The sequence below is a fragment of the Pseudoglutamicibacter cumminsii genome (assembly GCF_003143995.1).
In the GTDB taxonomy this organism is placed as follows: Bacteria; Actinomycetota; Actinomycetes; order Actinomycetales; family Micrococcaceae; genus Pseudoglutamicibacter; species Pseudoglutamicibacter cumminsii_B.
Window position 1 is genome coordinate 1 of the sequence record NZ_QFWG01000005.1, and the last position, 115,343, is coordinate 115,343.

General features: G+C 59.8%; 103 protein-coding genes, 5 tRNA genes, 1 rRNA gene, 2 pseudogenes and 1 riboswitch (1 of these 112 running past the window's edge). Of the genes and pseudogenes, 67 read left to right on the forward strand and 44 right to left on the reverse strand.

Annotation, left to right across the window (positions count from 1 at the left end; genetic code table 11):
• The first annotated feature begins 42 nt into the window (after positions 1–42).
• The 9 genes from rrf (at position 43) to CAY35_RS04905 (ending at position 7,414) form a co-directional block, all read left to right on the forward strand.
• A 5S ribosomal RNA gene (gene rrf / locus CAY35_RS04865) occupies positions 43–159 on the forward strand.
• 188 nt (positions 160–347) lie between these two features.
• Positions 348–818 (forward strand): hypothetical protein, encoded by a 471-nt coding sequence (locus CAY35_RS09475; protein ID WP_146191920.1) that lies wholly within the window; start codon positions 348–350, stop codon positions 816–818.
• Positions 819–873: 55 nt separating this feature from the next.
• A tRNA-Pro gene (locus CAY35_RS04875) sits at positions 874–947 on the forward strand.
• A gap of 137 nt (positions 948–1,084) precedes the next feature.
• The gene (locus CAY35_RS04880) at positions 1,085–2,773 is read left to right on the forward strand and encodes an FAD-binding dehydrogenase (RefSeq protein ID WP_109303575.1); all 1,689 of its coding nucleotides are present in this window, start codon (positions 1,085–1,087) and stop codon (positions 2,771–2,773) included.
• Between the two features lie 123 nt (positions 2,774–2,896).
• Positions 2,897–3,811, forward strand: coding sequence for a DsbA family protein (locus CAY35_RS04885; protein ID WP_109303576.1), 915 nt, complete (start codon positions 2,897–2,899; stop codon positions 3,809–3,811).
• Positions 3,812–3,940: 129 nt separating this feature from the next.
• Positions 3,941–4,014: transfer RNA gene (locus CAY35_RS04890), tRNA-Thr, on the forward strand.
• A gap of 49 nt (positions 4,015–4,063) precedes the next feature.
• A tRNA-Val gene (locus CAY35_RS04895) sits at positions 4,064–4,137 on the forward strand.
• Positions 4,138–4,386: 249 nt separating this feature from the next.
• Positions 4,387–4,701, forward strand: a complete 315-nt coding sequence (locus CAY35_RS04900) for a hypothetical protein (RefSeq protein ID WP_109303577.1) — start codon at positions 4,387–4,389, stop codon at positions 4,699–4,701.
• A gap of 685 nt (positions 4,702–5,386) precedes the next feature.
• Positions 5,387–7,414 carry a threonine/serine ThrE exporter family protein gene (locus CAY35_RS04905; RefSeq protein WP_109303578.1) on the forward strand — a complete coding sequence of 676 codons (2,028 nt, stop codon included), beginning with the start codon at positions 5,387–5,389 and terminating at the stop codon, positions 7,412–7,414.
• A gap of 30 nt (positions 7,415–7,444) precedes the next feature.
• Here CAY35_RS04905 and CAY35_RS04910 read toward each other — a convergent pair whose 3' ends face one another.
• On the reverse strand, positions 7,445–8,242 hold the full coding sequence (locus tag CAY35_RS04910) for a uracil-DNA glycosylase (RefSeq protein WP_109303579.1): 798 nt from the start codon (positions 8,240–8,242) through the stop codon (positions 7,445–7,447).
• Between the two features lie 95 nt (positions 8,243–8,337).
• Between CAY35_RS04910 and CAY35_RS04915 the strand changes: the two genes are divergently transcribed.
• The 3 genes from CAY35_RS04915 to groL all read left to right on the forward strand — a co-directional run bounded on the left by CAY35_RS04915 (position 8,338) and on the right by groL (position 11,271).
• Complete coding sequence (locus tag CAY35_RS04915) at positions 8,338–8,661, forward strand: DUF3263 domain-containing protein (protein WP_181377495.1); 324 nt, start codon at positions 8,338–8,340, stop codon at positions 8,659–8,661.
• A 7-nt stretch (positions 8,662–8,668) separates the two neighbouring features.
• Positions 8,669–9,349: a LytR C-terminal domain-containing protein gene (locus tag CAY35_RS04920; protein ID WP_109303581.1), complete on the forward strand. Its 681-nt coding sequence runs from the start codon at positions 8,669–8,671 to the stop codon at positions 9,347–9,349.
• A 296-nt stretch (positions 9,350–9,645) separates the two neighbouring features.
• Complete coding sequence (groL, locus tag CAY35_RS04925; RefSeq protein ID WP_109303582.1) at positions 9,646–11,271, forward strand: chaperonin GroEL; 1,626 nt, start codon at positions 9,646–9,648, stop codon at positions 11,269–11,271.
• Positions 11,272–11,422: 151 nt separating this feature from the next.
• Here the strand turns inward: groL and CAY35_RS04930 are convergent, their stop codons facing one another.
• The 8 genes from CAY35_RS04930 to CAY35_RS04960 all read right to left on the reverse strand — a co-directional run bounded on the left by CAY35_RS04930 (position 11,423) and on the right by CAY35_RS04960 (position 17,275).
• A complete protein-coding gene (locus CAY35_RS04930) occupies positions 11,423–12,448 on the reverse strand; it encodes a permease prefix domain 1-containing protein (RefSeq protein ID WP_109303583.1) in 1,026 nt (341 codons plus the stop codon).
• Positions 12,445–12,780 carry a PadR family transcriptional regulator gene (locus tag CAY35_RS04935; protein WP_109303679.1) on the reverse strand — a complete coding sequence of 112 codons (336 nt, stop codon included), beginning with the start codon at positions 12,778–12,780 and terminating at the stop codon, positions 12,445–12,447. The genes CAY35_RS04930 and CAY35_RS04935 overlap by 4 nt, the downstream gene beginning before the upstream one ends.
• A 172-nt stretch (positions 12,781–12,952) precedes the next feature.
• Positions 12,953–13,891 carry a DUF4031 domain-containing protein gene (locus tag CAY35_RS04940; RefSeq protein ID WP_109303584.1) on the reverse strand — a complete coding sequence of 313 codons (939 nt, stop codon included), beginning with the start codon at positions 13,889–13,891 and terminating at the stop codon, positions 12,953–12,955.
• 74 nt (positions 13,892–13,965) lie between these two features.
• Entirely contained in the window at positions 13,966–14,256 is a 291-nt protein-coding gene (locus tag CAY35_RS04945; RefSeq protein ID WP_101630993.1) for a WXG100 family type VII secretion target, read from the reverse strand.
• Between the two features lie 172 nt (positions 14,257–14,428).
• Positions 14,429–15,340, reverse strand: a complete 912-nt coding sequence (locus CAY35_RS09840) for a sensor histidine kinase (protein ID WP_258265636.1) — start codon at positions 15,338–15,340, stop codon at positions 14,429–14,431.
• Between the two features lie 5 nt (positions 15,341–15,345).
• Positions 15,346–16,044, reverse strand: a complete 699-nt coding sequence (locus CAY35_RS09845) for a hypothetical protein (protein ID WP_258265637.1) — start codon at positions 16,042–16,044, stop codon at positions 15,346–15,348.
• A gap of 11 nt (positions 16,045–16,055) precedes the next feature.
• Positions 16,056–16,763 carry a response regulator transcription factor gene (locus CAY35_RS04955; RefSeq protein ID WP_101630994.1) on the reverse strand — a complete coding sequence of 236 codons (708 nt, stop codon included), beginning with the start codon at positions 16,761–16,763 and terminating at the stop codon, positions 16,056–16,058.
• A gap of 107 nt (positions 16,764–16,870) precedes the next feature.
• Positions 16,871–17,275 carry a hypothetical protein gene (locus CAY35_RS04960; protein ID WP_109303585.1) on the reverse strand — a complete coding sequence of 135 codons (405 nt, stop codon included), beginning with the start codon at positions 17,273–17,275 and terminating at the stop codon, positions 16,871–16,873.
• 100 nt (positions 17,276–17,375) lie between these two features.
• Here CAY35_RS04960 and CAY35_RS04965 point away from each other — a divergent pair, with 100 nt between their 5' ends.
• Positions 17,376–17,969, forward strand: a complete 594-nt coding sequence (locus CAY35_RS04965) for a DUF3027 domain-containing protein (protein WP_109303586.1) — start codon at positions 17,376–17,378, stop codon at positions 17,967–17,969.
• Between the two features lie 115 nt (positions 17,970–18,084).
• Here the strand turns inward: CAY35_RS04965 and serC are convergent, their stop codons facing one another.
• Positions 18,085–19,170 carry a phosphoserine transaminase gene (gene serC / locus CAY35_RS04970; RefSeq protein ID WP_219930453.1) on the reverse strand — a complete coding sequence of 362 codons (1,086 nt, stop codon included), beginning with the start codon at positions 19,168–19,170 and terminating at the stop codon, positions 18,085–18,087.
• A gap of 137 nt (positions 19,171–19,307) precedes the next feature.
• Positions 19,308–19,670, reverse strand: a complete 363-nt coding sequence (locus CAY35_RS09480; RefSeq protein WP_146191921.1) for a hypothetical protein — start codon at positions 19,668–19,670, stop codon at positions 19,308–19,310.
• A gap of 179 nt (positions 19,671–19,849) precedes the next feature.
• On the opposite strand from CAY35_RS09480, the gene CAY35_RS04975 reads away from it, so the two are divergent.
• The 3 genes from CAY35_RS04975 (at position 19,850) to CAY35_RS04985 (ending at position 22,920) form a co-directional block, all read left to right on the forward strand.
• Positions 19,850–20,524 carry a metal-dependent transcriptional regulator gene (locus CAY35_RS04975; protein ID WP_109303588.1) on the forward strand — a complete coding sequence of 225 codons (675 nt, stop codon included), beginning with the start codon at positions 19,850–19,852 and terminating at the stop codon, positions 20,522–20,524.
• Between the two features lie 235 nt (positions 20,525–20,759).
• Positions 20,760–21,770, forward strand: a complete 1,011-nt coding sequence (locus CAY35_RS04980; protein ID WP_109303589.1) for a M23 family metallopeptidase — start codon at positions 20,760–20,762, stop codon at positions 21,768–21,770.
• 130 nt (positions 21,771–21,900) lie between these two features.
• Positions 21,901–22,045: riboswitch (cyclic di-AMP (ydaO/yuaA leader) on the forward strand.
• A 5-nt stretch (positions 22,046–22,050) separates the two neighbouring features.
• On the forward strand, positions 22,051–22,920 hold the full coding sequence (locus CAY35_RS04985; protein ID WP_258265638.1) for a C40 family peptidase: 870 nt from the start codon (positions 22,051–22,053) through the stop codon (positions 22,918–22,920).
• A 152-nt stretch (positions 22,921–23,072) separates the two neighbouring features.
• Here the strand turns inward: CAY35_RS04985 and CAY35_RS04990 are convergent, their stop codons facing one another.
• Complete coding sequence (locus tag CAY35_RS04990) at positions 23,073–23,498, reverse strand: NUDIX hydrolase (RefSeq protein WP_109303590.1); 426 nt, start codon at positions 23,496–23,498, stop codon at positions 23,073–23,075.
• A 52-nt stretch (positions 23,499–23,550) separates the two neighbouring features.
• Here CAY35_RS04990 and CAY35_RS04995 point away from each other — a divergent pair, with 52 nt between their 5' ends.
• The gene (locus tag CAY35_RS04995; RefSeq protein ID WP_109303591.1) at positions 23,551–24,798 is read left to right on the forward strand and encodes an ROK family transcriptional regulator; all 1,248 of its coding nucleotides are present in this window, start codon (positions 23,551–23,553) and stop codon (positions 24,796–24,798) included.
• A gap of 74 nt (positions 24,799–24,872) precedes the next feature.
• Here CAY35_RS04995 and CAY35_RS05000 read toward each other — a convergent pair.
• Positions 24,873–24,946 (reverse strand) — tRNA-Arg (locus CAY35_RS05000).
• Positions 24,947–24,995: 49 nt separating this feature from the next.
• Positions 24,996–25,649: a hypothetical protein gene (locus tag CAY35_RS05005; protein ID WP_109303592.1), complete on the reverse strand. Its 654-nt coding sequence runs from the start codon at positions 25,647–25,649 to the stop codon at positions 24,996–24,998.
• A gap of 63 nt (positions 25,650–25,712) precedes the next feature.
• On the opposite strand from CAY35_RS05005, the gene pcrA reads away from it, so the two are divergent.
• The 4 genes from pcrA (at position 25,713) to CAY35_RS05025 (ending at position 32,235) form a co-directional block, all read left to right on the forward strand.
• A complete protein-coding gene (gene pcrA / locus CAY35_RS05010; RefSeq protein ID WP_109303593.1) occupies positions 25,713–28,202 on the forward strand; it encodes a DNA helicase PcrA in 2,490 nt (829 codons plus the stop codon).
• 196 nt (positions 28,203–28,398) lie between these two features.
• A complete protein-coding gene (sucC, locus tag CAY35_RS05015) occupies positions 28,399–29,562 on the forward strand; it encodes an ADP-forming succinate--CoA ligase subunit beta (RefSeq protein WP_101631004.1) in 1,164 nt (387 codons plus the stop codon).
• Positions 29,563–29,584: 22 nt separating this feature from the next.
• Entirely contained in the window at positions 29,585–30,484 is a 900-nt protein-coding gene (gene sucD, locus CAY35_RS05020; RefSeq protein WP_109303594.1) for a succinate--CoA ligase subunit alpha, read from the forward strand.
• A 422-nt stretch (positions 30,485–30,906) separates the two neighbouring features.
• Positions 30,907–32,235 carry an MFS transporter gene (locus tag CAY35_RS05025; protein WP_219930446.1) on the forward strand — a complete coding sequence of 443 codons (1,329 nt, stop codon included), beginning with the start codon at positions 30,907–30,909 and terminating at the stop codon, positions 32,233–32,235.
• Positions 32,236–32,319: 84 nt separating this feature from the next.
• On the opposite strand, the gene CAY35_RS05030 is transcribed toward CAY35_RS05025, so the two are convergent.
• Both CAY35_RS05030 and CAY35_RS05035 read right to left on the reverse strand, forming a co-directional pair.
• Positions 32,320–32,895, reverse strand: a complete 576-nt coding sequence (locus CAY35_RS05030) for a nuclear transport factor 2 family protein (protein ID WP_109303596.1) — start codon at positions 32,893–32,895, stop codon at positions 32,320–32,322.
• Positions 32,896–32,927: 32 nt separating this feature from the next.
• Positions 32,928–34,376 carry a PAS domain-containing sensor histidine kinase gene (locus tag CAY35_RS05035; protein WP_181377496.1) on the reverse strand — a complete coding sequence of 483 codons (1,449 nt, stop codon included), beginning with the start codon at positions 34,374–34,376 and terminating at the stop codon, positions 32,928–32,930.
• Positions 34,377–34,585: 209 nt separating this feature from the next.
• Here CAY35_RS05035 and CAY35_RS05040 point away from each other — a divergent pair, with 209 nt between their 5' ends.
• The 6 genes from CAY35_RS05040 to CAY35_RS05065 are packed head-to-tail and all read left to right on the forward strand — an operon-like array spanning position 34,586 to position 39,694.
• The gene (locus tag CAY35_RS05040) at positions 34,586–35,758 is read left to right on the forward strand and encodes an acyl-CoA dehydrogenase family protein (RefSeq protein ID WP_109303598.1); all 1,173 of its coding nucleotides are present in this window, start codon (positions 34,586–34,588) and stop codon (positions 35,756–35,758) included.
• 32 nt (positions 35,759–35,790) lie between these two features.
• A complete protein-coding gene (locus tag CAY35_RS05045) occupies positions 35,791–36,135 on the forward strand; it encodes a hypothetical protein (protein ID WP_109303599.1) in 345 nt (114 codons plus the stop codon).
• A 27-nt stretch (positions 36,136–36,162) separates the two neighbouring features.
• The gene (locus tag CAY35_RS05050; protein WP_109303600.1) at positions 36,163–37,440 is read left to right on the forward strand and encodes an aromatic ring-hydroxylating oxygenase subunit alpha; all 1,278 of its coding nucleotides are present in this window, start codon (positions 36,163–36,165) and stop codon (positions 37,438–37,440) included.
• Positions 37,433–37,924, forward strand: coding sequence for an aromatic-ring-hydroxylating dioxygenase subunit beta (locus CAY35_RS05055; protein WP_109303601.1), 492 nt, complete (start codon positions 37,433–37,435; stop codon positions 37,922–37,924). The genes CAY35_RS05050 and CAY35_RS05055 overlap by 8 nt, the downstream gene beginning before the upstream one ends.
• An 8-nt stretch (positions 37,925–37,932) precedes the next feature.
• Positions 37,933–38,694, forward strand: a complete 762-nt coding sequence (locus CAY35_RS05060; protein ID WP_109303602.1) for an SDR family NAD(P)-dependent oxidoreductase — start codon at positions 37,933–37,935, stop codon at positions 38,692–38,694.
• A gap of 49 nt (positions 38,695–38,743) precedes the next feature.
• Positions 38,744–39,694 (forward strand): PDR/VanB family oxidoreductase, encoded by a 951-nt coding sequence (locus CAY35_RS05065; protein ID WP_109303603.1) that lies wholly within the window; start codon positions 38,744–38,746, stop codon positions 39,692–39,694.
• An 86-nt stretch (positions 39,695–39,780) separates the two neighbouring features.
• Here the strand turns inward: CAY35_RS05065 and CAY35_RS05070 are convergent, their stop codons facing one another.
• Genes CAY35_RS05070 through CAY35_RS05080 form a run of 3 tightly spaced genes read right to left on the reverse strand, consistent with a single transcriptional unit; the run spans position 39,781 to position 42,078 of the window.
• On the reverse strand, positions 39,781–40,479 hold the full coding sequence (locus tag CAY35_RS05070; protein WP_219930447.1) for a response regulator transcription factor: 699 nt from the start codon (positions 40,477–40,479) through the stop codon (positions 39,781–39,783).
• Entirely contained in the window at positions 40,469–40,801 is a 333-nt protein-coding gene (locus CAY35_RS05075) for a hypothetical protein (RefSeq protein WP_109303605.1), read from the reverse strand. The genes CAY35_RS05070 and CAY35_RS05075 overlap by 11 nt, the downstream gene beginning before the upstream one ends.
• The gene (locus tag CAY35_RS05080) at positions 40,798–42,078 is read right to left on the reverse strand and encodes an amidase family protein (protein ID WP_109303606.1); all 1,281 of its coding nucleotides are present in this window, start codon (positions 42,076–42,078) and stop codon (positions 40,798–40,800) included. The genes CAY35_RS05075 and CAY35_RS05080 overlap by 4 nt, the downstream gene beginning before the upstream one ends.
• Before the next feature lie 270 nt (positions 42,079–42,348).
• On the opposite strand from CAY35_RS05080, the gene CAY35_RS05085 reads away from it, so the two are divergent.
• Together CAY35_RS05085 and CAY35_RS05090 are read left to right on the forward strand one after the other, a co-directional pair.
• Positions 42,349–43,551 carry a flavin reductase family protein gene (locus CAY35_RS05085; protein ID WP_219930448.1) on the forward strand — a complete coding sequence of 401 codons (1,203 nt, stop codon included), beginning with the start codon at positions 42,349–42,351 and terminating at the stop codon, positions 43,549–43,551.
• A gap of 118 nt (positions 43,552–43,669) precedes the next feature.
• The gene (locus CAY35_RS05090; protein WP_258265639.1) at positions 43,670–44,989 is read left to right on the forward strand and encodes an MFS transporter; all 1,320 of its coding nucleotides are present in this window, start codon (positions 43,670–43,672) and stop codon (positions 44,987–44,989) included.
• Positions 44,990–45,074: 85 nt separating this feature from the next.
• Here CAY35_RS05090 and CAY35_RS05095 read toward each other — a convergent pair.
• From CAY35_RS05095 to CAY35_RS05110, 4 genes and pseudogenes are all read right to left on the reverse strand, one after another.
• Positions 45,075–46,216: pseudogene (locus CAY35_RS05095) on the reverse strand (bifunctional 2-methylcitrate synthase/citrate synthase).
• Positions 46,217–46,307: 91 nt separating this feature from the next.
• Entirely contained in the window at positions 46,308–47,219 is a 912-nt protein-coding gene (gene prpB, locus CAY35_RS05100; RefSeq protein WP_109303607.1) for a methylisocitrate lyase, read from the reverse strand.
• A gap of 2 nt (positions 47,220–47,221) precedes the next feature.
• Entirely contained in the window at positions 47,222–48,754 is a 1,533-nt protein-coding gene (locus tag CAY35_RS05105; protein WP_109303608.1) for an MmgE/PrpD family protein, read from the reverse strand.
• Between the two features lie 168 nt (positions 48,755–48,922).
• Positions 48,923–49,597, reverse strand: a complete 675-nt coding sequence (locus CAY35_RS05110; protein WP_109303609.1) for a biliverdin-producing heme oxygenase — start codon at positions 49,595–49,597, stop codon at positions 48,923–48,925.
• Between the two features lie 219 nt (positions 49,598–49,816).
• Between CAY35_RS05110 and CAY35_RS05115 the strand changes: the two genes are divergently transcribed.
• The 4 genes from CAY35_RS05115 to CAY35_RS05130 all read left to right on the forward strand — a co-directional run bounded on the left by CAY35_RS05115 (position 49,817) and on the right by CAY35_RS05130 (position 55,672).
• A complete protein-coding gene (locus CAY35_RS05115; RefSeq protein WP_109303610.1) occupies positions 49,817–52,489 on the forward strand; it encodes an HtaA domain-containing protein in 2,673 nt (890 codons plus the stop codon).
• Positions 52,490–52,623: 134 nt separating this feature from the next.
• The gene (locus CAY35_RS05120) at positions 52,624–53,796 is read left to right on the forward strand and encodes a heme/hemin ABC transporter substrate-binding protein (RefSeq protein WP_109303611.1); all 1,173 of its coding nucleotides are present in this window, start codon (positions 52,624–52,626) and stop codon (positions 53,794–53,796) included.
• On the forward strand, positions 53,793–54,854 hold the full coding sequence (locus tag CAY35_RS05125; RefSeq protein ID WP_109303612.1) for a FecCD family ABC transporter permease: 1,062 nt from the start codon (positions 53,793–53,795) through the stop codon (positions 54,852–54,854). Before CAY35_RS05120 ends, CAY35_RS05125 begins: the two co-directional genes overlap by 4 nt.
• Entirely contained in the window at positions 54,851–55,672 is an 822-nt protein-coding gene (locus CAY35_RS05130) for a heme ABC transporter ATP-binding protein (protein ID WP_109303613.1), read from the forward strand. The genes CAY35_RS05125 and CAY35_RS05130 overlap by 4 nt, the downstream gene beginning before the upstream one ends.
• Positions 55,673–55,704: 32 nt before the next feature.
• On the opposite strand, the gene CAY35_RS05135 is transcribed toward CAY35_RS05130, so the two are convergent.
• The 3 genes from CAY35_RS05135 to CAY35_RS05145 all read right to left on the reverse strand — a co-directional run bounded on the left by CAY35_RS05135 (position 55,705) and on the right by CAY35_RS05145 (position 61,511).
• Positions 55,705–59,085: a DEAD/DEAH box helicase gene (locus tag CAY35_RS05135; protein WP_258265640.1), complete on the reverse strand. Its 3,381-nt coding sequence runs from the start codon at positions 59,083–59,085 to the stop codon at positions 55,705–55,707.
• A gap of 84 nt (positions 59,086–59,169) precedes the next feature.
• Positions 59,170–60,330 (reverse strand): VIT1/CCC1 transporter family protein, encoded by a 1,161-nt coding sequence (locus tag CAY35_RS05140; protein WP_109303615.1) that lies wholly within the window; start codon positions 60,328–60,330, stop codon positions 59,170–59,172.
• A 107-nt stretch (positions 60,331–60,437) separates the two neighbouring features.
• Positions 60,438–61,511 carry an inositol monophosphatase family protein gene (locus tag CAY35_RS05145; protein ID WP_109303616.1) on the reverse strand — a complete coding sequence of 358 codons (1,074 nt, stop codon included), beginning with the start codon at positions 61,509–61,511 and terminating at the stop codon, positions 60,438–60,440.
• A gap of 562 nt (positions 61,512–62,073) precedes the next feature.
• Between CAY35_RS05145 and CAY35_RS09850 the strand changes: the two are divergent.
• Both CAY35_RS09850 and CAY35_RS05155 read left to right on the forward strand, forming a co-directional pair.
• Positions 62,074–62,654 (forward strand): annotated as a pseudogene (locus CAY35_RS09850) (phosphatase domain-containing protein).
• Between the two features lie 32 nt (positions 62,655–62,686).
• The gene (locus tag CAY35_RS05155; protein ID WP_109303617.1) at positions 62,687–63,151 is read left to right on the forward strand and encodes an acyl-CoA thioesterase; all 465 of its coding nucleotides are present in this window, start codon (positions 62,687–62,689) and stop codon (positions 63,149–63,151) included.
• A 91-nt stretch (positions 63,152–63,242) separates the two neighbouring features.
• On the opposite strand, the gene CAY35_RS05160 is transcribed toward CAY35_RS05155, so the two are convergent.
• The 3 genes from CAY35_RS05160 to CAY35_RS05170 form a co-directional block, all read right to left on the reverse strand.
• Positions 63,243–63,863 carry an isochorismatase family protein gene (locus CAY35_RS05160; protein WP_109303618.1) on the reverse strand — a complete coding sequence of 207 codons (621 nt, stop codon included), beginning with the start codon at positions 63,861–63,863 and terminating at the stop codon, positions 63,243–63,245.
• A gap of 62 nt (positions 63,864–63,925) precedes the next feature.
• Entirely contained in the window at positions 63,926–64,321 is a 396-nt protein-coding gene (locus CAY35_RS05165) for a hypothetical protein (RefSeq protein WP_309136525.1), read from the reverse strand.
• A gap of 56 nt (positions 64,322–64,377) precedes the next feature.
• Positions 64,378–65,577 carry a YihY/virulence factor BrkB family protein gene (locus tag CAY35_RS05170; RefSeq protein ID WP_109303619.1) on the reverse strand — a complete coding sequence of 400 codons (1,200 nt, stop codon included), beginning with the start codon at positions 65,575–65,577 and terminating at the stop codon, positions 64,378–64,380.
• Positions 65,578–65,802: 225 nt separating this feature from the next.
• Here CAY35_RS05170 and CAY35_RS05175 point away from each other — a divergent pair, with 225 nt between their 5' ends.
• The 4 genes from CAY35_RS05175 to CAY35_RS05190 all read left to right on the forward strand — a co-directional run bounded on the left by CAY35_RS05175 (position 65,803) and on the right by CAY35_RS05190 (position 71,983).
• A complete protein-coding gene (locus CAY35_RS05175; RefSeq protein ID WP_109303620.1) occupies positions 65,803–67,197 on the forward strand; it encodes a cell division protein PerM in 1,395 nt (464 codons plus the stop codon).
• Positions 67,198–67,217: 20 nt separating this feature from the next.
• Complete coding sequence (purN, locus tag CAY35_RS05180; RefSeq protein ID WP_109303621.1) at positions 67,218–67,811, forward strand: phosphoribosylglycinamide formyltransferase; 594 nt, start codon at positions 67,218–67,220, stop codon at positions 67,809–67,811.
• A 98-nt stretch (positions 67,812–67,909) separates the two neighbouring features.
• Positions 67,910–69,586, forward strand: a complete 1,677-nt coding sequence (gene purH / locus CAY35_RS05185) for a bifunctional phosphoribosylaminoimidazolecarboxamide formyltransferase/IMP cyclohydrolase (protein WP_109303622.1) — start codon at positions 67,910–67,912, stop codon at positions 69,584–69,586.
• A 174-nt stretch (positions 69,587–69,760) separates the two neighbouring features.
• Complete coding sequence (locus CAY35_RS05190) at positions 69,761–71,983, forward strand: NADP-dependent isocitrate dehydrogenase (protein ID WP_109303623.1); 2,223 nt, start codon at positions 69,761–69,763, stop codon at positions 71,981–71,983.
• A gap of 127 nt (positions 71,984–72,110) precedes the next feature.
• Here CAY35_RS05190 and CAY35_RS05195 read toward each other — a convergent pair whose 3' ends face one another.
• Together CAY35_RS05195 and CAY35_RS05200 are read right to left on the reverse strand one after the other, a co-directional pair.
• Positions 72,111–72,632 (reverse strand): gamma carbonic anhydrase family protein, encoded by a 522-nt coding sequence (locus CAY35_RS05195; RefSeq protein WP_109303624.1) that lies wholly within the window; start codon positions 72,630–72,632, stop codon positions 72,111–72,113.
• Between the two features lie 59 nt (positions 72,633–72,691).
• A complete protein-coding gene (locus CAY35_RS05200; RefSeq protein WP_258265643.1) occupies positions 72,692–73,678 on the reverse strand; it encodes an HNH endonuclease family protein in 987 nt (328 codons plus the stop codon).
• Positions 73,679–73,762: 84 nt separating this feature from the next.
• On the opposite strand from CAY35_RS05200, the gene CAY35_RS05205 reads away from it, so the two are divergent.
• Positions 73,763–74,908: a methyltransferase gene (locus CAY35_RS05205; RefSeq protein ID WP_109303625.1), complete on the forward strand. Its 1,146-nt coding sequence runs from the start codon at positions 73,763–73,765 to the stop codon at positions 74,906–74,908.
• Positions 74,909–74,944: 36 nt separating this feature from the next.
• Here CAY35_RS05205 and purU read toward each other — a convergent pair whose 3' ends face one another.
• Positions 74,945–75,796: a formyltetrahydrofolate deformylase gene (purU, locus tag CAY35_RS05210; protein ID WP_375231756.1), complete on the reverse strand. Its 852-nt coding sequence runs from the start codon at positions 75,794–75,796 to the stop codon at positions 74,945–74,947.
• Positions 75,797–76,080: 284 nt separating this feature from the next.
• Here purU and glyA point away from each other — a divergent pair, with 284 nt between their 5' ends.
• Both glyA and CAY35_RS05220 read left to right on the forward strand, forming a co-directional pair.
• Positions 76,081–77,370 carry a serine hydroxymethyltransferase gene (gene glyA / locus CAY35_RS05215; RefSeq protein ID WP_109303627.1) on the forward strand — a complete coding sequence of 430 codons (1,290 nt, stop codon included), beginning with the start codon at positions 76,081–76,083 and terminating at the stop codon, positions 77,368–77,370.
• Between the two features lie 9 nt (positions 77,371–77,379).
• Positions 77,380–78,264, forward strand: a complete 885-nt coding sequence (locus CAY35_RS05220) for a bifunctional methylenetetrahydrofolate dehydrogenase/methenyltetrahydrofolate cyclohydrolase (protein ID WP_109303628.1) — start codon at positions 77,380–77,382, stop codon at positions 78,262–78,264.
• Between the two features lie 112 nt (positions 78,265–78,376).
• On the opposite strand, the gene CAY35_RS05225 is transcribed toward CAY35_RS05220, so the two are convergent.
• On the reverse strand, positions 78,377–79,834 hold the full coding sequence (locus CAY35_RS05225; RefSeq protein ID WP_109303629.1) for a catalase: 1,458 nt from the start codon (positions 79,832–79,834) through the stop codon (positions 78,377–78,379).
• 43 nt (positions 79,835–79,877) lie between these two features.
• Positions 79,878–80,336 (reverse strand): Fur family transcriptional regulator, encoded by a 459-nt coding sequence (locus CAY35_RS05230; protein ID WP_109303630.1) that lies wholly within the window; start codon positions 80,334–80,336, stop codon positions 79,878–79,880.
• A 216-nt stretch (positions 80,337–80,552) separates the two neighbouring features.
• Here CAY35_RS05230 and CAY35_RS05235 point away from each other — a divergent pair, with 216 nt between their 5' ends.
• From CAY35_RS05235 to CAY35_RS05260, 6 genes are all read left to right on the forward strand, one after another.
• The gene (locus CAY35_RS05235; protein ID WP_258265651.1) at positions 80,553–81,464 is read left to right on the forward strand and encodes an ABC transporter ATP-binding protein; all 912 of its coding nucleotides are present in this window, start codon (positions 80,553–80,555) and stop codon (positions 81,462–81,464) included.
• Positions 81,457–83,394 (forward strand): ABC transporter permease, encoded by a 1,938-nt coding sequence (locus CAY35_RS09580; protein WP_181377497.1) that lies wholly within the window; start codon positions 81,457–81,459, stop codon positions 83,392–83,394. Before CAY35_RS05235 ends, CAY35_RS09580 begins: the two co-directional genes overlap by 8 nt.
• A gap of 67 nt (positions 83,395–83,461) precedes the next feature.
• Entirely contained in the window at positions 83,462–84,016 is a 555-nt protein-coding gene (locus CAY35_RS05245) for a hypothetical protein (RefSeq protein WP_146191922.1), read from the forward strand.
• Between the two features lie 83 nt (positions 84,017–84,099).
• Positions 84,100–84,906, forward strand: a complete 807-nt coding sequence (locus CAY35_RS05250; RefSeq protein ID WP_109303633.1) for an exodeoxyribonuclease III — start codon at positions 84,100–84,102, stop codon at positions 84,904–84,906.
• Positions 84,907–84,939: 33 nt separating this feature from the next.
• Positions 84,940–85,986, forward strand: a complete 1,047-nt coding sequence (trpS, locus tag CAY35_RS05255; RefSeq protein ID WP_109303634.1) for a tryptophan--tRNA ligase — start codon at positions 84,940–84,942, stop codon at positions 85,984–85,986.
• Positions 85,987–86,086: 100 nt separating this feature from the next.
• Positions 86,087–86,698 carry a 2'-5' RNA ligase family protein gene (locus CAY35_RS05260; RefSeq protein ID WP_109303635.1) on the forward strand — a complete coding sequence of 204 codons (612 nt, stop codon included), beginning with the start codon at positions 86,087–86,089 and terminating at the stop codon, positions 86,696–86,698.
• A 135-nt stretch (positions 86,699–86,833) separates the two neighbouring features.
• Here CAY35_RS05260 and CAY35_RS05265 read toward each other — a convergent pair whose 3' ends face one another.
• Genes CAY35_RS05265 through sdhC form a run of 4 tightly spaced genes read right to left on the reverse strand, consistent with a single transcriptional unit; the run spans position 86,834 to position 90,279 of the window.
• Positions 86,834–87,610, reverse strand: coding sequence for a succinate dehydrogenase iron-sulfur subunit (locus tag CAY35_RS05265; RefSeq protein WP_109303636.1), 777 nt, complete (start codon positions 87,608–87,610; stop codon positions 86,834–86,836).
• Positions 87,610–89,397, reverse strand: a complete 1,788-nt coding sequence (sdhA, locus tag CAY35_RS05270) for a succinate dehydrogenase flavoprotein subunit (RefSeq protein WP_109303637.1) — start codon at positions 89,395–89,397, stop codon at positions 87,610–87,612. Before sdhA ends, CAY35_RS05265 begins: the two co-directional genes overlap by 1 nt.
• Before the next feature lie 34 nt (positions 89,398–89,431).
• Positions 89,432–89,884, reverse strand: a complete 453-nt coding sequence (locus CAY35_RS05275; RefSeq protein ID WP_109303638.1) for a succinate dehydrogenase hydrophobic membrane anchor subunit — start codon at positions 89,882–89,884, stop codon at positions 89,432–89,434.
• Positions 89,885–89,886: 2 nt separating this feature from the next.
• On the reverse strand, positions 89,887–90,279 hold the full coding sequence (gene sdhC / locus CAY35_RS05280) for a succinate dehydrogenase, cytochrome b556 subunit (RefSeq protein ID WP_109303639.1): 393 nt from the start codon (positions 90,277–90,279) through the stop codon (positions 89,887–89,889).
• Between the two features lie 285 nt (positions 90,280–90,564).
• On the opposite strand from sdhC, the gene CAY35_RS05285 reads away from it, so the two are divergent.
• The 14 genes from CAY35_RS05285 to ilvA all read left to right on the forward strand — a co-directional run bounded on the left by CAY35_RS05285 (position 90,565) and on the right by ilvA (position 104,694).
• On the forward strand, positions 90,565–91,692 hold the full coding sequence (locus CAY35_RS05285; protein ID WP_109303684.1) for a mannose-1-phosphate guanylyltransferase: 1,128 nt from the start codon (positions 90,565–90,567) through the stop codon (positions 91,690–91,692).
• A gap of 43 nt (positions 91,693–91,735) precedes the next feature.
• Positions 91,736–92,941, forward strand: coding sequence for an amidohydrolase (locus CAY35_RS05290; protein ID WP_109303640.1), 1,206 nt, complete (start codon positions 91,736–91,738; stop codon positions 92,939–92,941).
• A 91-nt stretch (positions 92,942–93,032) separates the two neighbouring features.
• Positions 93,033–93,701 (forward strand): DedA family protein, encoded by a 669-nt coding sequence (locus CAY35_RS05295; protein WP_181377498.1) that lies wholly within the window; start codon positions 93,033–93,035, stop codon positions 93,699–93,701.
• The gene (locus CAY35_RS05300; protein WP_109303642.1) at positions 93,691–94,152 is read left to right on the forward strand and encodes a MazG nucleotide pyrophosphohydrolase domain-containing protein; all 462 of its coding nucleotides are present in this window, start codon (positions 93,691–93,693) and stop codon (positions 94,150–94,152) included. Before CAY35_RS05295 ends, CAY35_RS05300 begins: the two co-directional genes overlap by 11 nt.
• A gap of 56 nt (positions 94,153–94,208) precedes the next feature.
• The gene (gene eno, locus CAY35_RS05305) at positions 94,209–95,489 is read left to right on the forward strand and encodes a phosphopyruvate hydratase (protein WP_109303643.1); all 1,281 of its coding nucleotides are present in this window, start codon (positions 94,209–94,211) and stop codon (positions 95,487–95,489) included.
• Between the two features lie 186 nt (positions 95,490–95,675).
• Positions 95,676–96,800, forward strand: coding sequence for a septum formation initiator family protein (locus CAY35_RS05310; RefSeq protein ID WP_109303644.1), 1,125 nt, complete (start codon positions 95,676–95,678; stop codon positions 96,798–96,800).
• Positions 96,801–96,829: 29 nt separating this feature from the next.
• Positions 96,830–97,507: a DUF501 domain-containing protein gene (locus CAY35_RS05315; RefSeq protein WP_109303645.1), complete on the forward strand. Its 678-nt coding sequence runs from the start codon at positions 96,830–96,832 to the stop codon at positions 97,505–97,507.
• Entirely contained in the window at positions 97,508–98,464 is a 957-nt protein-coding gene (locus CAY35_RS05320) for a Ppx/GppA phosphatase family protein (protein WP_109303646.1), read from the forward strand. It begins immediately after the preceding gene.
• Positions 98,465–98,505: 41 nt separating this feature from the next.
• A complete protein-coding gene (locus tag CAY35_RS05325; protein WP_109303647.1) occupies positions 98,506–99,894 on the forward strand; it encodes an NAD(P)/FAD-dependent oxidoreductase in 1,389 nt (462 codons plus the stop codon).
• A 127-nt stretch (positions 99,895–100,021) separates the two neighbouring features.
• Positions 100,022–100,094, forward strand: a tRNA-Leu gene (locus CAY35_RS05330).
• Position 100,095: 1 nt separating this feature from the next.
• Positions 100,096–100,746, forward strand: a complete 651-nt coding sequence (locus tag CAY35_RS05335; protein ID WP_109303648.1) for a peptidyl-tRNA hydrolase — start codon at positions 100,096–100,098, stop codon at positions 100,744–100,746.
• Between the two features lie 102 nt (positions 100,747–100,848).
• Entirely contained in the window at positions 100,849–101,838 is a 990-nt protein-coding gene (locus CAY35_RS05340; protein WP_258265644.1) for a Bax inhibitor-1/YccA family protein, read from the forward strand.
• A 177-nt stretch (positions 101,839–102,015) separates the two neighbouring features.
• The gene (locus CAY35_RS05345) at positions 102,016–103,329 is read left to right on the forward strand and encodes an AI-2E family transporter (RefSeq protein ID WP_181377499.1); all 1,314 of its coding nucleotides are present in this window, start codon (positions 102,016–102,018) and stop codon (positions 103,327–103,329) included.
• Positions 103,330–103,431: 102 nt separating this feature from the next.
• On the forward strand, positions 103,432–104,694 hold the full coding sequence (gene ilvA, locus CAY35_RS05350; RefSeq protein ID WP_109303686.1) for a threonine ammonia-lyase: 1,263 nt from the start codon (positions 103,432–103,434) through the stop codon (positions 104,692–104,694).
• A gap of 125 nt (positions 104,695–104,819) precedes the next feature.
• On the opposite strand, the gene greA is transcribed toward ilvA, so the two are convergent.
• Positions 104,820–105,308 carry a transcription elongation factor GreA gene (greA, locus tag CAY35_RS05355; protein WP_101630206.1) on the reverse strand — a complete coding sequence of 163 codons (489 nt, stop codon included), beginning with the start codon at positions 105,306–105,308 and terminating at the stop codon, positions 104,820–104,822.
• Between the two features lie 199 nt (positions 105,309–105,507).
• Positions 105,508–105,966 carry a DUF4307 domain-containing protein gene (locus CAY35_RS05360; protein ID WP_109303650.1) on the reverse strand — a complete coding sequence of 153 codons (459 nt, stop codon included), beginning with the start codon at positions 105,964–105,966 and terminating at the stop codon, positions 105,508–105,510.
• 46 nt (positions 105,967–106,012) lie between these two features.
• On the opposite strand from CAY35_RS05360, the gene mca reads away from it, so the two are divergent.
• The 4 genes from mca to CAY35_RS05380 all read left to right on the forward strand — a co-directional run bounded on the left by mca (position 106,013) and on the right by CAY35_RS05380 (position 108,763).
• Positions 106,013–107,002, forward strand: coding sequence for a mycothiol conjugate amidase Mca (gene mca, locus CAY35_RS05365; RefSeq protein ID WP_109303651.1), 990 nt, complete (start codon positions 106,013–106,015; stop codon positions 107,000–107,002).
• Positions 107,003–107,060: 58 nt separating this feature from the next.
• Positions 107,061–107,363, forward strand: coding sequence for a hypothetical protein (locus CAY35_RS05370; protein ID WP_101630209.1), 303 nt, complete (start codon positions 107,061–107,063; stop codon positions 107,361–107,363).
• Complete coding sequence (locus CAY35_RS05375; protein ID WP_109303652.1) at positions 107,360–108,139, forward strand: isoprenyl transferase; 780 nt, start codon at positions 107,360–107,362, stop codon at positions 108,137–108,139. The genes CAY35_RS05370 and CAY35_RS05375 overlap by 4 nt, the downstream gene beginning before the upstream one ends.
• A 108-nt stretch (positions 108,140–108,247) precedes the next feature.
• Complete coding sequence (locus CAY35_RS05380; RefSeq protein WP_109303653.1) at positions 108,248–108,763, forward strand: prepilin peptidase; 516 nt, start codon at positions 108,248–108,250, stop codon at positions 108,761–108,763.
• A gap of 149 nt (positions 108,764–108,912) precedes the next feature.
• Here the strand turns inward: CAY35_RS05380 and CAY35_RS05385 are convergent, their stop codons facing one another.
• The 4 genes from CAY35_RS05385 to CAY35_RS05400 form a co-directional block, all read right to left on the reverse strand.
• Complete coding sequence (locus CAY35_RS05385) at positions 108,913–110,334, reverse strand: class II fumarate hydratase (RefSeq protein WP_109303654.1); 1,422 nt, start codon at positions 110,332–110,334, stop codon at positions 108,913–108,915.
• 131 nt (positions 110,335–110,465) lie between these two features.
• Positions 110,466–111,086: a carbonic anhydrase gene (locus CAY35_RS05390; protein WP_109303655.1), complete on the reverse strand. Its 621-nt coding sequence runs from the start codon at positions 111,084–111,086 to the stop codon at positions 110,466–110,468.
• 74 nt (positions 111,087–111,160) lie between these two features.
• Positions 111,161–111,853 carry a DUF4245 domain-containing protein gene (locus CAY35_RS05395; RefSeq protein ID WP_181377500.1) on the reverse strand — a complete coding sequence of 231 codons (693 nt, stop codon included), beginning with the start codon at positions 111,851–111,853 and terminating at the stop codon, positions 111,161–111,163.
• 122 nt (positions 111,854–111,975) lie between these two features.
• On the reverse strand, positions 111,976–114,204 hold the full coding sequence (locus CAY35_RS05400) for a BCCT family transporter (protein WP_219930449.1): 2,229 nt from the start codon (positions 114,202–114,204) through the stop codon (positions 111,976–111,978).
• Between the two features lie 249 nt (positions 114,205–114,453).
• On the opposite strand from CAY35_RS05400, the gene glpX reads away from it, so the two are divergent.
• On the forward strand, positions 114,454–115,343 hold the 5' portion of the coding sequence (gene glpX / locus CAY35_RS05405) for a class II fructose-bisphosphatase (protein ID WP_375231757.1). Its footprint extends 55 nt past the window's final position; the window shows 890 of its 945 coding nt (coding positions 1–890); its start codon is at positions 114,454–114,456; its stop codon lies off the right edge, out of view.

Here is a 115,343-nt window from a genome sequence, read left to right on the forward strand (position 1 = left end):
GGTTTCCCCACCCAGTAGCCACTGGGTCAGGGGTGAGAGAGTTACGGCGGCTATAGCGTGGGGGAAACGCCCGGTCCCATCCCGAACCCGGAAGCTAAGCCCCACAGCGCCGATGGTACTGCAACCGGGAGGTTGTGGGAGAGTAGGACACCGCCGAACATAACCACAAATAGAGGATGTTGGTCCTGAAGCTCCCAACCCCACACACGGGGTTCGGTCGAAGCATCAGGACCAACACTCATCTAAACCACAAACACACAACAAGCTCGCAGCGCCGCAATGAGCGAACCCCGTGAGCAACCAAAGCACTCTACTCAGCCACATGCACAGTTCTATAAACTGAAGTCATGTCTGACATGCCACTGTTCAGCCACGCAGCACACGATGCTGTCCCTCAAACCCATAAGAATCAGGGAACACAGGTCCGTGTGGAAGCCGTCCTTCCCGTCGACATCCTGAGCGCATGCGAAGGACTCATCGACTATACAGACCTCTGGTGGCCGCGCGAACACCGGCTCAGTTCCGACCCAGAAGCTCAACTGATTTGGGACGAGAACAGTCTGTTCGAAGTCAGCGCAGAAGGTCTCACAGCAGTGTGGGGCCATAACCACGGAAGCGAACCTCCACTTGAGCTCGGCCTCCTCATCGAGAACGAGAACTTTCCCCGTCACGTGGCGACCTTCAAATTTACTCAGCTTGGTGCGCAGTCAACTCGCATCGATATCCGTGCGCAAGCACCACTTAACGGTTCACGTGTAGGCGCGAATATATGGCGCGATGTACTGCACGGCTATTCGACATTCATGGGAAACAGGTAAGACATTTGATTATGTCTGTCGGCGTAGCTGCTGTAAGGTGTGAAGGTCTCGTCATCGGGGTGTGGCGCAGCTTGGTAGCGCGCGTCGTTCGGGACGACGAAGTCGCAGGTTCAAATCCTGTCACCCCGACGCGCAGTTGTGGCCTGGAGTGTCATCTCCAGGCCACGACTATTTAAGCGTGCTCTCTAGTCGCTTGCTCGTTTCTTAGATACTGTTACTCGCAAGTTATTTTCGTATTTTCGAGTGTATGTGTGAGGGCTGTTGTCATGGACGCAGACGTCATTGTTGTTGGTGCTGGCTTAGCGGGTCTCGTTGCCGCCAGGGAAGCGATTCGCGGCGGCTTGTCCGTTGTCGTCGTTGATCAAGAAAACCGACAGAACCTGGGCGGACAAGCGTTCTGGTCCTTCGGCGGTATGTTTCTCATCGACACCCCGCAACAGCGCCGTCTAGGCGTTAAAGACTCTGTAGAACTTGCACACTCCGACTGGACTGGCACGGCGGGCTTCGACCGCTTCGATGACGAAGATGGTTTAGGACAAGACCGCTGGGCGCGCCGATGGGCCTACGAATACGTCGAGTTCGCGGCCGGGGAGAAGGCCTCATATCTGGCTGAACATGGCATCAAATTCACCCCGGTCGTCGGATGGGCGGAACGCGGAGGCTCAGCCGCGGACGGCCACGGCAACTCCGTTCCACGCTTCCACGTCCCATGGGGGACCGGCACCGGCATCGTGACGCCGTTCATCAACTTCGCGCTGCAAGCTGAAAAAGAGGGCAAACTGCGCTTCAACTTCCGCCACCGCGTCACGGGGCTCATTACGGAAGGTGGCCGCGTCGTCGGGGTTGAAGGCGATGTGCTTGAGAACTCGGCACGCGACCGCGGACGTGCATCCAGCCGCGTTGCCACCGGAACTTTCACGCTCAAGGCACCGGCCGTCGTCATGGCGACGGGCGGTATCGGCGCCAACGCCGAGCTGGTACGCGCGAACTGGCCTGAACGGCTCGGGACTGCGCCGGAGAACATGATCTGCGGGGTTCCGGAATACGTCGACGGCTCGGGCTTGATCGCGGCGGAAGCCGCAGGCGCACGATGGGTCAATAAAGACCGCATGTGGCACTACACGGAGGGGATCATCAACTATGACCCCGTGTGGCCGGATCACGGGATTCGGATTCTTCCTGGCCCGACGCCGATGTGGTTCGATGCGCGAGGCAGGCGTCTTCCGCACCCGAACCTTCCGGGATATGACACGCTGGAGACCCTCAAATACCTTCGGACCACCGAGGACATTAAGGACTATGACCATTCGTGGTTCATCGTCAACGAACGGATCCTCGCTAAGGAATTCGCGCTGTCCGGATCCGAGCAGAACCCTGACATCACATCGGGCAAGATGAGCCGAGTCATCGCGTCTCGTTTGTCTTCCGGTATCCCTGGCCCGGTGCGTCGTTTCCAGCGCCGCGGACGGGATTTCTTGACGGCGGAGACGCTCGAACAGCTCGTGCCGAAGATGAACGAGCTGGTGGGGGAGGACCTCGTCGATGTGGATCATCTTCGGGAGCAGATCGAGGCGCGCGACCTGCAGATCGAAAACCCGTTCTCGAAGGATGCGCAAATCCAAGGGATTCACAACTCACGCGCTTTCCGTGGCGACCGGATGATCCGCACGACCAAGCCGCACAAGCTCCTGGATCCAGCGGCAGGCCCGCTCGTTGCGGTGCGTTTGAACATCTTGACGCGCAAGTCGCTGGGTGGGTTGCAGACTGACCTAGCTTCCCGCGTCATCAGTGCTGATGGCGAAGTCCTTCCGGGCCTCTGGGCTGCAGGTGAGGCTGCCGGCTTCGGGGGCGGCGGCGTGCACGGCTATCGCGCGCTTGAGGGGACATTCCTCGGAGGGGCTGTGTTCTCGGGGCTGCTAGCGGGCCGGTCCCTCACGGAAACGCTACGCGGATGACGTAGTCCGCAGGTTACTTTGAGGTTGCGTACACCGTTTCGCCCAACTGCGCCACGTATACTACAGAGGTTGAATGCCGAGTAGGCGATACACCGAATCGAAACAATAAGGACGTTACTGAGGATGGCAAAGAATACAGCGCGCTCCTCGAATAAGGACCGTGTGCAGGCAGCCCGCGAACACGCGGAGCAGCAGCGCATCGCAACGCAGAAGGCGCAGCGCCGCCGCGCGACCCTGATCAAGGCAATCATCGCCGCTATTGTGCTGGTCGTTGTTGCGGTAGCCGTAGTGGTCATCATCGGCCTCAAGAACAAGGGCGAGGATCAGTACGCGGAAGGTCCATACCCGAAGACCGGTAACGAAGTTGGCGGCGTGGTTTTCACGAGCCCAACAGAGGCAAAGGCAACGAACCTTACCGGCAAGGTCAAACGTCCAGAAGGTGACAACCCTCTGCCATCCGAAAAGGTCAACATCAGCGGCGTCGATAAGAACGCGTCGCCTGTCCAGGTTATCGTCTACGCGGACCCTGCATGCCCTCACTGCTATGAGTTTGAAAAAAGCTGGGGCCCAACGCTGAACGAGCAACTCGAGGCAGGCAAGATCACGCTCGAGCAGCGAATGGTCCCGTACCTGGACCGTGGCTCACCAAGTAACTACTCGTCCCGTGCTAACAACATGCTCGCATGCGTGGCTGACTCCAAGCCGGAAGTCTACAATGCAGTCTTGAATGAACTGTTCAAGGTCACTATGTCCCAGGGCGAGCAGAAGAATCAGGAACTGATTGACCTTGCCAAGAAGCATGGAGTCGATGGCAACATCGACAGCTGCGTCACCGACGGAACGTTCCGTCCATGGGTTGCGCACGCTGATCGCCAGGCTCGTGAAGATGGCGTTAGCGGCACCCCGAGCGTATTCGTCAACGGCGAACGTTGGGACGGCCAAAAGAACCCAGATTTCGGCGGCTGGCTGCAGGGCAAGATCGATGCCGCAGGTAAGGACGGCGAAGCAAAGGGCAGTGACGTTAAGGACGATAAGTAGTCCATAAGCTTCATCCTTGTAACGTTTTCTGGGGTTCGCTGGCCAAACGCATACACGCTACGGGTGAGTGTGTGTTTGGCCAGCGAATGTCGTAAGATTGGTTATCGTGCCTCAGTGCGGGCACGGTATGCCTCCTTAGCTCAGCTGGCCAGAGCAACTGTCTTGTAAACAGTAGGTCGCCGGTTCGAATCCGGCAGGGGGCTCGAGGAATATTCCGTGAAAGGAATATTGCCCCTAACAAAATAATTCCGAGGATCCTTAGCTCAGTTGGTTAGAGCGTTCGCTTCACACGCGAGAGGTCGCTGGTTCGAGTCCAGTAGGATCCACTTTCAAGCCCCGAGTTCACCCACCAACTCGGGGTTTTTCCATGTAATCACGCGGAAAATCCGGGTTTTCACGTCGCCGGTATATACTCATAAGGTGACACTAAGTGACAAGAAAACTGCCACAAAACTGTCACAGACTGCCACGAAACTGCCACACCTGGACGCGGCGGGGCGTGATGACCACGAAGAAGAAGCTGCCAAGAGGCATTGCAGAGCACCGCGGGAAGTACCTCATAGATTCTTGGAGGCATGAAATTGTTCGGAGGCGGCCCCTATAAGGCGGACTATGAATACAGCACGTTTGAGTTACACGCTGTGTTTGCTGAGGCGCTGGTTCAATCTGTTGGTTTACCTGAGGGTTGTTCAGACTTCATTCAAGGACCGCTCGAGGCAGGAGAGGCCTGGCTGGCTTTAGAGATCACCGCTGACTTTATTGAATCTTATGGCGCGAAAGTGGACCCGACTTTGTTTCGTCAAATGGAGGACGCACAGCGTAGCTATCTGGATGAGACCTTGCAGGGCGCTATTGAAAAAGTGCGCCCGTATGTAACACCAGCTACCTAATCTTTTCGAATCTTATAGCCCACCCGGGTTTGCTCGGGTGGGTTTTCTTATACCCGAAAACAGGTTTCCCTACTACCGCCGGGGGTATAACGGCGGGCTAATCTACGCAATTTTGATGCGGCATGAATGGAGGGCGCACATGTCCGAAAATGTTCAAGAGAACAAAGAACCACAGTCCACCGATACGGCGGGGTTTACTCCTATCAATAGCCAGGAGGAACTAGACCGGATTATTGGGAATCGGCTCGCATTGCGATATCTCCCCGGCTGTTTTCCCGCCCCGAAGAGCTCACACAGGTGGCGTGGAGTCGCTCGCCCTGCGGAGGAGATACACAGCGGGATCAAGGGGCCTCAGACGGTCGGGGAAGAATCCGAACTGCCACAAGACTGCCACAGCGAAGAAAGTCGCCCGAAGATCCCTGAGAATACGCGGTTCTGTGGATACTCCAGTCGGCCCACTTTCAAGCCCCGAGTTCACTCACGAACTCGGGGCTTTCAGTTTAATGTTGCGCCTTCGAAATGCGCACGTCCGTGGCACGGCCTAAAGTGGGATAAGGCGCAAGTCTCACATGCAGAAAACATGTGTCGCAAGCCATGTGCAGAAAGTCATGTGCACGTTTCTGAATAGCGGCAACACTGGGCAAATCATTAGGCGAAATACTAGGCGAGGGGAGACGACAACAGAATGACCGAGCGTCAGAACTCACGCCAGCCACGCTTCCGCCGCAAGAACAAAAACCTCCCCAACATCCAGCCCCGCCAAGCCGGCGTCGACCGGGACGTGCCTCACCCGACCACATTCGATCCCAACATTCCGCTGCCTGCCGTCCCTCCGCCATCGATACGCAGCATCGCTAACGACAACGACGACCTTCTCCGCGAAGAATCCCGTGCAAAACCGACGCATGCAGAACCGGCTCATGCAGGGCCGACTGATGCAGAAGCCGCCGACGTAGAAGTAGTCGACCCGTCTCACCCGGCCGATACCTCGGCGACCTCCGTCTGGACTGTTGCGCAACGCCAGGGGTCCATCCTCCGCTCGCTTGAAGCCGCCCAAATCACGCAAGACCAAACACCTGTAGCTGACTCCACCCGAGCAACTGACGGTGAGCGCGCCGCGAGCACCGCATCGATAGGCGAAATCGCGTCGCAAGAAACCGGCCGACCACACAAGAGGAAAAGCCCCCGCGGAGCCCGGTCACCACACCGTCGCGGGAAAGCCAGCGCCACAGAGAAAGCCAGTGGCCGGAAGCACAAAACCAAGCCACACTCGCCAGAACAGCACGCGGTGACAGCCCCACTCGTGCGCGGGCTGCGTGGCATGATCCAGGGTGAAGCACCAGCGACAACCACGTTCAACATTGTTGACAGGCTCATCGGCTCACCCTTTGAACAAGCTGCCGCCCGTACCGACCCGCAAGCTGAAGCGGAAAAGGAAGCCGAAAACGTACGACGCGCAATGCGGTTCGCGCTCGATATCGCCGAACTCATGCTGCGGTGGGGCTCCGGCGCGCAAGAAGTTGAGACCGCGGTCATCGCGGTAACCGCCTCGAGCGGGCTGCGGCACGTGGACATGGACATCACGAACCAGTCGATCCACCTCAACTGGACCCCACCAGAAGGCATGCCGGTCTCGGTGATGCGGGTCGTACGTTCGTTCTCCGATAACTACAAGTCTCTTGCCGCCCTCCACCAGCTTGTTGCTGACATTGCGGCAGGGCGTGTAGAAATCGAAGCCGCGCAAGCCCGCATGCGAGCGATTCGTCGCTACCGGCATCCGTACTCCGCGACCGTGACGTTCATCGGAAGCCTCGCATTCGCAACACTCTTCGTCGTGTTCATCGGCGGCGGGTTGCGCGCGGCCACCGCGGTGTTCTTCACCCAGGCGGTCATCTCCACTGTGACGCGGCTCAATATCAAATGGCGCGTCCCGGAATTCTTCAACGTCGCATCGAGCACACTGCTCGCGACCGTCATTGCACTGGTGCTCTATAACTACGAGATCATCAGAAACCCGGAGATGGTGGTCGCTGGCGGGCTCATGCTGATCCTGCCCGCGGGGCGGTTCGTCTCCGCGGTCCAAGATGCGATCTATGGGTTTCCGCTCACCGCGGTCTCAAGGCTCTTCTCGGCGCTGATCATCTACGCGGCCATTATCACCGGCGTCATGGCCGGCGCCTACGTCGCAGCCTCCTTCAACCTGAGCGAAATCGACCTCGCTCGACCGCCAGCAGCTAACGGCCTCCCATTCTGGGTGCTCACGCTCCTCGCGGTCTTCGCAGTCCTCAGCGGGGCTGTCATCCAACAGGTTGCGCCGCGGCACTTGCTGCCGATCGCGCTCGTGGTCGTCGCAGGCTACTCGACGTACTGGATCTTCGCTAACAACCTCAACGTTGGGCCACGAGCAACCCCGGCGGTTGCCGCCGCAGTCATGGGTTTGCTTGCACGCCTGATCGCCCAACGGCTTAACATCCCTTCGCTAATCCTGATCGTGCCATCGATCATCATCATGCTGCCCGGACTGGCGATCTTCCGGTCGATGTACGCGATGGTTCAGCAAGCCGAAGGTATCTCGACCTCGCTAGCGGGCATGGTCGTCTCGTTCTCGATCATCATGGCGATCGCAGTCGGCGCGGCTTTCGGTGATCTTCTAGCACGCCCATTCACTGCAGGTCTCAACCTCGCATACAAACAGCGCACCCGCCGACGCTAAATGGCGCAACACGTTGCTGCTCAACGCTAGCTAAACAGTCCAATCGATCGGGTCATACCCCATCGAAATCAGCGCCTCATTCGCACGCGAAAACGGACGCGAACCAAAGAAACCGCGGCGCGCCGACAACGGCGACGGATGCGCGCTCTCAATCACCGGATGCCCCTCAAGCAGCGGCGCGAAACCCTGCGCATGCCGCCCCCATAAAACAGCAACCGGAGCTCCGCCCTGCCCAGCTGTTCCCCGCCGACCCAGCTCCGCAACCACCGCGCCCGTGATCTCATGCCAACCAATACGAGAATGAGACCCCGCCTCACCCCTGGTCACCGTGAGTGACGTGTTCAAAAGCATCACGCCCTGAGCCAACCACCGCGAAAGATCACCGTGCGCCGCCGGAGCGAGCCCCACATCGTCGGCAAGCTCACGGTAAATGTTCACCAAACTACGCGGCAACGGACGCACTGACGCATCGCACGCGAAAGCCAACCCGATCGGATGCCCCTCAGTGGGGTAGGGGTCCTGCCCAATAATCAAGACCCGAACATCCTCGGGAGGCACCGACAACGCGCGGAACACATGCTGCGGAGCCGGCAGGATCCGTTCACCCGCAGCAAGACGAGCCGCCAACTCATCACCCACACGGCCCAACCGCGGACCCAAACCAGCCAACACATCGCACCACGCCGGGGCGACGCCCCACCCCATCCACCGCTCACGCCAGCGCGGAAACCAGCCCGAAGGATCAGCGGAAACCTCAGCGCTTGTCGGGACAACCACAGCCGGAGGCGCGCTAGCCGGGACAGAACGGTCATTAGGCACAGAACTCATAAACCCCATGCTGGCACGCTCGAGAGATAGAATGAAACACGCAGAACGCCGGGCCGCAAGGCATCAGCGCCAAGCAACACACGAAAAGGAGTGCAGTGGCCGAAACACCTCAAACCCCGCACTCTGCAGAGGACGAGACTCTTACCGAACTGAAACGCCAGATCCTCGACTTCGAAAAGAAAACCTATAAATATAGCGGTGCGAAAGAAGACGCGATTCACGAACGCTTCGGGCTCACCACGACACAGTATTATCAGATCCTTAACGGGCTTATTGACCAGCCGGCGGCTCGGCGCTACGCGCCCTACGTTGTGGAACGACTACAACAACAGCGAACCGCACGGACGGCAGGTGCCGGCGGGACACGGTCGACGCGCACGCGGCCCACGCGGACACCGTTGACGGGAATGAACGGATAGGACAACCATGGGCAAGCGATACCCCACCGACGAATTCGATTCAGTGCCCCAGACGCCCAAGCGGGCAGGTGCCCACAGATCTTGGGCTGTATTCCCGCACCCAGCTAAGCGTCTGCGTTCCATCCTGATCGTCGGAGCTTTCGTTCTAGCTGTAGGGGTCCTGATGTACACCGTGGTGCGGCCATGGTCGGCAGAAGCTTTCGGCGACCTCAAGAAAGACGAACAACAGACCGAGCAGCCTCAAGCGTCTGGTTCTGCGTCTGAAAGCGCCAGCACCGAGGCCGGGCCGAGCGATGAGCCAAGCGATGGGCCATCGGCTTCCGACGGGGCCGAATCTGATGGGCCTAGCGATGCGGCGGATAGCAGCGCATCTGCGAGCGATGACGCTGAAAGCGGCGCACCGAGCGAAGAAGAACTAGCCGTGCCTCTCTGGGTGTACAACGCCAACGGCAACGCGGCGATGACCCAGGACGCCGTAACCCACCTCACCGAAGAAGGCTTCCAGCCCGTAGCAGGTGGGCAGTGGAGCCGCATCGAAGACACAAGCACCGTGTACTACAAGAATGAGGCCGATGGCGCGCTCGCCGCGAAAATCGCCGGGAAACTCAAGATTTCGGGGACATACCAGCACCAGAATATCCCGCAAGACATCACCGTGGTGATCGGGAGCGATTACACGCCGCGCTAGATTGCGCTGAGCAGATGGCGCGACCCGGGCCCGAGCTGTATAGATTGCGCTGAGTTGATTATGCCGCGCTAGATTGCGCTGTGGGCGCACTTGAGCGCATCTATCTTGCACTCTCGGGGTCAGAGTGCCAACATGGTATTAGCACTCGAACATGATGACTGCCAGAAATGGTGGCGTTCATGCTTCGAAACCACTCGAGGGCGTGAGGGACCTGAGTCCCGGCCGTCGCGGGCGCGACCTTGAGATGGGACAGAAATGCTTTCACTAGACGTTTCCGGAAAGGAACATCTGAATCCATGGCAAAGACCATTGCATTCGACGAGGAAGCACGCCGCGGACTCGAATCCGGCCTCAACCAGCTGGCCGACGCCGTCAAGGTAACCCTTGGCCCACGCGGCCGTAACGTTGTTCTGGAGAAGAAGTGGGGCGCACCCACCATCACCAACGACGGCGTCTCCATCGCAAAGGAAATCGAGCTCGAAGACCCATACGAGAAGATCGGTGCCGAGCTCGTCAAGGAAGTCGCGAAGAAGACCGACGACGTAGCAGGCGACGGCACGACGACCGCTACCGTGCTGGCTCAGGCTCTCGTTAAGGAAGGCCTGCGCAACGTCGCGGCTGGCGCTGACCCGATCGCGATCCGCCGCGGTATCGAGAAGGCCGTCGAAGCGGTGACCGAGCAGCTGCTCGCCTCCGCTAAGGAGATCGAAACCAAGGAAGAGATCGCGGCAACCGCATCGATCTCCGCAGGGGATAAGCAGATTGGTGAACTGATCGCCGAAGCCCTCGACAAGGTGGGCAAGGAAGGCGTCATCACCGTCGAAGAGTCGAACACCTTCGGCCTCGACCTCGAACTCACCGAGGGTATGCGCTTCGACAAGGGCTTCATCTCCGCATACTTCGTCTCTGACGCCGAGCGCCAGGAGACCGTGCTTGAAGACCCATACATCCTGATCGTCAACTCGAAGATCTCCGCGGTCAAGGACATCGTTCCAGTTCTCGAGAAGGTCATGCAGTCCGGCAAGCCGCTGCTGATCATCGCTGAGGACGTTGAGGGCGAGCCTCTGGCAACCCTGGTTGTCAACAAGTTGCGCGGCACCTTTAAGTCCGTTGCGGTCAAGGCTCCAGGCTTCGGTGACCGCCGCAAGGCAATGCTCGCCGACATCGCGATCCTGACCGGCGGCCAGGTCATCTCCGAAGAGGTTGGCCTCTCGCTTGAGAACACGACCCTGGACATGCTGGGCACCGCCCGTAAGGTTGTTGTCACCAAGGACGAAACCACGATCGTTGAGGGCGCAGGCTCCGCCGAGGAGATCGCCGGCCGTGTCGCTCAGCTGCGTGCCGAACTGGACGCAACCGAGTCCGACTACGACCGCGAGAAGCTCCAGGAGCGCCTCGCTAAGCTTGCAGGTGGCGTTGCCGTCCTCAAGGCCGGCGCAGCTACGGAGGTTGAGCTCAAGGAACGCAAGCACCGCATCGAAGACGCTGTTCGTAACGCGAAGGCAGCCGTCGACGAGGGCATCGTCCCAGGTGGTGGCGTTGCGTTGATCCAGGCAGGCGAGAGGGCATTCTCTGGCCTCAACCTGGAAGGCGACGAAGCGACCGGCGCGAACATCGTCAAGGTTGCTATTGAGGCTCCGCTCAAGCAGATCGCTTTGAACGCAGGCATGGAGCCAGGCGTTGTTGTTGACAAGGTTCGTGGCCTCGAGCCAGGCTTTGGCCTCAACGCAGCGACCGGCGAGTACGTCAACCTCCTCGAGGACGGCGTGAACGACCCAGTCAAGGTGACCCGTTCCGCACTGCAGAACGCGGCATCCATCGCTGGCCTGTTCCTCACCACTGAGGCTGTTGTTGCTGACATCCCTGAGAAGACCCCAGAGATGCCAGGCGCTGACCAGATGGGCGGCATGGGCATGATGTAATGCCCACCCAACCGTGAGGTTCGCTAGAGCCCACGGAACACAGTTGAGGCCCTGCATGCGAAGAGTGTGCAGGGCCTCAACTGTTTAATATGCGCGGCCTAATAAGCGTGGCGCCGTGCTAACAAGCTCACGGCCTGGATTAGCTTCGCTCTCAGTCAATGCGCCGGCCGTTGCGGGTCGGACGGTTAGCCGAAGAGGAAATAGAGCTGGCAATCAATCCGAACAGGACACCAGCGATCGGCCACACCATCCAAGCAACCGACCAGGCGTTGAAGGCTAGTCCCCATACGAGGAATACCAATGTTGCCAGGCACCAGTATGGGCCAGCGATACGGTCAATCTTGCGGCGAGCTTCCAGCTGCTCAGGCGTGTAATCATTGGTCGAGGTGAGCTGGCTATAAGCGCTGCGTTCCATACCGCCGATGGTCAGCAGAGCCACGCCGATGCCCGTGAGAGGGAAGAGAATCATCAGCCCGATTTGGATGAGGCGTTCGGGTGTATCAGAGGAGTCGGCTTCGGTGCCACAAATAGCGATCGCCGCAGTCGCAAGGATGATGAGCGCGACCCCGACCGCCATTAAGACGTTGCTACGTTTTGCCCGTAGGTTCTTCTCCTTTTTGTAGGCGAGCAGAACCTCAGGTTGGAGGTCGACCGAATCGAACTCGTTGACATCGACGTCGGTGCCAGAGGAGCCCGAGACGAAGAACAATGACACGCCGACCGCAACGAAAAGGAATAGCCCAGCTAGGCCGGTTGTGAGCGGGGAGAGCGGCCCGGTGTTTGTGAACAATGCGCCCTTCGGGGCATCTTCCGCCATAGAAAGAGTTGCGATGATGCCGAAACCGATCAAGCACAAGAACACGCCTGTGGCTACGAAGCGTGCCGTACGGCGACGCTGGGCAAGGAATGCCTCGGCTTCCGCCTTCGACAGGTGTACCCCGGACTCGCGGTATGTGTCGACTTCGGTACGGATACCCAGGTCGTCTGCGAGTTCGTCCAGGTTGCCGAACTGGGTGATGACCTGGCCTACGGCCTCGTTATCGCTCGCTCCTGAATTGCGAAGCTCCGTGTAGCGGTCTTCGCACATCTGCAGGAGTTCGGTGCGAGCCCGCCTGACCTCGCGTGAATCGGGTAATGGCTTGAATAGGTTTTCGATGTAGCTCTGGATTGCGTTCATGATAGCTCCTCATTCCTGATGAAAAGACTGACCAAGTCGACGGTGGCAAGCCACTCTTGGCAACGCGCTATATAAAAACTGCGTCCCGCGTCGGTGATTCGGTAATAGGTGCGTGGACGGCCGGTTTCAGATGCTCCTTTGAAAGATTCGAGGGAGCCGGCTTCTTCTAGCCGGCGCATAGCCGAATAGAGGGTGGTTTCCTTGATGCTGTAGCGGCCTTCGGCCCGGTTTTCGATGTGTTTGGATATCGCGTATCCATATGAAGGTTCATCCCAGACGCATTCGAGAACAAGGATGTCGATCACGCCGCGGATGACGTCTCCGCTGATCATGTCACCTCCGTTCATCGCTGCTAGCAGTTCATGCTTTGATCCTACATGTGTCGTACTATGTCTGCCATAGTATGAGTGAAAAAATTTAGGGGCGGACCTGGAATGGTGATTCCCGGTCCGCCCCTGCGCAGTGCCTTCCCCTGCTCTGTGTCTTCCTGTGAGCGTTGCTCTTCTATCGATGCATCTTCAGGCGAGCGAGCTCGCTAGCGATGTTCTTTCGAGCTTTCGCTTCCCAGCTCTGGACCCCGAAGTCAGTGATGTAGAGCTGCGGGGTCGCGAGCATGCCCTCCAAGATGCGGGTTCGTCCCGCAATAAAATCATTCTCTGGAACGTGCGCGTATTCGTGGCGCACATCGAGCGTATAGCGTTGATATCCGGCTTCAGGGCGCGCCAAAACCGACAAATCAGCGTCCAACAACATACTGACTCCGGCGTCGATATCGGAAACACGCTGAGCTGCATCGGCGGCGACGGCCGCGTGGTCAGCGGTGGCCAGGATGGCGCAATGAACCCGCTGCACTACATCGGTATCTACGACCCCCGTGAGCTGGCGGGCCGCCAATTCGGCCGACGCGTGTTCGTCTTCGCCGGGTGTCCCCTCATAGATTGAGTCATGCCACCACGCCGCCAGCCGGGCGACGCGCATAGCGGTTCGTCCGTCACGCGAATCACCCAAGCCTGCGGCTGTGGAGATCGTATCGATGCCCGTGAGCACCTGATTCAGGTGCCTGAGATCGTGATAATGGCGATGAGGTTCTTTCCACCGCTCGAGCAGTTCACGTCCCAGGCTGAGCTGTCCTGGCAAGACAGACTCAAAGGCTGTGCGAAGACGAGCTTCGATGCGTTCGATGCGGTCACGCGCTGGAACGCGCAAACCCGAGTCTCGCAGCCGTCTGGTGAGTTCACTCGCTGAAACCGGGACAGCGCCCAGTTCGACGAGCGAATCATAGACGCGGAGAGGGGCATCGTAATGGTCGTGGTCGAAAGCTCGCGGTGGGAGCCCCGCGCGCTGCGCAAACGCGTGAAGCTCCTCCAATGACGTATCTGACACCACATGTGAAAAGTGGGTTCCGTGGGCCGGCCACACGGGAGGGTCAATCAGAATCGTCATAAACCCAGCCTAGACGGCGCCGCTTGCACCAACGCGGCAGAATGCGGCTGGTTGTCCCAAAGCGATCAGTAAGGCTACTGGGCGAACAAGCTCATATTCGCCTGCTCAACCTGGTCATACTGTTCAGACGCACGAGTCAGTGCGACAGAGATCTGAGACAGCGACTCCTCGACCTGGGCCTGAGTAGCACGCCACTGAGCCACGATGTTTTGGAAATTAGCCGAAGCCGAGCCGCTCCACGTGCCCTGAAGCTCAGAGAGCGAAGCACGCATGCTATCCACTTCGGCGCGCACGCGCTCAGCGGTGGACAGAACCGCTGCCGACTTCTGGCGCATAAGCCCGGTATCAGTTGCAAACATAGCCATGGTGAAAACCTCCACAAATTGGGATTGGTATTGATTCAGGTCCGTTCTTGGCCCTGGTCACCACGCTATGAAAACGCCAGCCGATACAGGCTGGATCGTCAGAAGATGTGGACAAGTCTGCCCGCGCGAGCCTGTGTGAATAACGCATCACGCGAGTTCGCGCGGCACGCCGTTACTTCTCCGGTGGCGGAGGAGGGAACGACGGCAAAGCGGATGGCCCATCAGAATCCGGGACCACGCCGGCGTCCGGAACCGCGTCAGCATCAGATACCTCGTCGATATCCGGAATCTCATCTTCATGCGATTCCTCAGCGTAGCTGTCCTGCATTTCAGAGAACTCAATTCGCGGCAACCGAAGCTCCAACGTCGCGCCACCGCCAGGGGTATCCGAGATCACGACACTGCCATCATGCTGCTTGGCAATCGCCGCAACAATCGCCAAACCCAAACCGGTCCCGCCAGTCTCACGGTCACGCGACTCATCGCCGCGATAAAAACGCTCGAAAATGCGCTTGGCATCCTCCGGCTTAATACCTGGACCATGATCCACGATCGCCAAAACCACCGTGTCACGCCCCTCAATAACAGGCCGCGAACCCACCGCAACCTCAATCGGGGACTCCTCCGGCGTGTAACGCATCGCGTTCGTCATCAGATTCACCAAAACCTGACGCAACTTCGCCTCATCGCCACGGGTCGGCGCAGAAACAGGCGGAGCCCCATCCAGGCCCACCAAACTGATCTTCCGATCAGGTGCGCTAACGCGGGCATCAGCCACCGCATCGTGCGCAAGAATCAACAAATCAACTTCCTGCGACTCCAACGGACGCTCCTCATCAAGGCGAGCCAGGGTCAACAAGTCCTCAACCAGCTGAGTCATTCGCTTAGCCTCAGACTCAATCCGGCCCATGGCCTGACTCAACGGCTCACCATCAGGGATACCACCGTGACGATACAGCTCCGAATAGCCACGGATCGTTACCAACGGAGTGCGCAACTCGTGCGAGGCGTCCTGAATGAAACGCCGCATCTTCTCTTCGGACACCTGCTGCGCCTTAAATGCAGACTCAATACGAGACAACATGACGTTCAAGGATTCCGAAAGACTACCGACTCAGTCTCCATCGGATACTTCGGAACACGCGACGACAAATCGCCGCCAGCGATCTTCGCGGCAGTCCGCTCAACGTCAGACAACGGCTTAAACGCCCGAGTCGTGATGACATAACCCACCAACGACATCACCATCGTCGCGAGCGTACCTGCAACCAAAATCGACGCGGTTGCCTGCTCAACCGTGCGCACCGTGTCCCGCAAAGGCCACGCAATCACCATGGTCCCCGGGCCGTCTGTACGCATGACAGCCTTAACACGCCAGCCCCGGGATGCAGGATCCGTGCCCGCAACCGTGAACGGACGCCGGCCGTGCTCATTGACAAGCTCAGGCGTGATCGGAGGCAGGGCCGGCTGGTCCACAGTGCCGACGCCCTTCGTCAGCACAACCTCGCCGTCCGCGTCAGACAACTGGCCGAAAAACGTCAACGCATTAGGCGACGTCCCGGTGACCCGGTCCGAGCCGACACGCAACGCAACCTCAAGGCCCGTCTGAAGCTCACCCAAACTGGACGCCAAGTCGCGGTCCACACGCTCCATCAGCGCGGCCTGGGTCGTCTGAGCGGTACCCCACGCCGTCGCAGCGATGCCGGCCATCATCAGGCCAGCCATCATCGCGACGAGCTTAGACCGCAAAGAAATGCGGCGGAGGGTACGGCGAAACCAGTCGAACAAAGAAAAGGAACCTATCGCTTATCAGGGGTGCGCAGCAGATAGCCGACGCCGCGCTTGGTGTGAATCAGCGGCTCCCAATCGTGCGGGGCATCCACCTTGCGGCGGAGGTAAGAAATATAGGATTCGACGATGGACGCGTCACCGTTGAAGTCGTACTCCCATACGTGATCCAGGATCTGCGCCTTCGACAGCACGCGGTTCGGGTTCATCATGAGGTAGCGCAAAAGCTTGAACTCAGTAGGGGAGAGGTCGATGGCCTCACCGCGGCGACGTACCTCGTGCGCATCGTCATCAAGCTCGAGGTCGGCCACGCGGAGGATCTCGTTTTCCATCTCAGGCTGGGTGCGGCGCAACACGGCGCGGATGCGGGCAACAACCTCGTCCAGTGAGAAAGGCTTGGTCACGTAATCGTCGCCGCCGACGGTCAGGCCCGTGACCTTATCGCTCGTGTCATCGCGTGCGGTCAAGAAGACGACAGGGAAGTGGCGGCCCGTTTCACGCAAACGGCGCGTGACCTCGAACCCGTCAAGGTCAGGGAGCATGACGTCCATGACGGCCAGGTCTGGTTCTTCGCGCTCAACCGCGGCCAGTGCCTCCTGGCCGGTTCCGGCCGCAACCACGTCGAAACCAGCGAAACGCAGCGACGTCGCCAGCAGCTCACGAATGTTCGGCTCATCATCAACGACGAGCAGTTTAGCTTCAGAAGAATTCGGTTTCATAACCACATTATGTCGATGAAAGCTGGACGTTCGCTGGATGGTTACGGGGCGCTTGCCTGACGCTAGCTGGAAGCCAGGGGCGCAGTGTCAGCCAGGCAACCGCATCGTTATTCTGCTGAATCTGTGCGGGCAGCGCGACGATTAGCTCGCGAGCGTTCAACGCCACCCCACACGAGCAAAACAATGACCCCAGCGAACGCGGTCGGCAACCCCCACAGGCCAACCGCCGTGAAGTAGCGGCCAAAGCCAAGATGCAAGAAATAGTCGACCAAAATGCCGAGCAGAGCGAACAAACTCACCACGCCCGCAAGTGCGGTGATGAACAAGATCGCGGTCCACACGGGGCGGCTCGCGGTCTTCACATCGGCGGCCTGCTCAGGGGAAGACAAAGGAGCCTGCGCTTCCTCGGTAAAAACTTCCTCAGTGGAAACGTCAGTGTCGGTGGAAACCTCGCCGGGGCCCTCGGCGGGGCGGTCGGCGCTGAAATTGTGGCCTGAATTATGCTGCGTCATCAGTGCAATGCTAGCGCTAAACGATGTCGTAGGCTTAAAAGTCAAGAACGCTGTGAACACGCGGCCACCCGAGAGTCCCGTGTGGCGCTAAGGAGGAAACGTGGCCCGTAAACCGAAACTCGATTCGGTGCTGGCAGAGGCTAAAGCGCAGGCCCGCGACGCGCTACTTGAAAACGAGCCCGAAAACGTTGTGGGTGAACACATCGAGGTTGTCGCGGAAGATTCCCGCGTGGTGACCCACTATTTCGAATGCACGCAAGATGGGTATGCCGGCTGGCGCTGGTATGTGACGTTGGCGCGCCCGCCGCGTGGGAAAACCGCTACCGTGAGCGAGTCTGGCTTGGTTCCCGGCGATGGTGCGCTTTTGGCTCCGGAGTGGGTTCCGTGGGAAGAACGCATGCGCGCCTATAAAGAGGAGCAGGCCGCTAAGAAGGCTGCGGAAGAAGCTGAGCGGGAAACGCAGCAAGCCTACGATGCGGATGAGGGCGCCGGCGAGGATATTGAAGACGCAAGTGATGCTAGCGGTGAAACAGCGGATGCTGAGGTAGACACAGACGCCGACGAGGTTGCTGCTGATGATGCCGCCGATGGTGGGCGCGGCAACCGCGCGGCCCGTCGGGAACCGCTGCAGCGTCGTCGCCGCCAGCGCCGCCGTCGCGGCCGTCGCGGTCAGCGGAACAGTAAGAAGAACTAGGTGCTGGGTCTAAGTATCAGGCCTGGGCGTTAACGGTGTTGGGGCGAGGACCACCCTCGCCCCAACACCGTTAACGTTCTAAGAATGATCGCTGACGCCGGGTCAGCGGCTCCCGTTAGCGGTTCTCCAAGATGAAGTCGATCGCTCGGGTGAGCTTACGGACGTCCTCTGGGTCAACGTTGACGAACGTTGCGATACGCAGCTGGTTGCGTCCGAGCTTGCGGTAGGGTTCCGTATCAACGATGCCGTTGTCGCGCAGCGCCTTGGCCAGCCAGGCGGCGTCGACCGAATCGTCGAAGTCGATCGTGCAGATGACCTGGGAACGGTCCTGTGCCCGCTCAACGAACGCGTTCGCGAGGCTGTGGGCGTCAGCCCAGTCGTAGATGACCTGGCTTGATTCGGCGGTGCGGGCCGTAGCCCAGTCCAGGCCGCCATTTTCGTTCATCCACTTCAGCTGCGCATCGAACGACAGCAGCGTTGGGAGCGAAGGCGTGTTGTAGGTCTGGTTCTTCGCCGAGTTATCCACGGCGGTCTTGAGGTTGAGGAATGCTGGAACCCAACGGCCAGACTCGGCGATCCGCTCGACGCGGGCCAGAGCGCGAGGTGACATGATCGCAACCCACAGGCCGCCGTCGGAGCCGAAGTTCTTCTGCAGCGAGAAGTAGTAGACGTCAGTTTCCTTGATGTCGACGGGCAGGCCGCCGGCCGCGGACGTGCCGTCGATGAGCACGAGCGCATCCTCGGAAATGCCTGCCGGACGCTTGACAGCTGCCGCGGCGCCAGTTGAGGTTTCGTTATGAGGCCACGCGTACACATCGGCGTCCGAGGCCTTGGCCTCCGGGACCGTGCCAGGCTCCGATTCGATGACCTCGGAGTCCTCAAGGAACGGTGCCGCCTGGGTTGCGGAAGCGAACTTGCCGCCAAACTCACCAAACACCAGATGCTGGGCCTTGCGCTCAACCAAACCGAACACGGCGGCATCCCAAAACGCGGTAGCGCCACCGAGACCCAAAACAACCTGGTAGCTCTCAGGGATAGAGAAGAGCTCAGCCACGCCCTCCTGCACCGACTTCACAAGGTTCTTCACAGGAGCCTGCCGGTGCGAGGTCCCGAGCAAGTCCTTGTTATCAACAATGGCCTGGACCTGAGCGTCACGCACCTTGGACGGGCCAGCGCCGAAACGGCCATCAACAGGAATCATGTCTGCAGGGATGCGGGGAAACTCGCTCACTCATACTCCTAGATCGAGAACGTCGGTTTCGATGGGCAGCCGAAACCGTGTGCCTTCAGTCTCTCGCATCCGGACCTGAATCCCGGGGTTCTGGTCAGCTTTATGACTCAGATAGAAGACCCGGCGGACGATGCGGTGCCCGGCCTGGTTGCTGCGTGTACAACAGCTAATAAACCCCATAGCCCAGAGGCGACGACAGCTAGAACTGCAGTGGCCCAATGGGGGATAGGGGCTGCAGCTGTCAGTACGAACCCAACGGACACTAGGGAAAACACGGATGCGGCGATGCCGACGGTAAAACCTCGTGCGGGGGAGTGACGTGCAACCTCTGATACCGCAAAGATGCCGGTAAATACGGCGCCGGCGGCAGCCGCAATGGCGACTAACGTCAAACCGTTCGCTCCAGTGAAAATGGAACCGAAGGCGAAACAGGCGGCGATAAAAATCTTCAGCCCGGTTGAATATTCCATTCTTCCTCCATGCCACGGGGCGTATTGAAATCATTTAACAACAAGGTAGGGGATATGCGGCCCCTTGGGATCTCGAGCCAGGCTAGGGTTTAATGAGTGAGAGCCTCGCAGGGCCTGGCCGCGGGTTGGAGCCGCGCGTCATTGCCTGCAGGCTGACGCTTAAGGAGCAGTTGTACGGCATGTCTGAACTCATCGATACAACAGAGATGTATCTGCGTACGGTTTTGGAACTTCAAGAAGAAGGTATCCCACCTATGCGTGCGCGCATCGCTGAACGCCTCGGCCATTCCGGTCCGACCGTCTCTCAGACTGTTGCCCGCATGGAACGTGACGGCCTCCTGCTCTTGGATGAACATCGTCACCTGACCTTCACGCCACTTGGTCGCGAGCGCGCGATCTCCGTGATGCGTAAACACCGCCTCGCGGAACGCCTGCTTGCCGATGTGATCGGCCTCGACTGGGAATTCGTGCACGAAGAAGCGTGCCGCTGGGAACACGTCATGAGCGACCGCGTCGAGGAGCGCATCGCCGAAATCCTCGATGACCCGTCCGTGTCCCCGTACGGAATTCGCATTCCAGAAGCATCGGATCAAGGTGAGCCTCACATCTCAGGCGTGAACCTCGAGAAGGTCGTCACTGAAGGTGGCTCGTATAAAGGTACGGTTTTGGCGCTCGCCGAGACCCTCCAGGTTGATCCGATCCTGCTTGGCCAGCTGCGCGACGGCGGCATCAAGCCACAGGCCAGCATCACCGCGGAAGCGAAAGAGGACTACATCGTGGTGCGCGTCGACGGCGTAGAAGGCGCGCTCGAACTCCCGCCCGAGGTTTCGGCCCACATTTTTGTAGCTCAGTAACGCGTGCCCGACCCGTCAAGCTGGACGTCTTGTGGCGTCGACATGGCGCTGTGCGGCGTCTCGATAGCGCTGTAAAGGTAACGATATGCCGTCCCGGTTGTTATCAAATTGTGACTTTGGCTGAAAATCGTTACGATTAAGGGCGGAGGAAAGCCGTGCAGGCTCCTCGCGAGCTAATTCACTAGCTAACTCGCTAGCTAAGCAGAGCCATCTCAGGGGAAGGGGAAGGCTGCGCATGCATCAGCAGCAGTCGATGAAGCCACGTGGTCGCCGAGCGAACCGCGTCGCTACGCCCACCGTTATGTCGCCCGTAGCAAGCGCGGATTCGCCGCGCCGTTTCGCGGGCACATCTCGTTACGGTGTCGCGGCAGATCTCGAAGCGTTGCTTGCGCTCGCACCCCAGGCTGATGCGGTTGAAGCTGGCGCTCCTGCGCCCGTCCGTGCAACAGCAGTTGCCGCCCCACTGGAAGAAGCGCCAGCTCGTACCGCATCGAATGTTATCGACTTTGAAACGCGTAGCGCTCGCCGTTCCAAGAATGCGCACGCCGCCCGGAAGCTGGGTGGCTACGCTACCGCGATCGGCAACATTCCTCAGCGCGCCGCTGTAGCTGCGGCTTCGGCTGGCTTGGTTGCCCTGTTGCTTGCACCTGGTCAGAGCCCTAAATCTGAGGACGATGTGGTGAGCGTTGAGCGTGCGGCTCAGTCGCTTCCAGCGGTTAACGACGTCGTTGCGCCGGCTGTTCCGCAGACCGTTGCCCACGTACAGGCGCAGGCTGTTGCCCCGGAAACGCTGGCTGAAATCCTTGAATCGGCAGGTGGACCGCTGAACCTGACACCGGAGCAGAAGTTGGGTCTGCTTGCTCATCCGGTCAACCCAGTCCGGATCACGTCCCCATTCGGTAACCGCCCTGACCCATGGGGCGGCAACAAGATGGTGGGACACGTGGGGCAGGACTATGCAACGACGTGCGGTCAGCCTGTGTATGCAACCGCACCGGGAACTGTTGTTCAGGCTGAATCCGCGGGTCACTCTGGCCTGCGCGTGACGATCGATCACGGCTTCGGCTTGGAGACGGCCTACAGCCACAACACGGCGCTTAAGGTGAACGTCGGTGACGAAGTTGATACTGGTGACCTGATCGCATTGTCCGGCACCACGGGCAATTCCACGGGATGTCACGTCCACTACGAAGTCATTATTGACGGTGAATTTGTTGACCCGGCTGACTGGGTTGGGCGGCAGTAAAGGGTGTTGTCCGACACACCGGTCACCGTTCCGTGATCAAAATGTGACAATTCGATAACGTTGCAGTATTGTTATCAAAGTCGGAAAGAGACATCGATCCGACAATGGCTCGGAGCCGAACACTGCCCCGGGCTTAAATAAACCGAACACGCAAAGGCAGTGGCGGGGGAACCAAACTTTCGGAGCTAAGGCGCTCCTAGGGGTAAAGCGGGAAACCGCCGAGAGACTCCCTCTCGAACCCGACAGCTCACCCCGCAGGCACAGGGAGAGGTAATTAGAAGTGACCAAGCGTATTGAAAAGGGACGCCACCGCGCGGCCGCATCCGCTAGCTCATTCGAGATCCTTAGCCGCGCAGTTGCATCCAACGCTGGCGCAATGGGTCGTCAGGCAGCGGTTGTCGCAGCGGCGAGCGGTCTCGTCGTAACCCTTGGTGTTTCCGGCGCTAACGCCACCAAGCAGGATCAGGCAACAACTCCTGAAGAGACTAAGACGCTCAACGTTGAGCGCACTGCTTCCGTCAAGCCAGCCGATATCAAGGCTGAGGCTAAGGCAGCTCCAATCGCATCTGTGAAGGTCAAGGCGACCCCAGCTCCGGTTGTTGAAGAAGTAGAGGAAGCAGACGAGCCAGCTGCATCGTCCGCAAACAGCGCTCAGACGGAAAGCACCGATAGCGGCCTCACCGAGGCTGACTTCGCCGCACAGGTCAGCGCAGACGGCAGCACCGCGGCTGCAACGGCTCCAGCGACCTCCTCGCCAGCACCTAAGAAGAAGGCTGAAAAGGACACCCCAGCACCGAAGTCCGCTTCCGGCCTCGCTGGTACCGCACTTTCCTACAAGGGCGCTCCATACGTCTGGGGCGGCACGACCCCATCTGGTTGGGACTGCTCCGGCTTTGTGCGCTACGTATACGCACAGAACGGCATCAACCTCAAGGGCCGCTCGACCCACGCGATGCTCGCTTCGGGTCAGCTCAAGCGCGTCTCCAACCCACAGCCAGGCGACCTCGTGTTCCAGAACGGCAACAACCACGTCGGCATCTACATCGGTGGCGGCAAGATCATCGGCGCTCAGAACCCTAAGGTCGGCACCGTGATTCGCCCAGCGAACTCGCCATACGGCCCGCTGACCGGCTACTACCGCGTCGGCTAAGACGCCAAGCTTATGTAGCTAACGAGCAACAGGCTCGTATAGCAGCTCCTGTAGCAAACAGTGAAGGGGCGGAACCTCAACAGGTTCCGCCCCATCGCTGTTTAACCTCGGTGGTAGCGGAGGGCAGGCCAGAAGCCGATGCCTGGCCCAGATCACTCGCCGCCGCGAGCGATGACCCGCGGCAAAACATGCTCACGCAACAACGGAGCGACATGCGGGTCCTCGATGGCTTCCGTAGGCTCCCGCCACGCAATCTCGGCGAGCTCCGCATCCGCACGGACAGGCCCATCGTGCGCCGCATCGTAATCAACATCGAATAAATACGCGACTAACCGGGTATTTGCTTCATTTGCGGCCCAGCCATCCCACTTTCCACGCGCCGTAAACCTAGACTGGGGGAGAGCCAAGCCGATCTCCTCGTGGAGCTCGCGAACAGCCGCCTCAAGCGGTTGCTCGCCCGGCTCCGGTTTGCCGCCAGGCTGCATCCACTTGGAAGTGCCTCGCTTGCGGACCAAAAGGATTCGGCCGGCTGGGTCAAGCACCCGGACAGCCGAAACGGTGATCGGCTCGCCGGGCATATTCGTGTTTATTGGTGTCATGGCCACTCAGACGTGAAGGAGAACGGTTGCGATGAGTCCGCTGAACGATGAAAGCGTCATTACGGACTTTAACCAGGCTATGGTTCTAGCCGCTGTCCGCGCCAAGGATGAAGGTGTGTCGCGCGTTGAACTCGCTGAAACCACCGGGCTCTCCGCGCAAACCATCTCGAACGTTGTGCGTAGGCTCATCAACGACGGATGGATCCGAGAATCAGGCCGCGTGATCCGCGGTCCAGGAAAGCCCCGCACCACGCTACAGCTCGTCGCGGACCGGTGCATCGCCATCGGTATTCACGCTGATTTTTCAACGCTTGAACTCGTGCTGATCGACCTCAACGGCGACGTCCTCTCACAGAGGCGTCAACCTTTCGAGGAAAGCTGGAGCTCAGTGGAAGTTCAGGTCGCCGAGGTTCAGCGCCTGGTTGTCGCGATGCTGAGTGAAGCCAACATCGGAATGGACAGAGTGCTCGGGGTGGGTATCGCATCCTCCGGGCACATCAACACCGAAACCGGCGTGATGCATCACCCATACATCTGGGACGGACCCGGTTTCGCGGTAGTGGAACCGCTTGAGGAAGCCCTCGGATGCCCTGTCTACCTCACACGCGACATGGTCGCTGCGACGATGGCGGAACGCTGGGTGGGTATCGGTCGCACCGTTTCGCACTTCATGACGGTCTACGCTGGCGCTGGCCTGGGCGCGGGCCTCGTATCGAACCACGAGGTGATCGTGGGGCATCGCGGCAACGCAGGAGACTTCACGCACCTTGAAGTTCCGTACGAGCAAGAAGAAACGTGCCCGATGTGCGGTAGGAATAACTGCCTGTACATAAACCTTGAACCTCCAGCTTTGAAGCGCCTCTTCGCGGATGAAGGCGTTGAGATGCCAGACATGACGGGTATCCCGGCCTACGCAGAAGCTGAAGTGCTCCTTGCTTGCTTGAATCCAACGAAATTCGATTCCCAAGCTGTCAAGCGTGTCCGCGAGCGCTTGTTGTCTATGGTCAGCGGATGCGTGGGCGAGATCGTGGGAATGCTCGACCAGGACAAGGTTGTCGTGTCCGGTCCGTTGTGGGAGCACGTTCGGGAAGATTACGGCGAGACCCTCGCCGAGCAGGTGCGTTCGCGTGCTGAAGGTGTCGTGTGGTCCCCGGTAGAGATCGTGCCGACCGAGCTCGGGCCGTGGATTGCGCCGCTGGGTGCTGCGTGCATCGTGCTTGACGCTGCGCTCATGCCTCGCCGCACGTTCACTGCGTCGCCAGGCGCGACAACATCGTAGGCCGGTATTGCCGGCACGCTGTGAACCGGGGTAAGTGCGAACCAGGCTCACGGCGAAGCCGTCTTGGTCATCAGTGCCCCTGGCGGGATTCGAACCCACGGCCTTCCCTTTAGGAGAGGGACGCTCTATCCATCTGAGCTACAGAGGCTTGCGCGTTTCGTGCACCGGCGCGAAACACACTTTGTCTATCCTAGCGTTTACTTTGCGCCATCATAGTTTGGGTCGTTCCAGCGTTTGCGGAATTCGGTGATGAACCAGACGACAGGCAACACGATGACGCACACCGCGATGATCGCGAGCAGCACCCATCGGATGAGGCCGACGACGGCGGTCGCGGTGACCAACGTTGCACCCGACGCTGAGAGCATCTCATCGATCATGATGTGGCTTGCGATGCCCACTGGAATGAAGGCGATGCACGCCCAGATCAAGGTGCGCTTGATGGCCTTGTTTGCCGGGCCGACGAGTGCGGTGACAGCGGCGCCGGCCGTACCCGCGAAGACGGTGAAGAGCATCCCGGCTGACATATGAGCTCCGGAGAGCAGAACGTGGTGGTCCTTGGTCATCGCCGAGCGGATGCCGTCAACGGTTGCGGTATCGAACCAGAACAAGTGATCCGGCAAAACCGCCCCGACGGCTTTATGTAACTGAGGCAGGGCGTTGCCGTGGAAGTACCACGTGAGCACAGCGGCCGCGACCACCAGCGCGACCACGAACGAACGCGGGCTCATGTTGTTGCGCGTGTCGTTGGGGTCAGCGTCATGGGCGCTTTGGCTCGCGGCGGCGCGCTGGGGCGCAGAGGCATTCTTGCGGGCAGGGGACTGGCTTGGGCGACGACGTTTACGGGACATGCTTTCTATTATGGGCGACGCCGGGGGTGAAGGCTCAGTCCGCATCATTAGACTAGAAGCGCTATGGATGCCTTGTTCGATCCTTTCGGTTCCTCCTCCGCTACCCGGCCTGCGCGCCAGCCCGCTTCACGCGTGTCACCTGACGCGCTCGTCGACGGCTTGAATCCGCAACAGAAAGCCGCCGTTGTTCACCGTGGTGCGCCGCTACTCATCGTGGCCGGCGCAGGCTCCGGTAAGACGCGTGTGCTGACCCACCGCATCGCGCATCTGCTGGCCACGGGCGAGGCTCGCCCGGGTGAGATCCTCGCGATCACGTTCACCAACAAAGCCGCGGCAGAGATGCGGGAACGCGTCGAACAAATCGTGGGGGAGCGCGCCCAGAACATGTGGATCTCGACGTTCCACTCGACAGCCGTGCGCATCTTGCGGCGCGAAGCGAAGGCGCTGGGCATGAAGTCGACGTTCAGCATCTATGACGCCCAGGACTCGCTGCGGTTGATCACGATGGTCGCGAAGGGTTTTGAACTGGACCCTAAGCGGTTCGCTCCGAAGGCTTTGCAGAACAAGATTTCCGCGCTCAAGAACGAACTTGTGGACCCCGAGGATTACGCGGGGATGATCCAGCAGAACAACCCGTTTGAGAAAGCGGTTTCGCAGGTCTACACCGAATATGCGGCGCGGCTCAAGCAGGCCAACGCGTTCGATTTCGATGACCTGCTCACGCAGCTCGTGTATCTGATGCGGGCGTTCCCGGAGATCCGCGATTCCTACCGCCGCCGCTTCCGCCACATTCTGGTTGATGAGTATCAGGACACCAACCACGCCCAGTACGCGTTCATCCGCGAGCTCACCGCGGGTGACTCCCCGGTTGAGGGTGCGGAGCTGACGGTGGTTGGCGACACCGACCAGTCGATCTACGCGTTCCGCGGCGCGGACATCCGCAACATCCGGGACTTCGAGGAAGACTTCCCGGACGCCGTCACGATCAAGCTGGAACAGAACTACCGTTCAACCCAGAACATCCTCGGGGCGGCGAACGCCGTGATCTCCCACAACTCGCAGCGGCAAGATAAATCGCTGTGGACCGCGATGGGGGACGGCGAGAAAATCGTTGGGTACGCGGCCGAATCCGAGCAGGCCGAAGCGAAGTTCATCGCTGACGAGATCCTACGGCTTTCCGACGAAGAAGGCATCCGCCCCGGCGACGTCGCGATCTTCTACCGCACCAACGCGCAGTCGCGCTCGATTGAAGAGCAGCTGATGCGCGTGGACCTCCGCTACACCGTGGTCGGTGGCACGCGGTTCTATGACCGTAAAGAGATCCGCGATGCGATCGCCTACCTGCGCGTCCTCGTCAACACTGCGGACGACATCTCACTGCGCCGCATCCTCAACGAACCCAAGCGAGGCATCGGCGACCGTGCGGAAGGGGCCGTTGCGGCGCTCGCCGAACGCGACCGCATCCCGTTCTGGGACGCCCTATTGCGTGCCGACGAAGCGCCTGGCATCGCGACGCGCTCGCTCAACCAGGTGCGGGCCTTCACCGAGATGATGCAGCAGCTCATCACGGTCGCAGAAGGCTCGGGCCCAACCGCGGCGCTTGAGGCCGTGCTTGAACAGACCGGCTACCTCCAGACCCTGCGGCTCTCGTCCGATCCGCAAGACGAATCCCGCGTGGAAAACCTCGCGGAACTCGTTGCAGTGATCCGCGACTTCGAAAAGGAAAACCCAGAAGACGGGCTCGCGGAGTTCCTAGAGCAGGTCTCTTTGGTTGCCGACGCTGACTCGATCCCGGATCAGCCTGACGACTCGGAGGGCGCCGCGCTCGCCGCCGCGGAAGGGCAGGTCACCCTCATGACCCTGCACACCGCGAAGGGCCTCGAATTCCCGGTCGTGTTCCTGACCGGTATGGAACACGGGATCTTCCCGCACCAACGCTCCCTCATGGACCCCAAGGAGCTCGAAGAAGAGCGCCGTCTCGCGTACGTCGGCATCACCCGTGCCCGGCAAAGGCTCTATGTTACGCGCGCCGAATACCGTTCGATGTGGGGCCAGGCTCAATACAATCCGGCGAGCCAATTCCTCGAAGAAATCCCAGACGAACTGCTCGACTGGCAGCGCGAAGGCAGCACCCGAACCCCGGTCGGCGGAACGGGCTTCGCAAACAGCCGCTATGCCAACCGCTGGGGCTCAGCCACGGAGACTTGGGCCGTGCCAGGCGCGGGCCGAAACCGCGGCCGCATGGCCGGAGACCCCGAACCTCACACCCTGCGCACCGGCCCTGTATCAAGCGGAAACCATGCCGGTTCAGGCCCTTCCGTGACCAACTCCGGGCGACCATTCGAGCCGCGTGCCGCATCGGGCGCTAACCCTTCCGGAGACGGCGAAATCCTCAACCTCGCGCCAGGGGATTCAGTCGTCCATGCGACGTTCGGAAACGGCACCGTCAAAGCAGTCGCAGGGCAAGGGCCCAAGACCGTCGCGACCGTGGTTTTCGACGGGGCAGGAGAGAAACGACTACTGCTCAGATACGCGCCACTCACCAAAGCCTGAAGCCGCCGCACACCCCATTTGTGAGCCGCGTCACCGTGGGGCTGAACAAGGTGGGCGGCACGCGGTATCCTGAAGAGTGGTGGCGCACGCCGTAGCGCCAAGCAAGACCAGCTGGTCTTGCACCATCGGCTCTGGAATCCACCACAGACCACGAGCTGATGCCAAAACACACTTCTTATAGGAAGAGGACAACACCGTGGACCTGTTTGAATACCAGGCGCGCGACCTGTTCGAAAAGCACGGCGTACCCGTGCTCGCCGGCACAGTCGCGACCACCCCTGAGGAAGCCAAGGCCGCAGCCGAAAAGATGGGCGGCGTAACCGTCGTCAAGGCTCAGGTCAAGGTGGGTGGCCGAGGTAAGGCTGGCGGCGTCAAGGTCGCAAAGAACGCCGACGAAGCCTACGAGCACGCCAAGGCAATCCTGGGCATGGACATCAAGGGTCACACCGTCCACCGCGTGATGATCGCCCAGGGCGCAAACATCGCCTCCGAATACTACTTCTCGATCCTGCTCGACCGCGCAAACCGCAACTACCTCGCAATGTGCTCGGTTGAAGGCGGTATGGAAATCGAGCAGCTCGCAGTCGAGCGCCCAGAAGCTCTCGCCAAGGTTCCAGTCGATCCAACCGTGGGCATCGACGAAGCCAAGGCAAAGGAAATCGTAGAGAAGGCCAACTTCGACGCCGAAACCGGCGCCAAGGTTGTTCCAGTCATCCAGAAGCTCTGGGACGTCTTCGTCAAGGAAGACGCAACCCTCGTTGAGGTCAACCCACTCGTCTCCGACGCCGACGGCAACATCGTCGCGCTCGACGGCAAGGTCTCCCTCGACGACAACGCAGAGTTCCGCCAGCCAGAGCACGCCGACCTCGTCGACGAGAAGGCTGAAGATCCACTCGAAGCAAAGGCCAAGGAACTCGGCCTCAACTACGTCAAGCTCGACGGCCAGGTAGGCATCATCGGTAACGGTGCCGGCCTCGTGATGTCGACCCTCGACGTCGTCGCCTACGCAGGCGAAAACCACGGCGGCATGAAGCCAGCTAACTTCCTCGACATCGGTGGCGGCGCCTCCGCAGAGGTCATGGCAAACGGCCTCGATGTGATCCTCAACGACGAACAGGTCAAGTCCGTGTTCGTCAACGTCTTCGGCGGCATCACCGCGTGCGACGCCGTCGCATCCGGTATCGTCAAGGCCCTCGAAATCCTGGGCGACAAGGCAACCAAGCCACTGGTTGTCCGCCTGGACGGTAACAACGTTGAAGAAGGCCGCCGCATCCTGTCGGAGGCTAACCACCCGCTCGTGACCATGGCCACGGGCATGGACGAAGGCGCCGACAAGGCAGCCGAGCTGGCCAACGCCTGAGAAAAGGGAACTGAGAAAACTCATGTCGATCTTCATTAACAAGGACTCCAAGGTCATCGTCCAGGGCATCACCGGCTCCGAGGGCGCAAAGCACACCGCACGCATGCTCGCCGCAGGCACCAACATCGTCGGCGGTGTTAACGCTCGCAAGGCCGGCCAGGTCGTGACCCACGGTGACAAGGAAATCACCGTTTACGGCACCGTCAAGGAAGCAATGGAAGCAACCGGCGCGGACGTCTCTATCGCATTCGTTCCACCGGCATTCTGCAAGGACGCAGCTGAGGAAGCCATCGAGGCTGAAATCGGTCTGCTCGTCGTGATCACCGAGGGCATCCCGGTACAGGACACCGCAGAGTTCTACAACCTCTCCCTGACCAAGCTGGGCGAAGACGGTAAGCCGAAGACCCGCATCATCGGCCCTAACTGCCCAGGCATCATCACCCCAGGTGAGGCGCTCGTCGGCATCACCCCGGCCAACATCACCGGCGCAGGTGGCGTTGGCCTGGTATCGAAGTCCGGTACCCTCACCTACCAGATGATGTACGAGCTGCGTGACCTCGGCTTCACCACCGCAATCGGTATCGGTGGCGACCCAGTCATCGGCACGACCCACATCGACGCCCTCGAAGCGTTCGAGAACGACCCAGACACCAAGGCTATCGTTATGATCGGTGAAATCGGTGGTGACGCTGAAGAGCGCGCCGCAGAGTTCATCAAGGCGAACGTAACCAAGCCAGTTGTCGGCTACGTTGCAGGCTTCACCGCCCCAGAGGGCAAGACGATGGGCCACGCAGGCGCTATCGTTTCCGGCTCCTCCGGTACCGCACAGGCTAAGAAGGAAGCCCTCGAAGCCGCTGGCGTCAAGGTTGGTAAGACCCCATCCGAGGCAGCTCGCCTGCTCCGCGAGGTCTACCCAGGCTAAGGACGGGTTGTGGTGAACGCTCCGCTCAAGCCGTGACGCTCACACCCTCCACATAAACGTTTTGGTCCCGCACACTGAATGGTGTGCGGGACCAAACGTTTAACGCGCGGTAGCGGGGGAGCTAGCCTTCGATGTGGCGCTCGGCCGGGCCGTAGGTAATGGAGGGCTAGTAAAACTAGTCGTACTGTGTTAGCGGCGATTGAAGTTGGTCTTGTCACCAAGAAGCTGCCGAGCTCCAAGTTGTTTGTGTTCATTGGTCTAAAGATTTTCCTGATTGTGACATAAATCACGGATCCGTAGGTTTTGATTCATGCGGACTTCATTTCCGCACGTTGCTCAGCATCCCGGACCATGAGGGACAAACAATGGGAAAACTAAATCCACACATTATGCAGACTCACGCCCCACACAATGGGCGTAAAGTGAGTGGCCGCGCATGGCTCATCACTATTTTGCTGGTGATATTTCAAATCATTGCATTCGCAGACAAAGCTGTTTTGGGTCTTGTAGCGCCGTATGCGATTCCAGATCTAGGCATTACTTCTGTCCAGTTTGGATTTATCGGAAGTGCTTTCTTCTTCCTCTATGCGATTGCATCCGTTGTCGCCGGCATTGCGGCCTCGCGGTACTCGGCAAAATGGATTATTTTTGTGCTCGGGGTGATTTGGGCTGTGACCCAGTTCCCGATGTGGCTTGGCGGCGGAGCTATGGTGCTATTGATCTCCCGCATCATCTTGGGTGCTGGCGAGGGTCCTGCGACAGCGATGTCACTGACTTCTGTACACGGCTGGTTCAAGCCTGAACAGCGTGCTCTTCCGTCTAACATGGTCGCAGTCGGATCGACTTTGGGACCAGTCGTCGCCGCTCCGGTTCTAACGTTGATCATTGTCGGATGGGGGTGGCGTTGGGCTTTCGGAATCCTCGGGATTGTTGGCGTTGCGTGGCTCATTGCCTGGGCGGTCATGGCGAAAGACGGTCCGTACTCGACGACGAATATGGAAAAAGCCAAAGAACTGAGCTCAACAGATGGCGAGGTTGAAACGAAGGACATCGATGCGCAAGCGCCAGTTTCGATTTGGAAAGCCCTGCTCAGCTTGACCTTCGTTGCTGCAGTTATCGGAGGAGCCTCGAACTTCTTCGTGCAGGGATTCTTGACGACGTGGCTACCGCAGTACCTCAATGGTGTAGTTGGTCTCGACCTGCCCCAGGTCGGCACAGTCACGATGTTGCCTTGGATGCTTGGTGCTGCTGTTCTGTTGGTCCTCGGGTTAATGGGACACAAGATGATGAAGCGTGGGCGCAACGTTCACCAGTCGATTGCTATGCCTTTTGGTATTTCAGCGCTGATCGCTGGCGTTGCTTTCTTGCTGGTGCAGACTTCTAGCGGTGTTGGAGCTATTGCGTTCCTTACTATCGGTGCCGGCTTTAGTTTGATTTACCCAATGACTGCCTCGGCTATTGGATTTGCTGTGGGGCCGAAGCAGCGCCCGATTCTCATGGCAACGTTGGGTGGGGTGGCTTCGGTTGGCGCAATTTTCTCACCAACATTGGTTGGGTGGCTCATGGATAAGGCAGGATACGAGCCGCCGCAAAAGGGCGCTCCAGTACCAGAACCGATGGTGGAAGCCATGGCAACAGGTATGCATCAAGCCTTGACTATCACTGGCATTTTCCTGCTGATCGGTGGGGTGATGTGCATTCTTTTCCTACGTCCAGAAAAGCTTGCTGCTAAGTTGCAGAAGACTGCTTGATCTACTGATGGCATCAGTGGGGGCGGTCACCGAAAACTGTGACCGCCCCCACTGTTTTTGGTTACGAGGAAAATTTCTGGAGGCTCATTCACTTGAAGATGGAGCCTCGGTCATAAGCACGGAATAGTTTGCGTAGTTGCTGGCGAAATTTCTGGGAAGTGGAGCAACGAAGACGTTTTCGGTGCGGGTCCGTGTAATTTTCCACTGACCTTGTTCAAATCGAAATGCGTTAAAGAGTCGAGAAGAACGCAGCAAGGCTTTGCCGTCTGCATAAAGCCATGGCTGCATATGGATCCAGTGTGCTTCAGCCGTGCTGCCGTTTACGGTGATCCGCTCGGTGGTCAGGTAATGCGCATTAAGGCACAGTGCAGGCGAATTCTCTGGAGACCAGAAGCGTTCAAAATGAGCTCGAATTTCAGCGTGGCCTTGAGCTAGCCCGAACTGCCCTTCATAGTATTCACCGACACCTTCCCATGTGGCATCTTCGGTGTAGAGTTCCATGATTCTGTCGATGCGTTCGGCATCGTTGGAGACATGAGGGTCCGGACAAGGGGTGTCGCAGAGCATCATGTAGCGAGCTTGAATCTTTCGAATCTCCTGTTCGGCATTGAGCTCGGAGACCTTTGCCTCTAGCTCAGCCAAGCGTTCTTCAATAGACATGCGTCGGTTCCTTTCTACAGGGATCGGTTCTATCACTTCGAACCATTGAGTGTTCGAGGAAGTTCCATGCGTGCGATGGTGCCTTGGGGATCTCGAAGTGCGTAAGTGATGCAACCTTGGTGGCGGTCCATAATCTGCTCTGAGACGATAAGCCCGATGCCGGCGCCACCGTCCTTTGCACTAAATGCGCCGCGGGCGAGACTGTCCTCGGCATTCCGTTTGAGGCCCCGGCCGTAATCTCCGACCTCACACCAGACAGTGGAGTCCCGGGTGCCGGTGCTGATCGTGATCGCTTTCCTTTGAACTGCAGGGTGGGAAACCTCTTCGATCGCGTTGAAGCATAGGTTCAGGATGACCTGTCCTATGAGGGTCTTATCGACCTCAACTGGCAACGGTTCCTTAGCCAGGTCGACATGCACAGCGATGTTCAGATCTCGGGCTTTGAGGCGCACAAAGAAGAGGCTCTCTTCTGCGATGCTGTTGAAATCAGCTCTAGAGACGCTACTTTCGATGCGCTTGACATAGTTCCTGGCTGAGGCGACGATGCTTGATGCGCGCTCAAGTTGTTTTTCGATGTGGTGCAGTCCATTGCGTACGTCATGTAGCGGCTGATTTGTCGGTAAGCGGTAGGGGAGAGCTGTTGCGTAGTTACGGGCCGCGGACAGAGGCTGGCCTAGTTCGTGTGCCAGTAGCAGAGCCATGTCACCCATAGCCTTATAGCGGCTCTGATAGTGCAGCTCGGCTCGGTGGTATTCACGTTCTTCTTCAAGCCTTTTCGAAGCGGTCCAGTCTCTTAGAATTACAAGTTTGGATACGAGTCCGTCATGTTCGTGATTCTCTAGGAAACCCTTCAGATACTTCTCTTCGCCGTTGGCTGTCTCGCTACGGATATATAGCCCGAGGGGCGCCTCAGACTGTTCAATATCGCGCTGAACGCTTTCTAGCTCGATATTGGGGGTGCATTCACCTATTTCCCATATCTTTTGCCCTATCAGGCGATCTTCAGGTTGCCCCAGGACCTCAATAGCCGTAGGCGAACAGTGATCGATTCGATAGGCACTATCTAGGACGATAGTTGTTGCACCTGTAAGCGCAAGCACGCGATTGACCGAAGCGCTAGACAGATCAGGGGTGGCGGTCTCGCCATCAGACTCGTTCAAAATATTGAACTGCACCATGATCACAGTGCCGGATTCGAACTCTACCGCTGTCGCTTCGGCGTCTGTCAGGAAAGGGCGTCCGTCTTTGCTGAGATATTTCCACTGACGTCGTGATGAGCCCTTGTCAACGGCTTCCTGGAGCCAGCCGACACCGATAGCGCGGCGGAAACTCTTTTCGGGGCTGCTCATATGATGAGCCTTGAGAGGAAGTAGTTCCTCGAGCGTGAATCCAAAAATTGCGCACGCTGCCTCGTTTGCCCACAGGATGGCCTTGGTCTTCGCATCATGGACTAAGATGCCAGTCCTGTTCGCCTGGGCCATGGTTCGAAAATCTCGGTCAGTCGGCAGCATCTGCCCTCCAAAGTGCGGTCCTTTTTGATATCTATCAGCTTTGCTTTGTGTGCCCTATAGGGGATGCCTTTACACGATAGATAGAACATCCCACTGTTGGTCTCATTGCTTGTTCCATAACGTGGAGGTCAACGAGCCAATGTGAGCTAGGTCTCTTTCGAAGGAACGGAGTCAGCAGGATGCCGAACGATTTCCTAATCGATACCCGAGTCGCCGAACCTGCGGGTGAAGCACGCGAAGCGGCGTTTGAGTATGCCCTGAAGGTTCTTGAACAGCGGCGCAATGAATTTTCTGAGCAGGGCTATGTTCCTAAAGATTTCATTCGTCTGCTGAAAAAGGCAGGGATTTATCGAGCGTCGACACCTGAGCGGTTCGGTGGGGAGCCAATGGCTCCAGCTGACTTTATGCGTCGCATTGAACGTATCTCGAGTGTGGATCCGGCGACCGGATGGGTAGCCAGCTTTGGGTCGTCGTTGGTTTACTTAGCCGCTTTGCCTGAGGAAACCCAAGCGAAGATTTACGCAAATGGACCAGATGTTTGCTACGCCGGTGGCTTGTTCCCTATGCAGGAAGCAGAGAACGAAGCCGGAGGCTACCGTGTTACGGGGGTTTGGCAGTTCGCTAGCGGCTGCAAAGGCGCCGACATCGTCGGCGTAGGGCTAAAGGGCGGACCGCAGTCTCATGGTCGACCGCTCACAGCCCTACTCAATCCCGCTGATGTTGAGATCGTGGAGAACTGGGACGTTGCTGGTATGCGTGCAACTGGTTCGCACGCAATCAAGGTTGACGAACAGTTCGTTCCTACGTCAATGACTTTTATCCGCGGCGGAGATCCACAGATTGATGAGCCCCTGTACCGTTATCCTTCGCTGGCCTATGCTGCGCAAGTACTCTCTGTCGTGACGTTGGGTGCTGCTCGCGGAGCATTGGATTTCTGCCGCGAAAGCGGTGCGGCGAAAACGTCGATTGCAGGTGGGACGGCGAAGGGCGAACGTCCAACTTTCCAAGACAGTTTTGCGCGCGCTGAAGCTCGTCTAGGGGCAGCACGGGCCTACTTCTTCAGCACGACGGAGAAAGTCTGGTCAGACGTACTAGCGGGTAATGAGGTTAGCCAAGAGGCGGTGACCGAACTGAGGCTAGCAACGACCCATGCGGCTCATGAAGCACGTGAGGTTATCCTTGCTGCTTTCGACCTCTCAGGCACAGGGGCGATCTATAACACGCATCCTCTTCAACGCTTTCTACAAGACGGCCTGGTTCCCGCGCAACACGCGATGCTACAGGCGAACACGTATCAAGCAGCTGGCGCGCTGCTTTTGGGATTTGATGCGCCGATTCCAAGCTTCCCGTAAAGAACTAATCGGATGTGAGGTTAGACATAACTATGCGAGTCCTATTTTGTTTTGGAAATAACCAAAATTTTTTTGATCTGCCTAAGGCCGAGATCGGTCCAGTTTGGGAAGCAACCCAGCAGTTGTTGAGCGAAATCAGCAAGACAGAAGGAATCAAAGTCATCGGGACTTTTGACGACGACTCGTTCATGGTTGGCCCGTCATCGACATGGCCGTGGACCTTCTATGTAATGGCCGATGCTGAATCAGCAGACTCAGTCAAAGACGCGTGCAATCTTTTACGCACGATCCAGGTTGGAGAGCACGCCTTGTGGCGGTATTTCAAGGTAGAAGCACGAATGGGTCGAGAACTCACCATCCGTGACGACGTCAACTAAGACAACAGTTATTTGAAGGAGGAAAAAGTGGAGAACGTTGAAGCTGTGACGACCGATTATGCATCGCTTGTTGGTGAAGATCGGGTAGCTGGGCAGCTCTACACTGACCCGGAGATCTTCAAGGCAGAGATGGAACGCATCTTCTACCGCACCTGGGTATGGGTTGCCCATGAAAGTGAAATCCCAGAAAAAGGATCGTTTAAAACGACTTATGTTGGCGATCAGCCAGTAATTGTTTCCCGTGACCGCAAGGGGAACTTCAACACATTGCTGAACCGTTGCCGCCATCGTGGAGCTACGGTGTGCGATCAGCGTTCAGGAAAAGCGAACGGTTTTACCTGCCCGTACCACAACTGGTCTTACACCCTTGACGGGCGGTTGCGTGGAATCCCGTACCCCGACGGCTACGAAGGTGTCATAGACAAAAAGGACTTCCCGCTCCAGAAGCTGCGTACCGAGAGCTATCTGGGGATGATTTGGGCGACCTTCAACGAGGATGCTGAACCACTTGAAGACTTCTTGGGTGATGCCAAGATCTGGATGGAACGCTTCTTCAAGCAGACGAATGGTTTTCCGGCAAAGGTGATCGGTACTCACAAGTTCCGTTTCAAGGGAAATTGGAAGATCCAGCTCGAAAACACCACTGACGGTTATCACTTCCCGATGGTGCATAAGTCCTGGATGGCGTCCGTCGATGCTGAAACTGCGAACATGATGTCTTTCATGGATGATCCGCGTTCGGTGACTCATGCTCTAGGAAACGGACACAGTGTGGCCATCATGGCGTCAGACCACGCTGATCTCGATGTCGATGATGGTACCGAAGAGATCCAGCCACGCTTCCAGCATCTGGTCGATGAGCTTGAGGCAGCGGGTGAAAGCCCAGAGCGTATCCGTCGTTACATGCGTTCGATGCACGGATCCGGTTTCAACCTAAACACGTTCCCAAACGTCGCGATGTCCTCGTCGTTCTTCCGCGTGCTGATTCCAATCTCGGTCGACGAAACAGAGATTTGGCACATGGCCATTGGTATGGACGGGGGGCCGGAGAATATCAACCGTGAACGCCTTCGCATCCATGAACACTTCCAAGGCCCATTCGGGTTCGGTAGCCCCGACGATGCAGAAGGTTGGGATCGAGTGCAGATCGGTGCACGCGGCAACCCAAAGATGCCAATCATGGTCAACCGTGGTGAAGAGCGTGAGACCTTGAGCGAAGAAGGATGGCCAACCTCTCACGTCACTGATGAGACAGGTATGCGTGAGTCCTACGCAATGTGGAAGAAGATGATGCAGAATGACTAACTCGATCCTGAACGATCCGCGGGTCCAACGAGCCATTGAGCTCATCTGGCAGGAAGCTACTTTGCTCGATGATAAGCACTATGAAGCGTGGCAGCAGCTCTTCACTGACGATGCTATTTACGTAGTTCCAATTGACCCTGAAACTGCGGACTTTGAGACGTCTCTCAACATGATTTACGACGATCAAAGGATGCGTAAACTTCGTGTTGAGCGGCTCGTCCAAGGCTTCTCTCCCTCTGCCGTAGCTGCAGCTCGCACAGTTCGTGTGCTGTCACGTTTTACTGTCAAAGAGATCTCAGAAAACGAGGTGACGGTGCGGTCAGCCCAGATCATTAACGCGTTCAAGCGAGAGAGCTTCACCACGCTCGGTGCTGATGTCGAGCACCGAATTGTACTGGAGGGCGATGACGCGAAAATTAAGCTCAAGGTTGTGCGGCTCATCGACAGCGAAGACGCGGTGAGCGCCTCTGGGTATCTCGTCTAAGGGGAACCATGGCACGTGATGAAGTAACCAGGGACCAGATTGCCATTGTCACAGGGGCAGGCGGCGGCATGGGACGAAGTATTTCCCGCGTACTTCATGCTCAAGGCATGAAAGTCTTGCTGACCGATATCAACGAAGAGGGCATCCAGGACATTGCAGAGGAACTTTGCCCTCAAGGGAAAACGGCATGGGCTTTGCAACAGGACGCTTCGCAAAAGTCCGAAGCAGAAGAGGTGCTCGCCCTGTGTAGAGAACGCTGGGGAACACCTACTGTTCTGGTCAACAATGCTGCAGTGACCCAAACAGCTGACCCGTTGACCATTTCGCAAGAGGACTTCGATCGCGTGGTCCGTATCAATACGGATTCGGTCTTCTTCGGGTGTCAGGTGATCGGTCAAGCTATGGCCGAATCTGGCTACGGCAGGATCGTAAACATGGGTTCACTTGCTGGCCTGAATGGAGGTACCGCGACCGGGGTGCACTATGCGGCGTCAAAAGGAGCGATCGGGACGATCACGAAGATCTTTGCAAAGCAATACGCGGCGCACGGCGTGACTGTCAACCAGATTGTTCCGGGACCTCATGATCTTCCGATCGTTTATAAAACCGTTCCAGAAGACAAACTAGAAGGTGTGATCTCATCGATCCCAGTCGGAAGGTTGGGTAGTCCGGACTTCATCGGCCAAACGATTGCATTGTTGGCTTCCGAAGATGCCTACTTTGTTACAGGCGCCTCCTGGGACATTAACGGTGGTCTCTACGTCCGATGATCTGCAAGTGCCGCAGCCAGTTCGAGAATGAGAGTATGAGGAGTAACAAGTGGCGTTGATTGACGTTAAGGTTACAAAAATCGTGGACGAAGCCCCGAACGTCAAATCTTTTTGGTTGGAACGGGGAGACGGAACGCCGCTGGGTCCATACGTTCCAGGAGCGCATATTGATGTTGAGGGTCCTACGGCAATCACACGCCAGTATTCCCTTTTCAGCACACCAGAAGCTGGCGATAGCTTTGCAATCGCAGTAAAACGGGAAGAACAGTCTCGTGGGGGTTCTGAGGCGTTGCACTCTCTCAAAGTGGGCGACACCTTGCGAATTAGTGAACCGCGTAATCTTCTCAATATTGCGGAAGATGCGTCATTCCACATATTGATAGCCGCGGGCATCGGTATCACGCCGATGTTGAGCATGGCTCGTTATATGGATGTCCACGATATCCCGTTCCATCTTCACTATTTCGCGCGTAGCGAGGAAGAGGCGAGCTTCTTACCGTTACTGACGGATCGTTGCCCTGAGAAGCTTAGCGCTCATCTCGGAATGGCTCGTACTGACCAGGATGCGGTGATTAAAGATGCCATCGAACAAGCACCTGAAGGTGGGCACGTCTATGTCTGTGGTCCGGAAGGCTTCATGGATAAAGTCGTTGGGATCGCTGAGCCGCGCGTAGGTGAGAGTTGCGTGCATCTGGAGAACTTCAAGGCGCAGGAACAACCGGGTGCTTCTGAGAACTCAGCCTTCGTGGTTGAGCTTGAAGGTGAAGAATATGAAATCCCTGCGGATCGCAGCATCGTATCCGTCCTTGAAGAACATGGTGTTGATGTCGAAACTTCCTGCGAAGAAGGCATCTGTGGAACATGCATTATGCAAGTTCTCTGTGGCGAGCCAGAGCACCGGGACAATGTCCTGACGAAGAGCGAGAAAGAAAGCGGCGAACTCATGGCGATCTGTGTTTCACGTAGCAAGACGCCGAAATTAGAACTTGATTGGGACTAGGTTCTCGCAGACTAGACAATAATCAGAAAAGTGTGGGTCCAGCCGGAAGACGGCTGGACCCACACTTTTGTTCTATATATACGATTTCAGCTGGTTGGCGGGCTGACCGACGCTTCCAGGTTTGCTCGTAGAATATCGCGAATCAACGTCTGGATGGTTGTCGACCCAGTTTTGTGCGTGATGCGCGCGCGGTGAACATCAACAGTCTTGGTGCTTAGGCCAAGCTTACGAGCGATGTTCTTGCTGGGGACCCCATCGATCACCAAGGATAAGATTTCGCGCTCGCGTGGGGTCAGGATTTGGACTCGATCTGCAACGTCCTGCTGTAAAGCGTGATCGTTGAAACGCTCGCAAGCCAGCGGGATGGAAGCCTGAACTCGTTCCAACAATTCTTGTGGATTGTATGGCTTCTCGAGGAAATCAGAAGCCCCTTCGCGAAGTACCGAGACAGATAGCGGAATGTCGCCGTGGGCAGACACAAAAATGACAACGGCATGAGGTGCTATCTTATTGAGCTCTTGCTGCAGTTTTGGGCCGCTCATGTGCGGCATGCGTACATCGAGGATGATGCATGCCGGGGCGCTACCATCGTAAGCGTTTAGCAGGTCGTTAGCGCTTGCGCATAGCGTCGGGGATATACCGATACTGCCGAGAAGCCATTCGGCAGATTCACGCACAGCTGGATCATCATCAACTACGAAGACTGCAACGTCTTCTTCGGTGACCGCACAGCCGGCGTCTCTCGAGCCTTCAAACATTTTGTCAGAGGGAGAATTAGACGGCATCGGGGGCTTTGTCTCCGTCTTCGTCAAAGGCGGCATCGGCAGTCCAATAGTTCATGCCGAAAGCGCTGACGTGGTGTTGCCATGGTGTCAGTCGACGTAGAGAAGGTTCCTCGCGGCGTACAGATTCGTCCGCTGCTTCCGGTCCGTCGGCTTGCACTGTCCAGTGGACCCAATTCACTTCACGACCGTACTCGTCGTGAACAAAAAGATCGACGTGGTGCCACCCGTAGTTGAAAGTGTCCTCATAGCAAGTGAGGAACGTTCGAGCGTGGTTGATCGGACGTGGGGATTTGCGTACCGGCTCTGTAGAAGTGTTCGTCATAGCGACTCATTCCCTCCGTGTTGCTCCGTGAGTTTTTCTTCGAGTGTTTTCCCGACTGTGAATAGCTCAGCTTCGGTACCCGGCGGACCTATGAGTTGGATCCCTAGTGGCATGCCGGTGGCGTTGCGGGCGCCCGGGACTGTCAAGACAGGGTAACCGAGAGCCTGCCACGGGCGGCTCAAAACCGGATCTCCTGTGCTTTCCTGTCCATAAGGTGCAGCATCCTGGGCTGCAGGCCCCATGATGACGGTGCCGGGTTTGAGAAGTGATCGGAAGAGTTCATCGGTGCGCTGGGTGCGTGATAAAGCACTGTCATACTGCTCTTGGCTTAGGCCCTTGCCCGTTATCAGTAATTCGCGGAATTGAGGGCTGAGATCCTCAGGCCGTTCGTTTAGCAAACGGCCGTGTTTTTCGTAGGCCTCATAAGCCATGATCACAGGGTGGTCCTGAGTCAGGGTAGCGACATGATCGGTCAGCTCGAAAGAGCAGTACTCTAGCCCGGTTTCTGTCAGAAGGTTAGCTGCGTTATTGATAGCACCGGTCATGGCGGGGCTGATTTCAGCGATATCAGAGCCAGGCCAAAGCAAAACGGTGACATCACCGGTGGTTAAGGTGAGGGGTCGATTTAAGAAAGCAGCAACAGCGATATTGAGATCTTCAGTGGTCTGAGCTAGGAAGCCGAGGCTATCGAGCGATTTAGCCATGCCATCCACGCCTTCTAGGTTGACATCTTGTCGTGCGAAGACAAACGCCGCTGCACCACAGTATGATGCCGGTCGCGTTACAGAACCTGCCGTCTGTGTGCCAAGTGCCAACGGCAGTGTCTTGCCTCCAACGGCAGCCGCTGACCCGCTTGAAGATCCTCCGGGTGTGTGATTGCCATTAATCGGGTTGCGCGTTTTTGATGGTTTGAAGAATCCAAACTCAGTTGTAGTGGTTTTCCCAAGCACGGTCGCGCCAAGGCTTTCCAAAAGTTCTATGCACGGAGCCGATGAAAGTTTGTTCTCGGGACTAGTAGTAGTTGAGCCACTGCGGGTAGGCATGCCAGCGACGTCGATGAGGTCCTTAACCCCTACAGACACACCAGCAAGCGGGCCAGCGGGGGTAGGGCCAACTGTTTGCGGGGCGTTCTCGTCAATCAGGACCCACGCTTGAAGATCTTCCTCTCGCGCCTTGACTGTAGCGAGATCGTCCGCAACGAATTGCTGAGCTTTCGCTGCGTCACTCTGGACTACGCGTACTCGTTCAGCGATTGAAGATACAGGTGTGGGTTTCACGGCTTAGTTTCCTCGCGGTTCTCCGTAACGTTACTGGCAATAGATGTGTCTCTGGTCACAATTCTGGGTGAGTTGCTCTCTATTTGAAAGTAAAGGTTTCCCCTCTATGGGTGAAAGAAAGGGTTGGCTAACTTGCAGTATGTGTGAATACGATGTGGCTTGCGTCACCATGTTGTGGCGTTGAGTCGAATTGCTCTCCCTTGACCTCGCGTACCGCTGTTGGCTTGGAACGGAACGACTAGGGCCGAGACAGTGGGAAAGGACCTTATTGTGACTCAGGAAGAGAATCCCTCGATTGATCCGCTCGCTTTCCGCGATGTGATGGGTCATTATCCGACTGGCGTAGCTGTCGTAACGGGGATCGCTGAAGATGGTGAAGAACTGGCACTTGTTGTGGGGACGTTCAGTTCCGTTTCGCTTGAGCCGCCGCTTGTTTCTTTCATGCCGATGAAGACTTCGAAGACATTTGAGAAGTTGCGGCATCTGAAAACGATGTGCATCAACATCCTGGGCGAAGAACAGGAAGATCTAGTCACGACTATTGCAAGCCGCTGGGAAAATAAGTACCGCGGTTTGGAAGCATTTCGGTCGCCCGCTGGCAATCCCGTCTTGGCCGGAAGCGTTGCTTGGGTTGATGTGGAAACCGACAATATCGTTGAAGCGGGCGATCATTGGATCGTTCTGTGCAGAGTATTGGACCTCGCCATCGTAAACGCAGGTTCGCCACTGTTGTTTTTTCAAGGAGGCTATGGAGGCTTCCTAAGCACCACGCTCGCTGCACGTACCGATAAGGAATTTTCTGATCTCGTTGCAGAAGTTGAACCGACCCGAGGCATCCTCGAAGGGTTAGCAAGCGGAATCGGTTGTCAGGTGACTCTCTACCGCGCTGTAAGTCGTGATGAATTCGCCCAGGTGCTCTCCGCTACCGGCCCCGGAGTTGACCGATCAGGAGGGGTTGGGCGGCGTCTTCCGATCGTCCCTCCCATCGGCGATACCTATATGTATGCGCAACCTGAGAGTGAACAGGAGCGGTGGATCGCTAAAGCGCGGGGAGTCAGTGATGAAACTAAGGACGTGTTCCGGCAGCGGATGGATTTTGTCCGCCGGCACGGTTATCTGGTCGCTTTCTTGCCTGACGACAATGAAGCGGCATATGACGACGTCAACGAAGCCACACGCCAGTACGCGCAAGGCCGTATGACGCCAGCTGAGGAGCGCCGAGTTCGGGAGACAATCTTCAACTCTTCCGTAGATTACGAGCTCCGTGACATCGACCCGCACACTGCCTACAGGATCGGCTCCATGGTTTTCCCTGTGCAAAGCCCAGAAGGAGGAGTGGAATACACACTCCGGCTCTCCCAATTCCCGGGACCTCGGCTGGGGCATCGAGTGCTCGACTGGATCGAACGAGGCAAGAGCGCAGTCAACCTCATCGAAAGCCTGATTGGCTTCTCGCAAACACAACAGTCATAACTCGTTCGGAGTCTTTATCCGTTAACCCGAATCCGCAAACACTGATAGTCGGAAGCGGTTCGAGGAGAAAACAATCGTGGGACAAGAGAGCCCGTTTCATAGAAAGTAGTCGTTACTCATGAGCAAACAAGTAATGACTGCGGCCCAAACCTCGCCGCAAGCTGAACCTCGCCAGGCCAGTGCCACCAAATACGTTGTTGCTTCCCTTATTGGTAACTCACTTGAGTGGTATGACTTCTTCCTCTACGCCACAGCTTCGGCGGTCGTGTTCAACGTCCTTATGTTCCCGGCAGGTACAGACCCATTAGTGGGAGCCCTCGGAGCGTATGCCGGACTAGCAGTGGGCTTTGTTGCTCGACCCCTGGGTGGTGTGATTTTTGGGCATATTGGCGACAAGGTCTCACGAAAAACCTCGTTGATCATCACGCTTGTGGTCATGGGGTTGGCGTCTACCGCGATGGGGCTGTTGCCGACTTATGCATCCATCGGTATCGCGGCTCCCATCATCTTGGTGTTGCTTCGTGTCGCGCAAGGAATCGCCGCCGGCGGGGAATGGGGAGGTGCGGTACTTCTAATTAGCGAGAACTCTTCCCAAAAACGTCGCGGGATGCTCGCAGCCTTTAGCCAGAGCGGTGTGAGCCTCGGATTCGTAACATCGGCACTCGCTTTCTATGCGGTCAAGCAGCTGCCGGAAGAACAATTCTTAACATGGGGCTGGCGCCTTCCGTTCTTGTTCAGCATCGTTCTGCTTATTGTTGGCCTTTATATTCGCAGGAGTCTGCCTGAAGAAACTGCTGATGAGGCTGAAACTGTAGCTGTTGATAACGAGCGGATCCCAATGGTTGAAGCTTTTCGCCGTTTCCCAGGGCAAATGTTTGCCGCGATGGGTATGCGCATTGCGGAAAACGGCGGCTCGTACATCTTTATGACCTTCTCAGTTGTCTATGGCAAGCACGTTGGGGTTGACGATAGCTTGCTCTTGTTAATGCTGGCGATCACCATGACGCTGTCTTTCTTCTCCTTCGTTTTCTTCGGGCACTTGTCAGACGTGGTCGGTCGGCGACGTGTATACGCTTTCGGCGCGGTAGGGATGATAGTTGTTGCGGCTCCTTTCTTTTCGCTCATTGAGACCGGCTCAGTGCCGCTAATGTTGTTGGGCTTCGTTCTTGCGTTGTGTGTCTGTCACGGGGCCATGATTGGCACCCAACCCTCGCTCTTCCATGAACTCTTCCCGGCAGAGGTTCGTTATTCGGCGATTTCAATTGCACATGAGGTGGCCTCTGTTTTCGCCGGAGGCATTGCTCCGATGATCGCGACAGCACTATTGCTCAAATATGATTCACCGCTGCCGATTGTGATCTATCTGATTGTGATGTGTCTGATTACTTTGGTCTCGGTGCTCGTTTCTCGGAAGTATTCTTTCGAGGTCAAGGGATAAAACCATTGTCGAGCCGTTGGCAACGGAAGGTCGGTAGAGGCTATAGCCTCTACCCGACCTTTACTTATTATTGGGGATCTATTAGTTAGCCTTCGATGTGGCGCTCGGCTGGGCCGTCGTATGCGGAAAGCGGGCGGATGAGCGCGTTGTTGGCGCGCTGTTCCATGATGTGGGCTGTCCATCCCATGATGCGGGCGCACACGAACAGTGGTGTGAACATCGGGATGTCGAAGCCCATGAGCCAGTAGGTTGGGCCTGCAGGGTAGTCGAGGTTTGGTTTGATGCCCTTCGCCTCGTCCATCGACTTCTCCAGGCCCCGGTAGAGGCCGAGCAGTTCGTGGCGGTCGTAGTAGTCCAGCATCCGGAACAGGGCTTCCTGCATGGTCGGCACACGCGAGTCGCCGTTCTTGTAGACGCGGTGGCCGAAGCCCATGATCTTTTTCTTCTGTGCCAGCGCATCGTCCATCCACGCCTTCGCGCGCGCCTCGCGTCCTCAGCCGACTCATCGGAGCGGATGCCGAGCTCCTCGAAGGTGTGCATCACGGCTTCGTTGGCTCCACCGTGCAGAGGGCCCTTGAGCGCGCCGATCGCGCCGCCCACAGCCGAGTGCAGGTCGGACAGCGTCGATGTGATGACGCGCGCCGTGAACGTGGACGCGTTGAAGGAGTGCTCCGCGTACAGGATGATCGAGACGCGGAACGCATCCACAACCTCCGCAGCGGCTTCCTCGCCGAAGGCCATCCAGAGGAAATTCTGCGCGTAATCGAGGTCTTCGCGTGGCTCCACGATCTCAAGCCCACGACGGCGGCGCTGGTCATAGCAGACCACCGCCGGCATCAGCGCGAACAGCTCCTGTGCCTTGCGCAGCTCAGCTTCAGGCGAGCTATCCTCAGCATCCGGGTGCGATGCGCCCAACACAGCCGTGGCTGCGTGGCATACGTCCATCGGGTGGCACGTGGTCGGGAGTTCGTCGATGACGCGCTTGAGTTGTTCCGTGAGTGCGCGGCCGGAACGCTCACGGCGAGTGAACTCGGCGAGCTGTTCCTCGGTCGGCAGGTCGCCGTTCCACAGGAGTAGCGCGACCTCCTCGACGGAGCATTTCGCGGCGAGCTCCTGAACCGGGTACCCGCGGTAGAGAAGCGAGTTCGTTTCTGCGTTGACCTTGGAAATCGCGGTGGTGTCCGCGACGACTCCGGCAAGGCCCTTATAGATAGTTTGCTCGGTCATGACGCCTCCTCAGGGATCATGTGTGGTGCGGGGCTTCTGTGTGCGGCGGCAGTTCGTCCGATGTGGGAGCGAGCCGCCGGTGGGGGTGGCTTTACTGGAGTGGTTTGCCGGGGACTTCGAAGTTGAATACACCGGTGTCGAACTGGTTGTAGCCGTTGTAGTCAACGAGCTCATACAGCCGTGCGCGTGTGAGCATGTTGTCAACCTCGGACTCCTGGGTGCCTTCCGTGCGGATCGCGGTGAGGACGCGTTCGATGGCGCCCATCGCTTGCCGTTGCAACGTCACCGGATAGATGATCATGGAAACCCCGGCGTTCTGGAGCTGTTGTTTGGTGAACAGCTGGGACTTACCGAATTCGGTCATGTTGGCGAGGATCGGAACGTCGAGGTTGGAAGCCATTGCCTCAAACTCACTGAGGTCCGCCATCGCTTCGGGGAAGATCGCGTCAGCGCCCGCATCGGCGAGCTTCTTGGCGCGTTCGAGCGCGGCGTCGAAACCGTCTACGCCGCGGATGTCGGTGCGCGCCATGACCACAAAGTTGCTGTCTCGGCGCGCTTCGACTGCGGCACGGATCCGCTTGACCGCGGTCTCATCGTCAACCACGTTCTTGCCGTCCAGGTGTCCGCACCGCTTCGGGTTGAACTGGTCTTCGATGTGGCAGCCAGCCAGGCCGGCGTTCTCGAGTTCCTGAACGGTGCGGGCCACGTTCATCGGCTCACCAAAACCGGTGTCGGCATCAACCAGACACGGAAGGTCGGTGGTTCGGGCGATCTGCCCGGCGCGGGTCGCAACCTCGGTCAGAGTAGTGAGTCCGATGTCCGGCAGGCCGAGCTCATTCGCGAGCACACCACCGGAAATGTAGACCCCATCGAAACCCTGTTCCTGGATCAGCTTGGTTGACAGCGGAGTGAACGCGCCAGGGAACTGAGCAACCTCATCGGCGGCCAGCGCCTCACGGAAAGCAACACGCTTCTGCTCAGGTGTGACGTGGGAATACAGCATTCTTAGAACACGCCCTTCTGTGCCTTATCGAGCTCGACCGCAGCCTTGATGTTGAGCTGGTCGAGCTCGCCAACACCGAGCTCAGGCAAGCGCTGAACCGCATCGAGGAAACGCTCGATTTCCTCCTCTGCCACTATGCCTTGAGCCAGCGTGCGGAACTTGTTGATGTACTGCTCGCGAGCGAATGGACGCGCGCCGAGAGGGTGGGCGTCGGCAACAGCGATCTCGTCGGTGATGACGGTGCCGTCCTTGAGCGTGATCTCAACCGAGCCGCCGAAAGCCTTCTCCTCAAGGTCCAGCGAGTGGTAGCGGCGGGTCCACTCAGGGTCTTCCTCGGTGGTGACCTTGTGCCACAGCTCCACGGTGTCTGGGCGTTGGGCGCGTTCCGGGGCGTAGGAATCGACGTGGTGCCACGCGCCGTCCTGCAACGCGACCGTGAAAATGTACGGGATCGAGTGGTCGAGGGTTTCCCGCGATGCCTTCGGGTCGTACTTCTGCGGGTCGTTCGCGCCAGAACCGATCACGTAGTGAGTGTGGTGCGATGTCTTGATGAGCACCGACTCGACGTTCGCCGGGTCGGTTGCCTCAGGGTGTTCCTTGTTGAGCTTGCGGGCCAGGTCGATCCAGGCCTGTGCCTGGTATTCGGCGGAGTGCTCCTTGGTGTAAGTGTCGAGGATGGCTCGCTTGGCTTCTCCCGCCGCCGGCAGCGGGACGGTGTATTCGGCTTCAGGACCGGACAGCAGCCACGCGATCACGCCGTCTTCACCTTCATAGATCGGCACAGGCGAAGTCTGGCCGCGCATCGCACGGTCTACGGCCTCGACCGCCATCTTGCCGGCAAACGCAGGCGCGTGGGCCTTCCACGTCGAAATCTCGCCCTTGCGGGACTGGCGGGTCTGCGTCGTGGTGTGCAGTGCCTGGCCGATCGCCTGGAAGATCGTTTCCGCATCGAGGCGCAGCAAGGTTCCGATGCCGGCGGCGGCTGCTGGGCCGACGTGGGCGATGTGGTCGATCTTGTGTTCGTGCAGGCAGATGCCCTTGACGAGGTTCACGTGGATCTCATAGCCGGTCGCGATGCCGCGGATGAGGTCCTTACCGCTTGCCCCGGTGTGCTGGGCGACCGCGAGGATCGGTGGGATGTTGTCGCCCGGGTGGGAGTAGTCGGCGGCGAGGAACGTGTCGTGGTAGTCGAGCTCGCGCACGGCTACACCGTTGGCCCAGGCCGCCCACTCAGGGGAGACCGGCGCGTCGCCTTCTGGCGCGCCGAAAATGAGCGCTCCCTTGCCGGTGTATCCGCCGTCAGGGGTCACGCGGTGGGTGAGGGCTTGCCCGCGAGCGGAGACGATCGGGCCGCGGTTGAGCGAGGCGATCGCTACGGAGGCGTTGTCGATGATCCGGTTGATGATCATCTCGGTGACCTCGTCGTCGACCTCGACAGGGTCGGTCGCCACCAGCGCAAGTTTATAGGCCAGCTGCTCTTCGTGCGGCAAGTGCTCTGCTGATGGGTAGGTGCGTACCGTGTGGTTGATGGACACGTTATGCCTTCCTTCCGGGCAATAGCTTGGGGGATTGAAGACTGCTTCCACACGTGAGTTTATCCAACCCGAGGTTGGACATGCGGCGGCCCCGTTGGAGACTGATTCGTTCAGTCACCAACGGGGCCGCTTCTCGTCGTGGCGCAGATTTTGCGAGAGGAGATGCACCTAGACGTAGAGGTCTTTGTTGTCGCTGAGAGGAGCGCCCAGCTCAACAAAGAGGTTTCGGTTGAGTGCGAAGCCTAGGCGGGCTTCGTCAATGATCTCCTCCTGGTTCGCTTGTTGAGCGAAGTGGTCCAGGTGGATGCGGTAGGCATCTTTGTAGATTTTCGGCTTGCTGATGGTGGGGAACTTCCACATCGTGAGCAATTCGCTCGGGATGTTGTAGTGGCGTGCGACGAGTGCACCGATGGCCTGGCCGCCAGATAGGTCGCCGAGGTAGCGGAGGTAGTGGTGGGCGATGAGCCGCTCAGGTGTCTGCAGCGCGCCGACTTCGTGGATGCGCTGGGTGTATAGCGTAACTGCGTTGGTGAGGTCTGGCATCTCGATGCCGAGGTACTCGGTGAGGCCTGCGAGGTCGTTGCGGATAGCTTCGCTACGGTCCAGCGCTGGGTCTAGGAGTTGCTGGACGCTCGGGTCTGAACGCCATGCTGCGCACGCTTTTTCGAGTGCGCCATAGAGCGGCTTGTATTGAGCCAGGAGCCTCACGTAGTCCTCGGCGGTGAGTTTGCCTTCCATGAGGTCCTGGATGAATGACGAGTGTTCAGCGGCGTCATGTTCGGTGCGCGTGGATGACTTGAGCTGAGCGGCGAACGATGGCGCTTCAGTAGTAGGGGTTGTCATGGATCTTGCTTTCGTGGTGAGGGAATTCGTGCGTCTAAGGTCAGCCTAACCGCATGTATTTCATTTACGCAAGCCTTCACTTGCCTAATTGGATTAGTTAAGTTTAGGCTTACCTGTGTCGTTTGAGGGTGGAAGTGGGCACCACCCGAAATCACGAGCATCTCCGTATGAGCGCCTAGCGCTATTGGGGTGCTCACAAAGCAAGGATTAGAAAAAGCTATGAAGCAAAAGACCACTCGCATGCGCCGTGTGGGGAAGGCCTTGGGGTCTTTGTTGTCCTTCGCGCTGGTTGGCGCGATGGCAACCGTCCCAGTGGCTACAGCGCACGCAGATGCCGGCTCCGATGCCGGGTCTAAGCCCACGATTACGGTGACTCCAGCTCCTGCCGAAGGCGGCGAGGTCACTGTCACCGGTAAGAACTTCTACCAAGGCGATGCTCAGGGCGACGCATCAACGGGAATCTACCTCGGCTACGGTCCGTCCTCTTCTGCGGGTTTCTATCAGGGTGGAAGCACCAACCCGGTATGGATAGCTGCAGGCAAGAAGGACGAAGATACTGACCGGGGACGAACTGCTCCGCTGAATGCTGACGGTTCGTTCGCAGTCAAGGTCAAGGTTCCTGCGAAATCCGACACGAGCCTCTCGTTCTTCACGTCTAAGGGCCACGGCAAGGGCATGAAGGACACGAGCCAGAACGCTTCTGCACCGATCACTTACGTCGAGACGCCAGCGCCTCAGCCGGAGCCTGCTGGCCAGGGCGGCCAGCTCGAGTGGGGTGTCAAGGAAAGCTTCCGTAAGTACGTTGTAGGTCGTATTGCGCGCGGCTCGATCGAGACCAGCGGCGGTGCTGCCCAGAAGCCGAACAACGGCATTTTCACCCTGCCTAACGGTCAGGGAACGTACGAAGACGGTAAGGGAACCCTGACCTTCGACGGCCAGTTGGCTTTCAAGGGTCACCATGGCGAGATGGACCTGACGATGTCTGGCTTCAAGGTGACGTTCACCTCGGAGACCACCGCGCAGCTCATCATGACGGTCAAGGCTCCTAAGACCTCCGTTACGGAGGCCGTGGATCTGACGGACGCGCACGTCGCGGACCTCACGTTCGCTAAGGACGCTGTGACGGTCAAGGACGGCAAGCTAAGCCTTGCTAACGCTAAGGCGATTTTGACTGAGGACGGCAACAAGGCCATGGCCGGGTTCTACGAGCCAGGCATCGAGATCGATCCAGTGTCCATCAAGGACGCAGCCATCAAGGTAGAGGCTCCGCAGCCTGAGCCAACGCCTGAGCCAACGCCGGAGCCGACCCCGGAACCTACACCGGAGCCAACGCCGGAGCCGACCCCGGAACCTACACCGGAGCCAACTCCAGAGCCAACCACGGAACCGACCCCGGAACCTACACCGGAGCCGACCCCAGAGCCAACCACGGAACCGACCCCAGAGCCAACTCCGGAACCAACCGCCGAGCCTGAGCCGAAGCCTGAGCCGAAGCCTGAGCCGAAGCCTGCTGGCAAGGGCGGCAACCTGGAATGGGGCGTCAAGGAAAGCTTCCGTAAGTACGTTGTCGGGCGCATTGCTCAGGGCTCCATCGTGACCGATGGTGGTGCCAAGCAGAAGGCAAACAACGGCGTCTTCACGTTCCCTAACGGGAAGGGTGCTTACAAGAACGGCAAAGGCAACGTGACCTTCGACGGCAAGGTGACGTTCAAGGGCCACAAGGGTGAAATGAACCTGACGATGTCCGGTTTCGCTGTGGAGTTCACGTCGGACACGACCGCGAACCTCATCATGACGGTCAAGGCACCAAAGACCTCCGTCACGGATGTAGTCGATTTGAAGAACGCACGCGTTGCCAAGCTCACGTTCCCTAAGAGCGCCCTCAAGGTCAAGGACGGCAAGCTCAGCCTCACGAACGCTAAAGCAACCCTGACTAAGGATGGCGCTGCAGCAATGGCTGGGTTCTACGAGCCAGGCATCGAGATCGATCCAGTGTCGATCAAGAACGCGCTGGTTACGCAAGAAACCCCAGCTCCTGTGCCAGCACCGGAAAAGCCGAAGCCAGCACCTAAGAAGCCAAAGCCTGCGCCGCAGAAGCCTGCACCTAAGCCTGCTCCGCAGAAGCCAGGCCCGGTTGCACAGGAAACTGGCAACGGCAAGACAAAGGCTCCTAGTGCCCCGATCTGCCGCATTGAAAAGGTTCCTGGCAAGCCAGGTGCATCGACGCTGAGCTGGGGTGTCAAGACCTCCTTCCGTAACTACATCACCGGCGGTATCGCAAAGGGTGCCATCGCACCTGGAAACGGTGCAGCCCGCACTGGAAACGGATTCACATGGGGTGCCGGTTCTGGAACCCTCACTGCGAACTCCGGAACGGTTTCCTTCCCAGGCAGCGTTCACTTCACGGGCCACAAGGGCGTCCTGGACACGACCATCTACGGCCTGCGCGTGAAGGTCACCGGCCCAGGCAAGGGCCAGCTGATCGCGAACGTCAAGTCGCAATCGATGGAAGGCAAAGACCTCTCTGCCAACAACATCGTGTTCGCAACCCTGTCCTTCAATGGCGATGCTTCCAAGGGCATCAACAACGCGACCGTGACCTTGACTAAGGCAGGCGCTAAGGGCTTCGCGGGCTTCTACGAAGCCGGCCTCGTGCTGGATCCGCTCACCCTCACGGTAGGCTCCACCGGCATGGTCGACAAGGAAATCTGCGTTGACCCAGAGACCGGGGAAGTCGTTTCCCCAGACGGTTCCGCAATGCCAGGCACGGGTGCTGGAAACCTTGCCTCGACCGGTTTCGGCGGAGCCACCCTGGCGGGGACCGCAGGCGTACTGGCCCTCATCGGGCTTGCGCTCATGCAGGGCTCGCGCCGTAAAGACTCCGTTGCATAATTACGCCACACTGGCGTATATCTGCCCACTCATGCAGCGGAAACGCGTGTGGTTGCAGCCTCTCCAACAGGCTGCAACCACACGCCCTCATTCATTTTCCAAAACTTCTCGTCTAGACATAAAGCGATGCAATCATGACTAACGGCTCCTCATCCGCGACTTCGATCCGTGCGAAAAGCACCTCACGCACCTCCCGCCTAGCCCTATTCGGTGCTACGGGACTCACCCTCGTCAGCTTGCTCGCAGGATGCACATCGGCCGCATCCACAGACGAGTCGCCGAGCCAGCACGCAACCGCAACGCCATCGGCGACCGCCTCAACCGAACCGAGCGCTCAAGATAACAGCGTCAACGCGACCGATGCTCTGAAACTCAGAGGTCCGGCTGAAGCGCGCGACATCCCCGACATGAAACCGGTCATGTCCGATGTGAAACCTTCGCTACCGACCACGGTAACCGACGCCCACGGCAAGGAGATCACGGTCAAGTCAGCCGATCGGGTGCTTGCGTTGGACCTCAACGGGACCCTCGCCGACACGGTGGTTGGCATGGGATTGCACGACCGACTGATCGGACGCTCAAACTCTGACACAAGCGCCCTGCTTAAAGACCTGCCAGTCATCACGAAGGACGGGCACGACACCAACGTTGAAGCGATCCTGAATCTTAAACCAGACCTCATCATCACGACCGAAAACATCGGTGGAGCGGAATCGTACCGGCAACTCGAAAACGCCGGAATCACGGTTGTGAGGCTCGAACCAGCCACCAGCATCGACGGGATCCCGGACGCAATCCGCGCGGTAGGCAAGGTCTTCGGCGCTGAAGGAGCCGCCGAGAAACTCGCGGAACAAAGCAAGAAAGACCTCGCCGAAGCTAAGGAATACGTCGAGGAACTGAAGTCAAAGACGCCTAGAGCTCCTCGAGCAACCGTTCTCTACGTGCGCGGAACAGGTGGAGTCTTCTTCATTCTCGGCAACGAATACGGCGCCTCCGACATCGTAGAAGCGCTTGGCTTGGAAGACATGGCTCGCACGCACGACATCGGGGGTATCAAGCCAGCCAACGCGGAATCACTGCTGAATCTCAACCCCGAGATTGTGTTCGCGATGAAGCGCGGGGTCGAATCCGCGGGTGGTCTCGATGGCTTCCTTAAGCGCCCTGGCATGAGCGCAACCGTGGCTGGCAAGAACAAGCGGATCATCACGGCAGCGGACGGTCAGTTGCTTTCATTCGGGCCACGTACGCCAGAAAACCTCAAAGCTCTCGCTGAAGCCGTATATCAGGATGGACAGTCCAAGAAATGACCCAAACCGTCGAGAGCAAACGCAGCGCGAGGGCACGCGCTGCGTGGCTCACCGGCATCGTACTGACCATCGCGGTGGTATGCGTTCTGTTGATCTCATCCACCGCGGGGCAGTACACAACAACGCCCCTTGAAGTTCTGAGCTCCATCAAGAGAGTCCTCATCGAAGGAGCCGACCCCACCGAAAACTCAACCGACGCAGCACTCTGGACCATCCGGTTCCCCCGAGCGCTCCTCGCCGCCGTGATCGGGGCGAGCCTCGCCTTGGCTGGCACCGTGATGCAAGGAATCTTCGCCAACCCGTTGGCGGAACCGAGCGTCGTCGGCGTCAGCGCCGGCGCGAGCGTCGGCGCCTGCGTCGCGATCGTGTTCGGTTTGACCGCCACGGGTACGTGGGTTCTTCCGGTAGGGGCATTCATCGGCGCGATGATCGCTACGGCTTGCGTATGGATGCTCGCGAAAGGCTCAGGCAAGGTCATGGTCCTCACCTTGGTTTTGACCGGTATCGCGATCAATGCGATCGGCGGGGCACTCACGAGCTTCCTTGTCTACCTGGGCGACACGACCTCGCGTGAAGAGATTATTTTCTGGCAAATGGGGTCACTCGCCGCCGCTCGCTGGGAACAAGTGGGAATCTGCCTCGCGGTGCTGGCCGTGACGGCGTTTGCGATCTGGTTCTACAGGAACAAGCTCGATGTTCTCGCGCTCGGTGACGCCGCCGCACACGGAACCGGCATCAACGTTGAACGGTTGCGATTCATCAGCGTCATCCTGGTGTGCATCTTGACGGGCACTGCGGTCGCGTTCTCCGGGATGATCGGGTTCGTCGGGCTTGTGGTTCCGCACGCTCTCCGGCTCATCGTGGGTCCCTCCCACAAATACCTCGTGCCGTTGTCACTGCTCGGGGGAGCGACGTTGCTTGGGCTAGCTGACACCGCAGCCCGCACGCTCATCCCACTCAGCGACATCCCGGTGGGTGTTTTCACCGCGATCGTCGGTGGCCCCGTCTTCATCATTCTCTTGCGGGGAACCCTCAAAAAAGGAGGAATCAGGTCATGAACGCGCTCGACGTCGAAGACCTCACGATCAGCGTCAACGGCAAGATCCTCCTCGACTCCGTCTCGGTGTCCGTGCGGCCAGGGGCCGTGACCGGGATCATCGGCCCCAACGGGGCAGGCAAATCGACCCTGCTCTCTGCGCTCGCCGGCTTTACGCCCCCGCATAACGGCAGAATCCTCATCAACGGTGAGGACATGAGCGGGATCCCGCACCAGGAGCTTGCAAGACAGCGCGCTGTCATGACCCAGAACTCGGACGTCGCGTTCCCTTACACGATCCGAGAAATCGTGGAGATGGGGCGCACTCCGTGGGGCACCAACCCGGCAAACAGCACGGCCGTTGACCAAGCGATCGAACTCACCGGTCTCGGGCACTTGCTCGAACGAGAAATCACAACGCTTTCCGGTGGCGAACGCCAACGTACGGCATTCGCACGCGTCATATCTCAAGCGTTCCCCGTGTGCGCCGGACGGGTCATCCTCCTTGACGAGCCCACCGCGGCGATGGACGTCGCCTACGCCGAACACACGCTAGCCCTGACGCAAGAGTTCGCAGCTCTTGGCGCCGCCGTCGTCGTGGTGATTCATGACCTCGACGCCGCCGCATCATATGCCGACGACCTCATCGTGCTCGACCACGGCACAGTCTGTGCCGCAGGACGAACAGCTGAAGTGTGCGATGCGCAGCTACTGAGCTCCGTGTACGGAACCGCCCTCGAAGTATTCGAAGCCGGCGGACGCACACGCATCAGCCCCGTTCGCCCGTGCCGTTTTCTGCTGCCGAGGCAAGACCTCACCGCAGCGAGCACTGAAAACTAGCGAGCACGGAAAACTAGCGTGAGTCAAGGCGGTTATTCAGCCAGCAGCTCGCGGATATCGTCAGCGCTCAACGCAGAACCGAAACCGTCCCCGCCGTCCATGACGGATGTGATGAGTTCACGCTTGGCGTCCTGCAACGCCACGACCTTCTCTTCGATCGTGCCTGCAGAAACCATGCGGTACACCATGACGTTGCGGGTCTGCCCGATGCGGTGCGCACGGTCCACAGCCTGGGCCTCCGCGGCAGGGTTCCACCACGGATCCATGAGGAAGATGTAGTCAGCCTCCGTGAGGTTCAAGCCAAAACCGCCGGCCTTGAGCGAGATGAGGAAGACCGGGGCATCGCCATCCTTGAACTCCTGGATCGCTTCCTCACGGTTGCGGGTCGCGCCATCCAAATACGCGTAATCGATGCCGGCCTGATCCAGCCGAGCACCAGCCCGCTTGAGGAACGACGTGAACTGCGAGAACACGAGCGCGCGGTGGCCCTCAGCCAGCAATGAGTTCAGGTAATCCAACAAAACATCCAGCTTGGCCGATCCCACATCCGCGAACTCTTCCTCATCAACCAACGCAGGATCCAACGCCATGAGACGCAGCGTGGTGAGTGAGGTGAAGATCGTGAACCGGTTTCGGTTGATGTCCTCAACCAAGTGCAGGACCTTCTGGCGCTCACGCTGCAGACGCGTGTCGTAAATGCGGCGGTGCTCTTCCGAAAGGTCGATCGCCAGAACCTGCTCTTGCTTGCTCGGCAGGTCCGTCATGACCTCGGCCTTGGTACGGCGCAGCATGAACGGACGGACTCGGCGGCGCAAACGCTCAAGCGGCTCAACAGCGCCCATTCGCTCGATCGGCCGGCCGAACACCTCAGCGAACTTATTCGAGGACGGGAACAAACCGGGGGAGGTGATGGCCAGAAGCGCCCACAACTCCATGAGGTTGTTCTCGAGCGGAGTACCCGTGATCGCGAACTTCACGCGGGCATTCAAATCCCGCGCGGTCTGATGCGCCTTGGTCGACTTGTTCTTGACGAACTGAGCCTCATCCAGAATCAGCGCCGACCAGCCGAGCTCCTGATACACATCCGAATCCAAACGGAACAGAGTGTAAGAGGTGACGACGACATCGTTGTCCGCGGCCACCTCCGCGAGCGGTTGCGAGGCTTTCGCCTGGGTGTCCCGCACGCCAGCAACCTTCAAATCCGGCGCGAACCTGCGCAACTCGGCCAACCAGTTAGGAACCACCGACGTCGGCGCAACCACCAAAACCGGGCCCGCGCCGCCGGTAGCAACGGAAGCCTTCGATGCCGATGTTGCCTCCGATGCGGCAGCTGACTCAGCCGCTACCGTAGAGTCAGCGTCAGCGGGTTCAGTGCCGCCCCACTGCTCACGCATGTACGCCAGCAACGTGATGACCTGCAGGGTTTTACCCAAGCCCATGTCATCGGCCAGGATGCCACCCAGACCCTGCCGCCATAGCGAAGCGAGCCAGCGGAACCCTTCAACCTGGTACGGGCGCAGTGTCGCCTCAACGCCATCCGGCACCGCGGCGTCAGCCCCAGCGCCATCGGCCAGGCCAGCGATCGCGGCATGCCACGAATCAGGGCCAGAAACCTCGGTGGCAAGCCCCGCGAGTTCATCCCACAGATTCACCTGATAACGGGTGATCCGCAGCGGGTCCTTAGGGTTTTCTTTCAACATGTTCGCTTCCTCGATGAGGCTGCGAAGATGATGGAACAGAGGCTGATCCAGCGAAACATACGTCTTATCCGACATCAGCATGCGCTTCTGGCCGGCGGACAGCGCCCGCAGAATATCGGCGTACGGGATGCGGCGGTCACCCACCGTGATCATGAGACCCAGATCGAACCAGTCGTTCTTATCGGACTCGACCGTCGTGACAGTCAGCTCAGGGGCCTCGGTGAGCTCCTTATAGACAGGCCGCTTACCGACATCGAGCACGCGAACATGCGGGATCTGCTCTAGCGCCGGGATGCCGCGACGCACAAAATCGACCGTCGCAAGGCCTTCAAGCGTGTGCGACATGAGCCCACCGTTGCTGCGGTGCGGCTCCAACTCGTCCCAGCCATGCTTGGTCAGAACCTTCAGCGCTTCGGTACGCAATTGCGCTTCAGCCGCCATATCGCGCGCGTAATCATCGATCCCGCCAGGGCCGTAATCGACCTCCGAATCGACGACCACCACATCGTCCGGCTGATACGTCGCCACAACAACCAGCGACGGGGGAGTGATCTGCGGCAACGCAACCGAACCGTCCGAGGACACGAAGCTCACGCGGCGGCCGAGACGCTGATACGGCCCAGAGAAGAAATGGTCGACTTCGCCGGCAGGGACAGTGATAGCCGACGGGCGGCGCACCAAGAAACGAGCCTCCGGCTCCAACGTGTGGTCCACGGGCGCGATCTCAACAGTGTGGCCATCCTCAGCCAGCGCCCACACACCGTGCCGGCCCACCGTGCCGGCCGCAACGTCCTCACCCAACGCGATGGTCCTGGCGCCGATGTCCATCGTCGGGATCAGCTCGAGGCCAGCGTCCGTGCGCTGCGCATCGAAATACACGCGGCCGGAATCAACCAGCTCAATGCCGGAGACATCGCCCGAACCCACGAGCTCGATGCCGAGTTCGTGCGCCTCTTCCAGCAAGGAAAACACCAGGCCGGACGCGAAGTCATCGAAAATCAGCCAGTCGTTATCTTCGCCGAAATACAGTTCACCATTAGCCCTATACAACGGAACCAACTGGCAGAACCAGCGATGCTGTTCCGGATCCAGAGGCAAACCATATGTCTTGAAGGAAATCGTGTTCCACCGCAAAGCAGAGCGAATCCAGCGGCCCTGCGGATTACGGATGACAGGGCGGAGCGCCAACGTGAACCGGCTACGAGCGCCACGCACACCCACTGCCTTAGGGCCCTGTCCCACGCCATACTGGCGCTGCGAAGCATCCCGCGAATCACGCAACTCAAATTGCAAACCGAGCGGCTGAATATCCTCAGGCTTCTGCCCATCCCGGCCAGCGCGCCCGCTCTCCAGGATCCGCGACAGCGCGAGCTCCCACTCAGCATCAACCGGCTGCAGAGCCTCCTCGGCCTCCCGCTCATCCTTCGCCTGCATGTGGCGCGCATTCGAATCGATCAGCAGGGCAGCGACATGCTTACACCCCGGCTCAGCGTCCGTGCCGCACGACATCTCACCAATCAGGAACCCGGCCTGATCCGAAACTAAGGTGACGTCCGCGGCCACCTCAACACCGTCGTCGAGCACCGTCCCCGAAAGCTTCAACGCATCAGAGTCCCACGCAAGATCAGACAACTGACCCGCATCAACCAGCATTTTCCCGCGGGTAAAAGAGCCGCCGCCAACCTTTTTCAGGACTTCGCGGGCATCAACCAAAGGAAACTTCGCAGCTCATCACCGCATAGTTTCTCATCTAGGGCGAGAGGTCATGAAATCGGGGGCCTCATCCGGTGGTGGGCCTCACAAAGCGACAGTGCCGAACAAGAGCCCCAAAACATACGTGACAGCCGCTGCGCCCAAACCGATGAACAACTGCCGGAAAGCACGCGAAACCGGGGCCGAACCAGAAATCAGGCCCACGAAACCACCCGTGATGAGCAACGCGGCGCTCACCAGGATTGTCGCGATGATCACAGCGGCAATGCCGGTCATGCCGAAGATATAGGGGAGGATCGGGACGATCGCGCCGATCGAAAACATCACAAACGACGACGTTGCGGCACCCCACGCGCTGCCGTGCCCGTCGAGCTCTTCATCACCTGGCAAGGTGCGGTCCTCGTGGGGGAGCGGCAGGGAGGTTGACGGGTCGCAGTCGCATTCGAAGCGGCCCATGCGTTCCGCGGCACGATGCTCCGCCGCCTCTTGCGACATCCCTCGCGCCAAATACACGAGGACAAGCTCGTTCTCATCGATATCCAGGTGCGGGGCCGCGTGCAAGGTCGCGTGCGTTGGGCGGGACGCATCCAGAAGTTCCCGCTGGGAACGGATCGAAACGAACTCGCCGGCACCCATCGAAAGCGCACCCGCCAGCAGGCCCGCGATACCCGTGAACATCACGATCGACGGCGCAACACCCGTAGCGCCGATACCCAACACGAGCGCGAAGTTAGACACGAGGCCGTCGTTCGCGCCGAACACCGCGGCACGGAAATTACCCGAGAGCCGCATCCGCCCCTCGGTCGCTAGACCGCGCACAACCTCTTCATGAACCAGCTCATCGGCCGCCATCTTGCTCGGGACATCCGAATCCTGCGCATACGGATTATTGCCCTCCGCGCGTTGGACGAGCGCCAAAACGAAAATTGAACCGAAATGCGTAGCCAAGAAACGTAGCAGCGAACGCTGAATAGACGGCCGAGACGGCTTGGCGTGCTCGCCCAACAACGCGCGCCAGTGGTCCGCGTGGCGTTCCTCCGCTGCCGCGAGCGCCGTCAAAATACGGGCATCCTCAGGGGACTTCGCTTTCTTTGCGAGAGCCTCATAAATCGCGCCCTCCGTCAGCTCATCCGCCAAATAGCGGCGCCAGCGGCGGATCTGCGCGGGCGTCGGCTCAGGACGCGGGTCAGCAGGGTCCTGTTGGGCCGGGGATGGCTGGGGTTCAGAAGGCGATGCGGTACTCACGGGCACCAGTTTAGAAAAATCACGATGCGGGTGCCGGGCAGAAAGTTATGCCACCTTCACTGTGTGGGATCACTGTGCTGGATTGCCGTGTGAACAACGGCGGGGGATTACCGAGCAGGGAGCGTTCGGGAGATCATCTGGTTCAAGACCTTCCGCGCTGTCGGTACCGAGGCTCCCTGCGCATGCACCACAAACATCGGTGCATCTAGAACGCTGTCGTTGCCCGATCCTGCGCCATTGCCCGGGCCTGCGTCGGAGCTGCCACCAAGCCGTGCAATGGGCGCCGACGACGGCCCCGGAACGCCAGCGCGCCGCCCACCATAGAGCCACGTAGCGCCCGAGCCCACCGCAATCAAAGCCGCCGCCGCGATATCCCACGGCTTCACCGCAGGGCCGAGCACCGCATCGTGCACACCAGAAGCCAAGCGGCACACATCCACCGTGGTGCACACGTGCCGCCGAACCGTAGCGAAAGCCTGCACCAGATCAGCGAACTCAGTTGCCGCATCGGCAGAAGCCTCGAGCGCCTCAGCATGCGGATGGTCCGTGACCAGCGCACAGCCAGACTCCACGCCACGGCCAGCGGACGAGCACGGAACCCACCTGCTGTCAGCGGAGCTGCTGTCCATGGAGGGGGAGGCAGCCCGCTGTTCAGAGACCGCCGCGCAATCCGCGCCGACCCACGCACGCCACATGAGCCCCAACGCCGGAGCGCACACGACACCCGCTACAGGGACCCCATCCACCACCGCGGCAACCGAAATCCCAAAATCCGGTAACCCATGAACAAAATTGCTCGTCCCGTCGATCGGATCGATGACCCAACATACGGCGCCCGCGGAGCTGCCTTCAGTGCCGACACCTTCCTTACTAGCGCCTTCCTCGCCCAGGAACACGGCCCCCGGGGTTCGCTCACGCAACAACGCGATCAAACGCGCCTCGGTGTCGATATCCGTCTGCGTCACCACATCATGCGCCGACGACTTCACACGAGCCGTCACACCATCACGCCATGCTGCCGCAACATCAGCGGCCACCGAATCGACCGCGGCAACCGCCATATCCCGCAAACGCTCGGGCTCCCCGGCGCCCAGCCGGGCAACCACATCGTCAGCTCCGGGCCACACCGGACCGACCACCGCATCGAAAAGATCAGAACCCATGTCGACATCAGAACCCATACCGCCAGCCTAATCAAGAACAGCCCGCGGCACATGAGAAACTAGAACCGTGATGAAAGACGGACACCATCAGCATCGCCGCCGCGCTCGAAAAGAGTTCGCACTAGCGCTTGAAGACCGCTGGCAAGACTTCCGTCTCAAAATATCCGAACGCCGTGGAGACAACGTCGCGGTCGTCCCATACCGCGGCTACGGTCGCAGCGGCGAAAACGGGTGGGTGCGGGTATTCGCGCGGGTCGTCATGGCCAAACCAGGGTCGCGGCTCGAAGACCTTCACCTGCCCGCGGTTGTGGAAGAAGGGGTCCGCGGATGGCGTCACTTCATCTCACCCACGGTGCCTGAATACCCCGTCAAAATCCGCATCAACGGAGCTATCTACGACGTCTACTCCGACCGCGGAGGCGTGATCGACGAACGTCTAGCGGTGAACCTCGAACCTGGGTGGCACCACGTCGAATTCCTCGTCGACGACGCCGAACCCGTGACCGGCCACGTGTTCATGGTCAACGAAAACCAGAAACACGGGATCATCTGCGACGTCGACGACACCGTAGTGGTCACGATGCTTCCGCGCCCACTGCTTGCCGCGTGGAACTCCTTCGTGATCGACGAGCACGCCCGCGTCCCAACCCCCGGCATGGCGGTATTCCTCGACCGATTCTCCAACGCCCACCCCGGCGCGCGACCCTCTACCTCTCCACGGGCGCGTGGAACACCAACCGGGCACTCAGCCGATTCATGGCCCGCAACCTCTTCCCAGACGGCCCACTCCTGCTCACCGACTGGGGCCCGGTAGAAGGCCGCTGGTTCCGCTCAGGCGTCCAACACAAAGTCGACAACCTCCGCCGCCTTGCTCACGAATTCCCTGACATCTCGTGGCTGCTCGTAGGCGACGACGGGCAAAAAGACCCCAACACGTACGCCGAATTCGCGCGCCGCTACCCGGACAACGTTTCCGCGATCGTGATCCGCCAGCTCACCCCATCGGAAGCCGCGCTCGCCGGTGGACGTAACGCGGCCATCATGAACACCACCCCAGGTGTTCCGTGGGTCTACGAGCCCGATGGCGGCCGCATCGCCGCCCGGCTCGTCGCGCTCGGCCTCATGCCAGAAGCGCCCGATGCTCTCGACCCAGACAATTAACAGACGCAGACAACTAAAATTAGAAGGACATTATGAGCCGCCAAACCGTCTCCGTACCACTGCGTTGGGCAGACATGGACGCGTACGGGCACGTGAACAACGCCAACCAGATCCGACTCATGGAAGAAGCCCGAGTCGCAGGCTTCGGGGTCCCCGGCGGAACCGGCTCACCCGTTGGCCGCGAAGGCAAAGTTGACCTGTTCGAAAACATGGGCGACGGCCTCATGATCCTGGTCGTTGAACACACGATCCGCTACCTCGCGCAACTCCCGTACCGCGACGTGCCCGCCTCCGTGGACATCTGGATCTCCGACATCAAACCCGCGACCTTCACCGTCAACTACGAAATCCGCGACGGCCACGACGGAACCCTCTGCTCACGCGCCAAAACTCTCATGGCGCTCGCCGACGGCGAGACGGGACGCCTCATGAGAATCCCGGCCGACGTCCGCGAAGCCATGCAGGCATTCACAGACGACAGCCGGGAGACTGAATAATCAAGTAGCGCTTAACGCATCGCTAGTACAGCGCGCTAACGCACGACGAGTAAGTCAACAGCGCGCTTAGCGCACTGGTTGCTTAGCGCGCTCAGCGCACGACGGTCGCGCCGGCTTCCTCGAGGGAAGCCAGTGCCGCTTCCGCCGCGTCCGCATCAACGTAAGCGGTGTGCTCGTTCAGTACGGTCACGCTGAAGCCGTGTGCGAGGGCATCGCGCGCGGACGCCAGAACGCAGTGATCGGTTGCGATCCCCACAACATCCAGGTGGGTGATGCCCTCTTCCTTGAGGACCTCAGCCAGGCCGGTTCCGTCATCGGCGACGCCTTCGAAAGCGGAGTAGGCGGGGCTACCCATGCCCTTGCGGACCTCGAGCTCGATCCGGGACGCATCCAAATTAGGGTGATAGGCCGCGCCGTCAGTGTTGGCGACGCAGTGAACCGGCCACGTCGTGGTCCAGTTCGGTTCTTCGCCCTCAGGCGCAAAGTGGCCGCCGTTATCGCCTTCCGAGGAATGCCAGTCTCGCGATGCCGCGATCAACTGATAGCCGTGGCCCCGCGCGGTGAGCGAGTTGATGGAAGCCGCAACAGCTGCACCACCATCGCACCCCAAGGCGCCGCCCTCAGCGAAGTCGTTCTGGACATCGACGATCAGCAATGCACTGCCGTCAGCCGCACCCTCAGCCTTGTGTCGGGGAGTCTGTTCGGACACCATCGTTAGCTTTCTTCTCTCGAGTCAGCCGGGTTGTCTTGAGCCCGTCTTGAACCAGCGGGAACTTACTTAGCGGACAGAGCCGCGACCTTCTTCTGTGCAGCCTTGTGCGCGCGGTCAGCCTTACGTTCCGCACGCTTAGCGGCGATCTTCGCTTCGCTGCGCTTGGAGCCGCCGAAGAGGAACGCGCTCAAGCCCGACGCCGCGGTCACGATGGCGACGGCCTCTTCCGCGCCGACCTTCTTGGCCAACGGGTGCGAGTAGCCGAAAGCGCCAAGGTAGATCGCGAGCAACACGAGCGCGCGCGGCCAGCCGACCTTCTTGACCCAGATGCAGGTTGCCAACACGCCACACACGGCTAGAACGGCGCCGCCGAGTGGACGGTTCTTGGTGCGGCGGGCAACTTCGAAGCCGCCCACCAGGCCGGTCGTGGTCAACAGCGGGGTAGTCAGATTAGCCATAGTGGCTCTCCTTCGATGTGGTGTAAAAGTTTGGGGTGGATTGGGTACGGACCCGCTTATTCTTTGGAGCTATCGGTGTCAGAAGATGGTTCCGCGTCTTCCGGCGGGGTCTGGGATGCCGAGCGGATCATGCTCAGCACAGCGACCACGCCGCCGATGCTCGCGAGGGCTTTCAACCGATTCTTCTTACGTCGCGGATCCATCGGCTCGGGGCCAATCGGGTTGGTCATCGCGCGCAGCTTGCGGCCCTCGTAAACGTCCTTGGCGTACGCCTTTTCCTTCTTCTTGATGCCCGAGGTTGCCCGCGGTGGGAGCAGGACTTGCTCTTCAGCTTCAAGACCAGCGGTAAGCTGGCGTGTGCGCTGAGCTTCCACATCGACCTCCGCGCCCAGAATCAGCACACAGTTGATAATCCAGATCCACATCAGACCAGCGATCGCACCACCGATGGAGCCGTAGGTCTTGTTGTAGTTAGCGAAGTTGGAGAGGTACCACGCGAAGCCCGCGGTGGCCAGCGCCATCGCGACGAGCGCGAACGTAGCGCCCAAGGTGATCCAACGGACCTGCGGGCGGCGAACGTTAGGGGTGAAGTTGTAGAGCAAGCCGATCATGACGATCGCGACCACGATCAGAACAGGCCATTTGAGGATGTTCCAAACAGTCACCGCTTCAGGGCCCAGGCCAATCCAACCGCCGATCATCGACGCGAAGTCACCCGAGACGAGCAGCAGCAGGATGCAGATCATCGCGCCGAACAGCAATGCGAGGGTGATGAGGTACATCTGGATGCGCAGGAACATCGCGGCGCGGCCTTCTTCGACACCGTAGACGGTGTTGATAGAGCGGGAGAACGCGTTGACGTAGTTCGAGGACGTCCACACGGCACCCAGGACACCGATCACGAAGAACAACCCGGCGCCGCTACCTTCCGTGAGACCCGTAATGGGTTCTTCGAGGACTTTCGCCATCTCAGGGGAGCCGACGTCCTTGATGGTGTTGAGCAGTAGCTTGGTGGTTTCTTCGCCTTGCCCGAACAAACCTAGCGTTGAGACCACGGCGAGTAGCGCCGGGAAGATCGCGAACACCGTTCGGTAGGTGAGGGCAGCGGCCATGTCCATGCCGCCGTCGCGAGTGAATTCGCGGAGTGCTCTGCCGAAGATGTATTTCCATCCGGCCGCCGGGATGGGTCCGGCGTTGTCCATGCGTTCTTCGATCGCGTCTTTTGCGTCGGGGTCTGCCGTGATGCTTCTCTCCACGCTATTGGCCTTCCTGATGGATGCTATTGATCTAGAGCCTAGTCATCTCACAGGTTTGATGCCACACTCGCGCTTTTTTGGGGTGTCCTGCGGGTGTTCTCGCCGCGCCTGCGCGTGCTGTGGGTTCTAAGATGGCACGATCGTTGGTGGAGTGTCGTGAAACTGTGCTCGATGTTGTGGCATGGCGCTCGATGCTGAGTTGAGTTGGTTGAGGGATGTTGCAGGATGCCTACAGATTTTAAGGACTCGCGTGACGCTGATACGTCGCCTTCGGGTGAGGTTGATGCGGGCGCGGAGCTTGCTTATGAGGCGACTGATGAGCGTCCTTCGTTGACGACGCGCACCCGGGAGGCTCTGTATCGTTTCCGGGTTGGTTTGCAGGAGGGCATGCCGCTGCCGCTGGTGATTCAGGGCAGTATTGAGGCGATTCAGGTGTATGTCCTGGGGCTGATTGTTGTTGCGATTCCTTTGGGTGTTGCGGCGGCGTCTGGCGGCTGGTTGGATGCTGGCGCGGGCGATGTTGCTCATGCGACTGGGCAGTGGTGGCTCATGGGGCATGGGGTTCCGTTGGTACGTTCGGATGCCGCTATTGGTGGTGAGGGGACGATGTGGTTCCTTCCGTTGGGTTTCGTGTTGGTGCCTGGATGGTTGGCGTGGCGTGCGGGCCGGCGGTTGGCGCGGGCGTCGTGGTCTGATCAGTTGTGGCAGGCGATGTTGGGTTCGCTGGTCGTGTATGGCTTGTTGGGTATGGCGACGACGTGGTGGGCTTCGACTGAGTTGGTTTCTGCGCCGTGGTGGGGTGCGTTGTTGATCCCGTTGGTGATCCATGTGATCGGCTTGATCGGGGGAGCGTGGCGTGAGGCGGGCTCGTTTGGCCGGTTGATTGGTTTTGATGCGGCGGATTGGGTTGTTCAGCATTCGCAGTATCAGCGGTGGGCTGGCTCGTATGTGTGGGCTGTTGTGCGTGCTGGTTTTGTGGGGCTTGTGACGGCTGTGGGGCTGGCGTCTGCGGTTTTCACGGTGCAGTTGTTGGTGCATTGGGTTGATGTGGTCAATAACGTGATGCGTTTGAACCCTGGTGTGTGGGGTGGTTCAGCGTTGATGTTGTTGCAGCTGGTGTTTGTTCCGAACATGGTCGTGTACACGCTCGCGTATCTGACTGGCGGCGGTTTTGCCCTGGGTTCCACCACATCGGTTTCGGCGTTTGGTGTGTTTGGGACTGATATGCCGCCGTTGCCGTTGTTGGGGATGCTTCCTGAGGGCCCGCATGTGTGGGTTGTTGTGATTCCGGTGGTGGCTGGGATTGTGGCCGGTTGGTGGTTTTTGCGTGAGGGCGAGAATCACTTGGAGGAGTGGTTGACGCTCCGTTTTGAGCAGCGCTGGGTTGGTTTGACGTTGTCTTCGCTGGTTTTGGGGCTTCTGGTGGGTGCGGTTTCGGCCGCTGGTTTTGTGGTGTTCGCGTTGTTGTCTTCTGGCACGTTGGGGTTGGGCGTTTTCACGTGGATTGGTCCGCATGTGTGGGCGTCTGCTGGCTTGTTGGTCGCGGAGATCGGCGTGGGTGCTGTGATTGGTAATGTTGCGGCGCCGTTGTTTGAGCGTGATCCTGTTTTGGATGCGTGAGTTTTAGGGAGGGTTTCGCGATGCGTGCTGTGGTTTTGCTTTCGGGGTCTGGTACGAATTTCCAGGCTGTTGTTGATGCTGTTTCTGCCGGTCGGTTGACTGGTGTGGAGATTGTTGCGGTGGGCACGGATCAGCCGGGGGCGGCTGGTCTGCATCGTGCTGATGGTTTGGGTGCTGAGACGTTTGTTGTGGACCCTAAGGATTACGATGCGCGGGCTGAGTGGGATGCCGCGTTGGCTTCCGCTGTGGCTGGTTTCGAACCGGACGTGGTGGTGTGTTCGGGCTTTATGCGGATTTTGGGTGCGGCGTTCCTTGAGCGTTTCGGGGATCGGACGGTGAATACGCATCCGGCCTTGTTGCCGTCGTTCCCGGGTGCGCACGGCGTGCGTGACGCGTTGGCTTACGGCGTTAAGGTCACGGGTTGCACGGTGCATTGGGTTGATGCGGGCGTGGATACGGGCCCGATCATCGCTCAGCGTGCGGTTGAGGTACGCGAGGGCGAGTCGCAGGATGAGCTGCATGAACGGATTAAGGTTCAGGAGCGCTCTGCTTTGATCGAGGTTCTGCAGGGTCTTGCGGATGGCGCAATCAAGTTCCCTTCCACGGGAGACTGAAGCGTAGACTAGTCGTGTCTGCCTTGTGAGGCGGGCTGTTTTTCATGCGCATTGTGTAGTGCGTATTTTCCGCGATTTCTCCTGAGGAGCCTTTTCTCGTGACCGTTCAGGATTCCACGCCGACGACCGTTCCGATTAAGCGTGCACTGATCTCTGTTTATGACAAGACCGGTTTGGAGGACCTTGCTCGCGGCCTGCATGAGGCTGGCGTCGCGATTGTGTCTACCGGTTCCACTGCTGGCCGTATTGCTGATGCGGGTATCCCGGTGACTGAGGTGTCTGAGGTGACGGGCTTCCAGGAGTGCCTCGAAGGTCGTGTGAAGACTCTGCACCCGCGGGTTCACGCGGGTATTTTGGCTGATCGCCGCAAAGATGATCATGCTCAGCAGCTCAAGGACATGGAGATTGAGCCGTTTGATCTGGTGGTCGTGAACCTGTACCCGTTCGTTGAGACGGTGCGTTCGGGTGCAGACCAGGATGCGGTGATTGAGCAGATCGATATCGGTGGCCCGTCGATGGTTCGCGCGGCCGCCAAGAACCACCCTTCTGTTGCCGTGGTGGTGAACCCTGAATTCTATGGCCAGGTGGTTGAGGCAGCACGCGGTGAGGGCTTCGATTTGGCGACCCGCCGTCGTCTGGCTTCGCTCGCTTTCGCGCACACTGCCGCTTACGACAACGCTGTGGCCGCGTGGACCGCGGCCCAGTTCGGTGACCCGGGCGCGGAAGAGGCTCCGGTGTTCCCTCCATACGCTGGCTTGTCGCTTGAGCGTGCTGAGGTTCTGCGTTACGGCGAGAACCCGCACCAGCCGGCAGCTCTGTACGTGGATCACGCGGCGTCCCCGGGCATCGCTCAGGCTGAGCAGCTACACGGCAAGGCGATGAGCTACAACAACTACCAAGACGCCGACGCCGCAGTGCGCGCGGCTTACGACTTCGATGAGCCGGCGGTCGCCGTGATCAAGCACGCTAACCCATGTGGCATCGCTGTCGCGACCCCGGGTGCGGAAGATCCGATCGCTGACGCGCACCGCAAGGCTCACGGAACCGATCCGTTGTCGGCTTTCGGCGGCGTGATCGCGGCTAACCGCCCTGTGACGGCGGGTATGGCTCGCACGGTTTCGGAGATCTTCACCGAGGTCGTTGTGGCCCCGGGCTTCGAGGATGAGGCCGTTGAGATCCTCTCCAAGAAGAAGAACATCCGCTTGCTGAGCCTTCCGAAGGACTTTAAGCAGGACACCGTTTCGATCCGCCAGATCTCCGGTGGCGCCCTGCTCCAGACAACCGATCAGCTCGATGCGCCAGGCGATGACCCGAAGACCTGGACGCTCGCAGCCGGCGAACCAGCTGACGAGAAGACGCTCGCCGACCTCGCTTTCGCATGGCGTGCTCTGCGTTCCGCTAAGTCGAACGCGATCCTGCTCGCCAACGACGGCGCCGCCGTCGGTATCGGCATGGGCCAGGTCAACCGCGTCGATTCGTGCCGCCTCGCGGTAGAGCGCGCCAACACCCTGGGTGTCACGGTCGCATCTGACGTCAACGCGGCAGGCGGGGCAGAAGCCGACGCCAACGCACAGTCTGAGGAACGCGCACGCGGAGCCGTTGCCGCATCGGACGCTTTCTTCCCCTTCGCGGACGGCCCGGAGGTCCTCATCAACGCTGGCGTGCGTGCAATCGTCCAGCCGGGCGGTTCCGTACGTGACCAAGACACGATCGACGCCGCGAACAAGGCCGGCGTGACGATGTACTTCACGGGTGAACGCCACTTCTTCCACTGATTCCAATCAGTTGACCACCTAGAAGAGGCCGGTGAGGTGATTGCCAATGAACGCAAGTTCGGCAATAAACCTCACCGGCCTCTTTGCGACCCTTTAGAATAGAGACGAGTGTGCCCAGACAACTGACGGGCACAACCCAACTCATCAGCGACTGTTGAGGGAGAAAGCCGCCACATGGCAAAGATCATCTATACACACACCGACGAAGCGCCGATGCTCGCCACGCACTCGTTCCTGCCGATGGTTGAGGCTTTTGCCTCCCAGGCGAACGTGCCGATGGAAACCCGCGATATTTCGCTGGCTGGCCGCATCATCGCAACGTTTTCTCACATGCTCCCAGAGAACCAGCGCATCAACGATGCCTTGGCTGAGCTGGGCGAGATGACCCAGAGCCCAGATGCGAACATCGTGAAGCTTCCGAACATTTCGGCTTCCGTACCGCAGTTGAAGGCAGCCGTTGCTGAGCTGCAGGCGCAGGGCTACGACCTGCCGAACTTGCCAGACGAGCCAAAGACTGACGAAGAGCGCGAGATCCGTGAGCTCTACGGCAAGGTCATGGGTTCCGCTGTCAACCCGGTCCTGCGTGAAGGTAACTCCGACCGCCGCGCCCCGCAGTCGGTCAAGAGCTACGCGAAGAAGAACCCTCACACGATGGGTGAGTGGACCAACGACTCCAAGACCAACGTCGCGACGATGGGCAAGAACGACTTCGCGTCCAACGAGAAGTCCGTTGTGCTCGAGAAGGACGACGAGCTGACCATCCGCTTCACCCCTAAGAGCGGCGAAGCGAAGGTTCTCAAGCCTGCGTTCAAGGTTCTCGAGGGCGAGGTCGTCGACGGTACGTTCATGTCCGTCAAGGCGCTCGACGCTTTCCTCAAGGAGCAGGTTGCACGCGCTAAGGACGAGGGCATCCTCTTCTCCGCGCACCTCAAGGCAACCATGATGAAGGTCTCCGACCCGATCATCTTCGGCCGCGTTGTCCGCGCTTACTTCGCTGACCTGTTCGAGAAGTACGGCGACAAGCTCGCAGAAGCTGGCCTGTCCCCGAACAACGGCCTCGCAGCGATCATCTCCGGCCTCGATTCGCTCGACGCCGAGACCGCTGAAGCCGTCAAGGCAGAGATTGAGAAGGCCTACAACGAGGGCCCAGCGATCGCCATGGTCGATTCCTCGCGCGGCATCACCAACCTGCATGTCCCATCGGACGTCATCGTTGACGCATCGATGCCAGCGATGATCCGCACTTCCGGCCAGATGTGGAACGCTGACGACAAGACCCAGGACACCCTGGCGATCATCCCAGACTCGTCCTACGCTGGCGTCTACCAGACCGTGATCGAGGACTGCCGCGCGAACGGCGCGTTCGACCCAGCAACCATGGGTACTGTCCCGAACGTCGGCCTTATGGCGCAGAAGGCCGAAGAGTACGGTTCACACGACAAGACCTTCCAGCTTGAGGAAGACGGCACGGTTGAGGTCGTCAACTCCGCGGGCGATGTTCTGATCTCCCACGAGGTTGAGGCCGGCGACATCTGGCGTGCATGCCAGACCAAGGACCTGCCGATCCGCAACTGGGTTGAGCTCGCAGTTGAGCGCTCCCGCCAGTCGGGCATGCCAGCTGTGTTCTGGCTCGATGAGAACCGCGCACACGACGCGAACCTCATCGAGAAGGTCAACACCTACCTCAAGGACCTCGACACCGATGGCCTGGACATCCGCATCCTCGCTCCGAAGGAAGCAACCCAGTTCTCGGTTGACCGCATCCGCAAGGGTGAGGACACCATCTCGGTGACCGGTAACGTACTGCGTGACTACCTGACCGACCTGTTCCCGATCCTCGAGCTCGGCACATCCGCGAAGATGCTCTCGATCGTTCCGCTGCTCGCTGGCGGCGGCCTGTTCGAGACCGGCGCTGGCGGTTCCGCACCGAAGCACGTCCAGCAGCTCGTCGAAGAGAACCACCTGCGTTGGGACTCCCTCGGTGAGTTCCTCGCGCTCGCTGAGTCCTTCGAGAAGTTCGGCCGCCAGACCGAGACCCCAGCAGCTGAGGTTCTTGGCCGCGCACTCGATGCAGCGACCGGTACGTTCCTCGATGAGAACAAGTCCCCATCCCGCAAGGTAGGCGAGCTCGACAACCGCGGCTCCCACTACTTCCTGGTTCGCTACTGGGCTGAAGAGCTCGCAAAGCAGACCGAGGATGCGCGCCTTGCAGAGGTCTTCGCACCTGTTGCAAAGGCACTCGCGGAGAAGGAAGATCAGATCATCTCCGAGCTCAACGGCGCACAGGGTGTAGCTGTTGACCTGGGTGGCTACTACCGCCCAGACGAGAAGAAGGTCTCCGAGATCATGCGTCCTTCCGCAACTCTCAACGAGATCATCGACGGCCTCAAGGCCTAAGCATCTCGCTTCAGTGGGGCTCGCATAGCTCGCTGATTAAACGAACGGGAGGCGTGACCATGTGGTCACGCCTCCCGCGTGTTTAAGGACGTGTTTGAGGGCTAGCGTCTTATAGCTGCTGAAATCCCTAGTTACCGAGCGCTGCCGCGTGACGGCGGGCCAAGCCTACGTAGGTTTCGGCGGAGGTTGACAGTGCCGCAACTTCTTCATCGGTCAGTTCGCGGCGAACCTTCGCAGGAGCTCCAGCAACCAGAGACCGCGGCGGAACCTCCATGCCTTCCAAAACGAGCGCGCCAGCGGCAACAAGCGACTGTTCACCGATCACAGCGCCATTCATGATGGTTGCTGACATGCCAACCAGCGTCCCGTTACCTACAGTGCAACCATGCACTACGGCGGCGTGGCCGACCGTGACGTCGTCACCGAGCGTGCACGGGTACTCAGGGTCAGCATGAACCACGACGTTGTCCTGCAGGTTGGTGCGGGCGCCGACGCGGATCGGGGCGGAATCGCCGCGGACTGATACGCCGTAGAAAGCCGAAGAATCCTCAGCCATCACTACATCGCCACTGACCGTGGCGGTAGGGGCCAGGAACGCGGCGGCCTCGACGTCAGGGGTTCCGTTATCAAGTGGAATGATGTGTGCCATACGACCAGCCTACTGAGGCCGGCAAGCTGTTGCACTCAAAACGCTGTTGCATTCACAGCTCAGTCGCGAACCCACGAATCCGGAAGCATGGGTGCGTCCTTCGGGGCGAAACCGCCCACCGGGATGGTCTGGTTCGGGCAGCTCTTCAGAACCCGTTTCATCGCCTCCTTTTCCGGCTGAGTGACCCACAAACCATACCGGGACTTCACCGCGATTTGCCGCGCGACCATCGGGCACCTGTACGCCTTGTTGGGTGGGAGCCAGCTTGCGGCGTCGTGATCGGATTTCTGTTGGTTGAGCGGGCCGGAGACCGCGAGCAAGTTCAGCGGGTCGTTCGCGAGCAGGACGCGTTCGCGTTGGCTCAGGTTCTGCGCGCCCTTCTGCCATGCGTCAGAGAGCGCTACGACGTGGTCGATCTGGACGGCCTGGGATGTGCGGGGACCGCGCTCAAAGTTGATGGTTCGGCCTGAATACGGGTCATTCAGGACGCCCGATGTGATCTTGCAACGGCCTTCGCGTGTTGTGTTGCGGAGGTCGCGGGTAAGGATGTCGTCGCGGGTGCGGCAACCGTTGCGGTCCGTATCGAGCCACGCGCGGCCAAAGGCTCCGGTGCGGTCGTAGCCGGTCTTGGGTGCTCGGCCTTTGACCTGGAGCGTTTCGAGGACGACCGCTGCGTTATTGGATGGCTTCGCCGGCTTAGCTGGCTTAGCCGTTTTGCTCGGCTTGGCCGATTGTGACGGCTTCGCTGATTCGCTTGGTGTGGGCGATGCAGTTGGTGCGGCCGGCTGAGTGGTTTGCGAAGGCCCCGACTCCGAAGGTGCCGCCTCCGATGGGCTCGGCGTCGCTTCGACTGACGGTGCGGCGGTCTGCGAGTGTTCCGCGTCTTCAGCCGAGCACCTTCCGATCATGGAAAGCACAAAGAGAATCACCACGACAACCAGGATTTTCTGCGTCGTGGTTGACTGCGTTGATGAGGCTCCGGACTTTCCATGCATACCGAGCATCATCCACCAGTAGGAGCCCCATACGCGGGATCGGCTCGCCATTGGCCGCTATGTGACGCGTCACGGCAGGGTACACAACGCTACGGCACACAGTGCCGGGCCGCGGGGCGTCATAATGGACTCATCATGCAGTGCGATTATTACGATGCGGGAGTGTGCTTGTCGTGCACGCTCATGGAACAGCCGTATGGCGAGCAGGTTCAGCTCAAGCAGCGGCAAGCCGAGCAGTTGCTTGAGCCGTACGGGCCAACGACCTGGCTTGAACCGTTCACCGGGCCTGAGCAGGGGTACCGCACCCGCATCAAGATGGTGGTGGGAGGCACCTTCCGCCGCCCGACGTTCGGGATCCTGGATCGTGAACGCCGCGGCGTTGACTTGCGCGAATGCGGCGTGATCCACCCTGAGCTGACCCGGATGTTTGGCCTGATTCATTCGCTCATCCGCATCAGCAAGCTCGCCCCGTACTCCGTGCCGGAGCGCGCCGGTGAGCTCAAGCAAGTCCACATGACGCTGAACGAAGCCGGGCAGATCATGCTGCGCTTCGTGGTCCGCTCCCGCGCCGGCGTCGCGGCCTTGCGCCCGCATCTGGCGGGCTTCCTCGAAAGGGCGCCGCACATCGTGACCGTGACCGCGAACCTGCTACCGGATCACGTCGCGCTCGCCGAGGGTGATGAGGAAATCCACTTGGCAGGCGAAAAGACCTTCCCGCTGAAGATCAGCGGTTTGCCGTTGCGGGTTCGCCCGCAAGGCTTCGTGCAGACCAACCAGGTTGTTGCGGAAGGCCTCTACGCGCAGGGAGGGGAGTGGGTTGCCACGGCCTGCGCGGGCAAGGACGGTGCGCTGCCTGAAACGGTGTGGGACCTGTATGCGGGAGTTGGCGGTTTCGGATTCACCGCGGCTCAGGCAGGTGCCGGGTCAGTGGTCGGCGTTGAGCAGTCCGCCGATGCGGTCGCGGCGGGCAACGCTGCGGCGGCTCAGCAGGGGCTGGGCTCGGTCGAGTTCATCGCGGCGGATGCGACGCAGTGGGTGCGTGAAAAGCCTTCGCCCGAGCTGATCATCGTCAACCCGCCTCGGCGCGGCCTGGGCCCCGATCTGCCTGGCTGGCTCAACGAATGCGGAGCAGAACGCATCATCTATTCGAGCTGTAACCCGACCACGCTAGCGCGTGACCTCGCCGCGATGGATCGTTGGAAAGTGGAACAGGCCCGCTTGCTCGACATGTTCCCGCAGACCCCACACATGGAGGTCATCGCGTTGCTGAGCAGGTCTTAGTCGAAAACGGCAGGATCTAATCGAAAACAACCCTGCTCAGTCGAAAACAACAGTGCGGTGGCCGTCCAACAGCACACGGTGTTGCGCATGCCAGCGCACGGCACGCGCGAGAGTCTGGGCCTCGGTCGCGCTGCCTTGCTGTACGAGCTCTTCCGGGGTGCGGTCGTGGCGGACCGGCGTCACGGCCTGGTCGATGATCGGGCCTTCGTCGAGGTCGCTCGTCACGTAGTGCGCGGTCGCGCCGATGAGCTTGACGCCCCGAGCGTGCGCCTGGTGGTACGGCCGTGCACCCTTGAAAGACGGCAAGAACGAGTGGTGGATGTTGATCGCGCGGCCCGCGAGCTCGGTGCAGAGCTCGTCGGAGAGGATCTGCATGTAGCGGGCGAGCACCACGAGGTCGATGTCGTGTTCCGCAACAAGCTCGCGTAGCTGCGCCTCGGCCTCTGGCTTGTTATCTTTCGTCACCGGGATGTGGGCGAACGGAACGCCATAAAACTCTGCAAGAGGCTTCAACGTCGTGTGGTTGGACACGATGAGCGGAACCTCGATCGGCAGGTAGCCCGCGTGCTGGCGGCTCAACAATTCTTCAAGTGCGTGCGGCGCTTTCGAACACATGATGAGAGTCCGCAACGGCGCGCTCGCATCCCACACGCTCAAATCCATCTGGAACTGCTGAGCAACCGGGCGCAACTGAGCTGCAACATCGTCAGTCGGAAGCGAAACATCAGCTTCGATGCGCATGAAGAACGTACCGGTCTGCTGCGAACCGTACTGCTGGGACTCAATGATGTTGCCGCCAGCCTGGAACAGCGCGCCGGTGACGTGATGTACGATGCCGGGCTGGTCTGGGCAGGACAAGGTCACCACAATCCGGTGGTTGCTGTTCACATCGCGGTTCAGACTCACGTCGCGGTTCTGAGTCACATCGCGGTTTTGAGCTTCGTCGCGGTGGTTGTTTTTGCGTTCCATAGGCTTCACGATAGCGGCGGTGGAAGCCCGCGCAGGCATTCGTTGAGTTGTTAAGTCGAGTATCCGACGGTGCCCGGGGAGTGTTCACGGGCTAGAATGAATGCGTCCGCCGTGTGTTCACTCGTCACCTCACGTGCCGGGTGCCGCGGCATCAGCTGTTGCCGAACAACAACGAGCGCTAAGCGCCGCACAGGAGAGGCCCCGTGTCACAGACTCCCGATGTCACTAATCAGCCGCTTGCTGAGCTTGACCCCGAAATCGCTGCCCTGATCGATCAGGAATTGGGTCGCCAGCGCGACACCCTGGAAATGATCGCTTCTGAAAACTTCGCGCCGCGCGGTGTTCTTGAGGCTCAGGGCTCGGTTCTGACGAATAAGTACGCCGAAGGTTATCCGGGGCGCCGTTATTACGGCGGCTGCGAATACGTTGACCAGGTTGAGGACCTGGCTCGGGACCGCGTCAAGGCACTGTTTGGAGCTGGCTTCGCTAACGTTCAGCCGCACTCGGGTGCTTCCGCTAACGCTGCTGCGTTGGCTGCGATGATCAACCCTGGCGACACGATGCTGGGCCTTTCGCTCGCTCACGGCGGTCACCTGACGCACGGCATGAAGCTCAACTTCTCCGGCAAGCTCTACAACGTTGCGGCGTACGAGGTTGACCCTGAGACGTTCCGCATCGACATGGATAAGGTGCGCGAACAGGCGCTCGAGACCCGCCCGAACGTGATCGTTGCCGGCTGGTCTGCGTACCCTCGTCACCTGGACTTTGAGGCCTTCCGTTCAATCGCCGACGAGGTTGGCGCGCTTCTGTGGGTTGACATGGCGCACTTCGCTGGCCTGGCAGCGGCTGGCCTGCACCCGAACCCAGTTCCGGTTGCTGACGTCACGACCTCCACAGTCCACAAGACCCTCGCCGGCCCTCGTTCCGGCGTGATCCTCTCCAACACCGCTGAGATGTCCAAGAAGATCAACTCCGCTGTGTTCCCTGGCCAGCAGGGTGGTCCTCTCATGCACGCGATCGCCGGTAAGGCTGTTGCGTTCAAGGTTGCTGCTTCCGAGGAGTTCAAGAACCGCCAGGAGCGCACGCTCAGCGGCGCGAAGATCCTTGCCGAGCGCCTCACCGCCAAGGACGTTGCCGACACCGGTGTATCGGTTCTGACCGGCGGCACCGACGTGCACTTGGTCCTGGTTGACCTGCGCGAATCCGAGCTCGACGGCCAGCAGGGCGAAGACCTGCTCCACGAGGTCGGCATCACCGTCAACCGCAACTCTGTCCCGTGGGATCCACGCCCACCGATGGTGACCTCCGGCCTGCGCATCGGTACCCCGGCTTTGGCGACCCGCGGCTTTGGCGACAAGGAATTCACCGAGGTTGCGGACATCATCGCGGTTGCTTTGCGCGACGGCAAGAACGCCGACGTCGATGCGTTGCGTGCCCGCGTAGATAAGCTCGCCGCTGACTTCCCGCTCTACCCAGGCCACGAGAACTGGTAAGGGGCATCAGTGACTGCAGTAAAGCTTGATGGGCGCGCGGCGTCCAAGGCGATCAAGGAAGAGCTCGCTGAGCGCATCGCGGCGCTCAAGGAGCAGGGTGTGACCCCGGGAATCGCGACCGTCCTGGTGGGTGCTGACCCGGCGTCCCAGCTGTACGTGGGGATGAAGCACAAACAGTCGGTGGCTTTGGGCATGAATTCGATCATGCGTGAGCTGCCGGCGGATGCTACCCAGGAAGATGTTGAGGCTCTGATCGATGAGCTCAACGCGGACGATTCCTGCCACGGTTACATCGTTCAGTTGCCGCTGCCGAAGCACCTGGATACGGATGCGATTCTTGAGCGGATCGACCCGAAGAAGGACGCGGACGGCCTGCACCCGACCAACCTCGGCAAGCTGGTCCTCAACGTCAATGACCCGATCGATACCCCTCTGCCGTGCACCCCTCGCGGTGTCATCGAGCTTTTGACGCGCAACGGTGTTGAGATCGCGGGCAAGCATGTTGTTGTTGTGGGCCGTGGTGTCACGATCGGTCGCCCGATTGGCCTGTTGCTGACCCGCCGCGAACACAACGCGACCGTGACCCTGACGCACACCGGAACCAAGGACATGAGCGAGCACTTGCGTCAGGCCGACATCGTGGTTGCCGGCGCGGGCGTCAAGCACATGATCAAGGCTGAAGACATCAAGCCGGGTGCTGCCGTGCTCGATGTGGGTGTCACCCGCGAACCGGACCCCGAAGGCGGCCGCGATAAGGTCTACGGCGACGTCGACCCAGCGGTTGAAGAGGTCGCGGGCTACCTTTCACCGAACCCGGGTGGTGTTGGTCCGATGACGGTCGCGCTACTCATGACCAACGTCGTTGAGGCCGCGGAGCGTTCCCTCAAGAAGTAGGCGATCGCATCACGTAGAGGTATCAAACCTCGCTGATACGCGAAGTGGGGGCGTCCAAACAGTTCGAACTGTTTGGACGCCCCCACTCGTTTAAGCGGTAGGCCGCGTCAGCTTACTTGCGGACGTTGGCCTCGATGCGCTGACCGACCTCTTGGTCGATGTTCTTCCAGTACTCGATCGCGTTGGAGAGAACTGGCTCTACAACGTCGTGGAGTGCGCCGGAAACGGTCTCGACGAGGCGGTCACGGCCGGCGTCGTCGAAGACGTTGCGGACCAGGTCGTGTGCCTGCGAGAAGTCGTCGTCGTCCTTACGGAGGGTGTAGGCCGCGCGGGTCAGGTCGCCGTCAGCTTCCCAACCGTTGTCGACTGGGCCCACTTGGTCCGACCACGAGTCACCGAACGAGTTCGGAGCGTATACGGAACGTGCACCGGTGTGCTCGTACCACATGTTGCCCTCGAAGTTGTAGGTGTGGACGTCGTTGATTGGACGGTTGACAGGCAGCTGCTGGAAGTTGGTGCCGATGCGGTAACGCTGCGCATCCGCGTATGCGAAGTTACGGCCCAGCAGCATCTTGTCTGGGGAGTTACCGGTACCTGGAACCATGTTCGCTGGGGAGAAAGCAGCCTGCTCGATCTCAGCGAAGAAGTTCTCAGGGTTGCGGTTCAGGGTGAAGGTACCGACCTTGTGACGTGGGTAGTCACCCAGCGGCCAAACCTTTGTGAGGTCGAATGGGTTCAGACGGTAGGTCTTAGCCTCTTCGTACGGCATGATCTGAACGTGCATGTCCCACTTCGGGTAGTCGCCGTTCTTGATGGCCTCGAACAGGTCGCGGCGGTGTGCTTCAGCGTCGGTACCTGCGAGGTGCTCTGCTTCCTCGTTGGTGAGGCCTTCGACACCCTGCTGGGACAGGAAGTGGTAGCGAACCCAGAAGCGCTCGCCTTCGGCGTTGACCCACAGGTAGGTGTGGGAGCCGTAGCCGTTCATGTGGCGGTAGCTCTTAGGGATACCGCGGTCACCCATGAGGTAGGAAACCTGGTGTGCGGTCTCTGGGTTCTGGGTCCAGAAGTCCCACTGCATCGTGTTGTCGCGCAGGCCGTTTTCAGGCAGGCGCTTCTGCGAACGGATGAAGTGTGGGAACTTCATTGGGTCGCGCACGAAGAAGACTGGGGTGTTGTTACCGACGAGGTCGAAGTTGCCCTCTTCGGTGTAGAACTTGAGTGCGAAACCGCGAACGTCACGCCACGTGTCTGGGGAGCCGAGCTCACCAGCAACCGTGGAGAAACGAGCCAGCATCGGGGTCTTCTTGCCAGGCTGCAGGAAGTCAGCCTTGGTCCACTGCGAAACGTCCTCGGTGACTTCGAGCTCACCGAAAGCGCCGGAGCCCTTTGCGTGTGGGCGGCGCTCTGGAACGTTCATGCGGTTGAAGTGCGCCAGCGTCTCGACCAGGTGGTGGTCGTGCAGGACGATCGGGCCGTCCTGGCCAACGGTCAGCGAGTTGCGGTCGCTGACAGCAGGGATGCCGGCCTGGGTGGTTGAACCAGTGCCGTGTGGCTTGGTGTTCTCAGCCATGTTGCTCCTTTACTTGGATGAGATTGAAACTTTGTGGACGACCTTATGATTCTTTGCAGTCCTCGCAAAGACCGCGGTAGAGAACCTCCGCCACGTCAATATCGATGCCGTGGGCGTGTGAAGGTTCAAGGCACGGAGCGTGCCCGACGGCGCACTCCACGTCCTCAAGTCTGCCGCATTTCACGCACTGAACATGGTGGTGGTTGTCTCCGGTTTCCACCTCGTAGAGGGTGGGGGAGTTGGGGACTTCCACGCGCCGCAGCAGCTTCACGTTTGTGAGGTCGTGCAGGATCATGTGCGTGGTTGAAAGCGCTAACTGAGGTAGAGCTTCCGATGCGAACTTGTGGATCTGTTCTGCCGACGCATGGGATGACGCGGCTGTTGTTCGCATCACCGCCATCCGTTGCTTGGTGACACGGCGGTGGTGCGCTTTGAGCGTCTCTGCCCATGAGCGTTCACGGTCGTCAACTGGTGTAGCCGCCGTGATCGGTCCGAGTGTCATGCAACACATTCTAGCAAATTATTCTGAATTATTCAGAATAAGAGGCGAATTTTTGGTGACGTACCAGGGAATCCAGAGGCTGTCCGGGGCAACTCTGCCGGAAGGCTTCACACTGAACTTATGTAGTATTCACGTGTGACACAACACTCAAAACCACACTCTGAGACATCGCGCACGGCGCCCCTTGGAACCTCCCAGGCCGGCACGCCAACGGTTCTGCGCGCACGTTCGCTGACTAAGCGATTCGGCGACTTCACCGCCGTCAACGGCATCGACTTCGACGTCGCGGCAGGCGAATCCTTCGGCTTGCTCGGCCCTAACGGCGCCGGCAAGTCCACGACCATGAACATGATCGGCGGCGTCTCAACCCGCACATCGGGCGAGCTCAACATCCTCGGAATGGACCCGAGCGAAGAAGGCCCACGCTTGCGTGCACACCTTGGCGTTGTGCCACAGCAAGACAACCTCGACGAAGAACTCACCGTCCGCGACAACCTCTACATCTACGGCCGCTACTTCGGGATGAAGCGCCGCGAGATCGTGCCGCGCATCAAAGACCTGCTCGCGTTCGCGCAACTTGAAGACAAAGCCGCCAACCGCGTCGACCAGCTCTCGGGCGGCATGAAGCGCCGTCTCACCATCGCGCGTTCGCTCATCAACGACCCCGCCGTGCTGCTACTCGACGAGCCGACCACCGGCCTCGACCCACAGGCCCGTCACATCCTGTGGGACCGCCTGTACAGGCTGAAGGAACGCGGCACAACGCTCATCATCACGACCCACTTCATGGATGAAGCCGAGCAGCTCGCTGACCGGCTCATCGTGGTCGATGGCGGCGAGATCAAGGCTGAAGGTTCCCCTTCCGCGCTCGTACGCGAGTACGCGACCCGCGAAGTCGCGGAGATGCGCTTCGGCTCGGACCAGAACGCTGCAGCGGCGGAGGTCCTGAACAAGGACGGCTTCCGTACCGAGACCCTCGCCGACCGCGTGCTCGTCTACGCGGACGACGGCGAGGCCGCGATCTCCCGCGCCGTGAGCTTGGGCCTGCGCCCGGTCTCGACCCTGGCTCGCCGCGCATCCCTTGAAGACGTGTTCCTGATTCTGACGGGACGGTCCCTCATTGACTGACTCTCGCAACCCACACGCAACCGGTGCCTCAGCAACAGGCGCCACTGCGGTCGGCACCGCAGCAATAGGCACCGACGTCATCGAACGCCGCGAACCGATCACCGGCCCAACAGAACAAGGCGACCGCTCGGCACGGAAGGTCGCCCGCTCAGGCTCGTGGTACTTCGCGGAATACCTCTTCCGCGGGATGCGCCGCTACATCGACGTGATCCTCGCGGACTCCGTCGGAACCCCGCTCATGTACCTCGTCACGCTGGGCGTGGGTCTCGGCGCGATCCTCACGAACAATCAAACGAGCTTCGACGGCGTCCCGTACATCACCTTCATCGCCGGTGCGCTCGCCGCAACCATGGCGGTCGGCATCGCGATGGAGGAAATGACTTTCCCCGTGATGGGCGGGTTCAAATGGAACCGCACCTATTACGGGCCGCAGGTCACCCCGATCACGCCGCAGCAGATCGCTCGGGGTACGGTGATCGCGGTATCGATACGCGTGGTGGCGCAGACCGTCCTGTTGCTTTTGATCCTCGCGGCCTTCGGCGCCATTCACAGCCTGAGCTCTGTCTTGGTGATTGTGTTTTCAACGATCGCAGCACTTGCTTTCGGCTTGCCGTGCATGGCGTTCGCGGCCGGTATTTTCCAGGAGCGCGGCCAATTCTCGGTCATCATCCGCTTCATCTTCATGCCGATGTTCCTGTTCTCGGGAACCTTCTACCCGCTCGAGCACCTGCCGATCTACCTGCAGTGGATCGGCTGGGTCTCACCCATCTGGCATGCGACCGAGCTGAACCGGTGGGCGATCTACGGGCACGAGGTTGAGCCGTGGATGTTCCCGGTCCACCTCGGCGTCATGATCGTGGTTGCGGTGATCGCGTTCCTGATCGCGCAGACTCGCTATTACCGCCGCTTGCGCGGTGAAAAGGTTAAGACTCGCGTATGGGGTGCCCGCGCCGCCAAGAAGACGATGGCGAGCATGGCCCCCGCTGGCACCTCGGGTGAAGCAGGTGATCCGTACGCGGTCGGCTACGGAAGCCGAGGCGTCGGTTCCGACGGTGCCTATGAAGACTCCGCACCTTCCGCCGCGGCCGCTGCCCAGGCCCCGGGCGCAGCGCAAGCCGCGCTTTCGCGGGTCAGCAAGCCACGGCGTCGTTGGCTATCGAACCTGTATGGCCGCAACGCTAAAGCGGTCATGGAACGTTCGTGGATGGCGACCAAGAACTCGACGTGGATTGTGATCGTAACCGGCTTTGCGGAGCCGGTGCTGTATTTGGCCTCGCTCGGTTTCGGCCTCGGCGTGGTCATCAGCGGGGTCGAAGGCCCAGGCGGGCAGACGATGAGCTACGCGGCGTACATCGCGCCGGGCTTGCTCGCGGTTTCAGCGATGAACGGTGCCCTCATGGACACTAACAACATGTTCTTCAAGCTGCGCTACGCGAAGCTCTACCGGGTCATGCTTAACACGTCGCTCGGTCCGATGGACGTTGCGATCGGCGAAATCACGATGGCGATGATCCGTGGGTTCATCTACTCGCTCGGTTTCTACCTCATCGCCGCGGCGGCGGGTCTTGTGGGGTGGGGCAGTGGACTGCTCATGATTCCGGCAGCGGTGCTCATAGCGTTCGGATTCGCGGCCGTGTTCATGGCCATCACCACGTGGTTCACACGCTTCCAACACCTCGACTGGCTCAACCTGGTCGTTCAGCCGCTGACCCTGTTCTCCGCGACCTTCTTCCCGCTGGACGTGTACCCGCAAGCCGTGCAGGCCGTCATCGCTTCGCTACCGCTGTGGCACGGCGTCGACCTGCTGCGCATGCTCGCGACCTCGACGTTCACCATCGACATCCTCTGGCACGTGCTGTACTTCGTTGTCATGGCGGTTGCGGGACTGACGGTTGCGACGATGAGGTTCAAGAAGATGTTCCTCACCTAACAAGTGAGCTGGACACAACACGTGATCCGGGCCGTGCGCGGCTGAGGCATCTGGGATAATGGACACCATGTCTGAACTCCCTTCGTCTAATAAACAGGCCAGCGCGCGCGCTCGTAACGTCGCTCGCCCGCTCGGCATGGCCTCCTGGATGATGGCCGTGCTGACGCTCGCGCTCATCGTCGCCATCATCTTCGCTGCGAACTCCAACCAGGTTGTCGGCTGGATCGTCGTCATCATCACGGGCCTGTGGCTCTTGCTCGTGGCCGGTGTGTTCCTGACCTTGCGGGCCGGCGCGCGGGCAGTGGGCCGTCGCTGGGATAAAACGAACGCGAACCTCGCCGCGAAAATCTCGAACAACGCGAGCCCGGACAGCACCCGCCCTGGCGTGATCAGCGAAGCCGAAATGAACCACGAGATGAAGCTCGATCACTCGTTCAAGATCGTGCAGGTCCAGCACGGTGTGGTTATGGAGAACCTCGGCAAAGACGACGAACAAGCCAAAGATATGGTCAACCGTGCGCTGGACACCATTAACATCACCGCGACGAACGCCCGCGACATGATTAAGCAGCGCCGCAAAGACCGCCACACCAGCACTGTCGAAGGCGAAATCATCGACTAACCCTGGGCGGCCGAGCCCGCGCAGAGAACCAACCACATAGAACGAACCAAAGACTGAGAACCGATCAAGCTAAAGGTAATTGAGTGTCTGAGAACGCATTGCGAGTAGCATCCTTCAACGTCAACGGAATCCGCGCGGCAGCACGCCGGGGATTCGATGAGTGGCTCGAAGACCGTGGCGTCGACATCCTCGCACTGCAAGAAGTGCGTGCGCAGGATTCAATCGTTCAGAAACACTTCGAAGGAAGCGACTGGCATGTCCTGCACGCAGAAGCAGCGGACAAGGGCCGCGCAGGCGTGCTCATCGCCTCCAAGCAGAAGCCAGACGCAACCCGCATCGGAATCGGGGAAGCCTACTTCGAAACCTCTGGCCGTTGGGTCGAAGCCGACTACACCATCAACGGCCGCAAGCTGACCGTCGTCTCCGCATACGTGCACTCCGGCGAAGTAGATACCCCGCGTCAGGACGATAAATACAAGTTCCTCGACACGATGCTCGTGCGCATGCCGGAACTTGCAAAGCATGCAGACGACGTGCTGATCGTCGGTGATCTCAACGTGGGCCACACCGAACTTGACATCAAGAACTGGAAGGGCAACGTCAAGAACGCAGGCTTCCTCCCGGAAGAGCGTGCCTACTTCGACAAGTTCTTCGGCGAGATCGGCTACAAGGACGTCGCCCGCGAACTCGCAGGGGATGTGCCAGGCCCCTACACGTGGTGGTCCTACCGCGGAAAGGCCTTCGACAACGACGCCGGCTGGCGCATCGACTACCACATGGCCACCCCAGACCTCGCCGCCCGCGCCATCCAGGCGACAGTCGACCGCGCCGAATCCTACGACAAGCGAGTATCAGACCACTCGGCGCTCGTCATCGACTACCGCATCTAGCTCACATACCACCTGAAGGACACCAGCATCACCATGAGCACCGAAATCGAAACCCCGAAGGAAACAGCTCACCGCCCACGCATCCTCTCCGGAATGCAGCCTTCCGCGGACTCCCTGCATCTCGGAAACTACCTGGGTGCGCTCGTGCAGTTCGTGAAGCTTCAACACGATGCCGACGCGTTCTACTTTGTGCCGGACCTGCACTCGATCACGTCCCCAGACGGCTCGACCAACCTCGCGCAGCGCACCCGCACGACCGCCGCGCAGTACATCGCGGGTGGCGTCGACGTCGACAAAGCGACGCTGTTCATTCAGTCCCACATTCCAGAGCACGCCGAGCTTAACTGGGTTCTGCAGTGCCTCACCGGCTTCGGCGAGGCATCCCGCATGACCCAGTTCAAGGACAAGTCGAGCCGCTACGGGGCCGACTCGACCAACGTGGGCCTGTTTACCTACCCATCGCTCATGGCGGCCGACATCCTGCTTTACAAGGCGGATCAAGTGCCGGTCGGGGACGACCAGACCCAGCACGTCGAACTGACCCGCACCCTCGCACAACGCTTCAACCACCGCTTCGGTGAGGTGTTCGTGATTCCTAAGGCCGTCAACCCGCCAAACGGTGCCCGCATCTACGACCTGCAGGACCCGACCTCCAAGATGTCCAAGTCCGGCGAATCACCTAACGGCCGCATCGACATCCTCGATGCGCCAAAGACGATCGCCAAGCGCATCAAGTCCGCAGTGACGGACAATGGCACCGAGATCTCCTTCGACCGCGAGACCAAGCCGGGCGTATCCAACCTGCTTTCGATCCTCTCCGCGGTAACTGACAAGCCAATCGACGCGCTTGTGGCCGAGTACGAAGGCAAGATGTACGGCCATCTCAAGGTAGACGTTGCCGACGCCGTGGTCGCGGCCCTCGAGCCGGTCCGCGACCGCACGCTCGAGCTGCTCGATGACCCTGCCGAACTGGACCGCTTGCTCGCCGTTGGCGCGGCGAAGGCCCGCGCGGTTGCACAAGAGACCCTCAAAGAGGTGTACGACGCGGTCGGCTTCCTGCCTCCTGCACGCTTGTCCTAAGAACCTCAAGCCCGCCTCAAATGAAGCCACGGCGCAATCTGGAGCCCAGCATTTCGCTGGGCTCCAGCTTCTTTTATGGGCTGCGCGGTAAGGTTCAAGTATGGGAACCGAACGCAACGAGCACGGCGCGACCCAGGACGGATCAACAGAGCGCGGAGCAACACAGGACGGAGCAGCGCAGGGGAGCATCCGCCTTCCTGGGGCGAGCCAGTCCTTTCTCGGCATCGTGATCCCAGTTGAGGGCGAGTACGCCCGCAAGGTTTCGCAAACCCGCGCTGCAACGGGCGATCCGTTCGCCTACATCCCTCCGCACATCACGCTAATGTCAGGCGTACCGTTGACTGACCCTGCGGAAGCGATTGCTCACGTCCGGAACGTTGTGTCAGCGTTTTCGTCATTCCCGATTCGTTTCGCGGGAACCGACACGTTCTACCCGGTTTCACCCGTGACCTATCTCCGTGTGGTGGAGGGGGAGCGGGAACTCACCGAGCTACATGAACGCCTGCATGCCGGCCCGCTCGATTCGAAACCGGCGTTCCCTTTCGTGCCACATCTCACCCTGGCGCAGGAGATCGCGCCTGAGCGTCTTGCCGAGGTGCGCCGGGAGTGGGAGGACGTCTCGTTCAATATGGCGGCGCACAGCGTCACGGTGCATGTGGGGGACGGCGCGGGGGCTTGGACTCAGATCGAAGAGCTCGTTTTCAACGGCTGATCCGCCGACGCTGTATCGTCCAACACTGTTAGACGTTTGCCAACACTGTTAAACGTGTGTGGGCCGGAAAGGGACATTCCCTTTCCGGCCCACACACATGCGAGGGGCTAAGCCCTACACGGCCATGCCGTCACCTTAGACGGTGCGGTTCAGGATCGCGCGCTTGACCTCAGCGATGGCCTTGGTCACCTGGATGCCACGTGGGCATGCCTCGGTGCAGTTGAAGGTCGTGCGGCAGCGCCATACGCCTTCCTTGTCGTTGAGGACCTCAAGACGCATGTCGCCGGCCTCGTCACGCGAGTCGAAGATGAAGCGGTGAGCGTTCACAACGGCCGCTGGGCCGAAGTACTGGCCGTCGGTCCAGAAGATCGGGCACGACGTGGTGCATGCTGCACACAGGATGCACTTGGTGGTGTCATCGAAGCGTGCACGCTCTTCCTGGGACTGCAGGCGCTCACGGGTTGGAGCGTTGCCCTTGGTCACGAGGAAGGGCATGACCTCACGGTAGGACTGGAAGAACGGTTCCATGTCCACGATAAGGTCCTTCTCGACTGGAAGGCCCTTGATTGGCTCAACGGTGATTGGCTTGGAGGTGTCCAAATCCTTGAGCAGGGTCTTGCATGCCAAGCGGTTGCGGCCGTTGATGCGCATAGCGTCGGAGCCGCAAATGCCGTGGGCGCAGGAACGACGGAACGAAAGCGAACCGTCCTGATCCCACTTAGCCTGGTGTAGGGCATCCAGGACACGGTCGGTGCCGTACATGGTCAGCTTGAACTCGTCCCAGTGGGCCTCGTCGGAGACCTCTGGGTTGAAGCGGCGGACCTTCAGGGTGATATCGAACTGTTCGATTTCGCCGGACTCGGAGCCAGCAACCTCAATCTTGGATGCTGGTTCAGCAACGTTGGTAGACATCAGTACTTACGCTCCATCGGTTCGTAGCGGGTGAAGACAACCGGCTTGGTTTCGAAACGCAGGCCGCGAGTGCCGTCGATGTTGGCGGACTCGTCCTTGTAGATCATGGAGTGCTTCATGAAGTTCTCATCGTCACGGTTCGGGTAGTCCTCGTGGTAGTGGCCACCGCGGGACTCGTGACGGTGCATAGCAGCAACGGTCATGACCTCTGCAAGGTCGAGCAGGAAACCGAGCTCGATGGCTTCGAGCAGGTCCAGGTTGAAGCGCTTGCCCTTGTCCTGGATACCAACCGACTTGTAACGCTCACGCAGCGCCTCGATGTCATCGAGGGCCTGCTTCATGGAAGCCTCGGAACGGAACACCTGCATGTTGGTGTCCATGGTCTGCTGCAGTTCGGCACGGATGTGCGCAACGCGCTCTGGGCCGTCGTTGTGCAGAGCGTGGTTGACCTGCTCTTCGACGAACGCGGTTGGGTTCTCCGGAACAGCAACGAACTCAGCGTTACGCGCGTATTCAGCGGCGTTGATGCCGGAGCGCTTACCGAAGACGTTGATGTCCAGAAGCGAGTTGGTGCCCAGACGGTTCGAGCCGTGAACGGAAACGCACGCGACCTCACCGGCAGCGTACAGGCCAGGCACGATCGTGTCGTTGTCCTGGAGGACCTCACCCTTCACGTTGGTTGGGATACCACCCATGATGTAGTGAGCGGTCGGGAAGACCGGAACAGGCTCGGTGTATGGCTCGACACCCAGGTAGGTGCGTGCGAATTCGGTGATGTCCGGGAGCTTCTCGTCGATGTGGGAAGGCTCGAGGTGGGTGAGGTCGAGGAGGACGTAGTCCTTCTTCGGGCCAGCACCGCGACCTTCGCGGACTTCCTGAGCCATCGAACGTGCCACGATGTCACGTGGCGCGAGGTCCTTAATGGTTGGTGCGTAGCGCTCCATGAAGCGCTCACCGTCGCCGTTACGCAGGACGCCACCTTCACCACGAGCAGCCTCGGAGAGGAGGATGCCGAGGCCAGCGAGGCCGGTCGGGTGGAACTGGACGAACTCCATGTCCTCGAGTGGCAGGCCTGCGCGGAACGCGATCGCCATGCCGTCACCCGTGAGGGTGTGAGCGTTCGAGGTGGTCTTGAAGATCTTGCCTGCGCCACCGGTTGCGAAGACAACCGACTTAGCCTGGAAGACCTCGATCTCGCCGGTTGCGAGGTCATAGGTCACGACGCCGGCAACGCGCTTCTGCTTGTACGGGGTGCCGTCTTCGCGGGTCGCGTCCTCTTCCGTGAGGAGCAGGTCGAGAACGTAGACCTCGTTGAAGAACTCAACGTTGTGCTTGACGCAGTTTTGGTAGAGGGTCTGCAGAATCATGTGACCCGTGCGGTCTGCTGCGTAGCAAGCGCGGCGGACAGGGGCCTTACCGTGGTCGCGGGTGTGGCCACCGAAGCGACGCTGGTCAATCTTGCCTTCTGGGGTTCGGTTGAACGGGAGACCCATCTGCTCGAGGTCGATCACCGCGTCGATGGCTTCCTTAGCCATGATCTCCGCGGCGTCCTGGTCAACGAGGTAGTCGCCACCCTTAATGGTGTCGAACGTGTGCCATTCCCAGTTGTCCTCTTCAACGTTGGCGAGTGCCGCGCACATACCGCCCTGCGCTGCACCGGTGTGAGAACGAGTTGGGTAGAGCTTAGTCAAGACCGCGGTGCGTGCACGCTGACCTGCCTCGATGGCAGCGCGCATGCCGGCGCCGCCGGCACCGACGATCACGACGTCGTACTGATGTACCTGCATTCGTGTTTTCCTTTTCGAAACGTCAGGGGGCTACTCAGGCGCCACACACGGCGAGAGTCGAGCCAGGGATGCATGGGTCAAAGGTGAAAATGACCATGGTGCCGAGAATCACGGTGAAGATCGATGCGATGTAGAGGATCGTCTTGAGCCAGAAACGGGTGCGATCCTTCTCAGCGTAGTCATTGATGATGGTGCGAACACCGTTGGTGCCATGCAGCATTGCCAGCCACAGCATCGTCAGATCCCAGAACTGCCACAGTGGGTTAGCCCACTTACCGGCAACGAAACCGAAATTGATAGCTGCGACGCCGTCGCCCACCAGCAGGTTGGTGATGAGGTGGCCGAAGATCAGAACGATCAAGACCACGCCAGAGAAGCGCATGAACAGCCATGTCATCATCTCGAAGTTGTTGCGGGACTTACGTGACCGGTTGTACTTCGGGTCAATCCGTGGGGAACGGGGAGCTTCAATCTGTGCAGTAGCCATGATTAGTTACCCCCAAAGAAGTGGCTGAACACGAGAGTCAAGTGGCGGGCGCCGAATGCGGCGACGGTCACGACCCAGAGGACAATGACGCCCCAGAAGAGGCCGCGCTGAATCTTGGTGCCCTGCTTGAGGAAGTCAACCAAGATCAAGCGGACACCGTTGAAGGCGTGGAACACGATAGCGGCAACGAGTGCGAACTCGGCGATCGCCATGATCGGGTTCTTGTACGCGCCAATCACGGCGTCGTATGCGCCTGGGTCAATGCGAACCAGGGCGGTGTCCAGAACGTGGACGAGCAAAAAGAAGAAAATAACGACACCGGTAACGCGGTGTCCCACCCACGACCACATGCCTTCACGGCCGCGGTACAGGGTGCCAGAAGATGTCTTCGACACTGATCTACCTCCAAGACCACCGGGCGTATGTGCCACTTTGGGCACAATTTCGGGTGCGCGCCGATGTCAGCGTTCCTATCTAGCCTAATGCACTTTGAGTTCGCTTGCCGCGTAGCTAGCCAAGAGTGTGACCTGTGCCGCACAAATGCGTTGGTTGCTCTCGGGGTCAACGTCATCTGGCTGAAATACGCACGCTAAAGCTTTCTTAATAGAGTGTGGGCAGCCGTGAAACGGGGGCACGTGTGTCAGGGCAGGCAGGTGTTCTCGGGTAGGGTGAATCAAATGATGATGAATGATGGTGTCTCCGACGACGTCATGAAGCGCTTTTATGGCGTCATTCCTGCCGGCGGGACGGGGACTCGGTTGTGGCCACTGTCGCGGGCCGCTGCCCCTAAGTTTTTGCATGACCTCACAGGTTGCGGCAGCACACTCATTCGTTCGACGTACGAACGCCTTTTGCCGCTGACTAACGAGCGCGTCCTCGTCGTCACGGGGCAAGCGCACGGCGAGGCTGTTCGCCGCCAGATCACAGAACTTCGTGAGCATGACCTCGTGTTGGAGCCTGAACCGAAGGACTCTGCCGCGGCGATTGGCTTGACTGCCGCGATTCTCAATAAGTTCAACCCAGACATCATCATGGGTTCGTTCGCGGCCGATCAGGTCATCACTCCGGAAGCACAGTTCCGTGACGCGGTCGTGGAGGCAGTACATGTTGCCGCGACGGGCAAGATCGTGACGATCGGAATCACCCCGACCTATGCCGCGACCGGTTTCGGTTACATCCGTGCGGGCAAAAAGCTGATCATCCCGGGCGCTCCGAACGGCCGTGCAGTGATCGATTTTGTTGAAAAGCCGGGAGAGGACGCGGCGCAGCGTTATCTTGCGAGCGGCAACTACTTGTGGAATGCAGGCATGTTCGTGGCCCCTGTCGGGCTGATGCTCAAGCATCTGCGGAAGAACGAGCCGGCGCTGGCCGCAGGTCTTGAGGAGATCGCCGATGCGTGGGGCACTGATCGTCAACAGCAGGTCATGAACGATGTGTGGCCTGGCCTGCCTAAAACTGCGATTGACTACGCGGTTGCGGAACCTGCGGCCGCCGCGGGCGATGTTGCGGTGGTTCCAGGTGAGTTCACGTGGGATGACGTAGGTGACTTCGCTGCCCTTGGACGTCTTAATCCGGCAGAAGATGACTCCCGCGTAAGAGTCCTTGGTCATGGCGGCCGTGTCTACGTCGATGAGTCCTCCGGCATCGTTGTGTCCGATACCAACCGTGTGATCGCTTTGATCGGCGTGGAAGATGTTGTCGTCGTCGATACGCCTGATGCGCTGCTTGTGACCACCAAATCGCACGCGCAGCAGGTTAAGGACGCAGTTAACGCGTTGAAGGCTCACGGCCAAACCGACGTACTCTAACAGCGACGTACTCTATTGAGGAGACGAAGAGGAAGGTAACGCCGTGACAGCTCAAACGTTCGCACTGGACACTTCTGCGCAAATCGAGGATCTGTTTGAGAGCCTCGTGGCGTTCCGACGTGAAGTGCATGCTGATCCGGAGTTGTCATTCGAGGAGTTCCGTACAACCGACAGGATCGTAGAAGCCCTCGAAATAGCAGGACTTGAGCCTCAGCGCTTGCAGGACACCGGCGTTTACGTTGATATCGGCGAGGGGCCTTTCGCGATCGGCTTGCGTGCAGATATCGACGCTCTGCCGGTCACCGAAGTTACGGGACTCGAGTACGCATCCAAAAACAAGGGTGTGGCGCATGCGTGTGGCCACGACGTCCACACGACCGTGATGCTCGGCGTCGCGTTCGTGCTTCACCGCCTGAATCAGGAAGGCAAGCTCAACGCTCGCGTACGCGTCATCTTCCAGCCAGCTGAAGAGAAGATGCCGGGCGGAGCTAAGAAGGTCATTAAGCAGGGCATCATTGACCCGCTTCCGCGCCTGGCCGCGTTGCACTGCGAGCCGCGCATCCTCGCGGGCCGCGTTGGAACCCGCATCGGCGCTATCACCTCGGCATCTGACACGATCCGCATTCGCCTTCACGGCCGCGGCGGCCACACGTCCCGCCCGCATCTGACCGAGGACCTTGTGTACGCGATGGCGCAGATCGCGCTGGGTGTTCCGGCGGTTCTGAGCCGCCGCATCGACGTTCGTTCCGCGGTTTCTGTTGTGTGGGGTCAGATCAGCGCGGGTAACGCGCCGAACGCGATTCCGGCGTTCGGTACCTTGTCCGGCACGATGCGCTGCCTCGACGCCGGTGCGTGGGACCAGGCGGGTGAGTTGCTTGATCAGGTCATCAAGCAGGTCGCGGCGCCGTATAACGTTGAAGTTGAGCTGGATCACATCCGCGGTGTTCCGCCGGTTGTCAACGCCGAGTCCGAGACCGCGCTCATCGAAGAAGCCGCCCGCCAGGAGATCGGCGGCGAGGCTATCGAACTGATGCCGCAGTCGATGGGCGGCGAGGATTTCGCATGGATGACGATGCGCAAGCCAGGCGTTCTGATGCGCTTGGGTACGCGCCGCCCCGGTGGGCCGGTTTACGACCTTCACCAGGGTGACTACGATCCGGATGAATCCGCGATCAAGACTGGCGTTGCTGTGATGGCTCGCGCCGCGCTGCTTGCTGCTGACGAGGCGGCGCACAAGGCGCAGAAGTAGCAGAAGTAGTCGACCGCGTCGATAGGAAGAGTATGACGGGATGAACCTGATCGGACTAGTTGTCGCTTCAAAACTGGGCGACACGTTGGACATGGTTAACGATTGGATCCTCCACACGGCGACCGCGTGGTGGGTTCTACCCGTTGTTTTCCTGATGTCCGTGATCGATGGGTTCTTCCCGGTTGTTCCCTCGGAGTCTTTGCTTATCGGCTTGTCTTCGGTGTGGAGCTCACAAGGCTTCTGGCCGGTGTTCGTTTTGGCGCTCGTGGGCGCAACCGGCGCTTTCATTGGCGACCAGATCGCTTATTCGATGGGCCGGGCGGTGGGCCGCCAGGGTTTCAAATGGATGCGCAGGCCTGCGGTCGCGAAGATGCTGGTGACCGCCGAAAAGCAGCTTGAGAAGCGTGGCGGCGTCCTGATTTTCACTGCGCGGTATGTGCCCATTGGTCGCGTCGCAGTGAACTTCACGGCCGGCGCGACGGGCTACTCGCGTAAGGCGTTCATGCTCTATGACGCGATCGGGTGCCTCATGTGGGGCGCGTATTCCGTGTTGATCGGAACCGTGGGTGGCCAGTGGATGGAAGAGAACCGCCTGCTGGGGATTTTCATTTCGATCTGTATCGCGATGGCGCTCGGCTGGGTCTTGGACCGCATCGTGCATCGCGTGATTTTTCGGGTTAACCCTGACTGGGAAGAAACTGAGCCGAAGCCTAAGCCTCCGCGCCGTGAGGTGCATTTGAAGGATCCCGATGAGTCCTGAACACGAACATTCCGCTGACCTCGATCAGGTGACGGCCGCGCTGGCACGGGTGCGCGGCATCGTGCGTTTGTTGCGTAGCGAATGCGGTTGGACGTCGGCGCTGACCCCGCAGAAGCTGACCCCGTACCTGATTGAGGAAGCTCAGGAAGTGCACGATGCGGTGGCTGGGGACGCGCCGGATGCGGACTTGGTTGCGGAGCTGGGGGATGTGTTGTTTCAGATCCTGCTGCACGCTGAGATGGGTAGGGAGCGCGGCGCGTTCGATCTGGATGACATCGCCGACGCTCTGAGCGCTAAGTTGCTGCGCCGAAACACGCATCTTTTCACGCCGGAAGGCTCGCTACGGCCTGATCCGCAGCACAGCGCGGAAGCGGCTGAAGCGGCGTGGGCGGAAGCAAAAAAGCGTGAGAAAGAGGCTCGGGCGCACAACGACCGATACGATGGGAAGTGACGAGCGGCGCCACCACAAAGCCACGCGCCGTTAAATCATCAAAGGAGCACAAACCCATGCCTCTGATTGACGCCGTTCACGCGCGCCAGGTCATCGATTCCCGCGGTAACCCAACTGTTGAAGCTGAAGTTCTTCTCACGGACGGCTCACTGGGCCGCGCCATCGTGCCTTCGGGCGCATCCACTGGTGAATTCGAAGCGGTAGAGCTTCGCGACGGCGACAAGAGCCGCTACCTCGGCAAGGGCGTCACCAAGGCCGTGGACAACGTCATTGACGTCATCGGCCCTGAACTCCAGGGTCTCGTTGCGACCGACCAGCGTGACATCGACCAGCTCATGCTTGACCTGGATGGCACGAACAACAAGTCCAAGCTCGGCGCTAACGCTCTGCTGGGCGTTTCGCTCGCAGCCGCTCACGCTGCTTCCGAGTCTTCGAACCTCCCGCTGTACAAGTACCTCGGCGGCCCGAACGCTCACGTTCTGCCAGTTCCGATGATGAACATCCTCAACGGCGGCTCCCACGCTGACTCCGATGTGGATATTCAGGAGTTCATGATTGCGCCGCTTTCCGCGCCAACCTTCTCTGAAGCGCTGCGCATGGGCATTGAGGTGTACCACTCGCTCAAGGCTGTTCTGAACGAAAAGGGCCTCTCGACCGGCCTCGGCGACGAAGGTGGCTTCGCTCCGAACCTGCCAAGCAACCGCACCGCGCTCGATTTGATCGTGACCGCGATCGAGAAGGCCGGCTACAAGCCAGGCGCCGACGTTGCGCTCGCGCTTGACGTTGCATCCTCCGAGTTCTACAAGGACGGCGTCTACGTCTTCGAAGGCGAGAACCGCACCGCAGAGCAGATGGCTGACTACTACGCCGAGCTCGTTGAGGCGTACTCGCTCGTTTCCATCGAAGACCCGCTCTACGAAGACGACTGGGCAGGCTGGAAGAACCTGACCGAGCGCCTGGGCGACAAGGTCCAGCTGGTTGGCGACGACCTGTTCGTAACCAACCCAGAACGCCTCGAACGCGGCATCAAGGACGACACCGCGAACGCGTTGCTCGTCAAGGTCAACCAGATCGGTACCCTCACCGAAACCCTCGACGCGATCACGATGGCACAGCGCGCAGGCTACGCGTGCATGATCTCGCACCGCTCGGGTGAAACGGAAGACGTCACGATCGCTGACCTCGCCGTGGCAACCAACGCCGGCCAGATCAAGACCGGCGCGCCAGCGCGCTCCGACCGCGTCGCAAAGTACAACCACTTGCTCCGCATCGAAGAGGAACTCGGCGAAGCCGCAGCCTACGCCGGCGCATCCGCTTTCCCACGTTTCAAGGCCTAAATTCAGGGCCTACGCGCGGCTGGCCGCAGCCGTGATCGCGTCTAGTGAGACTGCCGATGCGCTCGCGGCGCGGTTAGCCCGCAGACACAGCTCAGCTGAGTAGGATAGGAAACCACCGAAGCTTTGTTCTTCGGTGGTTTCCTGCGTTACTAGCGGGTATGGATTTAGCGCCGAAAGGATGTGCCAATGAGCCAGCGACGCCCACGCGTACCGCATGCGCACAGTGCACAGCAGGCGCGTGAATCCAGCGCGCAACAAGCTCGCGAAGCTGAGCAAGCACGCGAAGACGCAGAAGCGCGCGAAGCTGAGCAAGCGCACAAAGCCGAAGAAGCGCGCAAAGACGCAGAGGCGTTGCAGTCGGCGCAAGAGCCCGGACTAACACCGCACCCTGAACAGGCGCATCAGCCTGAACCTTCGGTAGCTGAGGCTGACAAGCCGCAAGAGACCATCACCGCTACATCTAAGGCGCGGCCCAGCAAGCAAGATAAGAAGCAGCGCCGCCTCGAAAAAAGCGAACGCCGCCGCATGCAACGCGAGCAGGCCCGCAAGCGTGCCGAGGCGCGGGCGAAAGACACCGAAGAACGCAAAGCGCGCTTCCACGCTCGCCAAGAAAAAGCTAAACAAGAGCGTGCCTCGCGCGCCTCAGTGCGGGACGCCCAGCACCCAGCGCAACGCAACGACCAAGCTGGAACTAAGCGTGGACGTGCCGCGGCGCGAGCCGCGGCGGCCGAACGCCGCAAAGCCCGCGTCAACGATCGGCTTACCGAACGTGCCGCACTTCAAGGTGCCATCCGTTCCACCGGAGTGCGTGCCTCAGCGCAGAAGACCAAGCCGACGCCGCAGCAGCCGGTTCCAGCGAAAAGCTTGTCGATGCGCGTTATCGTGCTGACCATCGTCGTCATCATCTCTGCGGTGACGATGTTCCCGGCACTCACAACACTCGGCAACCAGACGGCTGAACTTAACAAAGCCCGCGCTGACATCGCCCAAGCTAAAGCCGAACAAGAACGGCTAGACCGCGAGCTTAAACGCTGGGACGACCCCGAATACATCAAGCAGCAGTCACGCAACCGGCTCAACGTGTATTCGCCGGGGGAGAAGCTCTACGTTCCGGTCGGTAAGCCGGCCAAGAAGAAGCTCGCAGCGACAAGCCATCCAAGCGGTTACAGGCAAGGGCTGCCGTGGGCAGAAGGTCTGTGGGATTCCACGGTTTCATTAGGAACCAACCCGACCTCACGCCAACAAACCGACCAGAAGACTGAACAGAACCAGAACACTGGTCAGAACCACAAGACTGATCAGAACGACTAATCTGGGCAGAAGCGTAACGAGGAGAAGAAATGACGACCCCCGCCGCAGAAGCGCTCAACAGCGAACAGCGGATTCCTACTGAGAAGGACGTCGACACCGTGTCGCGCCAACTGGGCCGTCCAGCCCGCGACATCGTTGAGATTGGGGCTCGTTGCGTCTGTGGAAACCCACTTGTAGCGACCACCGCGCCTCGTCTGAGCTCCGGAATTCCGTTCCCGACCACGTACTACCTGACGCACCCGGTTGCGACGTCCGCGTGCTCACGCGTCGAGGCTGAAGGCCTCATGGTCACGATGAACGAGAAGCTGGCCGAAGACCCGGAACTCGCGAAAGCCTACGCCGCGGCCCACGAACACTACCTCGCTGTGCGTGATGCGATCGGTAAGCGTTCAGGCGTCGGGGAAGTTCCGGAGATCGCGGGCGTATCTGCTGGAGGGATGCCTGATCGCGTCAAGTGCATCCACGTGCTCGTGGGCCATTCGCTGGCGGCGGGCCCGGGAACGAACCCGCTCGGTGACCAAGCTCTCGAGGCGATTTCCGAATGGTGGCGTCCCGACGTGTGCTCGTGCGCTGGCGCGTGGGACACCGAAGGTCCAGCCCCATCCAAGGACAAATCACGCCACGTCCGGACCCAGGCCGGCGACCCTGAGAAGAAGCGCATCGAACGCGCCGCTAAACGTGCCGCAGAGAAAGCGGAGGGTAACTAGATGCGCGCCGCCGTCATCGACTGTGGAACCAACTCAGTCCGTCTGCTGATCGCCGACATGACAGTCACCGACGGCGAAATCGAACTCACCGACTGCGTCCGCACCATGGAGGTTGTGCGACTGGGTCAAGGCGTGGACTCGCATGGCCGGGTCTCGCCAGAAGCCCTCGAGCGGCTCGCGAAACCCCTCGACGGTTTCGCCGCGATCATCGAACGCTACAAGCCAGAGCAGACGACCTTCGTAGCGACGTCAGCAACCCGCGACGCCGCGAATGCAGAAGAAGTGCACGATGTGGTGCGCCGCTACCTCGGCGTGGAACCTAACGTCATAACCGGCGACCAAGAAGCCCTCTATTCCTTCACCGGCGCAGTTTCAGCTGTCGATGTTGCACCGGCTGAGAATGTCCTGGTGCTTGATCTCGGGGGAGGGTCAACCGAGTTTGTGATTGGCCGGGAAGGCGAAGTGCTCGCGGAAGCCTCAACCCAGATGGGTGCGGTCCGCTACGCCGAACGGTTCATCCACTCCGACCCGCCGCTTGAGAGCGAAAAAGAAGCCATCGCCCACGCCGTCGGTGACGTACTGACCGAGCTATCAGACACCATCGACCTCAGCACAGTAGACCGACTCGTCGGCGTCGCAGGAACCGTCACCACAGTGCTGGCTCACGCTCTCGACCTGCCGGCCTACGTCCCAGAACGCATTACCGGCGCATCGATTCCCGTACCACTAGCGATAGCAATATGCGGAGAACTCGCTTCCTTCTCTAAGAAAAGGCTCGCCGACTTGCCGTACATGCACCCCGGCCGCGTCGACATCATGGCCGGCGGAGCGATGATCCTCAAGACCATCCTCGAAACCGTCCACGAGCGTAGCAACGGTCGTGTCAAAGAGCTCGCAGCCAGCGAAAACGACATCCTTGACGGGGTTGCGCTCGAACTCATGCGCCGCACGCTGTGACGCAGACTTTGACAAACTCAGATCAGGCATAGAATGGAGCTATGCCTAGCTCACAGCAACTATCTCAGCGCCCACGTACTCTCGTCGTAGGTGGTGGATACCTCGGCCTCTACGTTGCCAAGAACCTCCAGAAGAAGGTTCGTAGCCTCGGCGGCATCGTAACCGTGGTTGATCCGCTTCCATACATGACCTACCAGCCGTTCCTCCCAGAAGTTATGGGTGGATCGATCGAACCACGTCACATCACCGTGCCTCACGCACGCTGGCTCCGCCACAGCGAGCTCGTTCGCGGCTCGGTCGTCAGCATCGACCACAAGGCCAAGGAAGCCCTCGTCAAGGGTGAAGACGGTGAAGAGTTCAACATTCCTTACCAGGATGTCGTCCTCGCGGCCGGCGCGATCACCAAGACGTTCCCGATCCCAGGCCTCGCGGACGCCGGCATTGGCGTCAAGCGCGTCGAAGAAGCGATCTACCTGCGCGACCACGTTCAGGAGCGCATCCAGTTCGCAGACAACACTGACGACCCTGTAGCACGCAACCGTGCACTGCGCGTCGTCGTTGTCGGCGGTGGCTTCAACGGCGTTGAGACCATCTCTGAGTTGCACGACGCAGCTGTTCTGGCCGCACAGCGTTGCCGCAACATCACCCCAGCAGACCTCGACTTCCAGCTCGTCGAAGCGATGGGCAAGATCATGCCTGAGGTCCAGGAAGACTCCGCTAAGTGGGTTGTTGAGCACCTCCGCGACCGGGGCATCACCGTGCGCCTCAACACCTCGCTTTCCGACGCGACCGACCGCCACCTCAAGCTCGTCTCGATGCCAGGCGGCGACCCAGTAGACGAGTTCGACGTCGACACCCTCATCTGGACCGCTGGCGTCCAGGCCAACCCGATGATCCGCGACACCGACCTCAACGTCGAACAGCGCGGCCGCCTGACCGTTGACGCGACCCTGCGTTGCGTTGACGCTGACGGCAACGTCATCGAAGGCGCATGGGGTGCAGGCGACATCGCCGCAGTCCCGGACCTCTCCGGTGGCGGCCTCCCAGACGGCACGTGCGTGCCGAACGCACAGCACGCCGTCCGGCAGGCACCAGTATTGGCAAGCAACCTGCTCGCAGAACGCTACGGCCAGGGCGAAATCAAGGAATACAAGCACACCAACCTCGGTGCCGTCGCTGGCCTTGGCTACGGCAAGGGCGTAGCCAAGATCATCAAGTTCCCAATGCATGGCTTCCTCGCGTGGGCTGCGCACCGCGGCTACCACGGCATGGCCATGCCAACCATCGAACGCAAGATCCGCGTCTTCAGCGGTTGGATCAACCAGCTCATCGCAGGTCGCGATGTGTGGGGCCTGCGCAACGTGAACCGTCCATTCGACGAGTTCCGTAAGGCAGCTTCCCCTAAGAAGAAGGCTGATTCTTCCAAGTAGCTCTCACAGCGAGGTGTTCGGCTGCGAGTATCAGCCGAACACCTCGCTTTCTTTTCACTCTTCGCGGTGAGTTCGCCGTGAAAACTGATACTCACGCGTGCCCCGCTACATAGCAGTCAGCGCGCAAGCCCCCATAGCCCAATGGCAGAGGCAGAGGACTTAAAATCCTTTCAGTCTGGGTTCGAGTCCCAGTGGGGGCACGTGCCAGGTGTTGATCTGATTCAGCCGATCGCGGTCTTGAAAGACCCCGAGGCTTTAGCGACCCACGAAGATACGTGCCTTGCGGCCGCGCTCGCATCCGTTACCGCGTGGCTGGCTTTCCCAGATGACCCGATGTGGGAGCCATGGATGTACGGGCCCGACGGCCGCGGCGGTGGCCAAGGTAAAAGCGTGCGTCGAGGCAAACCGAAAGACTTCCGTGCACTCGAGACTGCCGGCGCAGTGATGGTGAGCGTCGGAACTGCGAAGGCCGCAGCGCTCGCCCCGACCGAATATCCACTCACCGGACGCATGAAGCAACTGCAGGTGTCCGGAACCGAGTTCGAACACACCGGCGAACCAACAGTCCACGGCGACATGGAAGCGCCACGTGTCTTGCACATCGGGATTGACACCGTGCTGGGGATGTCGACCGGCAAAGCGGCGGCACAGTCCGCTCACGCGGCCCTGACCTGGGCGATGCAACTCAGCCCGGAAGAACTTGAAGCCTGGATTGAACACGATTTCCCGTCAACTCTCATCCCACTGGACCGTGACGGATGGCGCACCACAGCAACCAATGCAACCGTTGTGATCCGCGACGCGGGACATACCGAAATTAAGTCAGGTTCCGTTACAGCTGTCGCTTGGTGAAGCCGACCTGTAGGATAGATCACGGTTCCTTGGACGCGCGTTTCAGCACGTGAATCTCACGGGGTGAAGGGCGCCGCCCTAAGAAAAAGAGGTAGAAAATTAATGGCTTACCGCAGCAGTAACCCGGTGTTTAAAGACAAAAACTTCCGAGAGAAGATGCGGAACGGCGAGGGCGCTGAAGCTATTCACGCGCCTTCGGCAGCAGACCTTGACCGTATGTACGGCGCTCCTTCGGCACAGGCCGGCCAGCAGGCTCCGCAGCAACCATACGGTTACAACGGTCCACAGAACGCCCCACAGAACCAGTACGGCTACCAGCCGCAGCAGGGTTACGAGCAGCCGAACTACGCTGCAGGTGACCTGAGCGTCCAGGGTAATCAGGGCGACCGGATGGTTATGGGCGATGTGCTCAACAAGATGACCATCATGCTCGGCCTCATTGTGGCTTCCGGCGCTGTCGCTTGGTTCCTGGTGATGAACTCGGTCCGCAACGCGATGGCGGGCATGGGTTTCGGCGCGCTGGGCGGCTCGGTTTTCGCGATGGTGGGTATCGCGGCGCTTGCGGCGTTCGTGATCGCTCTTGTCAACCAGTTCAAGCGGGTTACCTCGCCAACGCTTTCGGTGATCTACGCGGTCCTTGAAGGTTTCGTTCTGGGTGCGATCTCCGCGATCGCTGAAGTCGCCTACCCTGGTATCGCGCTTCAGGCGGTTCTCGGTACGGTCCTCGTCTTCGCTGTGACCTTGGGCCTGTTCCGCTCCGGCAAGTACCGCACCTCGCCACGCATGACCCGCATCGTCATGGTTGCGGCAATCGCGTACCTCGCGTTCTCGCTCGTGAACCTTGGCCTCGTGCTGATCGCGGGTACCTCGATGCGCACGGGCCTCTTCGGCATGGCGATCGGCCTGTTCGCAGTGCTGCTGGCGACCTACTTCCTGGTCATGGACTTCGAGTTCATCCAGAACGCAATCTCCCAGGGCGCTCCAAAGCAGGTCGCATGGACCTGCGCTTTCGGCCTGACCTTGACGCTCGTGTGGATCTACATCGAGATCCTGCGCCTGCTCATGATCATCCGCGAAATGGTGGACCGCTAAGCGGGGACGCGGAGAGCGACCAGCTTTCTGAAACATCCGCGTTGACAACGCTCAGCGCATAAAGCATCGACACGGTATGCCAAAACACATGTTTTGGCATACCGTGTTTTTATGCCCGAACCATCGAAGCGTCGGCTCCGGAGCGCCGGAGCGAGACTCGCAGAGCGGCTCCGTAGCGTGCGCAGCACGATTGAGCGGCGCCGTGAAGAACTCAGCCGTGACGAACTCAACGAACCACAAGCGCCTGTCGAGCAGGAACCCGAGCGTCCCGACATAAAGGTGCCGAGCGATGTTCCGCAGCCGTTGAAGGTCACAGCGGGTTATGCGTGGCGGATCGGTGCGATCATCTTGGTAGCCGTCATGATCCTGTGGGGTCTGAGCCGTGTCGCGGTGGTGCTGATTCCGGTCATGATTGCCGCGCTGCTGGCGGGCCTACTGTTGCCGCTGAAGCGACTGTTCCTCAAGATGCGGTTCCCGAACGGCCTCGCGACGTTCAGTACGTTGCTCGTCTTCGCCGCTGCGTTGACGGGTGTCGTGTGGCTTGTGGTCGCAACCATGGCCGACGGCGCGGAGAGACTGTGGTCTGAAGCGATCACTGGTATCAATTCGATCCGCACATGGCTGGCGACTGGCCCGCTGCAGATCACTGACACGCAGATCACCGACTGGGCGCAAGAGATGCTGCATCGCATGCAGGAGAACTCGCAGGATCTTCTGAAGCAGGCAGCCTCGGTCGGAACCACGGTCACACACTTCCTGACTGGTCTGTTGCTCACGGTTTTCGCTTTGATTTTCTTCCTGCTCGATGGCGCGAAGATTTGGAAGTGGACAGTCGGCTTGTTTCCACGCCACACGCGGGCCGCTGCTGACGGCGCTGGTCGCCGCGGGTGGGGTTCGCTTGTTTCCTATATCCGTGTTCAAGTCATCGTTGCGCTGATCGATGGTTTCGGCATCGGGCTGGGTGCTTTCATCCTCAACGTCCCGCTTGCACCGCAGCTGGGTGTCTTGGTCTTCTTGGGTGCGTTCATCCCGATCGTGGGTGCATTCCTGACCGGTGCTATCGCAGTTCTGATCGCGCTCGTGGCCCAGGGTTGGGTTGTCGCGCTCATCATGCTCGGCGTCGTGCTGTTCGTTCAGCAGGTCGAATCGCATGTTCTGCAGCCGTTGATCATGGGCCGTGCGGTGAGTCTTCACCCGCTCGCGGTCGTTCTGGTGGTCGCGTGCGGTACGTTCCTCTTCGGCATCGCTGGCGCTCTGTTCTCTGTACCGCTTATTGCGATCATCAACAGTGTTGGCAAGTACCTTGCGGCTCGAGAGTGGGAGCGAGACCCTGCGGTGGCGCATCGCCGTAAAGAAGCGGGGCAGTATGACTCAAAAGCGGAGGAGGCGCCAGCGGGTACATATGATGAAGAAGAGACCCCTCTGGCCTCAGACCATGCTGACACTGTAGCTGGTCGAAAGCAGCCGGAGCAGGGCGCTCAGGAAACCTAACCCCTCGACAATAACCGCTGGAATCCATCGGCCAGGAGAATCGGAATAGTGACAGAACAGGCACGTCAAGAAGAATCGTCCACGCCAAACGAAAACGCAACGATGATTCCTCGGGAAGACCCAACGCGTGACCTTCCGGTGAGGCTTGCCGATGTTCGTCGCGCGGCCGAAGTGCTCGATGGCGTGGTTGAGAAAACTGGTCTGCACCACTCGCGTGCCCTCGAGCTACATACGAAAGCTCCGGTGTGGCTCAAAGCGGAGAACCTTCAGCGTTCTGGCTCGTTCAAGGTCCGTGGCGCGTATGTGCGCATGAATAACCTTACGGAAGAGGAGCGTGCCCGCGGCGTCGTGGCCGCATCGGCTGGTAACCACGCTCAGGGTGTCGCCCAGGCGGCTTCGAAGCTGGGGATTAAAGCGCGGATCTACATGCCGTTGGGCGTAGCGCTCCCTAAGCTCACGGCGACGCGCGACCACGGCGCGGAGGTCGTGTTGCACGGTGAGACGGTCGACGAGGCGCTCGCGGCCGCTGAAGCGTACGCGGAAGAGAGCGGCGCGGTGTTTGTGCACCCGTTCGACCACCCGGACATCATCGCTGGCCAGGGAACGATTGGCCTGGAGATCCTGGAGCAGTATCCAGAGGTCGAGACCGTGATCATGGGCGTTGGCGGCGGCGGCCTGCTTGCTGGTGTCGCGACCGCGATCAAGGGCCGTGCTGCGGAGCTTGGCCGGGATATCAAGGTTATTGGCGTGCAGGCGGAGGATGCTGCAGCGTATCCGCCGTCGCTGGCCGCCGATGCGCTGGTTCCGTTGACGAAGGTCCGTACCATCGCTGATGGCATTGCTGTGGGCCGCCCGGGGCAGATGCCGTTCGAGATCATTCGGGAGCTCGTTGACGACGTCGTCACGGTATCTGAGGACGCGTTGGCTCGCGCGCTCGTGTTCTTGCTTGAACGTTCCAAACTTGTGGTCGAACCGGCCGGGGCCGTGGGGGTTGCGGCACTTCTGGAGAACACTCTGGTTGAGTCCGGCATCGAGCCTTCCAAGACGGTCGCCGTTCTCTCTGGCGGCAACATCGACCCGCTTCTGATGCTCAAGGTGATCCAGCGCGGTCTTGCCGCCGCCGGACGCTACCTCACCATCAAGATGATGCTTCAGGACCGCGCGGGTGAGCTCGCGACCATTTCCCGCATCATCGCTGACTGTAGCGCCAACGTGACCCGCGTGGACCACACCCGCATCGGCGGCGCGTTGTCGATGGGTGACGTCGCGATCACGATCGACATGGAAACCAACGGGCACGAGCATTCAGATGAAGTGCTCGATGCGTTGCGCGCCCACGGCTACGATCCGCAGGTCATTCTGTAACTCAGGTCATTCTGTAGCTAAGGCCATTCGGTAGCGCTGCATGCGCACACAGCGTGAGGGGCGGTTCAGATGATTCTGAACCGCCCCTCACGCTGTCACAAGCCCTGAACGGGCTTTCGCGCTACTTAGCCGTCGTAAGGGTGTGCCTCTACGATCTCGACAGGGATCTCCTTGCCGTTAGGTGCGGTGTAGCTGAGCTTCTCGCCGACCTTGTGGCCGTCGATCGCCTGACCGAGCGCCGAGTGATCCGAATACACTTCGAGGTCGCTGCCGTCAGCAAGCTCACGGTTGCCGAACAGGAAGCGGGTCTCCATGCCAGCGATCTTCGCGACAACAACCATGCCTGGCTCGACTACGCCATCGTCTTCAGGGGTTTCACCCACCTGAGCGGACTCGAGCAGCTGCTTCAAGTACACGATGCGGCCTTCGTTCTTCGACTGCTCTTCACGCGCCGCGTGGTAGCCGCCGTTCTCCTTCAGGTCGCCCTCTTCACGAGCAGATTCAATACGCTCGAGGATCTCAGCCCGGTACGGGCCGGAGAGGTGCTCCAATTCAGCGCTCAGACGATCGTAGGCTTTCTGCGTAAGCCACACTTCTTCATGCTGAGACGTCATGAACACTCCATTTCGTTGAACCACGCACAACGTGCGTAGTGATTTATTGCAAAAGAAAATACCCACTGGTGACCTTGACCGGACTGAAGCAGCGTCAAGCTAATCCCAGCGGGCACATTCGTTATCGCATGAGTCTAACCCGCAAAATCAAACAATGGGAGTGTTTGCGGGCCAAATCTGCATAAAATTCACGTTCGGCTTACTGCGTGCCGGTACGCCAACACGACTCATAACCCGCTGTAACAGGCGTGAACGTGGTGCGCAACGGAACCGTTTTCTGCACGATGTACCGGCTGCCTGAGCGTTCCGTGCTTTCGCTGGCCTGGAAACGCACTTCCCGGTAGCCGACCACAGAGTAATCCTGGCTCAAAGCACGCAAGCCGCACGTCACATCGTCCCCAGCTTCCATCGTGACAGCAACCGTGACCTCGGCGCTGCGGTCGTTGATGAGCTGATACGAGATGTCTTTCGCCTCGAAGCTCGACTGAAAGCGAAGGCTCACAAACAAAAGGTAGGCGGACAGGCCAAGAATGCCGACCACGGCAACAATCCACCAGCCGCGTTTCGAGAGCGTGCGGCGCGTTGAGCCGTAGCGGTTCGCTAGGCTTGGGGACTGGCGAGTATCCTCGCCACCGAGTTTGAGATCACCTGAGGACATGATGCCTCCAGTCTATCTGGGGCATCGAAAGGGGAACCGCAGCACCATGGGACATTCTCCGCGTAGTGTGCCTGATTCGTCTGGCCTGCGAGTACTTTCCGTTCACGCGCACCCCGATGACGAAGCCAGCAAGGGCGCATCGATGGCCGCCGCATACGCGCAGGCTGGGGCGGAGGTGCTCGTCGTGACCTGCACCGGCGGCGAACGTGGTGACATCCTCGTTGAGGAAGTCCAGCGGATGCCGCGCGCACACCGTGACCTCACTGGTCTGCGCCGTGAAGAGATGAAGCTCTCCGCCAAAGCACTCAACATCAAGCACATTTGGCTTGGTTTCGAGGACTCTGGCCTCCCGGAGGGTGATCCGCTGCCGCCGCTCCCGGAGAGCTGCTTCGCCTCGGTTCCGCTTTATGATGCCGCGGCACCTCTTGTGCACCTTGTGCGGACGTTCAAACCGCATGTGCTCATCACATATGACGAAAACGGCGGTTACCCTCACCCGGACCACATCCGAACGCACCAGATCTCTGTTGAGGCGTTCAGGGCCTCCCACCGCGAGAACGAGTATCAGGGCCTAGGCGAGCCGTGGACGATCTCCAAGATGTACTACGACCGTGCGTTCTCTCTAGAACGGTTCAAGGCTCTTGATGAGGCGATGCGCGAACGCGACGGTGTCTCTCCGTTCGCTGACCGCATCGAATTCATGGAAAAGCGGCAGCGCGACAGCACCAACCCTGCGGCGCGGCACCGCGTCACAACGCACGTGCCTATCCAGGGTTTCGTTCACTTGCGTGATGAAGCGCTTTTGGCGCATCGCTCCCAGGTCGAGCCAGGCGGATTCTTCTTCGCGGCATCCCCGGAGCTAGTTGAAGAGGTGTACCCGTGGGATGACTACGTGCTCGCGGCTACTCGCGTGCACACCGAGCTTCCGGAATTCGACCTGTTTGCGGGCCTGCACGATGGCGAAGGCGACCGAATCGGTACGCTGCGTCCGGTGCCGGAAGCGTTCAAGCCGGAGCTTGCGAACGACCGGCGGTAAAATGGATCAATGCACGGGGAACTGATGATTCCCGATGCGTTGAGTATGGAAGGTGAGCATGCTTCTTTCAGTTTTATCGTATGTCCCAGCGAACCTGGGCACTGACTCGGAAGAGTACCGCGCCATTGGGCCGGGTTTCCCGGGTTTCGTGGCTATCGCGTGCCTCGCGGTTGCCGTCATTTTCTTGATCGTGTCTATGGCTCGCCGCATCCGTCGCATTGATTATCAGCAGCCTGTTGAGACTGCTCAGGCGGACCTCGTGGAGCAGGGGCAGGCTGAGGAGATTGAGCGTGAAGCTCGCCGCCGTCTTGCCGAAAAGTACGGTGAGGCCGCCGATGCAGGGCAAACTCCGCGCGCATGAAACTACCGAAGGTTTCGTGGCCGCCGCGCTTCCTGTATGGGCTGTATGAGCGGCGGCTCGCGCGTGAGCTGAAGCCCGAGAAACTGCCGGGGCACATCGGCGTGATGGTCGATGGCAACCGGCGCTGGGCTAAGCTCGCGGGCGCTTCGACGGCGTCCGGGCACCGGGCTGGTGCGGATAAGATTCTCGAGTTTCTCGAGTGGTGCCGTGAGCTGGGGATCCGCACGGTGACCCTCTACATGCTCTCTACCGAAAACCTCAACCGTGATTCGTCTGAGGTTGGCGCGTTGTTGCGGATCATCGACGAGACCTTGACACGCGTGGGTTCTGAAGGTTCGATGCGTGTGCACCCGGTGGGCGCGTTGGATGTCTTGCCGCCTGAGCTAGCTGATAAGTTGCGTGGTTTGCGTGACAGCACAGCTGACCGGACGGGGCTGCACGTGAACGTCGCGGTGGGTTATGGTGGCCGCCGCGAGATTGTCGATGCGGTGCGTGCGTTGCTTGAGGACGCCGATGCACAGGGCATGAGCGCTGGTGATGTTGCGGGGGAGCTGGATGCGGATATGATCGCCAAGCACCTGTATACCTCTGGCCAGCCTGATCCGGATCTTGTGATTCGCACGTCCGGGGAACAGCGGCTTTCTGGTTTCTTGATGTGGCAGTCCGCGTATTCCGAGTTCTATTTTTGTGAAGCGTTGTGGCCTGCTTTCCGTCGGGTGGACTTCCTGCGTGCGTTGCGTGACTATCAGCAACGGCAACGTCGCTATGGCGGGTAACGCTGCCGACGGCCGTTAGCTTGTCCACAGCGGCATCGCAGGATTGTTCCGTCCACAATCTCGGGCGGTTTCTCGCCAGTTGAATGGGGTGTGCATAGCCTTGAAGGCATGCGCACCCTGATTCTTTCCTATGCCGAGTCCGGCACGTTGTGGGGCCTTATCGTGTCCGCATCCCTCGTGTGCTCGTGCGTGGCTTTCGTAGGGTTTGGTGCGGTACTGGCGGTGATTGATGCACGAACGCATCGTCTACCTAATGTGTGGGTTGGCCGACTGAGTGCAACGTGCGCGTTCTTCCTAACGCTCGCGACGTTCGCCTCGATCGGCGCGGGGGAGTTCCTGGGTTTCGCATGGGCACTCGCGGCGGCGGGTGGCGCCCTCGTGTTCCTTGGCTTGCGGTGGATGACCCGCAAAGGACTTGGCTTGGGTGACGTCAAACTTGCGCCGGTTTTGTGCGCCTTGTGCGCGGTGGTGAGCTGGGGGCACGTCCTTCTGGCCGGGGTTCTGATGTGTCTCATCGCTGGGGTGCATGCGCTCATCGTGATGATTGCGACGCGGAACCCGCGTGCCTTCATCGCGTTTGGCCCGGCGATGCTGTGTGGAACCGGGCTTGCTTTAGCGCTGTAAACCCCGGCATGCAGAACAACCCAGCACAGAACAGCCCCGTGGCCGCTCATCGGTGTGATGAGCGCACGGGGCTGTCAGCAGTGAAACGCTAGCGAAACGCTCGCGCCGGGATGCTTTGAGCGCCTCAGCAGTGTTTAGTTGAGGTGCGCTTAGTTGAAGCGACCGGTCATCGTGGTGACGTCGAGCGCCTTGTCGAGGTCTGCCTCGGAGATCTTGCCTTCGCCTTCGCCAACGAAACCGAGCGCAACGGTTGCCTCGCGAACGGTCATACCTTCGGCAACAGCCTTCTTAGCGATCTTCGCGGCGTTTTCGTAGCCGATGAACTTGTTCAGCGGGGTTACGACGGACGGCGATGCTTCAGCGAGGAAGCGTGCGCGGTCCTTGTTGACGTTGAGGTCGGTGATCATCTTGTCGACCATCACGCGGCACGTGTTGGAGAGCAAGCGGATCGACTCGAGCAGGTTGGCAGCCATGACCGGGATACCGACGTTGAGCTCGAACGCACCGTTGGTCGAGGACAGCGAGATGGTCGTGTCGTTACCGATGACCTGCGCGCACACCATGGAAGCGGCCTCGCAGATCACTGGGTTGACCTTGCCCGGCATGATCGAGGAACCTGGCTGGAGGTCTGGGATGTGCAGCTCGCCGAGGCCGGTGTTCGGGCCGGAACCCATCCAGCGTAGGTCGTTGTTGATCTTCAACAGCGAGTACGCGATGTTGCGAAGCTGGCCGGAAGCCTCAACCAGGCCGTCGCGGTTAGCCTGAGCCTCGAAGTGGTTGCGTGCCTCGGTGATCGGCAGGCCGGTGTTCTCCGCGAGGTTAGCGATGACCTTCTCAGGGAAGCCTTCAGGGGTGTTGATACCCGTACCAACAGCGGTACCGCCCTGTGGGACCTCAGCTACGCGCGGCAGGGAAGACTCAACGCGCTCAACGCCGTAAGCGACCTGAGCTGCGTAGCCGCCGAAGACCTGACCCATCGTCACTGGGGTTGCATCCATGAGGTGGGTGCGGCCGGACTTGACGACGTCCTTCCACTCAACGCGCTTCTTCTCGAGCGCCTCGGAGAGGTACTTGAGCGCTGGGATGAGGTCGTTGACGAGAGCGCCAGTGACCGCGACGTGAACAGAGGTTGGGAACACGTCGTTGGAGGACTGGGAAGCGTTGACGTGGTCGTTCGGGTGAACCTGGGTCTCGGAGCCGTTAGCCTTCAGCTCGCGGGTCGCAAGCTCTGCGATGACCTCGTTGGTGTTCATGTTCGAGGACGTGCCGGAACCGGTCTGGAACACGTCGATCGGGAACTGATCGTCGTGCTTGCCAGCGATGATCTCGTCAGCTGCGTGAACGATAGCGTCAGCGATCTCCTGCGAGATCACGCCGAGTTCGAGGTTAGCCAGAGCAGCGGCGCGCTTGACCTGGGCCAGAGCGTGGATGTGCTGTGGCTCAAGCGTCTTGCCGGAGATCGGGAAGTTCTCAACTGCACGCTGGGTCTGTGCGCGGTACAGAGCGTCGATCGGTACCAGGACTTCGCCCATCGTGTCGTGTTCAGTGCGGAATTTAGGTGTTTCAGCCATACTTCAGATCTTACCGCTCAGCTCTTTCATACGGACCAAATCCCGCCTACAGAACACCAAATTAACGCTAGCTGTTAGCGAAATGTGAGCTGAGTCGACTGAATGCGTGTTCAGCCCACCAGCCTGCTTGCTTAGTCGACGGGATCGACGAGCTTGACCGTCCCCGTGTCGAGCGAATACACGGCGCCCACGATCTTGACCTTGCCGGCTTTCTCCGCACGGTAGAGAACGTGCGAGAGGTCGCGAAGGATCTTCACGGTGCGGCGGGTGTGGGCCTCAACGGCTCCGCTGAGTCCAGGGGTGGTTGCGTCTTCGCGGGCCTGAACCACGGAAGGGAGAATGCGTTCGACGAGAGCGGCGATGTTTCCTGGGGGAGTGTCACCGGAATCGAAGGTCGCTTTAGCGGCATCCACGGCGCCGCAGGATGTGTGGCCGAGCACCATGACGAGCGGCACCTGGAGAACCTCGACCGCGAACTCGATCGACCCGATCACGGTTTCACCCAAGGTGTGGCCAGCGGTGCGGATCGCGAACAGATCGCCGTAGCCCACATCGAACGCGTACTCCATCGGGACGCGGGAGTCCGAGCAGCCAACAACAGCTGCGATAGGGTGCTGTTCTTTACGCAGCAACTCGCGGCGGGACTTATCCGAATTAGGGCGCAACGGGCGGTCCAAAGCGGCACGCTCAGCGCCTTCCAGCAGGACGGCGAGTGCTTCGTCTGGAGTGAGGGTTGGGTTGGTTGTAGGCATGTTGACCTCGTAGGTGCGGTCCCTCAAGTAGAGGGTGAATGGTTAGTGCCTATATTAGGGCGTGAACCGGTCCGTTACGGCGCGGATTTCTGAATGGTTTCGGCGACCTCCGGCAGGAAATCGGCGACGTCGTTGTTCATGGTGATGACGTAGGTGAAGCCGTTGATCTGTGCGACCCAGCTGGTCTTGCCTTTATCGCCCTTGCCGCCGCTTGAACGTTCAGTCCATTCGGTGTCGCTGATGGTGTGCTTTTGTCCGGTGGGGACGGAGCCGTCGGTTGCGAGGGTGACCCAGGAATCGTTGGCTTTGTCTGTCTGCTTGACGGCGGCGAACGCTTCGTCGCGGATCACGACGCCGAGGTCCCAGAACGCTACGCCGTCAGCGGTGCCCGGGTTCCAGCGGGCGTAGTTGACGTACCAGTCTTCGGGCAGATCTGGTGCGATCGCATCGAAATCTAGGGTTTCTTTGGTTTGTTGAGCGATCTGGGCGACGTCCACGCGGTCGTTGTATTCGTTCTTCTTGTTCGCGGGGTTGAGCAAGATGACCGGAAGTACGACGAGGATCGTCAGAACCGTCGAGATGATCATGCCCTTGATCGTTTGGTTGGCGCGATTGGCTTGTTTCTCCGTCAGCGGTGCCTTGAAGCCAGGTTCGCCGGGCAGCGGGGCGCTGTTAGGCGTTGCGGCATTAGTGGTTTCAGCCGCGCCGGTCTCAGCTGCTCCGGTGTCGTGAGGCTGTTTTTTCGCGTCGTCAGAATTCTCAAGCACGGCTCTATTGTCCACCATTCGAATTTAGTTGTGGAATTTGGTGTGAAGAGTGCGTGGGCCTCAGCTTCACAAAGCTGAGGCCCACGATGGTCACGGCGCGGAGGTCATGGCTGGCATTCGCGCTACTTCACGTCGGTGTCGTTGTCCTTGCCTTTGCCGTGTTCCTCGCCCTGGCCAGCCTCGTTGCTGCCATCGGAAGCATCTGCTGCTTCTTCGATGATCGCGCCTTCCGGGACGTCGATGCCCTCGGCGAGGGCTTCCTGCGTGATGACGATGTCACCTGTCTCAGGGTCAACGAGCGATGGCTGCTGTGCGGCCGGCAGCGGTTTGCCGTCGTCGTCGAGGTACAGGCCGGAATCGTAATCGAAGCCGATCGGGTTGCCGTCGGCGTCGGTGCGCGCGTACCAGTCGGTCAGCTCATCCGAGGTCGAATCGAAATCGTGGCCGGCAGCGTATTCGTTATCGGATTCGATAACGCCCAGCTCGAAGTTGTCGCCGTGTTCCTCAATACCGTGTTTGACGGCGTTAGAGAGCGCGGCGTCTTCGAACTGCTGGCGAATCACAAGCGGGTCGGTCCGCATCTCTTTATAGAGCGCGATCGCCATGAGCCCGAGCACCACCGCGAACGGCAATGCCGTGATCGTAATGAGATTCTGCAAGCCCTGAAGCGCCGTCTTACCGGCCATCAACAGGATCACTGCGGCGATACCGGCCATCAAGATCGCCCAGAACGCGGTAATCCAACGCTTAGGGTGCGGGTTACCGCGCTGCGAAAGCTGCGAATTCACGATCGACGCGGAGTCCGAGGTCGTGATGAAGAAGACCGCGAGCATCACAATCACGATCGGCGCGACGAACTGTGCGCCCGGGAGGTGATCAAGCACCACGAAGAAGATGTCTTCAGGTGCCGGGAGCTTATCGATGTCGTTGCCTGGGGCGATGTCACCGGCGGTGCGCTGGAGATAGATCGCGGTACCGCCCAGGATCGTGAACGCGAGCACGATGATCGAGGACGGGATAGCCAAGACGCCCACGACGAACTGGCGAACCGTGCGTCCCTTGGAGATCTTCGCAACAAAGACGCCCACGAATGGCGCCCATGAGACCCACCAAGCCCAGTAGAACGTGGTCCATGCGGAAAGGAACTTGTTCATCTCTGGGGAGTCAGCGGTGGTTGCCGCGAGCATCGTCGGCAGTTCCGCGAAGTAGGTCGAAACAACACCAGGGATGATGTTGACCAGGAAGATGGTCGGGCCAACGATGAAGAAGAACAGCGCAAGCGCCAGAGCCAACACGAGGTTGATGTTGGAGAGCCGCTTAATGCCCTTGCTTACGCCGGATACCGCGGACCAGATGGTTCCGATGGTCAGCAGCACGATGATGATGAGGGCAAGTTTGTTTGCGCCGGGGCTCCAGCCGGTCACGAGCTCGAAGCCTCGGCCGATCTGCAAAGCGCCGATGCCAAGGGATGCCGCGGTACCGAAGAGTGTTGCGATGATCGCGAGGCCGTCGATGATTCGTGCACGCACCGAGCTCGACGTTCCGCCCCACAGCGGGGTCAGGATCGAGCTCATGAGCGGGACCCGGCCGCGGCGGTAGGAAACGTACGCAACCGCGAGGCCCACGATGCCGTAGATAGCCCACGCGTTGAGGCCCCAGTGAAGCGCCGACTGCGCCATGGCCTTCTTGACCGCATCGACGGTTGCGGGGTCATATGCGCCCGGGCGAGGAGAGAGGTAGTACGTCATCGGCTCGTAAGGGCCGAAGAAGATCACGCCGATACCGATACCAGCGCCGAACAGCATCGCTGCCCACGAGACCGTCGAGTATTCAGGCTTGTCACCTTCGAGGCCCAGTGGGATGCGCCCGTACTTGGTGAAAGCGAGCACCAACAGGTAGATCACGAGCACGATCGCGAGCGAGTTGAAGACCCACCCGAGGTTCGTCATGATCCAGTTCAGCGCCGCAGTGGTCACCGAAAGCACCTGGTCAGGTTTCAGGACACCCCACACCACGAAGCCGATAATGGCAAGCCCGACTGTGATGAGCATCGGCTTGTCGACGCCGTAGCGGATCTTCTGATGATCAACGTCCACACCAGGAACCAATGCCGGGTGAATGTTGTGTGGGTAGCGGTTCATCTCGCCCAGGAACTGGCCGGCTTTGCGCCCCACGCTTTTCAGAGTCTGCCCGGCGGTCGGTTTAGGGCTGCGGCGTTCACGGTTTTCCGCGGTGAGCGGGTATCCCGGGTGTTCGGTCGATGCTGCTTTGGCAGCGCGCCGGCTCCGTTTCTTCTGAGTGCTCTCATCCGCTTGATTCGGTTGAGATTCGTGTCCATCCTCCGATGACATGGTCTCTCCTCAAGGTATGGGTCCGTTCCTCATCATATAGAGAGATGTTTTTACGGCTAGTTACGCGGGATCTTCGGCTAGTCATGCTGAGCCTTTCCCTTGCAGGGGCATATGATGAACGTGAGGCATCATGCCGTTATTACTGCAAGCGAGAACACTGAAGAGGACTCCGTGACGCAAGAGCAGGACTACACCCAACTTTCCCCTAAGCTGTCCGTTTCGTCGGCCGTTCCTGACCGGAACTTGGCGATGGAGCTGGTCCGCGTGACCGAGGTCGCGGCGATCGCATCCGCCCCGTGGGTTGGCCACGGCGACAAGAACGCAGCAGACGGCGCGGCTGTCGATGCGATGCGTGCGATGCTCACGACCGTTGACTTCAACGGTGTTGTGGTGATCGGTGAGGGCGAGAAGGATGAAGCCCCGATGCTATTCAACGGCGAGCACGTGGGTTCCGGTAACGGCCCAGAGGCCGATGTTGCGGTTGACCCGATCGACGGTACCCGTTTGACCGCGCAGGGCCTGAATAATGCGCTGTCCGTGATGGCTGTTGCTGAACGCGGGACGATGTACGACCCTTCGGCAGTGTTCTACATGGACAAGCTCGTGACCGGCCCGGAGGCCGCTGATTCGGTTGACCTGCGTTTGCCGATCGGCGAGAACATCCGTCGTGTGGCGAAGGCTAAGGGTAAGAAGCCGTCGCAGGTTACGGTGACCGTGCTGGATCGCCCTCGTCACGCTGACATGATCAAGGAGATCCGCGAGGCGGGCGCCCGTACCAAGCTGATCCTCGACGGCGATGTTGCCGGCGCGATCGCGGCGGCACGCCCTGACTCGGGCGTCGACATGCTCGTGGGTATCGGCGGCACCCCTGAAGGCATCGTGACCGCGTGCGCTATCCGCGCACTCGGTGGCGTGATTCAGGGCCGCTTGCACCCAACCGACGACGCCGAACGTGAGGCCGCGGAGAAGGCCGGCTTGGACGTCAACCAGGTCCTCTCGACCGAGGACCTCGTCACGACCGATAACTGCTATTTCGTCGCAACCGGTATCACCGAGGGTGACCTGCTGCGCGGTGTCCGCTACCGTGGCGACCGCATCGTGACCCAGTCGCTCGTGTTGCGCGCCAAGTCCGGTACGGT

Bases quoted from the DNA above. Each gene is read 5' to 3' on its own strand.
- CAY35_RS09475 (WP_146191920.1), top strand. From the start codon at position 348: ATGTCTGACATGCCACTGTTCAGCCACGCAGCACACGATGCTGTCCCT.
- CAY35_RS04880 (WP_109303575.1), top strand. From the start codon at position 1,085: ATGGACGCAGACGTCATTGTTGTTGGTGCTGGCTTAGCGGGTCTCGTT.
- CAY35_RS04885 (WP_109303576.1), top strand. From the start codon at position 2,897: ATGGCAAAGAATACAGCGCGCTCCTCGAATAAGGACCGTGTGCAGGCA.
- CAY35_RS04900 (WP_109303577.1), top strand. From the start codon at position 4,387: ATGAAATTGTTCGGAGGCGGCCCCTATAAGGCGGACTATGAATACAGC.
- CAY35_RS04905 (WP_109303578.1), top strand. From the start codon at position 5,387: ATGACCGAGCGTCAGAACTCACGCCAGCCACGCTTCCGCCGCAAGAAC.
- CAY35_RS04910 (WP_109303579.1), bottom strand. From the start codon at position 8,242: ATGAGTTCTGTGCCTAATGACCGTTCTGTCCCGGCTAGCGCGCCTCCG.
- CAY35_RS04920 (WP_109303581.1), top strand. From the start codon at position 8,669: ATGGGCAAGCGATACCCCACCGACGAATTCGATTCAGTGCCCCAGACG.
- groL (WP_109303582.1), top strand. From the start codon at position 9,646: ATGGCAAAGACCATTGCATTCGACGAGGAAGCACGCCGCGGACTCGAA.
- CAY35_RS04930 (WP_109303583.1), bottom strand. From the start codon at position 12,448: ATGAACGCAATCCAGAGCTACATCGAAAACCTATTCAAGCCATTACCC.
- CAY35_RS04935 (WP_109303679.1), bottom strand. From the start codon at position 12,780: ATGATCAGCGGAGACGTCATCCGCGGCGTGATCGACATCCTTGTTCTC.
- CAY35_RS04940 (WP_109303584.1), bottom strand. From the start codon at position 13,891: ATGACGATTCTGATTGACCCTCCCGTGTGGCCGGCCCACGGAACCCAC.
- CAY35_RS04945 (WP_101630993.1), bottom strand. From the start codon at position 14,256: ATGGCTATGTTTGCAACTGATACCGGGCTTATGCGCCAGAAGTCGGCA.
- CAY35_RS09840 (WP_258265636.1), bottom strand. From the start codon at position 15,340: ATGTTGTCTCGTATTGAGTCTGCATTTAAGGCGCAGCAGGTGTCCGAA.
- CAY35_RS04955 (WP_101630994.1), bottom strand. From the start codon at position 16,763: ATGAAACCGAATTCTTCTGAAGCTAAACTGCTCGTCGTTGATGATGAG.
- CAY35_RS04960 (WP_109303585.1), bottom strand. From the start codon at position 17,275: ATGACGCAGCATAATTCAGGCCACAATTTCAGCGCCGACCGCCCCGCC.
- serC (WP_219930453.1), bottom strand. From the start codon at position 19,170: ATGATTCCTGTTGATGGCCGTTTCGGCGCTGGCCCGTCCAAGGTGCGT.
- CAY35_RS09480 (WP_146191921.1), bottom strand. From the start codon at position 19,670: ATGGAATATTCAACCGGGCTGAAGATTTTTATCGCCGCCTGTTTCGCC.
- CAY35_RS04975 (WP_109303588.1), top strand. From the start codon at position 19,850: ATGTCTGAACTCATCGATACAACAGAGATGTATCTGCGTACGGTTTTG.
- CAY35_RS04980 (WP_109303589.1), top strand. From the start codon at position 20,760: ATGCATCAGCAGCAGTCGATGAAGCCACGTGGTCGCCGAGCGAACCGC.
- CAY35_RS04990 (WP_109303590.1), bottom strand. From the start codon at position 23,498: ATGCCCGGCGAGCCGATCACCGTTTCGGCTGTCCGGGTGCTTGACCCA.
- CAY35_RS04995 (WP_109303591.1), top strand. From the start codon at position 23,551: ATGAGTCCGCTGAACGATGAAAGCGTCATTACGGACTTTAACCAGGCT.
- CAY35_RS05005 (WP_109303592.1), bottom strand. From the start codon at position 25,649: ATGTCCCGTAAACGTCGTCGCCCAAGCCAGTCCCCTGCCCGCAAGAAT.
- pcrA (WP_109303593.1), top strand. From the start codon at position 25,713: ATGGATGCCTTGTTCGATCCTTTCGGTTCCTCCTCCGCTACCCGGCCT.
- sucD (WP_109303594.1), top strand. From the start codon at position 29,585: ATGTCGATCTTCATTAACAAGGACTCCAAGGTCATCGTCCAGGGCATC.
- CAY35_RS05030 (WP_109303596.1), bottom strand. From the start codon at position 32,895: ATGTCTATTGAAGAACGCTTGGCTGAGCTAGAGGCAAAGGTCTCCGAG.
- CAY35_RS05035 (WP_181377496.1), bottom strand. From the start codon at position 34,376: ATGGCCCAGGCGAACAGGACTGGCATCTTAGTCCATGATGCGAAGACC.
- CAY35_RS05040 (WP_109303598.1), top strand. From the start codon at position 34,586: ATGCCGAACGATTTCCTAATCGATACCCGAGTCGCCGAACCTGCGGGT.
- CAY35_RS05045 (WP_109303599.1), top strand. From the start codon at position 35,791: ATGCGAGTCCTATTTTGTTTTGGAAATAACCAAAATTTTTTTGATCTG.
- CAY35_RS05055 (WP_109303601.1), top strand. From the start codon at position 37,433: ATGACTAACTCGATCCTGAACGATCCGCGGGTCCAACGAGCCATTGAG.
- CAY35_RS05060 (WP_109303602.1), top strand. From the start codon at position 37,933: ATGGCACGTGATGAAGTAACCAGGGACCAGATTGCCATTGTCACAGGG.
- CAY35_RS05070 (WP_219930447.1), bottom strand. From the start codon at position 40,479: ATGCCGTCTAATTCTCCCTCTGACAAAATGTTTGAAGGCTCGAGAGAC.
- CAY35_RS05075 (WP_109303605.1), bottom strand. From the start codon at position 40,801: ATGACGAACACTTCTACAGAGCCGGTACGCAAATCCCCACGTCCGATC.
- CAY35_RS05090 (WP_258265639.1), top strand. From the start codon at position 43,670: ATGAGCAAACAAGTAATGACTGCGGCCCAAACCTCGCCGCAAGCTGAA.
- prpB (WP_109303607.1), bottom strand. From the start codon at position 47,219: ATGCTGTATTCCCACGTCACACCTGAGCAGAAGCGTGTTGCTTTCCGT.
- CAY35_RS05110 (WP_109303609.1), bottom strand. From the start codon at position 49,597: ATGACAACCCCTACTACTGAAGCGCCATCGTTCGCCGCTCAGCTCAAG.
- CAY35_RS05115 (WP_109303610.1), top strand. From the start codon at position 49,817: ATGAAGCAAAAGACCACTCGCATGCGCCGTGTGGGGAAGGCCTTGGGG.
- CAY35_RS05120 (WP_109303611.1), top strand. From the start codon at position 52,624: ATGACTAACGGCTCCTCATCCGCGACTTCGATCCGTGCGAAAAGCACC.
- CAY35_RS05125 (WP_109303612.1), top strand. From the start codon at position 53,793: ATGACCCAAACCGTCGAGAGCAAACGCAGCGCGAGGGCACGCGCTGCG.
- CAY35_RS05130 (WP_109303613.1), top strand. From the start codon at position 54,851: ATGAACGCGCTCGACGTCGAAGACCTCACGATCAGCGTCAACGGCAAG.
- CAY35_RS05145 (WP_109303616.1), bottom strand. From the start codon at position 61,511: ATGGGTTCTGATGTCGACATGGGTTCTGATCTTTTCGATGCGGTGGTC.
- CAY35_RS05155 (WP_109303617.1), top strand. From the start codon at position 62,687: ATGAGCCGCCAAACCGTCTCCGTACCACTGCGTTGGGCAGACATGGAC.
- CAY35_RS05160 (WP_109303618.1), bottom strand. From the start codon at position 63,863: ATGGTGTCCGAACAGACTCCCCGACACAAGGCTGAGGGTGCGGCTGAC.
- CAY35_RS05165 (WP_309136525.1), bottom strand. From the start codon at position 64,321: ATGGCTAATCTGACTACCCCGCTGTTGACCACGACCGGCCTGGTGGGC.
- CAY35_RS05175 (WP_109303620.1), top strand. From the start codon at position 65,803: ATGCCTACAGATTTTAAGGACTCGCGTGACGCTGATACGTCGCCTTCG.
- purN (WP_109303621.1), top strand. From the start codon at position 67,218: ATGCGTGCTGTGGTTTTGCTTTCGGGGTCTGGTACGAATTTCCAGGCT.
- CAY35_RS05190 (WP_109303623.1), top strand. From the start codon at position 69,761: ATGGCAAAGATCATCTATACACACACCGACGAAGCGCCGATGCTCGCC.
- CAY35_RS05195 (WP_109303624.1), bottom strand. From the start codon at position 72,632: ATGGCACACATCATTCCACTTGATAACGGAACCCCTGACGTCGAGGCC.
- CAY35_RS05200 (WP_258265643.1), bottom strand. From the start codon at position 73,678: ATGGCGAGCCGATCCCGCGTATGGGGCTCCTACTGGTGGATGATGCTC.
- CAY35_RS05205 (WP_109303625.1), top strand. From the start codon at position 73,763: ATGCAGTGCGATTATTACGATGCGGGAGTGTGCTTGTCGTGCACGCTC.
- CAY35_RS05225 (WP_109303629.1), bottom strand. From the start codon at position 79,834: ATGGCTGAGAACACCAAGCCACACGGCACTGGTTCAACCACCCAGGCC.
- CAY35_RS05230 (WP_109303630.1), bottom strand. From the start codon at position 80,336: ATGACACTCGGACCGATCACGGCGGCTACACCAGTTGACGACCGTGAA.
- CAY35_RS05245 (WP_146191922.1), top strand. From the start codon at position 83,462: ATGTCTGAACTCCCTTCGTCTAATAAACAGGCCAGCGCGCGCGCTCGT.
- trpS (WP_109303634.1), top strand. From the start codon at position 84,940: ATGAGCACCGAAATCGAAACCCCGAAGGAAACAGCTCACCGCCCACGC.
- CAY35_RS05260 (WP_109303635.1), top strand. From the start codon at position 86,087: ATGGGAACCGAACGCAACGAGCACGGCGCGACCCAGGACGGATCAACA.
- CAY35_RS05265 (WP_109303636.1), bottom strand. From the start codon at position 87,610: ATGTCTACCAACGTTGCTGAACCAGCATCCAAGATTGAGGTTGCTGGC.
- sdhA (WP_109303637.1), bottom strand. From the start codon at position 89,397: ATGCAGGTACATCAGTACGACGTCGTGATCGTCGGTGCCGGCGGCGCC.
- CAY35_RS05275 (WP_109303638.1), bottom strand. From the start codon at position 89,884: ATGGCTACTGCACAGATTGAAGCTCCCCGTTCCCCACGGATTGACCCG.
- CAY35_RS05285 (WP_109303684.1), top strand. From the start codon at position 90,565: ATGATGAATGATGGTGTCTCCGACGACGTCATGAAGCGCTTTTATGGC.
- CAY35_RS05295 (WP_181377498.1), top strand. From the start codon at position 93,033: ATGGTTAACGATTGGATCCTCCACACGGCGACCGCGTGGTGGGTTCTA.
- CAY35_RS05300 (WP_109303642.1), top strand. From the start codon at position 93,691: ATGAGTCCTGAACACGAACATTCCGCTGACCTCGATCAGGTGACGGCC.
- eno (WP_109303643.1), top strand. From the start codon at position 94,209: ATGCCTCTGATTGACGCCGTTCACGCGCGCCAGGTCATCGATTCCCGC.
- CAY35_RS05310 (WP_109303644.1), top strand. From the start codon at position 95,676: ATGAGCCAGCGACGCCCACGCGTACCGCATGCGCACAGTGCACAGCAG.
- CAY35_RS05315 (WP_109303645.1), top strand. From the start codon at position 96,830: ATGACGACCCCCGCCGCAGAAGCGCTCAACAGCGAACAGCGGATTCCT.
- CAY35_RS05320 (WP_109303646.1), top strand. From the start codon at position 97,508: ATGCGCGCCGCCGTCATCGACTGTGGAACCAACTCAGTCCGTCTGCTG.
- CAY35_RS05325 (WP_109303647.1), top strand. From the start codon at position 98,506: ATGCCTAGCTCACAGCAACTATCTCAGCGCCCACGTACTCTCGTCGTA.
- CAY35_RS05340 (WP_258265644.1), top strand. From the start codon at position 100,849: ATGGCTTACCGCAGCAGTAACCCGGTGTTTAAAGACAAAAACTTCCGA.
- ilvA (WP_109303686.1), top strand. From the start codon at position 103,432: ATGATTCCTCGGGAAGACCCAACGCGTGACCTTCCGGTGAGGCTTGCC.
- greA (WP_101630206.1), bottom strand. From the start codon at position 105,308: ATGACGTCTCAGCATGAAGAAGTGTGGCTTACGCAGAAAGCCTACGAT.
- CAY35_RS05360 (WP_109303650.1), bottom strand. From the start codon at position 105,966: ATGTCCTCAGGTGATCTCAAACTCGGTGGCGAGGATACTCGCCAGTCC.
- mca (WP_109303651.1), top strand. From the start codon at position 106,013: ATGGGACATTCTCCGCGTAGTGTGCCTGATTCGTCTGGCCTGCGAGTA.
- CAY35_RS05370 (WP_101630209.1), top strand. From the start codon at position 107,061: ATGCTTCTTTCAGTTTTATCGTATGTCCCAGCGAACCTGGGCACTGAC.
- CAY35_RS05375 (WP_109303652.1), top strand. From the start codon at position 107,360: ATGAAACTACCGAAGGTTTCGTGGCCGCCGCGCTTCCTGTATGGGCTG.
- CAY35_RS05380 (WP_109303653.1), top strand. From the start codon at position 108,248: ATGCGCACCCTGATTCTTTCCTATGCCGAGTCCGGCACGTTGTGGGGC.
- CAY35_RS05385 (WP_109303654.1), bottom strand. From the start codon at position 110,334: ATGGCTGAAACACCTAAATTCCGCACTGAACACGACACGATGGGCGAA.
- CAY35_RS05390 (WP_109303655.1), bottom strand. From the start codon at position 111,086: ATGCCTACAACCAACCCAACCCTCACTCCAGACGAAGCACTCGCCGTC.
- CAY35_RS05400 (WP_219930449.1), bottom strand. From the start codon at position 114,204: ATGTCATCGGAGGATGGACACGAATCTCAACCGAATCAAGCGGATGAG.